At 41.5% G+C, this 82252-nt stretch carries 57 protein-coding genes, 1 tRNA gene and 1 pseudogene (1 of these 59 cut by a window edge); 28 read left to right on the top strand and 31 right to left on the bottom strand.

Annotation, left to right across the window (positions count from 1 at the left end; all coding sequences use genetic code 11):
• From OCK74_RS11095 to OCK74_RS11070, 6 genes and pseudogenes are all read right to left on the bottom strand, one after another.
• A pseudogene (locus OCK74_RS11095) lies at window positions 1-767 on the bottom strand (glycoside hydrolase family 88 protein); the annotation flags it as partial.
• A 178-nt stretch (window positions 768-945) separates the two neighbouring features.
• Complete coding sequence (locus OCK74_RS11090; RefSeq protein ID WP_279297104.1) at window positions 946-2715, bottom strand: RagB/SusD family nutrient uptake outer membrane protein; 1770 nt, start codon at window positions 2713-2715, stop codon at window positions 946-948.
• Window positions 2716-2732: 17 nt separating this feature from the next.
• Window positions 2733-6272, bottom strand: coding sequence for a TonB-dependent receptor (locus OCK74_RS11085; RefSeq protein WP_279297103.1), 3540 nt, complete (start codon window positions 6270-6272; stop codon window positions 2733-2735).
• A 189-nt stretch (window positions 6273-6461) separates the two neighbouring features.
• A complete protein-coding gene (locus OCK74_RS11080) occupies window positions 6462-7658 on the bottom strand; it encodes a FecR family protein (protein ID WP_279297102.1) in 1197 nt (398 codons plus the stop codon).
• Between the two features lie 204 nt (window positions 7659-7862).
• A complete protein-coding gene (locus tag OCK74_RS11075; RefSeq protein WP_279297101.1) occupies window positions 7863-8444 on the bottom strand; it encodes an RNA polymerase sigma-70 factor in 582 nt (193 codons plus the stop codon).
• A gap of 576 nt (window positions 8445-9020) precedes the next feature.
• Window positions 9021-9094, bottom strand: a tRNA-Asp gene (locus tag OCK74_RS11070).
• 1060 nt (window positions 9095-10154) lie between these two features.
• Between OCK74_RS11070 and OCK74_RS11065 the strand changes: the two genes are divergently transcribed.
• The 4 genes from OCK74_RS11065 to OCK74_RS11050 are packed head-to-tail and all read left to right on the top strand — an operon-like array spanning window position 10155 to window position 16425.
• Complete coding sequence (locus OCK74_RS11065) at window positions 10155-11129, top strand: Gfo/Idh/MocA family protein (protein WP_279297100.1); 975 nt, start codon at window positions 10155-10157, stop codon at window positions 11127-11129.
• A gap of 4 nt (window positions 11130-11133) precedes the next feature.
• A complete protein-coding gene (locus tag OCK74_RS11060) occupies window positions 11134-12534 on the top strand; it encodes a sugar transferase (RefSeq protein WP_279297099.1) in 1401 nt (466 codons plus the stop codon).
• Window positions 12535-12577: 43 nt separating this feature from the next.
• Window positions 12578-15490: a M1 family metallopeptidase gene (locus OCK74_RS11055; RefSeq protein WP_279297098.1), complete on the top strand. Its 2913-nt coding sequence runs from the start codon at window positions 12578-12580 to the stop codon at window positions 15488-15490.
• Window positions 15491-15504: 14 nt separating this feature from the next.
• Window positions 15505-16425, top strand: a complete 921-nt coding sequence (locus OCK74_RS11050; protein ID WP_279297097.1) for a hypothetical protein — start codon at window positions 15505-15507, stop codon at window positions 16423-16425.
• On the opposite strand, the gene OCK74_RS11045 is transcribed toward OCK74_RS11050, so the two are convergent.
• From OCK74_RS11045 to OCK74_RS11025, 5 genes are all read right to left on the bottom strand, one after another.
• A complete protein-coding gene (locus tag OCK74_RS11045; protein WP_279297096.1) occupies window positions 16371-17225 on the bottom strand; it encodes an FkbM family methyltransferase in 855 nt (284 codons plus the stop codon). The genes OCK74_RS11050 and OCK74_RS11045 overlap by 55 nt on opposite strands.
• 2 nt (window positions 17226-17227) lie before the next feature.
• Window positions 17228-17926 carry a 2-C-methyl-D-erythritol 4-phosphate cytidylyltransferase gene (locus OCK74_RS11040; protein ID WP_279297095.1) on the bottom strand — a complete coding sequence of 233 codons (699 nt, stop codon included), beginning with the start codon at window positions 17924-17926 and terminating at the stop codon, window positions 17228-17230.
• A gap of 39 nt (window positions 17927-17965) precedes the next feature.
• A complete protein-coding gene (locus OCK74_RS11035) occupies window positions 17966-18967 on the bottom strand; it encodes a bifunctional heptose 7-phosphate kinase/heptose 1-phosphate adenyltransferase (RefSeq protein WP_279297094.1) in 1002 nt (333 codons plus the stop codon).
• A 101-nt stretch (window positions 18968-19068) separates the two neighbouring features.
• Window positions 19069-20526, bottom strand: a complete 1458-nt coding sequence (locus OCK74_RS11030; RefSeq protein ID WP_279297093.1) for an APC family permease — start codon at window positions 20524-20526, stop codon at window positions 19069-19071.
• A 304-nt stretch (window positions 20527-20830) separates the two neighbouring features.
• Window positions 20831-21418, bottom strand: a complete 588-nt coding sequence (locus OCK74_RS11025) for an OmpH/Skp family outer membrane protein (protein WP_279297092.1) — start codon at window positions 21416-21418, stop codon at window positions 20831-20833.
• A gap of 196 nt (window positions 21419-21614) precedes the next feature.
• On the opposite strand from OCK74_RS11025, the gene OCK74_RS11020 reads away from it, so the two are divergent.
• Entirely contained in the window at window positions 21615-21881 is a 267-nt protein-coding gene (locus tag OCK74_RS11020; RefSeq protein ID WP_279297091.1) for a GlsB/YeaQ/YmgE family stress response membrane protein, read from the top strand.
• A gap of 116 nt (window positions 21882-21997) precedes the next feature.
• Here OCK74_RS11020 and rpoC read toward each other — a convergent pair whose 3' ends face one another.
• Window positions 21998-26290, bottom strand: a complete 4293-nt coding sequence (rpoC, locus tag OCK74_RS11015) for a DNA-directed RNA polymerase subunit beta' (protein WP_279297090.1) — start codon at window positions 26288-26290, stop codon at window positions 21998-22000.
• A 1208-nt stretch (window positions 26291-27498) separates the two neighbouring features.
• Between rpoC and OCK74_RS11010 the strand changes: the two genes are divergently transcribed.
• The 5 genes from OCK74_RS11010 to OCK74_RS10990 are packed head-to-tail and all read left to right on the top strand — an operon-like array spanning window position 27499 to window position 31675.
• On the top strand, window positions 27499-29079 hold the full coding sequence (locus OCK74_RS11010) for a hypothetical protein (RefSeq protein ID WP_279297089.1): 1581 nt from the start codon (window positions 27499-27501) through the stop codon (window positions 29077-29079).
• A complete protein-coding gene (locus OCK74_RS11005) occupies window positions 29066-29608 on the top strand; it encodes a hypothetical protein (protein WP_279297088.1) in 543 nt (180 codons plus the stop codon). The genes OCK74_RS11010 and OCK74_RS11005 overlap by 14 nt, the downstream gene beginning before the upstream one ends.
• Before the next feature lie 60 nt (window positions 29609-29668).
• On the top strand, window positions 29669-30118 hold the full coding sequence (locus OCK74_RS11000; protein WP_279297087.1) for a hypothetical protein: 450 nt from the start codon (window positions 29669-29671) through the stop codon (window positions 30116-30118).
• A gap of 47 nt (window positions 30119-30165) precedes the next feature.
• Window positions 30166-30369 (top strand): hypothetical protein, encoded by a 204-nt coding sequence (locus OCK74_RS10995; protein WP_279297086.1) that lies wholly within the window; start codon window positions 30166-30168, stop codon window positions 30367-30369.
• On the top strand, window positions 30329-31675 hold the full coding sequence (locus OCK74_RS10990) for a serine hydrolase (protein ID WP_279297085.1): 1347 nt from the start codon (window positions 30329-30331) through the stop codon (window positions 31673-31675). Before OCK74_RS10995 ends, OCK74_RS10990 begins: the two co-directional genes overlap by 41 nt.
• Window positions 31676-31696: 21 nt before the next feature.
• On the opposite strand, the gene lepB is transcribed toward OCK74_RS10990, so the two are convergent.
• Window positions 31697-33247 carry a signal peptidase I gene (lepB, locus tag OCK74_RS10985; RefSeq protein WP_279297084.1) on the bottom strand — a complete coding sequence of 517 codons (1551 nt, stop codon included), beginning with the start codon at window positions 33245-33247 and terminating at the stop codon, window positions 31697-31699.
• A 326-nt stretch (window positions 33248-33573) separates the two neighbouring features.
• Here lepB and OCK74_RS10980 point away from each other — a divergent pair, with 326 nt between their 5' ends.
• From OCK74_RS10980 to OCK74_RS10945, 8 genes are all read left to right on the top strand, one after another.
• Complete coding sequence (locus OCK74_RS10980; RefSeq protein WP_279297083.1) at window positions 33574-37800, top strand: hybrid sensor histidine kinase/response regulator; 4227 nt, start codon at window positions 33574-33576, stop codon at window positions 37798-37800.
• Between the two features lie 220 nt (window positions 37801-38020).
• Entirely contained in the window at window positions 38021-39064 is a 1044-nt protein-coding gene (locus OCK74_RS10975; protein ID WP_279297082.1) for a bifunctional transcriptional activator/DNA repair enzyme AdaA, read from the top strand.
• 107 nt (window positions 39065-39171) lie between these two features.
• Window positions 39172-39606 carry a nuclear transport factor 2 family protein gene (locus tag OCK74_RS10970; RefSeq protein ID WP_279297081.1) on the top strand — a complete coding sequence of 145 codons (435 nt, stop codon included), beginning with the start codon at window positions 39172-39174 and terminating at the stop codon, window positions 39604-39606.
• 25 nt (window positions 39607-39631) lie between these two features.
• Entirely contained in the window at window positions 39632-41158 is a 1527-nt protein-coding gene (locus tag OCK74_RS10965; protein WP_279297080.1) for a TolB family protein, read from the top strand.
• Window positions 41159-41284: 126 nt separating this feature from the next.
• A complete protein-coding gene (locus OCK74_RS10960) occupies window positions 41285-43435 on the top strand; it encodes a purple acid phosphatase family protein (protein ID WP_279297079.1) in 2151 nt (716 codons plus the stop codon).
• Window positions 43436-43504: 69 nt separating this feature from the next.
• Window positions 43505-44203: a methyltransferase family protein gene (locus OCK74_RS10955; protein ID WP_279297078.1), complete on the top strand. Its 699-nt coding sequence runs from the start codon at window positions 43505-43507 to the stop codon at window positions 44201-44203.
• 29 nt (window positions 44204-44232) lie between these two features.
• Entirely contained in the window at window positions 44233-44670 is a 438-nt protein-coding gene (locus OCK74_RS10950) for a lipocalin-like domain-containing protein (protein WP_279297077.1), read from the top strand.
• Window positions 44671-44746: 76 nt separating this feature from the next.
• A complete protein-coding gene (locus OCK74_RS10945; protein ID WP_279297076.1) occupies window positions 44747-45205 on the top strand; it encodes a DUF1569 domain-containing protein in 459 nt (152 codons plus the stop codon).
• A 1-nt stretch (window position 45206) separates the two neighbouring features.
• On the opposite strand, the gene OCK74_RS10940 is transcribed toward OCK74_RS10945, so the two are convergent.
• On the bottom strand, window positions 45207-46319 hold the full coding sequence (locus tag OCK74_RS10940) for a PKD domain-containing protein (protein ID WP_279297075.1): 1113 nt from the start codon (window positions 46317-46319) through the stop codon (window positions 45207-45209).
• A gap of 118 nt (window positions 46320-46437) precedes the next feature.
• Between OCK74_RS10940 and OCK74_RS10935 the strand changes: the two genes are divergently transcribed.
• Both OCK74_RS10935 and OCK74_RS10930 read left to right on the top strand, forming a co-directional pair.
• A complete protein-coding gene (locus tag OCK74_RS10935) occupies window positions 46438-47586 on the top strand; it encodes a DUF2652 domain-containing protein (RefSeq protein WP_279297074.1) in 1149 nt (382 codons plus the stop codon).
• Between the two features lie 350 nt (window positions 47587-47936).
• Window positions 47937-48914: a methylenetetrahydrofolate reductase gene (locus OCK74_RS10930; RefSeq protein WP_279297073.1), complete on the top strand. Its 978-nt coding sequence runs from the start codon at window positions 47937-47939 to the stop codon at window positions 48912-48914.
• Here OCK74_RS10930 and OCK74_RS10925 read toward each other — a convergent pair.
• The 9 genes from OCK74_RS10925 to ureA all read right to left on the bottom strand — a co-directional run bounded on the left by OCK74_RS10925 (window position 48895) and on the right by ureA (window position 55807).
• Window positions 48895-49899, bottom strand: a complete 1005-nt coding sequence (locus OCK74_RS10925; RefSeq protein ID WP_279297072.1) for a DUF6807 domain-containing protein — start codon at window positions 49897-49899, stop codon at window positions 48895-48897. The two genes, OCK74_RS10930 and OCK74_RS10925, sit on opposite strands and share 20 nt — an antisense overlap.
• A gap of 87 nt (window positions 49900-49986) precedes the next feature.
• The gene (locus OCK74_RS10920; protein WP_279297071.1) at window positions 49987-50688 is read right to left on the bottom strand and encodes a hypothetical protein; all 702 of its coding nucleotides are present in this window, start codon (window positions 50686-50688) and stop codon (window positions 49987-49989) included.
• Window positions 50678-51502 (bottom strand): urease accessory protein UreD, encoded by an 825-nt coding sequence (locus OCK74_RS10915; RefSeq protein ID WP_279297070.1) that lies wholly within the window; start codon window positions 51500-51502, stop codon window positions 50678-50680. The genes OCK74_RS10920 and OCK74_RS10915 overlap by 11 nt, the downstream gene beginning before the upstream one ends.
• Window positions 51499-52137, bottom strand: coding sequence for an urease accessory protein UreG (gene ureG / locus OCK74_RS10910; RefSeq protein WP_279297069.1), 639 nt, complete (start codon window positions 52135-52137; stop codon window positions 51499-51501). Before ureG ends, OCK74_RS10915 begins: the two co-directional genes overlap by 4 nt.
• A 26-nt stretch (window positions 52138-52163) precedes the next feature.
• Entirely contained in the window at window positions 52164-52853 is a 690-nt protein-coding gene (locus OCK74_RS10905; protein ID WP_279297068.1) for an urease accessory protein UreF, read from the bottom strand.
• On the bottom strand, window positions 52846-53358 hold the full coding sequence (ureE, locus tag OCK74_RS10900) for an urease accessory protein UreE (protein WP_279297067.1): 513 nt from the start codon (window positions 53356-53358) through the stop codon (window positions 52846-52848). Before ureE ends, OCK74_RS10905 begins: the two co-directional genes overlap by 8 nt.
• 38 nt (window positions 53359-53396) lie before the next feature.
• Window positions 53397-55118 carry an urease subunit alpha gene (gene ureC, locus OCK74_RS10895; protein WP_279297066.1) on the bottom strand — a complete coding sequence of 574 codons (1722 nt, stop codon included), beginning with the start codon at window positions 55116-55118 and terminating at the stop codon, window positions 53397-53399.
• The gene (gene ureB / locus OCK74_RS10890) at window positions 55115-55489 is read right to left on the bottom strand and encodes an urease subunit beta (RefSeq protein ID WP_279297065.1); all 375 of its coding nucleotides are present in this window, start codon (window positions 55487-55489) and stop codon (window positions 55115-55117) included. Before ureB ends, ureC begins: the two co-directional genes overlap by 4 nt.
• A gap of 15 nt (window positions 55490-55504) precedes the next feature.
• Window positions 55505-55807 (bottom strand): urease subunit gamma, encoded by a 303-nt coding sequence (gene ureA / locus OCK74_RS10885; protein WP_279297064.1) that lies wholly within the window; start codon window positions 55805-55807, stop codon window positions 55505-55507.
• Window positions 55808-56217: 410 nt separating this feature from the next.
• Between ureA and OCK74_RS10880 the strand changes: the two genes are divergently transcribed.
• From OCK74_RS10880 to OCK74_RS10845, 8 genes are all read left to right on the top strand, one after another.
• Window positions 56218-58308: a DUF4331 family protein gene (locus OCK74_RS10880; RefSeq protein ID WP_279297063.1), complete on the top strand. Its 2091-nt coding sequence runs from the start codon at window positions 56218-56220 to the stop codon at window positions 58306-58308.
• A 75-nt stretch (window positions 58309-58383) separates the two neighbouring features.
• Window positions 58384-59733, top strand: a complete 1350-nt coding sequence (locus OCK74_RS10875; protein WP_279297062.1) for a tetratricopeptide repeat protein — start codon at window positions 58384-58386, stop codon at window positions 59731-59733.
• Window positions 59734-59766: 33 nt separating this feature from the next.
• Window positions 59767-60453 (top strand): HupE/UreJ family protein, encoded by a 687-nt coding sequence (locus OCK74_RS10870; protein WP_279297061.1) that lies wholly within the window; start codon window positions 59767-59769, stop codon window positions 60451-60453.
• Window positions 60454-60625: 172 nt separating this feature from the next.
• Window positions 60626-62620, top strand: coding sequence for a beta-galactosidase (locus tag OCK74_RS10865; RefSeq protein ID WP_279297060.1), 1995 nt, complete (start codon window positions 60626-60628; stop codon window positions 62618-62620).
• 492 nt (window positions 62621-63112) lie between these two features.
• Window positions 63113-63388, top strand: a complete 276-nt coding sequence (locus OCK74_RS10860) for a hypothetical protein (RefSeq protein WP_279297059.1) — start codon at window positions 63113-63115, stop codon at window positions 63386-63388.
• Window positions 63389-63399: 11 nt separating this feature from the next.
• Window positions 63400-63672, top strand: coding sequence for a short-chain dehydrogenase (locus tag OCK74_RS10855; protein WP_279297058.1), 273 nt, complete (start codon window positions 63400-63402; stop codon window positions 63670-63672).
• Window positions 63673-63697: 25 nt separating this feature from the next.
• The gene (locus OCK74_RS10850; protein WP_279297057.1) at window positions 63698-64048 is read left to right on the top strand and encodes an RNA recognition motif domain-containing protein; all 351 of its coding nucleotides are present in this window, start codon (window positions 63698-63700) and stop codon (window positions 64046-64048) included.
• A 354-nt stretch (window positions 64049-64402) separates the two neighbouring features.
• Window positions 64403-64699, top strand: coding sequence for an RNA recognition motif domain-containing protein (locus tag OCK74_RS10845; RefSeq protein WP_279297056.1), 297 nt, complete (start codon window positions 64403-64405; stop codon window positions 64697-64699).
• Between the two features lie 107 nt (window positions 64700-64806).
• Here the strand turns inward: OCK74_RS10845 and OCK74_RS10840 are convergent, their stop codons facing one another.
• From OCK74_RS10840 to OCK74_RS10805, 8 genes are all read right to left on the bottom strand, one after another.
• Complete coding sequence (locus OCK74_RS10840) at window positions 64807-65850, bottom strand: DUF6807 domain-containing protein (RefSeq protein ID WP_279297055.1); 1044 nt, start codon at window positions 65848-65850, stop codon at window positions 64807-64809.
• A gap of 33 nt (window positions 65851-65883) precedes the next feature.
• Window positions 65884-67242 (bottom strand): Gfo/Idh/MocA family protein, encoded by a 1359-nt coding sequence (locus OCK74_RS10835; RefSeq protein WP_279297054.1) that lies wholly within the window; start codon window positions 67240-67242, stop codon window positions 65884-65886.
• 28 nt (window positions 67243-67270) lie between these two features.
• Window positions 67271-68569 (bottom strand): glucuronyl esterase domain-containing protein, encoded by a 1299-nt coding sequence (locus OCK74_RS10830; protein ID WP_279297053.1) that lies wholly within the window; start codon window positions 68567-68569, stop codon window positions 67271-67273.
• Between the two features lie 431 nt (window positions 68570-69000).
• On the bottom strand, window positions 69001-70842 hold the full coding sequence (locus OCK74_RS10825) for a glycoside hydrolase family 35 protein (protein ID WP_279297052.1): 1842 nt from the start codon (window positions 70840-70842) through the stop codon (window positions 69001-69003).
• 26 nt (window positions 70843-70868) lie between these two features.
• Window positions 70869-73307 carry a glycoside hydrolase family 2 TIM barrel-domain containing protein gene (locus tag OCK74_RS10820; protein WP_279297051.1) on the bottom strand — a complete coding sequence of 813 codons (2439 nt, stop codon included), beginning with the start codon at window positions 73305-73307 and terminating at the stop codon, window positions 70869-70871.
• A gap of 134 nt (window positions 73308-73441) precedes the next feature.
• The gene (locus OCK74_RS10815; RefSeq protein ID WP_279297050.1) at window positions 73442-75118 is read right to left on the bottom strand and encodes a RagB/SusD family nutrient uptake outer membrane protein; all 1677 of its coding nucleotides are present in this window, start codon (window positions 75116-75118) and stop codon (window positions 73442-73444) included.
• A gap of 12 nt (window positions 75119-75130) precedes the next feature.
• A complete protein-coding gene (locus OCK74_RS10810; RefSeq protein ID WP_279297049.1) occupies window positions 75131-78259 on the bottom strand; it encodes a SusC/RagA family TonB-linked outer membrane protein in 3129 nt (1042 codons plus the stop codon).
• 297 nt (window positions 78260-78556) lie between these two features.
• Window positions 78557-82252 carry the 3' portion of a hybrid sensor histidine kinase/response regulator transcription factor gene (locus OCK74_RS10805; RefSeq protein ID WP_279297048.1) on the bottom strand. 408 nt of this gene lie beyond the right edge of the window, so only the last 3696 of its 4104 coding nucleotides appear in the window; the start codon falls outside the window, past its right edge; the stop codon is at window positions 78557-78559.

Here is an 82252-nt window from a genome sequence, read left to right as displayed (position 1 = left end):
CATGACTGTCCCCTTGCCCACATGCTGGAATCAGAATAGCCCTGGTGTGTAATGCCTTTCACCTTTTTACCCGTTGCTGTATCATATACGACCACGTGATAAGACGTATAATCAGGCCGGAAGTGATTGTTCATGGTAGTTTCGGCATGCTTCACCGCTATGTCGTACAGGTGCTTGTCCCCTCCATTTTTGGATGCCCAGAAAAGCAGTTCCAGGTTGATCATGTTGTCCATGATGGTATTATGCCTCAAGGGATAGTCTGCACCCGGCACCTGCCTGGGCCAGGAAAGAATGGTGCCTACCTTTGGATTATACAGTTTGGAGAGGGTATCTGCTGCGCGCAGCAGAATGCGCTTGTATTCAGGATTGCCGGTCAGGCGATAACCATTGCCGATGCTGCAAAACACCTGGAAGCCCAAATCATGGTCAATCGCAGAAGAATCCAACAGTGGAAAAAGTGCCCTTGAGAAACTGTCTGCTTTTGCTTTCCACTGCTCCTCTTGGGTGTATTCGTATGCATACCACAGAATGCCGGACCAAAAACCGCTGGTCCAGTCGCGGTAATTTACAAAGCGCCAGTCGGTTTTACCATGTGCAATACTTCTGGGAATGTTGTTGTAATCTTTTAGGGTGGCAGCCGTTTTAAATACCTGCTGTACTGTGTAGTCCAGGTTTTTGTCCTCACTGTATGCATTGGAAACAGCACATCCTCCAATAATAGCAGTCATGACGGTGGCTGCAACAACCGAAAGCTTTTTGATGCTCATATTTTACAATTCAATCTTTGTATCATTTTAATGCAGGCAACTAATAAACTTTGTGTGCTTGCATGAAACAATACTTTGGGATGGATTAGAAAAATTACAGGCGGCTGTTCATTGCCATAGACTTAGAAGCGTTGAAGGTTATTACCGCCTGTAATTGGGAGAATCATTACAACTGTTATTACCAGCCTGGATTTTGTGTTAAATTAGGGTTGAGTTGAATTTGCTGTGTTGGGATGGGTAATAAGTAATTTTTCTCTGCCCACTGCCTGCTGCCTTCAAAAATCAAATTACCATTCGCATCAAGGTTATATGGAGCTTTGCCATTTACCAACCAACGGCTTTCCCAGCGTGTACCTTTCCATTTTACACCCAATACATCCATGGGCATTTCTGTTTCTGCTGTTTTCCAACGTTTCAGATCATCCATACGGAAGCCTTCTAAAAACAACTCTATCGTTCTTTCTCTTCTGATTTCAGTCCTCATGTCCAGGTTGTTTGTAGTAACTAGCTCATTACTAAGCTTAGGCATTGTTTTATTTACCCTGTTGCGTACTTTATTTAATGACTTATCCAGGTCTGCGTTTGAAATACTTCCATTACGTTCAAAAATGGCTTCAGCATAATTCAGATAAACTTCAGCCAAACGTAATACTGGCCAATCGTAACCTTCTTCATTATCATTCATTCTTCTTTCAGTGCCCCACTTTTGATTTTGATAGCCTGTACCATTGGCAGCATTATGCCTGCCCCTGGAGCTTGCTATGTCTGCAGCATCACCCAACCAGGTTGAACGAGCACCTGGATTTTCATTATCCCAATAATAATTGGAATCGATCATCATTGTATAGCGCATACGGTTGTCTCGATTAGTAAACTCCGACCTTGTCATGGCATATCCCTGGAACAGAGAAGATTTATTAACAGGCAAGCCATCCTGGGCGAGGAACATGTCAACAAACTTCTTTGAAAGAGCTGAATTCACCCATGTATGCGTAACATTTTGCCTGATTTGTCTTAAAGAAAAAGAAAAACGGTTGGCCAGTATATATTCCTTATTGCCAGATTTACCAATACCTGCAGGATTTGATTTCTCATCTTCCAGAATAAACAGGTATTTCAGCGCAGAATCGCCCAAAGCTGCAGGTGCAAACAATTGATACTGATTGCTTGCGATTACAGAGTCGCTGGCTGCAATAGATTTATCCAACAATGCATTATAACGGGCTGCATTACCATTCCTGAATTTCTGCCAGGAGCCTTCGTACAAAGTAACCCTGCCTAAAAAGGCCTGAGCTGCACCCTTACTGATCCTGCCTTTATTGGCAGCATTGATTGCGGATTCAAGAGGAAGAAAAGCAATAGCTTCTTCCAGATCTTTGATGATCAAATCAACTACCTGCTCTCTTGTACCACGAGGCGTCTGTAATTCAGGAGAATTAATATCGAGTGGTCTGGTAATTACAGGAACACCCCCAAATTGCTGCAACAAGTCAAAATATACATAAGCTCTAAAGAACTTTGCTTCCGCTACATATTGCAATCTTTCTGAACGGGCCGTATTACTCATGTCTGCACTGTCCTTTGACAATAAATAATTGATGGCCCTCAACCTGGTATAAGCGCTGTTCCAGTTACCATCTGTAGTCACAGAAGGGTTTGTACCATTACTGAAAACATTTCGCTGTGCAACTAAATCACTGCGAATATCAGAATGGGGAGAACCTGCATTCGTATTGGCAGCAAATGGATCATACAATACCTGTGCAAACGAGATCAAATAAGTATAGAATTCATTAGCAGCCAGTTTGTACTGTTCCGCCGTTTTCCAGTAATCGGCATCGGAGATTTCATTGATAGGCTTCAGATCAACATTTTTATTGCAGCTAAACTGGAACCAAACCAATATGCCAGCAATGAATGAAATATATTTGAAAGTTATCTTTTTCATCTTTTAGTTTTTGGAAATTAGAAGGTAATGTTAGCGCCAAATGCCAGATTTCTATAGAAGGGATACCTTGAACTGTAGGTGCTTTGATTGTTGTTGTTGGCATCACCTGTATTGGACACATTTCGGCTCGCTTCCGGATCCCATCCATCACGGATCTTCGTTGTTTCCCAAAGATCATTACCAGAGAAGTAAAATCTCACTTTCTCGATATGCGCTCTTTTGGTTATGCTGCGGGGAAGTGTATAACCAATCACCAGGTTTTTCAATCTCAGGTATGCGCCATTTTCTACTACCCAGTCAGAAGGAAAATAGTTATAGTTATTAATCGTACCAGTTGAAGAAATCCTTGGATAATAGCCATCAGTACGGGTAGGTGTCCACCATTTATTCAGGAATGCTTCGTTCTGCGCCTGGAAAACTATTGCAGCAGGTATTCTCCAGTTACCATCACGAATGATGGCCCTTTTACCAATACCCTGGAAAATAACATTGAAATCGAATCCTTTCCATTCCATACCAGTATTGAAGGAATAGGTTAGTCTTGGGTCATCAGTACCGAGGAATACAGCATCTTCCGGAAAGGTGATTTTGCCATCGCCATTGACATCTTTGAACATATTGTCGCCAAGCGCTAAACGTGCATTCGCTTGTGCTGTAGATGCGCCGCTTGGTATTCCAACATTATTGCCAACAATGAATTTACTGTAATCATCCAGCTCTTTTTGTGATTGAATTCTTCCGGTATAAACTAAACCAAAATATGAATTGATTGGGTAACCTTCAACGGCCCCGTTCAGCCCCCTGTTATTACTGCTGATGATCTTTTGACCACCAAAGTTTACCAGTTCATTATTGTAATTAGATAAATTACCACCAACATGATAAGTTAGTTTGCCTATATGGTCTCTCCATCCTAAGGATACATCCCAGCCCTTCGTTTCTAATTCACCGTTATTACCATCAGGAGCAGAAGCACCCAACACTGCCGGGAAGGTCCGGGAAATCAGCATGTTTTTATTTTGCTTGATAAAATATTCAATTGAACCGTTTAAACGACTATTCAACAATGCAAAGTCAAGTCCGAGGTTGGAAGTCTGTATTTTCTCCCAGGTTCTGTCATGAGCAACTAATCCACCTGGAGCGACTCTAACCACAGGGCTGGTACCCAGGATTGGGAAACCGGAGTTCGTAGCTCCTGTCGTAGAATTAAGATTTAACAATTGAATATAATCATACAAGCCAATACCACTCTGGTTGCCTACATTACCCCAGGAAGCTCTCAGTTTCAACTCATTTAAGAAATCAAGGTCTTTCATAAATTCCTCCTGCGTAATACGCCATCCGCCAGAAAAACCATAGAAGAATTTCCAACGATTATCCGCATCAAATTTGGAAGAACCGTCATAACGTCCATTTAATTCCAATAAATATTTATTGCGAAATGCATAGCTGATCCGGCTAAAATAACCTGCCAATGCATAGTGATTCTGTGCTTCAGCTACTGACTTCGAAGTAGCGTCTCCATAACTAAGGCTTAAAGAAGAGGGCACTCCTTCCAGTACATCTAAAGTTCTAGACAAGAAACGATTGAATTCCTGTCTTTCATATTGTGCACCAGCCATTGCTTTGAAATCATGATCGACTGCAAAAATTTTGGAATATTCCAGGTAAGCATTCAGATTGTAATAGGATTCTTTACGGTTTGCCCTCTGGTAGAAACTACGACCAGTTCCCGATGGTGTCAAGGTAGAGATCAATTGGGTACCGGTATAATCATACCAGCCAATTGCATTCTCCCTTGTACGAAAATCTGTATTATGGAAATAATAACCGGCAGCACCTACGGCCCTTAAATTCCTGGCAAAATTGTAGGTAAGGTTAAAACTGGTATTCAGACGCAGATTCAATTCTTTATTTTCTCCACCGTAATCAGCAATATTATTTGTAGTAGCATTGCTAATACCAGAACCCCAAACGTATGGTCTGCCGTTTTGCGCTGTTAGAGGTAAACCGGGCTGGATACCATTGTTCAATACAGCTCCTATATTAGATGGCTGGGTAATGTCATTCTTTTCCAGAGAAATATTGCTTTCCAATTTCAATTTTTCTGAAACCTGGTAATCATTGTTCAGGCGAAGATTATAACGCTTGTTGGCATTATTTCCAACTTGCAAAAGGCTTCCATCGTCCAGGTAACCCATAGAAATACGGTAACCAGCTTTATCACCTCTTGATGATACACTCAATTGATGTTCCATGGATGTTGCATCATCCCATAAAACATCCTGCATGGTGCCAGGAAAGAAAACAAAGTCTTTAACATCAGTGAAAAAACCAGAACTCTGAAGCCCAAGATTTGTAAGTGCAGTTGCAGCATCAGCACTGTTCAAATAAGTAATATTATTTGCAACAGCATATTGAGCCAACTTAGCATATTTATACCAGAGATCTGTAGGTGTAAAGCCATCATTTACCCTGGCTTCCTCCATCATTGGTCCCCAGCCGGAAACATCTACCAGTTTTGGTTGCAGACCAATTACTTTTCTTGACACTGACCCATTGTATTCAATAACAGCTTTGCCGCCTTTTGCTCTTTTTGTAGTAATGATCACAACACCCCCTGCAGCCCTGGCACCATAAATAGAAGAGGCCGCTGCATCTTTCAGGAAAGAGATGTTATCAATATCGGCAGGGTTGAAAGAGTTCAATGCACTTACACTGGGTAGTGTCAAACCATCCACGATCACCAATGGCTCGGATCCGTTTACAGAAGTATTACCCCTTATCAGGAAACTCCAGCTTTCACGGCCAGGTTGAGCAGAACTACGGCTTACAGTGACACCAGGCACCTGCCCTTGTAAAGCTGCCATAGGGCTGGAAAGAGGTCCGCGGTTTTGAAATGTTTTAGCATCTACTGTAGCAACCGAACCGGTCAGGTTTGCCCTTTTCTTAGTACCATACCCTACCACCACCACATCTGCCATGCTTCTATTTGCCTGTTGGAGTGCAAGACTTATTTGCGTTTTATTGGAAAGGGAAATCTCTTTGGTGTCATATCCTACAAACGAGATGACCAAGGTTGCATTCGGTTTGGAAACATTCAATGTGAAGCTACCATCATCTTTTGTTATGGTGGCGTTTTGGGTTCCCTTTTCCAGAACGCTGGCACCTGCAAGGGGTTCGCCTTTATCATTGGTGATTGCACCTGTTATAGTTGTTGGCGGAGGTGGAATGGCAACCTGTTCTTTTTGAGGAATTACAGTCTTCTCTTTGACGACAATGATTTTATTCAGAATACTATAAGTTAACGGCTGATCCTGAAAACAAAGATCCAACACTTGTACCAGGGGAGCATTATTAATAGTTACTGTAACCTTCTTTGCTTTCCGTAGAAGAGCATCTGTATAAACGAACGTGTAGCCGGTTTGTTTTTTAATTTCCTGAAATACCCGGTCAAGAGGAACGTCTTTTTCAGAAAGACTGACTTTTTGGGCAAAGCCATTTGCTGTGGCATTCAAACAGAGCGCAAGCAAAAATACAGCAGTGAACTTCATCATTAACAAAGTTTTTCCAATCCCCTTTATTTTAAGGAGATTGCGACAAGCAATCAAATGCATAAATTTGTTTTGATTTTGGGTTAAACAATAAAGAATATACCTAGTGTTACCATTGGATTAACCTGAATTATTTGCCGGGAGTATTCGCAGTACTTCCGGTTTTCTTTTGGGCTAATCACTATTTTAATATTACATAACGATAATTTTTTGACCTTCAATATCAAACCGAACTTTACCGGTAAGTTCCAATGCTTTCAATACATCGGAAAGCTTTGTATTGCGGGGCATCTCTGCATAAAATAATTCATCCGTCTTTTTGTTGTATACTACTTCTACATTATACCAGCGAGATACCTGCCGCATCACAGTTTCAATGTCTGAACCTTCAAAGCTGAAATTCCCATTTTTCCACGCCATGACTTCCTCAACATCCACACCACTCACCACTTTTACTCCTCCTTCTTTAGAAAGTTGTGATTGTTGGCCTGGCTTCAGCAGGCTTTTGTTATTTCCACTTACAAATTGCACAGATCCTTCCAGTAAAGTAGTTTTGACAGCAGCCTCATCATTATACGCCATCACATTAAAATGCGTACCTAAAACCTGCACTTCCGCACCATTTACACTGACAATGAAGGGCATAGCTTTATTCTTTGCTACTTCAAAATAAGCCTCACCTGTTATCTCTACTCTCCTTTCCTTGCCAACAAAAACAGTTGGGAACCGGAGAGAAGAAGCTGCATTGAGCCATACCTGGCTGCCATCGGGGAGCTCTATTTGGTATTGCCCTCCCCTTGGCGTTGCTATAGTGTTGTATACCACTTCCTTTGTTCCTGTATTTGCTGGATCATAAGCCAGCTTCCCTCCCAGCTTGATTACCTTGGTAGCCCCTTGCTGAGCAAGGGCACCGTTCTGAGCGTCATCAAGTATTATGGTAGAGCCATCAGCTAATGTCAGCACTGCTTTATCACCACCTGGAAGCACATCGTTTTTAAAACGTTTAGTTCCGCTTTCTTTGGTAATTTCTGTCGATACAGGTCCAGACACAGATAACCGGTATACAACTAAAGACCCAACCATTAATATTACAACTGCTGCAGCGGCATACCACCAACGTCGCATTTTTGCCTGTAGGGTAACCACTTTAGCTCTTCCTTCTGTTTGTGCCGTTATCTTTTGCCACGCATCCTGAATATTTATACTTTCAAAAAACTTCAATTCTTCCTGCAGCTTGTTTTCATTTTTAAACTGTTCAAATAACTTGCGGTTTTCTTCGTTCGCAGAAACCCACGCTTCCAACTCATTTCTTTCATCCTCATTTAATTCATTCTTTAGGTATTTAACAATTGTCTGAGCACGCTGAAAGGGTGAAGTAAATTGATCCATAGATAGCATTGATATTAATAAGAACACATTACCAATAAAAATGGGTGAAAAGAAAACTAGATTTTTTTTAAAAATTTCTGCAGATTTAAAAAAATCTTGTTCTATTGTGCATTTTTCCCTGAAAAGATCATTGTAAATAGTATGGAACTTTCTTTATTTAGGAGTAGTAAAGTAAGGATTAGATGCATCAATAGTTAATAATTATCAACATCTCTGATGTGATAGCATGACCAAAAGACAAGTAAAAGCACCCAAATCCAATTTTAAGCGAAGTAACTGTAATGCTCTTGCCTTCTGTGTTTTAATAGTATTGACAGATATTCCCAATTGTTCTGCTATTTCATGATTTTTTAGTCCTTCAAAATAGGCAAGTTTTAATACCTGCCTGCACCCTTGTGGCAATTCTTCGATGGCATTATAAATTTCACCCAACACTTCTGCTTTAATCATTTGCTGCAATCCTTTTTCTTCTTCTACTTCTTCTGAATTTTGGGCTTTGATAAACTTCTTTTCTACCTTTTCATGCCGGATCCTATTTATACATGCATTACGGACAGATACATACAAGAAGGTTTTTATAGACAATTCATGATCAAAATCACTCCTCTGTTTCCAGAACTTTATAAAAACATCCTGAACTATATCTTCTGAAGCATCCTTATCTTCAATCATGTTGAATGCGAAATAACAGAGACGGGAATAGTATAATTTGAATAAATACTCAAATTCCTTATTAGCCTCCGCTCCCAGGTATTCCTCTTGTGTATCAAATGAAGAATGATTCATGGGCTAAAATTAAAAAAATGGCCTTTAACATTTTTTAACTCCATAAAATATTGAAGGGCAAATCTGGAAAAACATAGAACGTGGTTTTCTTCAATTTTGGTGGAAGATTAGCTGGAATCCTGCATTATCCTGCATTAGTCGCTTGCGTAAAAGTTTGAAACCGGCCCTCCCGTACATATGCTGCTCGATGACCTAGATCAGCATGCGCGGTTTTACTTCTACGCCGGTTAGTTTGTTTTTTGGATTCTGCGGCGATGCGTTTGCTATCGTCCAACGATTAGCGGTGTGCATCATACACCAGTTGCACTAAAGTTTTCAGATAGGCATTCACGGACCTGATTTCTGAGCTTTTGAGTTCCTCTTTTTTGGGGTCTATGTAGCGTTTGCTGGGAATATCGGCTCGTTTTGGTTCATGATTTGGTACCCTACCCTCCCCTCGTATAACCGAAGTTCGAGGGCACCAAATAGGGCACTTCAAGTATGCGATTATCTGAATAATTTGGAGATGGTATAGAAAGTAAAAACCCCACAAAGCTTGTATTTGCGGGGTTTTAGTAAGATTTGATGTCTGAGTTGCGGACCGGACGGGACTCGAACCCGCGACCTCCGCCGTGACAGGGCGGCATTCTAACCAACTGAACTACCGATCCTTAAACGTTCTCCGTGTTACCGGTGTACCGTTTTGGGAGTGCAAATATAGGAGTTTTAAAAACTTCCAAACAAATTTTTCTTGAAGTTTTTTTCATACTCCATAACACCGCTCTTATTCTTCCCTAATCACCCATCAAGCCGATCATCCCCCACTCCTCCAGTCCCCCCATTGGCCGTTTTGACCGGAAGTGACCGCATTTGTCCGCTTTTGTCCACCTGAATCACATTTATCCTTCGTACCTTAAGTATACCTGAAGCATACCATAAGTATACCATAAGTATACCTTAAGTATACCTAAAGTAGGGCTAGAGTATTCCAATAGGATCCATCCATACCCTCTACTTACCCCATACTTAAGCCGTACCATAGGCATACCTTAGCCGTACCTAAGCCTAGGCTACTTCGACCATCCTTCGATCATCCTTCGACTATCCTTCGACCATCTTTCGACTATGCTTCGATCTGAATGGAGCAAATGCTCATAAATAAGGGGAAAACAACCTGCAGGCAGAACGCCCAAAAAGCCCTGAACGGAGTCAAGGGGGCTAAGCCTAAAGGTACAAAACCAACCCCCATTTTCCAAGTTTTGAATCCCCCCAACTTCAAACTCCAAACTTCAAAATTCAAACTTCAAACCTCAATACCCCATTCGTCATTCGCACGTGTCCGCCTCTGGCGGATTCAATTCATTCGTTATTCCTTCCTTTCATCCACGCTAAAGCATACCTCCTGTATAGATACTCCCTATCAAAGCCCACCCAAAGCCCAGGATAAAGCCTTAAAATGGCAAATTAGCTCCCATGTTCCTTCTTTACTCCGCCCACCCAACGTCCTACTTACGCCCTTTTCAGCCTGGGGTAATCCGATCCTAATCCACGGATGAGCACCGTTCCAAACCTGTCTCCTTCCTATTGAAATGGCTTAATCCTAATCTGGTTTCCGCCTGAACTACGACCAAGCTTTTGCCCAATCAAACGATCACTAATAAATTTTCCAATAGTCACTTACTCCTTTAGACTAGTCCGCTATCTTTGAAGCTTTAAAACTCAAACGGATTCATGCTTAAAATTGGCGTTTTCGGGACTGGTCACTTGGGAAAGTTTCACTTGAACAACTGGAAAGAAATTAATGACGTAGAGATCGTTGGCTTTTTCGACCCTCATGATGAAACAGCAGCAGCAGTTAGCAAGCAGTACGGCATTAAGCGATTTTTAAAGGTTGCAGAACTGATCGATGCCTGCGATGCGATTGATGTAGTAACACCAACCCATCTACATTTTGGCGTCTGCGAACAAGCTATCCGCAAAGGCAAGCATGTCTTCGTTGAGAAACCATTGGCTCATACCATGGAAGAAGCCGAGAAGCTGGTTAAACTGGTTCAGGAATCAGGTATCAAATTGCAGGTAGGGCACGTAGAGCGTTTCAATCCTGCCTTCCTGGCAATGAAAGGCTTTGAACTGAAGCCAATGTTTATCGAAGTGCACCGCCTGGCCCAATTCAATCCCAGAGGCACAGAGGTAAGTGTAATCCTTGACCTGATGATCCACGATATCGACATCATTTTAAGCATTGTTAAAAGCGATGTCCGCAACATTTCTGCCAGTGGTGTTGCCGTAATGACCGATACACCCGACATTGCCAACGTACGTATAGAATTCAACAATGGCTGCGTTGCCAATCTTACTTCGAGCAGAATTTCCATGAAGAAGATGAGAAAAACGAGGCTGTTCCAAAAGGATGCTTATATCGGTATAGATTTCCTGAATAAGAAAACAGAGATCATCAAAATGAAACAGGAAGGTGATGAAAACGTATTTGCCTTCGACATAGAAACCCACCAAGGCACACGCACCATCGCCATTGCAAATCCTCCTGTTCCTGAAGTAAATGCCATCAAGCGTGAATTGGAGGAGTTTGTTGCTGCGATAAAAAATAATACCCAAACGATTGTAAACGAAATTGATGGCTTCAGGGCTATGGAAGTGGCGCACCAGATCCTGGATAAAATAAGTCACAACCTTTCTGCCCAATAGCAGTATGGCGCTGAAAAAAAATATTTCTCCTTTTTGGTATGCAGCCAGCGACTACGTTTTTTCGGCCATTACTTGGGCGGTCTTTGATTCTATTCGAAAAGCATTACTGCCCGAAGACTTGCCACCTGTTGGTAATTGGCTTATACTTTTAGAAGTACTTTATATCCCTATTGGCTGGCTGATGTTATATTTTCTTTCCGGCAATTATCAGTCGCTCTACAAGAAATCAAGGCTCAAAGAGATCATCACCACCTTTACTTCTTCCCTTATTGGATGCACCCTTTTATTTTTCGTGCTCCTGGTGAATGATGTATACAACTACAATTACAATTACTATTATAAAGCTTTCGGTTCGCTGCTGGCACTACAGTTTTTCCTGACCACAATGGGCCGACTCGTTATTCTTACTTTGGTCAAACAACAGATCAGGCAAGGAATTGTACAGTTTAACAGCTTGCTTATCGGTAAGGGTGAGCAAATATCCAAAGCTTTCCGCCTCACAAAGGAGCAATTGGCTTTTGCAGGATATCATTACCGCGGATACTTAACTCTGAATGAAGAACCGCCACAAGAAGATATTGATTGTTTAGGCACATTGAACCAACTCGAACAAATTATTTATTATCATCAAATTGATCTTGTGGTTTTAGCCTTTCAAAAAAATAATGAGGCTTTGATTCAGAGTATCGTAAACCGGCTGGGCGAAAAAGATGTAGCTATAAAAATACAGGCAGATGATATGGATATTCTTGCGGGTTCAGTGAAAACAAGCAACGTATTAAGTCCCCTTTTGATCGACCTGAAAACTGGTCTCATGCCTCAGTGGCAGCAGAACTTCAAGCGCCTTTTCGACATCTCGCTATCCATAATAGCACTGATACTGCTGTCACCATTTATGTTGTATGTTGCTCTGAAAGTCAGGCGTTCTTCCGCTGGTCCCATTATCTTACGCCAGGAAAGAATTGGATATAAAGGCATTCCTTTCTGCATGTATAAATTCCGTTCTATGCATGTAGATGCAGAAAAGGATGGCCCTGCACTTTCTTCTGATTTGGACCCAAGGATCACGCCATGGGGCAGAATTATGCGCAAATGGCGGCTGGATGAATTACCCCAATTATGGAACGTTCTGCGTGGCGACATGAGCCTGGTAGGACCACGCCCCGAACGAAAGTTTTTCATCGACCAGATTACTTTACAATTCCCGTATTATAAATACTTGCTGAAAGTAAAACCCGGCCTGACATCATGGGGTATGGTTCAATTTGGTTATGCCGAAAATGTACAGGAAATGATCCAGCGCAGTCGCTTTGACTTGTTGTATCTTGAGAATATTTCGTTATTACTAGACTTCAAGATCATGCTGCATACATTGCGCATTATCTTTTTAGGAAAAGGAAAATAACTACTGTTACAACCATTAACTATAAAGTACAATTCATTTATCGATGAATAAATTACTTCTTTCAATACTTGCCCTTTGCATATTGTTAACTGCCCATTCCCAGACTTCCGCCTACTGGCAACAGCGAGTGGATTATTCAATTGATGTTTCACTTAATGACAAAGAGCATACGCTTGATGGCTTTGAAAAAATTACGTATACAAACAACTCACCAGATACATTACTCTATATATGGTTCCATCTTTGGCCTAATGCATACAAGAATGACAAGACAGCTTTCACCGACCAGGAACTCAAAAATGGAGAAACCAGTTTCTACTTTTCTTCAAATAAAGATCGCGGGTATATCAACCGCCTTGACTTCAAAGTAAACGGTATGGCTGCCCAAACCGTAGATCACCCACAGCATATTGATATAATAAAACTAGTATTACCAGCTCCACTGCTGCCGCAGCAAACCATAAACATCACTACTCCTTTTCATGTTAAACTGCCTTTCAACTTTTCACGAAGCGGCCATGAAAAGCAATCCTACCAGGCTACACAATGGTATCCAAAGCCCGCAGTGTATGATACCAAAGGCTGGCATCCCATGGCTTATTTAGATCAAGGTGAGTTTTACAGTGAGTTTGGAAAATATGATGTGCGTGTTACCATTCCTAAAAACTATGTAGTTGCAGCGACAGGTGTATTGCAAAATGCAGAAGAGAAGGAATGGATAAAGAATAGGAAATTGACAGGAAAGAATAATGAAAGTTTAGAACAGAATACAAAGAAAAAAGTTCCAGTAACAAATGTTGAAAGCCAGGCATCAAAGAACAAAAAGCAAAGCCCTAACACATCTCACCCATCCAAGCACAAAAAGCCAAATCCTCATCAAAACATTACTGGATCCCAGTTACCACCTGAAACCAAAACACTCCACTATGTTCAGGACAGCATTCATGATTTTGCATGGTTTGCGGATAAAGACTTTATAGTAAACAATGATACCTGCAAGCTTTCCTCAGGAAAAGTCATAGAAGTATATACTTATTACATACCGGGGTCCGAAAAGTTGTGGAAGAATAGTGTACAATATTGCAAAGATGCAGTCAGGTTTTACTCAGAAGAAGTTGGCGAATACCCATATGATGTAGTGAGTGCCGTTCAAGGCCCTCCTAGCAGTTTTGCTGGTGGCATGGAATATCCAACCATTACTTTAATCTCTCCCATGCCATCAGAGAAATTACTGGATAATGTATTGGCCCACGAAATTGGACACAACTGGTTTTATGGAATGCTGGCAAGTAATGAACGCAAAAGTCCCTGGATGGATGAAGGAACCAATTCATTTTATGAGTATAAATACATGGAGCGGAAATATGGGCCACAATTGCATGTTGAAGAGTTTTTACTCAGAACAAAGGCCGCTCAGAAAACAGACCAACCAATTGCAACCCCATCAGAGGAGTTCTCCCATTTAAATTATGCTTTATCAGCTTATCATAAAACAGCTGTTTGGTTCGAATTAATTGAAGAGAAACTGGATAAGGATAAGTTCAAAGAGTTGATGCAGCAATATTTCCAACAATGGCGTTTCAGACATCCACAGGAGGATGATTTCAAACAGCACTTTTCCAAAGCGCTAGGTAACGACACAGATAGCATATTTGGTTTACTACACAAAACAGGTATACTTCACCCTCCACTTAAAGGTTGGCGTATTGCCACACCTTTTGTACCAGGTACTTATAAAAAGTATATCAAATCCCCTTCACAACAGCTCTTAACTATTGCCCCGGCTTTTGGCTTCAACAGCTATGACAAAGCAATGGTCGGCGGAATCATTACCAACTATAAATTGCCCCCCTCTCCTTTTCAGTTTGTTGCAGTACCATTATACGCAACCGGCAGCAAACAGTTCGCTGGCATTGGTAGAATGAGTTATTCTATTTATTCAAGGAAAGCCATACGCCACACTGAGTTCTTTGTAAGTGGCTCAACCTTTGCAATGGATAAGGATGAAAACTCGGAAGGAAAGGCATTCTATGAACATTTCCGCAAACTTGCTCCTGGCGTACAACTTACTTTTAAAGAAAAGGATCCATTGAGTACTGTACGTAAAACAATTCAATGGAAAACATTCTTCATCGGTGAAGATAAATTTAATTACAGCACAGACACTGTTATCAATAATTCAGATACAAGCCTTCTGAAAAATATTAGCGTTTCTAAAGAGAGCCGTTATTTAAATCAGCTCCAGTTGCGCTATGAAAACATGCGGGAGTTATATCCATTTGATATCAGTTTACGTATTGAACAGGCTAAAGATTTCGTGCGGCCCACAGTTACAGCCAATTACTTTTTCAATTACCCTAAAGAAGGAGGAATGCAGCTTCGCTTTTTTGCAGGCAAGCTTTTTTTTACCGGAAGCAAAACCAACTCAAAGACGTTTGCCAACCAACGCTACCACCTGCAAATGACGGGACCAGACGGTTATGAAGATTATACTTACAGCAATTACTTTATCGGCCGCAATGAATTTGAAGGTTTAGCCAGCCAGCAGATCGCCATGCGGGATGGCGGATTTAAAGTACGCACCAATTTACTCGCCAATGAAGTAGGTGTTAGTGACAATTGGCTAATGGCAGTTAATTTATCATCCACGGTTCCTTCAAAGTTCAATCCACTTTCGATACTCAAGATTCCGATTAATTTATTTGCGGATATTGGTACTTATTCAGAAGCATGGGAATCAGACTCAGAAGCAGATCGTTTTCTTTTCGACGCAGGCATTCATCTCCCTTTATTGAATGGGAATGTAAATGTATTCATCCCACTTCTTTATAGTGATGTTTATAGCGATTACATTAAAACATATCTCACGGAAGATCGTTTTCTTAAAAAGATATCCTTTACAATCGAGCTGAACAAGCTACTGATCAACAAACTGAAAAGAGAAATTGACTTTTGAAACACGAATCATCCATGAACAATATTCAATACCTGCAACGGAAAGACATAGATGAAGAAGCATGGAACCGCTGTATAGATACTGCAGAAAACGGATTGATCTATGCCTACACCTACTACCTAGATGCCATGTGCACAGCCTGGGATGCTTTAGTATTGAATAATTACGAAGCTGTCATGCCTTTACCTTGGAGGAAGAAGTGGGGGATAAAGTATGTCTATCCACCAGCATTCACACAACAACTAGGAATATTCGGAAATAGAATTACCAAAACGCTGCACTTAAAATCATTAGATCTTATGCAAAGAAATTACGTTTTTGGTGAGTACTTCTTTAATTTTCATAATCCCCCAATAGGATTACAAAAAACAAACTATGTATTAAATTTAAACCAGAATTATTCTTCTATTCGTCAGAACTACAAAAGTGATTTATTAAAGAACCTTAAGAGATCTAATAGACATAAACTCCGCTATCAGTCATCAAGTAATTATCAGAATGCAGTTACTTTATTTCAATTAGAATATGGCAGCAGAATCTCTCATGTTAGTGCAAACGATTATAAAAATCTCAATATCATTCTTAAAGAATTACAGAAAAGAGATCAGCTTATAATCCGTGAAGTATTTGATGAAAAAAAGGAGATATTAGCCATATCTGTTTGTCCTAAAGACAATAAGAGAATTTATTTTCTTTTATCAGTCACTATAAATAATGGAAGGAGTAAACAAGCAAATCACTTTCTTCTAGATCAACTTATTAAAGAATTTTCAGGTAACTCATTATTATTGGATTTTGAAGGCTCTGACATTGCTGGGATTGCACATTTTTATAAAAATTTTGGTGCAGAACAACAAAAATACTTTTTTTATCGCTGGAATCAATTACCGTGGCCAATCAAATTACTTAAAGAAAAGTCTCTTGATGCCCAATAAATACCTTCAACCTCAGTATCTCTACTTAACTTCCTGATAGAAAAGCCAGAATTCGTTACCAAATGAGAAAAAGCACTAAAATTCTCCTGGGAATGTATTTCGATGATTAAGTTTTGAACCAGATCAAGCCATTCCGTGTTTCCTTCAAATAACCGGTGTTCAAATCCTTCAATATCAATTTTAACCAAATCTACTTTTTCAAAACAATGGTTCCTTATTAGTGTATTTAAAGATAAAGATTTTACTCGGGAGCCATTATAATCATCAATTACTCTAGTGTTATAAGCCAATCGAGCTTTTTCAAAAGAAAGAAACCCATCTGTTTCGGCTACAGCAGCATGAACAACAGTCAATCTGCTAATATGTGAATCGTTTTCAGTATTCCTCAATAAAAGGTCGAAGTTATCAGGATCTGGCTCAATTGCAATAATTTGAGCTTTGGGTGAGAGCGTCCCAAAAAATAAAGCCGTCATTCCAACATTAGCACCTACATCGACTATGCATTTAAAATCTTTCCAATCCAAATGTGGTACATGATAAACCCTTCGCCAAAAAACTTCATAAAATATTCCAATATCCCCTGAAAAAGTTCTCAGGAAGATGTTTCTTCTTTTCCCATTATGATTGAATAAATATCTATTCGGCGATTCTGATGTGCCTTGAAAGTGTTGTATTTCACTATTACAAAACTTGCTGAACCTTTTGGAATTCAAAATCAGAGTAAAAAGAGTTTCAATTGAACCTGAAACTTTTATACAAAAGAATAGCTTTGAAAAGAAGTCTTTTACTCTTCCTTCCATTACTACTGATTTATCAACTTATATTCCGAATGATTTAATAAGCTTTCAGCGAATAAGAGATCGACGGGGCGGGTGATTTTAATGTTGTTTTCTTCACCTTCTACGAGAGAAACTTTTAATCCAAAGGTTTCTACTACTGTGGCCTCATCGGTAAAACGTTCTTTGTAGTCAATTTCAAAGGCGGGCAATAAAATACGGCTGTGGAAGGTTTGGGGTGTTTGTACCAGTACTATTTTACTTCTATCCAGCACTTCATTGTCATTTCCTTCCTCGTTCAATAATCTTACGCTGTCTTTGCAACGCACGACAGGAACTGCACTACCACTATGGAGGGTATTCTGATAACAACGATGGATCAAATTCGTAGAGATCAGGCAACGAACTGCATCATGCACAAATACAATAGAATCCTGCCTTACCAGTTGCAAACCATTCTTTACAGAGTGAAAACGGGTTTCACCGCCTGCAGTGATCTGTATACGGGAATAATCAAAGTAAGCGTCTATAATCTCACGTCCCAGGTCAGTATATTGTTCCGGAAGAACCAGTATTATTTGGAGGTCGTCAAAGGCTTCCAGGAATGTTTTAACCGTATAGTAAAGAAGTGGTTTATCGTTGAGCATCAGAAACTGCTTAGGTGTAGCGCTTCCCATCCTGGATCCTGAACCTCCAGCTACTATAACAGCATATTTGTGCATCATAATTTTCTTTAATTGCGAGGTGCGAAGTTAAGTACGCAATTACGATAACTCCAAACTCTCCAGCAAGAGTTCACACTCGTGTAACAATTTATCTTTCCTGATGGCCACGGTTCCTACCTCTTCACAAACCAAGCCACCCGCAATATTGGCAATTTCAGCCATTAATTGAACATTTTTAGTTGCAGCATATACAACTGAGGCGGTAGCAATCACTGTATCACCAGCACCGGAAACATCAGAAATATTGCGCAGATGGGAAGGAATCAGACTAGACTTCTCCTTATTATGATAAAACACTCCCTTTTCAGAAAGTGTGATGAAGGATACCTGGTGCTTCAGCAAATTATTGAGTTCTAAGTGGATACTTTCTAAAGCTTGCAAATTCACCTCGCCAGACAGCAGGTTCAGTGCATCTTTAACTTCTTTTAAATTTGGTTTAAAGATGGTAACATGCCTGTATTCAAAGAAGTTTTTCCGCTTCGGGTCAACGGCAGTAATAATACCAGCCTCCCTGCATATAGAAATCACGCTTTGTATGACAGCCTGAGTCAGAACTCCTTTGTTATAATCCTCCAGAATTACAATGTCAGGCTTTTCCTCCCGCACGAACTTCTCAAACAAGTCAAGCAGGCGGCTTTCTTCTTCAGTACTTAAATCATGTGTATTTTCTGCGTCCAGTCGCATCATGTGCTGATTACGGCTAATCACCCGTGTTTTGTTGGTAGTGATGCGGCTTGAACTGGAAACAGAATAGGAAATATCAATATTATTTTTAGCAAACAGTTGATATAATTGTCTGCTTTCTTCATCATCGCCGGTAACAGAAAGCACAAAGGCCTTTGCACCCAGAGATTGAACATTCAATGCCACATTACCAGCTCCACCAATGCGCTGCTCCTTATGGTGCAGGGAAACAATAGGAACAGGAGCTTCAGGAGAAATCCGATCCACATTGCCCCATATATAAGAATCCAACATTACGTCGCCTATGATGCCAACCTTAAGTGTATTAAACTTTTGGAATAAGTCTTTGAAATCCATGCTGTTTGAGTTCACAAGTTTACAAGCTCACGGGTTCAAGAGTTTACGGGTTTATGAATTGAATAAACATCCGATTCGAGAACCAGTGAGTTCCTGAACTTTTACTTTTTACGGGCCAAAGCAACAAAATATATTGGAATTCCGATCAAAACAATGATCAATCCTGGCCAGGTAAAGCCTGGTTTATAAATTAATAACGCTAAACAAAAGGCTAAAGCTATAACTATGTATAAGATGGGCAGCACAGGGTAACCAAAGGCTTTATAAGGCCGTTCAGCATCCGGACGCTTTTTGCGCAAAATAAAAATTCCAGCAATAGTAAGGATATAAAAGATAACCACTACGAAGGAAACATAGTCAAGCAAGTCGCCGTACTTGCCGCTTAAGCATAGAATGCTAGCCACTACACACTGGATCCACAAGGCAACTTCAGGTACAGCATTCTTATTGAGCCTACCGGTTTGTTTAAAGAATAACCCATCCTGCGCCATGGTATAGTAGACCCTTGCCCCTGCCAGAATCAAACCATTATTGCAACCAAAGGTAGAGATCATGATCATGATGGCCAGTATAGAAGTACCAGCAGCACCAAAAATCTCTTGCGAGGCAGATAGGGCAATACGGTTGTCTTTAGCAAAAGCCAATTCATTGATAGGCAATACAGCCAGGAACATCAGGTTGGTAGCCACATAGATAATAGTCACGATCAATGTTCCCATGAACAGGCTCAGGCCAATATTGCGTTGGGGGTTCTTAATCTCTCCTGCAATAAAAGTCACATTGTTCCAAGCATCAGAGCTGAATATTGAGCCTACCATTGCAGAAGCCATTGCACCGGCTGTAGCAAGTCCAGCTAAGGAGACCCAAGTATCTGAGCCTGTCCAACCGTTGATTCTTGATGAATGTTGCTTCAAATTCCATGCATCTGTCCAGTTGGCATCCCAAACGCCCGCCTTTGATGCGAACAAAAGACCAAACAGGATCAATCCAAAGAGAGCAATTAACTTGGCTAATGTAAAGGTTGTTTGAATAATCTTGCCTTCCTTAACACCTCTCGTGTTTATATAAGTAAGGAGGACAATTAAAAGTATTGATACCATTTGCGCCGCAGAAACATGGAAGCCTTCTGCACCACCAATGATGTAGTTTTTATCACTGAGTGCGGGAAAAATATAAGCAGCGAACTTGGCAAAAGCAACTCCTACTGCGGCAATCGTACCTGTCTGGATCACTGCAAAGAAACTCCATCCATAAAGGAAGCCCATTAAAGGGTTGTATGCCTCTTTCAAATAAACATATTGCCCGCCAGCCTTAGGGAACATAGCACTTAACTCACCATAGCTTAAAGCTGCAGTCAGCGTCATAAAGCCAGTAATGAGCCATGCTGCAATTAACCAACCTGCAGATCCAAGGTCTTTCAGCATATCAGCGCTTACAATAAAAATACCGGAACCGATCATTGATCCAGCAACAATCATGGTAGCATCGAGCAGGCCTAGTGATCTTTTAAAAGCTTTGTCCTCGTGGATCGCTTCTTTAGGCGATAAGATTTCTTGCATTGGTGGTTAATTTGGGCGTCAAGATAAATCAAATGATGAATAATCCGAATTACAAATGACGAAATAAGGGGATACTCTGGTATTTTAAGCCCATCGTTATTGAATTGAAAAGGTAAGATCAATCCATAAAGCCTGTTTGACCCTAATTAGAGCTATTACCATCAATAAAAAATAGGATGTATCAAAAGTAAAATGAAGGCGCTAAGCATCGCATAAATGAAAACTGATTCCATCACCTAACCGAATAAAAAAGGGTGTCTCGGACTTTAGAGACACCCTTTTTTATTGATAATAGCGTTATTTATTACTTTTTTGTATAAGTATTGTTCAGTCCTTTGATCAGATCATTTGTGATGTTGTATACGGTATCACGATAGTAGAACAATCCAGGTTCGTAAGCAAATATATATGAGTAGCCTTTTGTTTGGTTGTAATCTTTCAGGTAGTCTTCGATTTTAGTTTTCACATCACGCATTTTGCGCATATAAAAGTCTTGATATTCCTGATCCAAAGCTTGCTTCCTACTTTGAAAACTTTGTTGAAGCTGCATCATATCTCTTGTTGCCATTTCGGACTGCACCTGATTCATGGTTGCAGCCTGGCTTTGATACATGTTCCCTTTGTCGCGGACAGTTTTTTCCAGACGAGCAAGTTCGCTATTAATAGCATCTTCTTTCTTTCCCAGTTCGGCTTTTACGTCTTTTACCATGGAAAACGAGTTTTCCAGAGAATCCATTTCGAAGTAAGCAATCTTGAATTCTTTTACAGGATCTGCTTCTTTATTTACAGCAGCTTTTGGTCCAGGATTTTTCCCAGAAGAAAGGTGGAGAAAGAATAAAACACCAACCAGAATAAAAAGAATAATGTTAGAGACAAGTAATCCGCGATTCATGTAATGATTTTGTGCAAAATAAAGGGCAAATGCCTATTAAACCAATGAGTTAGTGGCTTTTTATTAAACATTAACAGGGAAAAAGTGGTAGGCTGGCGTTTGGAGTTTGGGGTTGCCTTGCTGGTTGAAAATAACCCATGAGCTGGGACTTTCCTTAGCGGTATATGTTTTGATTATTAGTGCATAAAGTAGAGATATGGGGATTTTATCATGGATTTTATTAGGACTTGTTGCGGGAGCAATTGCCAAGGCCCTAAGGCCGGGCAGGGACCCACAGGGCTGTTTTGTAACGATGTTCATTGGTATTATAGGCGCTGTTCTCGGAGGTTGGATTGCGACCATGTTGGGATGGGGACGTGTGGACGGCTTTAACCTATATAGCATTTTGATTGCCACTGGTGGTGCAGTATTGGCATTGATTATTTGGGCTGCTGTGACGGGAAGAAGGGATAGAGAGGTGTGAGGATATAGATGAGTGGTGAATAGTGAATGGTGAGGATGGTTTATCATAAAAAAGAACCCCGCAGGTGCGGGGTTCTTAACTATTATTTATCTTAAAGAGATTCGATAAATCTGTGATTACTCTTCTTCATCAAAGTTCATGGCTTCGCGAGTAGTTTGCAACAGTTCGTATTCTTCTTTGCTTCCTACGATAATGCTTTCAAACTCACGGAGACCAGTACCTGCAGGAATTGGGTGACCAGTGATCACGTTTTCCTTCAAGCCGAGCATGTCATCAGTCTTACCCTGGATGGCTGCAGAAGACAACACTTTGGTTGTTTCCTGGAACGAAGCCGCAGAGATCCAGCTTTGCGTACCCAACGAAGCTTTGGTGATACCAAGCAATGTTGGAGAAGAAGTAGCAGGATGTGCATCACGGAATTCTACCAACTTCCTGTCAGAACGACGGAGGATTGAATTCTCTTCACGTACTTCACGCAGGCTTACAATCTGACCAGCTCTCAGTCTTGTGGACTCACCAGGTTCAGTTACCACTTTCTTATCAAATATCCAGTCGTTCTCTTCAACGAATTCGAACTTGTCAACCAGGTCTTCTTCCAGGAACTTAGTATCACCCGGATCAACGATTGATACTTTACGCATCATTTGACGTACGATTACTTCGATGTGTTTGTCGTTGATACGCACACCTTGTAAACGGTAAACTTCCTGGATCTCATTCACCACATATTGCTGAACGGCGAAAGGTCCTTGAATTGACAGGATATCCTGAGGAGAAACCTGACCATCAGAAAGTGGAGAACCAGCTTTGGTAAAGTCACCATCCTGTGCGAGGATCTGACGAGTCAGAGGTACCAGGTATTTCTTGGTCACACCATCTTTTGCTTCAATGATGATCTCGCGGTTACCACGTTTCACAGCACCCATACTTACCACACCATCGATTTCAGATACAATAGCAGGATTGCTTGGGTTACGAGCTTCAAACAACTCGGTTACACGTGGCAGACCACCGGTGATATCTCTCAATTTACCTAATACGCGAGGAATCTTCACGATTACCTGGCCGGCTTTCACGCTATCACTTTCTTCTACCACGATATGGCTACCGGTTGGTAAGTTGTAAGATTTGCGTTCTTTGCCTTCCACTACCATTGAAGGAATTTTCGTTTTATCACGGGTTTCAATAACCACTTTCTCGCGGTGACCAGTTTGTTCGTCAGCCTCTTCGCGGTATGTAACACCTTCAATAACATTCTCGAATTTCAGTGTACCATCGATCTCAGCAACGATTACGTTGTTGAATGGATCCCAAGTACATATCACATCACCCTTCTTGATCTGCTGACCATCTTTCACCTGCAGTGTAGCACCGTAAGGTACGTTGTTGGTGATCAACAGACGGTCGTTCTTGGTATCCATGATCCGAACCTCACCGGTACGGCCAATTACTACCTGAACTTTATCGCCTTCGTTATTTAAAGTAGTTACAGAACGAACACCGTCGAACTGGATTGTACCGTCGAATTTGGCAGTTAATGTAGATTCTACTGCAGCAGAACCGGCCACACCACCCACGTGGAAGGTACGCAGGGTTAACTGGGTACCAGGCTCACCGATGGACTGAGCGGCGATAATACCTACAGCATCACCTCTTTGTGCCAGGTAGCCTGTTGCCAGGTTTTTACCATAACACTTCACACAAGTACCGCGTTTGCTTTCACAGGCCAGTACAGAACGGATCTCAACGGTTTCTATACCTACTTCTTCGATCTTTTCAGCAACCTCAGGAGTAATTTCTTCACCTGCAGCAATGATCAGTTCTTCTGTAAGCGGATTATAAACATCGTGAACTGATGTACGGCCTTCGATACGGTCGGACAGCGGCTCGATAATATCTTCATTATCTTTTAAGGCTGAAGTTGCGATACCACGAAGTGTTCCACAATCTTCTTCTGTGATCACCACATCCTGAGCTACGTCCACCAGACGACGGGTCAAGTAACCGGCATCGGCTGTTTTCAGGGCCGTATCGGCAAGACCTTTACGAGCACCGTGGGTAGAGATAAAGTAGTCCAATACGTTCAGACCACCTTTAAAGTTGGAAAGGATCGGGTTTTCGATGATCTCAGAGCCAGTAGATCCAGATTTTCTTGGTTTGGCCATCAGACCTCTCATACCAGCCAACTGCTTGATCTGCTGTTTGGAACCACGGGCTCCAGAGTCAAGCATCATATATACTGAGTTGAAACCTTGCTTATCAGAAGCCAGTTCGCGGATCAACGTTTCAGTGATGCGGGTATCCACACGGCTCCAAATGTCAACGATCTGGTTGTAACGCTCGTTGTTGGTAATCAGACCCATGTTATAGTTTTCCCACACTTCCTCAACTTCCATCTTCGCATTTTCCAGCAGTTCGTTCTTGATATCAGGGATGATCAAGTCATTGATAGAGAACGACAGGCCACCAGCGAAGGCCATACGGAAACCAAGTTGTTTGATATCATCCAAGAACTTGGCAGTTTTAGGAACGTTGGTAATGCGGATGATGTCACCAATGATCTCACGAAGGTTTTTCTTAGTGAGCAGGGCATTGATGAAACCAACCTCTTTAGGAACGTGCTGGTTGAACAGCACGCGACCAACTGTAGTATCGATCAGTTTATGCACTAATTCGCCTTCAGCTGTGCGGATATTGGCTTTCACCTTGATGTGCGCATGCAGGTCGATACGACCTTCGTTGTAGGCAATAATTACTTCCTCTTCGCTGTAGAAAGCTTTTCCTTCACCTCTTACCTTTTCAGTTTCGGTAGACTTTCTACCTTTTGAAATGTAGTACAGACCCAATACCATGTCCTGAGAAGGCAGGGTGATTGGCGTACCATTCTGAGGGTTCAGGATGTTGTGAGAAGCCAGCATCAGCAATTGGGCTTCCAGAACGGCAGCATTGCTCAGAGGCACGTGCACCGCCATCTGGTCACCGTCAAAGTCGGCGTTGAAGGCCGTAGTAACCAATGGATGCAGCTGAATGGCTTTACCTTCTACCAGTTTAGGCTGGAAGGCCTGGATTGATAAACGGTGCAGTGTTGGGGCACGGTTTAACATTACAGGGTGACCTTTCAGGATATTTTCGAGGATATCCCAAACAACAGCTTCTTTTTTATCTACCAGCTTACGGGCAGATTTTACTGTTTTAACGATACCTCTTTCGATGAGTTTGCGAATAATAAATGGCTTGAACAGCTCGGCAGCCATATCTTTAGGCAGACCGCACTCGTGCATTTTCAGCTCAGGGCCTACTACGATAACGGAACGGCCAGAGTAGTCAACACGTTTACCCAACAGGTTTTGACGGAAACGACCTTGCTTACCTTTCAGAACATCGGAAAGGGATTTCAGGGCGCGGCCACCTTCAGCCTTAACGGCGTTGGATTTACGGCTGTTATCGAACAGGGAGTCAACGGCTTCCTGGAGCATACGCTTTTCGTTGCGCAGGATCACCTCAGGAGCTTTGATCTCCAATAAGCGTTTCAAACGGTTGTTGCGGATGATCACACGGCGGTACAGGTCGTTCAAGTCAGAAGACGCGAAACGGCCACCATCCAGAGGAACCAACGGACGCAATTCCGGTGGAATAACCGGGATATACTGCATTACCATCCACTCAGGGCGGTTGGTGATACGGGTATTGGCATCACGGAAAGATTCAACAACAGACAGACGTTTCAAGGCATCTGCTTTACGTTGCTGGGAAGTTTCAGTAGCGGCAGCATTGCGCAGGTCGAATGACAACTGATCCAGGTCGATGCGGCCCAGCATGTCGTGCACGGCTTCAGCACCCATCTTAGCGATGAATTTGTTTGGATCTTCGTCAGGAAGCATCTGGTTATCCTTTGGAAGTGAATCCAGGATGTCCAGGTATTCCTCTTCTGTCAGTAAGTCGCCCAGATTCTGGCCTTTATCGGCACGGATACCAGACTGGATTACCACGAAGCGTTCGTAATAAACAATGCTTTCCAGCTTTTTGGAGCTCACACCCAGCAGGTAACCGATTTTGTTGGGCAGGCTTTTGAAATACCAGATGTGCACTACGGGCACAACCAGTTTGATATGACCCATTCTCTCACGACGCACTTTCTTTTCAGTTACTTCTACACCGCAGCGGTCGCAAACGATCCCTTTGTAACGGATGCGTTTGTACTTACCGCAGGCGCATTCGTAATCCTTAACCGGGCCAAAGATCCTCTCGCAGAACAAGCCGTCTCTTTCAGGCTTGTACGTACGGTAGTTGATGGTTTCAGGCTTTAAAACCTCACCGAAGCTCTTTTCAAGGATGCTGTCAGGTGAAGCCAGTCCGATGGTAATTTTGGAGAAGGTCGCCTTCGGACGATTGTCTTTTCTTAGAGCCATACTTTGATTTCTATTTTTAAAAATTTTCTGTATTCTTAATTAGATACGGGCAGATTGGACATAATAATAGAATTATCCCCCGGAAACCTCCGGGCAGCACAAAATGCACCTGTTATAGTGCAACAATGTTGAGTATCAATAAAATAAGAGATAATCGCGCCGCCGAAAATGCCAATATACCTAAATTAAGAGGGCAAAGGTAAGATAAAATTGAAAAATAATGGAGTTTGAATATGGGATGGGGAGGAATTAGGGGTTTTTTGGGATTTTGAGATTTTGGGGTTGGAGTTGGGTGGGTTGGATAAGGGGATCGTAGGGTGTAGGTATATGGTAGGTACGGGGTTGATCCGGAGTAGTATAGGAGTGGTCGAGGAGGAGGTAGTTAGCATGTACGGCTAATGTTTACTATAACTCTACTATAAGTTTACTATAACTTTACTGTAAGTTTCCTATAACATTACTATAAGGTAAATGAGTGGAATGACAATTGGGGGAGAAAATATGGTAGATGAGAGATGATAGTTGGTAGATGATGGATGAGAGATGGCAGAGGGGATTTGGGATTTTGGAATTTAAAGATTTGAGGGTTGAAGTTTAGGGTTTGGAGTTAAGGGAGGGGTCAAAATCTGTTTCGTGCTTCAGGTATGCTGTAAGTATGCTTCAACTATACTCCAGGGACACGGTTGGAATACTCTAGGTATACTTTAGGTATACTTATGGTATACTTAAAGTATACTGAAGCAACGAAGGATGCATGCTGCCGGAGGGGACAAAAGCGGTCATTTCCTGCCATTTTGTGCCAAACCGGCCATAAGGATTGGAGGGAAAAAAGGGTTGTGGTAGTTTTAGGGGGTAAAGGGCTTTAGAGATAAACAGGTATTTATTGTCAATTCAAAGAGAGTGGTGATAGTGGATAGCGAGCAGGTGCCAATTCTAATTTGACAGACATTTCTTTTGACAGACATTTCATTTCCATGTCGGATCAAGATAACAATGAAGTAGGCAAATTAATTTGAATATTGCAATCTTCCTTTTTCAATTATACATTTCTGTTAGTTGGTGCTTTTAATTGGAATATTTCCATAAGATTATTAACTTTAGTTATCATAGTTCCTATTTAAATCCTCCTAACTCTGCGCATAGTACCTGCGCTGAAATGCTAAGCACCAAAGCCTTTTTTCAAAAATGCCTGAATCAATATGGATTGTATGAAAAGTATCAGAGCTTTTCGTAATGTACTTCTGTGCGTCAAGTTGAATTTTATTCTTTTCAATTGTCTTTTATCGTTTTTACCAGCATGTAAAACAGTGCCGGTAAAGAGAGAGATCAAGGCTGTCCAGGAAATATCGTCGATCAGTCCTACACAAAAGTTTGTGAAGACCCATATGAAAGATGGGAAAGTGTACATTCTCCATCACTGGGTTTATGATTCGGCCAGGTATGTAATGGCAGGATATGGTTCCCTGCTTGATATTAACCGTAATGTTATGGAAACTCGCGGAGGCGAAAAGAGAACAAAGGACGAACCATTCACTATTCCACTTACGGAAGTTGCATTACTGGAAACGAATGATCCTGGTCCTTCCATTGCTGGCGGATTGGGTATTGTAACGGGTATTACAGCTGGATTTACTATTTTCTGCATTGCCAATCCCAAGGCATGCTTTGGCTCCTGCCCTACTTTTTATGCGGATAATGGAGATACACTTGCTTTACAGGCTGAAGGTTTTTCAACCAGCATATCCCCTTCTCTGGAAAAGAATGATATTGACATGCTTTATTCGGCGCGCTACAAAAAGGACTTTGCATTAGTTGTGACCAATGAAGCACTGGAAACGCATTCTATCAGGTTTGCCCATATACTAGCGTTTGAAAAGCAGGGCACTGAACGGGTTTTTGTTAGTGCTGATGGCTCATTTTACAAGTGTAACAATGTTTACCAGCCTACCAGTTGCAAAAGCGATAGCGGCGATTGTATGAATAAGATCCAGTCGGTGGATGGTGATGAATATTATTCCATGGCTGATGCGGATAATCTAAATTCCAAAGAAGAAATCATTGTATCGTTTAACACTGAGCAGGCGCAGGAATTGGGACTGGTTATTGGCAAGCGGCAAACACTTCTGACCACATTCCTGATGTATCAAGGGCTTGCCTATATGGGCAATTCGGCAGCATACTGGTTGGCGGAAATGGAAAGGGGCAAGATAGCACGCAGGGAAACTGTTTTTGATTTGCTGGGAGGAATTGAAGTTTTCGCCAAGGATGAGAACGGCAACTGGCAACCAGAAGGGAAGTTACATGAGACCGGGCCAATTGCAACAGACTTCAATATTGTACCACTTGCCAGCAAACACCTAGGAAGGGTAGACTTAAAATTAAGGCTCAATAAGGGGCTATGGAGGATTGACTATCTTGGATTGGCAACCATTTCAGGGAAAGTGTCTCCTACTGTGATACAACCCTATGCTGTTGAGACCATTAAGGGAATGGAATCGAATCCATTGGGAAAGCTTACCCGTGAGCAGGAATACCTGGTGACCTATCCCGGAGACTCCTACAAAATAAAATATCAATTACCGTATAACAATGCTGAATTATTCCTTGACTCAAGGGGGTATTACCTTGAATGGATTCGAACGGAGTGGATGAACGAGCAGAATTTCCGGAAGCTTCATCTTATGGTAAACAAACCCTCGCTGTATCTAAAAAGAGCAGCACGACCGTATAAGAAGATTGAACCCACCATGGAAAAAACATTTTGGAATAGCCGTTATGTTCAAAAATAATTTCATACTGGTCATCATCATCCTGATCATCATCATTCTTACGCTGATCTGCAGTTGCCGTACCGTGAATGCGCCAAGGGGATCGGTACCCAGTCGAACAGGTATCGAAAACGATGCTTACGGCGGATGGATCTCCGCTGTGTTAGAAGATGGTCAGCAACCGATTTCAGGCGAGTTTATAGCGGTGAGCAACGATTCATTGTACATTATGTGTAGCGAACAGGTTCAATGCATTGTTTCGTCCAGTGTAAAGACGGCAAGAATCATTTTATATAATACGCAAACTTCTTCTTATGCGCTTTGGACTACCCTAGCCTGTATTGGTACGTTTGCAAACGGGGCTTTTGCTGCATTTACTTTCCCTGCTGCTTTAGCAACGGGCATTGCAGCGACAAATGCAGAAGCAAACCGGATCAACTTTTATGATCATCCGCGATATAGCTGGCAAAAGCTGAAGAAATATGCCCGCTTTCCCCAGGGGTTGCCCGCTGGGATCAGGATTGAAGAGTTGAAGCCGAGAGGAAAGTAGCAGGGATGCGGGAATGCAACATTTTGTTCGCTTCAGCTGTCCTTATATAAATTTCCGGGTATGAAAAGCTCTTTTCTCCTGATGGGTTTAATTGGATTCGTGTTCTTTTCATGCACAAAGTTTTCAGCGGATTGCGATCATAAATCTGAGCCTAAATCCTTAGACGGCACCTGGAAAATGGTTCTTGTGAAAGACAATTCAACCAGTGCTGTCACAACCAAGCCCTCAACAGTTCAAGGAGATGTCATTCTTACTTTTATTTCCAACAGTCCAACAACAGGATCATTTACGGGGAAAACGCCCTCAAACGACATTGGAACAAATGCTTATACGACAGGACCCAACCAAAGGCTGTCCATACCTAATTTGAATATGACAAAGGTTGGTGAAACATCCTGGGGTGGTTTATTTGTAGACAATATCAGGAATGCCCAACAATATAGTTTTGAGGCCGGAGAAAAATTAAACATCAAAACCAGCAATAAAATCCTTGCATTTAACAAGCAGTAGACTTTCGCAACACAAGGAAACGACCAGTTTTCTATCATATACCGGATATGCACAATAAAATAAAGCTGCTTTTATTTGGTCTTATCGAGTATTCTATTGTTGTTGCCCAACTGTCGCCTGTGGCCATTGAAAAGCTAGATAGCTTTACCCTAAGGACAATGCAGGACTGGCATGTGATGGACGTTGCCATAGGGATCGTTGGAAAAGATAGTGTCCTTTTTTTCGAAAGGTTATGGGTACAGAGACTTTGAACAACAACTGCCAATTACGCCTCAAACCATCTTCCCTATCGCTTCCTGCTCAAAAACATTTGCAGCGGCGCTTACAGGCATCGCAACAGATGAAGGCAGAATTTCATTAGATAGCCCAGCGCATCAATATTTACCTAAGTTTAAATTATCCAGTGATTACCTAACAAAGCATGTAACCGTAGAAGATCTTTTGACACACAGAACAGGCATCCCCGGCCATGACTGGGCATGGACTTTTAATACGAACTATAGCCATGAAGAGTATTTCAAAAGAATCAGCAACCTTGAAGCATCTGCCCCTCTAAGGACCAAATGGCAATATAACAGTTTCATGTACCTGGTTGTAAGTGTGCTCAATGAAAAGCTGTTTGGAATGGATTGGAATCATATACTGAAAAATAAGTTGTTCGCTCCTTTGGAAATGCACAACAGTTATGGCGGATATGAAGTTATCGACAACCGTTCCAACCTGGCATTGACTTACAGTTACAAAGACTCCTTCCGTTTAGAGGAAAGACTACAAATGGATGACCTGGAAGGTGGTGGTGCTATCAACTCCACGGCAAGCGATCTGACGCATTGGCTGATCATGTGGATCAATGGAGGAACTTACCACGACAAAAAAGTCCTTTCCGGGCAATTCGTAAAAAATGCGATTTCTTCACACTTCATTATATCCAATGGCCTTCCTGATAAATACAATGATGAATATTTTGAAAATATGGGCCTGGGATGGTTTTTATCTTCCTACAGGGGGCATTATAAAGTGCAACATACAGGTAACCTGAGCGGATTTTCCTCCAAACTGGTTTTTTATCCTTATGATAGTATGGGTATCGTCATTCTAACCAATCAGAATAACTCTCCCTTAATTCATCTTATACCCGATTTTATTACGGATCTCTGTTTTCAACTTCAGCCAAGGGATCAACATTCAACATTACTAGAAGAACAAAAAAGGGCTCTCTTGGCAATGTCAAAGAAACAAAAGAACAATACAGACCAAGCCAGCAAAAGGCCCTTTCATTCCCTAGCTTCGTACTGCGGTTCTTTTTACAATCCAGGGTATGGTCATCTTTCAATTGATACACTTTCTAAGCGTTTAGTGCTTCACTATGCCGGAATGAAGCTGGTGTTACTGCCTGAAGGACGGGATTTCTTTTCAAGTCACTATTTCGAAAATGGCAGTGTCGCAGATGGCGGAGTTGGAAATGTAAATTTTACTTTCAATAAAAGTGGTAAAGTGGAAAGGGTGGATTTACCATTAGAGCCTTCTTTGAAGAACATTGTTTTTACCAAACTATGAAGCTGATGGTTTGAAGAATGACTAGTTTATTGTTTTGAACAATCTATTCCAGCGGGGGGCGTGGTCCCAGCTAAACCAAATCAATACAGGTTTACCGACGATGCGGTCTTCGGGTACAAATCCCCAGAAACGGGAGTCTTGCGAGCCATGACGATTGTCGCCCATCATCCAGTAATAGTCCATTTTAAAAGTATAGGAATTGGCCTCTCTCCCATTCAAATAGAATTTGCCGTTGCGCATTTCAAAATCGTTGTGTTCATATACACGGATGGATCTTTCATAAATTGGATAGTTTTCCCTGGACAGCGGTAATGTTGCACCCTTCTTCGGAATCCAGATGGGACCGTAGTCATCCAGTGTCCATTGATGGAGATCATCATTGGGAAAGAGCATTGAATATGAAGAGGCGTATTTCGTATCACCAGGCTTGTCTATTAAGAGGCTGATTTCCTTAGCCAAGCCATTGTCTTTCATTTTTTGTGCAGCTTCAGCAGTCAACAACATTTGATAAGTATTGGGGCCGGTTACTGTTACTTGTCCTACGTCGCTCATATTTACACCATATTCCGTTTTCATGATATCCTCATCCAAAAACTGTCCGCTGGTGCGCACTAAATAACTCATTTGCATTCCGGGAGGTGATTGTTGTTTCTTACCGTTTATGTAGACGTCACCGGAACGTATCTCTAAGGTATCACCAGCCACAGCTGTACAGCGTTTGACATAGTTATCAGATTTATCAACGGGATGAATGGCTAAAGGATATTCATCCGGGTGAGACAATATATACCGGGAATCAGGATCGCCCTGAGCAGCAGCTCTTTTCACGTCGTAGTACAATCTTTCTGACTGAAAGCCTTTGGCGTTGATGACAGTATCACCAGCGGGTACATTGAATACCACAACATCGCCCCTATTTACAGGTGCTGCAAACCAACGTATATAGGGAAGTTTGATTAATTCAGAATAGGACTTAAGTTGACTGCCTGGCATGTAGTTATGCACAAAAGGTACAGAAAGCGGAGTGTTGGGAATCCGAGGGCCATAGCTGAATTTACTAACAAATAAATAGTCATTCACCAGCAGGGTCTTCTCCATAGAGCCGGAAGGAATGGCATATGCTTCGAATACAAAAGTCCGTATCAACACGGCTGCAACGACAGCGAAAACTGCAGCATCCAACCATTCGCGCCAACCTGATTTTTTATGAAGTTTTATTCTTTCATAACCAAGGAACTTTACGCCGGGTGCATATCCTAACCAAGGAAAATAAAAGGGTGCCAACAGGGCTGCCAAGAAGTGATCGCCTAAGGAAAAGCGACCATACAATTTTACAAATTCGATAAAGATGCCTGGGGTAATGAACCAGCCTACTACAGGAATGGCTTGCCAGAACACCCAGTGTTTTGGCCGATGTGCGAGGTGCAGCATTTCCCAGGTATTGTAAAAAGGTATATAGGCTTTCCACTTCGGCACACCAGCTTTCTCAAAGAGTTTTGCAATACCAAATGAAGGTAGTATCATGACCAGGAGCTGAACCAGATAAACTACCAGAATATGGTTGAGGGGCATATACCAAAATTTGAGGCTATAAAATTTCATCATTCAATAATGGCAAGCAAAATTTTGGTGATAAGCTTTTGCTAAAGTGTGGACTCAGGAAGGTGAGTGTATTTGAGCGTATAAAAGCTCATCTTCTATTATTAAAGTGCAGCAACAATTATTTCATATCAGTGCTTCAGCAAATTGTGAGATCATGGTTATTTGATTAACTTTATATAGAGAGCCCACATTCCAGATTGAATATACAGTGGATTTTCTGGAAGGTAAGTTTGTGGTTTTTCTTTCGCCCTAGCAGTCAGTGACTTTTGAGCCCATACGAAACCAATTTTTTTAAAATGAATTTGATTCATTTTCTATATTCCCTTGCCATTTATGAATCAAAATACACCAAGCTTAATAAAAGTAAAATTGATATTATTTGCTATAAAGGAATAAAAAATAAGCTCGGTAGACTTGCCAAATATGCTCTTGCGCTTTTACTCATCACACTTTTTTCTTTCTGCACAGAGGCACAGCTTTACAAACCCAAGTTCATTAGGATAACTACCAATGAAGGCCTTTCTCAAAATCACGTAAGCGCTATTTTAAAAGACAGATATGGGTTTATGTGGTTTGCAACAGAAAATGGCCTGGATAAATACGATGGCTATCAATTTATCTCCTTCAAACATGATAAAAACAAGCCAGAAACCATTAGCAGCAACTATGTTTTTGATATTATAGAGGATGAAAATAGTATTCTCTGGATCGGGACTGCACGAGGTCTCAACAAATTCAACAGGACGAAAGAAACATTTACCCGGTATTTAAATGGACAAACGAACACCTTTGTCATTGATATATTTATTGATAGCAAAAAAAGGATGTGGCTTGGCACTGCAGAAGGATTATGTCTTTTTAACGCCCAAACGGGAAAAGGCAAATGGTTTCAACACAATGACGAAATCTCCAACAGCTTGAGTAATAACTTTATTTTTAAAATAGCTGAAGATAATTATGGTGAGTTATGGATAGCAACAGATAGTGGATTCAGCCGATTTAATCCAGAAACTCAGAATTTTATCAATTACAGACACGACCCGGCCAATAAGAAAAGTATTGCCGGAAACAGGATCAAAGCAGTCTTTAAAGACAGTAGAGGTAATATCTGGGCAGGCACCCAAGGTTATGGAATTTCAATGTATAACAGAAACGACAATTCCTTTATCAGTTTCAGCCATGATCCTGGCAATCCGAATTCCATTGGTTATAATGACATTCTATCTTTTGTTGAAGGGAATGATGGCAAATTATGGATCGGAACGGAGAATGGGGGCATCAGCGTAATGGATGGTAAAACCAATCAATTTACTACTTATAAAAACGAGGTATCGGATCATTATAGCCTGAGCAATAATTCTGTTTACAGTTTATATAGGGATAATACCGGAAATATCTGGGCGGGGACATGGTCGGGAGGCGTCAATTTTCTTCCCCGATTTGGAGATAAATTTAATCTCTACAGACAAATACCAAACGTTACAAACAGTTTAAGCAACAATAGTATTCTAACGGTTACCGGGGATAAGAAGGGTAACCTTTGGATAGGAACGGACGGCGGAGGGTTGAATTATTTTGACCGGAAAACAAAACAATTTACCCATTACAGAAATGATCCTAAAAATGAAAACAGCATTAAGAGCGACTATGTTCTTTCTGTTGTTGAAATAGGTAACAACATGCTTGCCTTAGGTTATCATAGAGGCGGGTTTGACCTGTTCAACTTGAAAACAGGATCATTTTCCCATCATATGCCAAATGAAAAGGACTCTAATTCGATTGCTGCATCGAGTGTAAATGTGGTGTATCAAGATCGTGAAGGAAACTTTTGGCTGGCCACATGGAGCGGAGGCCTAAACTTATATAATAGTAAAACAAAAAAAATCACACGTTACCAGCATAATCCTAATGACCCCAAATCAATATGCAGCAATTTCGTAACTGCTGTTTATGAAGATCATGATCGAAACATATGGGTAGGAACCGTCAATGGATTTGACTTATTTGACAGCAAAAACAACCGATTTATTCATCATAAAAATGATCCAAAGAATAAACGTTCCATAAGCAACAATTATGTTGATGCTATTTATGAAGATGAAAAGGGCAACTTATGGCTGGGAACCCAGGATGGGTTGAATTATTTTGATAAAAAGACAGGAATATTTACAGCCTATACAGAAAAAGATGGCCTGGGCAGCAATATCATCAAAAGCATTCTTCCTGATCATAAGGGTAATCTTTGGGTTGGCACTTATAAAGGTTTGAGCAAGTTTAACATTAAAGCAAAAAGCTTTCGTAATTATACTATTTCTGACGGATTACAAGGAAATGAATTCAAGGCAAAGTCGTGTTATCAGGCACCTGACGGAGAAATGTTTTTTGGTGGAGCAGAGGGACTGAATTCTTTTTATCCAGATAGTGTTAAAGACAACCACATTATTCCTCCGGTATATATCACTAATCTTCAAATTTTCAATAAGCCAGTTCACATTGACAGTCATAATTCTCCTTTACATTCTTCCATAAATGCAATTAAAGAAATTGTTCTTTCTTATAAACAGTCTGTATTTACAATTGAATTTGCAGCTTTAAATTATATAATACCATCTAAGAACCAATATGCCTATAAGCTTGAAGGATTTGATGAAGATTGGAACTATGTAGGGAATAAACGTTCAGCTACTTATACTAACCTGGATGCAGGTACATACTTTTTTAGAGTAAAAGCATCTAATAATGACGGTATATGGAATGAAAAAGGAGCAACGCTTAAAATAATTATCACTCCGCCTATTTGGGGAACATGGTGGTTCAAAGTAGTCGTCTTTGTTTTCGTCGCTGGCAGTGCCTTATTGATCTATTATTACCGTATGCGCAGTATTAATGCTCAAAGGCATGAGCTTGAGCGGCTGGTTGTAGAACGGACAGAAAAACTAGCCAGAAAAACAGAAGAAGCAGAGCAAGCCAACCGCGCCAAAAGCATGTTTCTTGCTACTATGAGCCATGAAATCCGTACGCCGATGAATGGAGTTATTGGCATGGCATCATTGCTATCGCAAACTACGTTAAACAGTGAGCAAAAGATGTATGCGGATGTCATACGTAGCTCAGGCGAAAACTTACTGGGTATTATCAATGATATTCTTGACTTTTCCAAAATAGAGTCTGGAAAAATGGAACTGGAGTCAGAGCCCTTTAACTTACGCTGTTGTATAGAAGAAGTATTGGAAACTTTTTCGGTCAGGGCTGCAGAACACAACCTTGACCTTGTATATATTATACAACATGATGTGCCACCTTATATTGTGGGGGATAGCCTTCGTTTGCGGCAAATATTATTTAACCTGGTAGGAAATGCTATAAAGTTTACCAAGCAAGGTGAGATCTTTATTGATGTATCCGTGCCGGATCGATTAGAGAATGATCATTTACGATTAAACTTCAATGTAAAAGATACCGGAATAGGTATTAAAGATGACAAATTAGAAAAGCTATTCAAATCTTTCTCACAGGTAGATTCCTCCACCACAAGGAAGCATGGAGGAACGGGGCTTGGTTTAGCCATTTGCGAAAAGCTGGTTGCACTGATGGGAGGAAGCATACATGTGGTCAGTGAATATGGTAAGGGATCAACTTTCAGCTTTAATATTCTTACCATGCCTGTTCAAGAAATGTCCAGGGATGAAGATCATCCAGACCTTCAAGTGTTAGCTGGAAAAAACATTTTAATCATTGATGATAATAATACTGTTCTTGCGTCTCTTCAATATGAATTAGAACCATTGAATATCAAATCAACGCTGTCGAACTCTCCTAAAAAGGCACTGGAATTATTCTCCAGATCATCTTCATCAATAGACACTGTATTGATAGATTTGCACATTCCTGAAATGAATGGCATCCAGCTTGCCCAGGAGCTACAAAAGATCAACAGTTCTATACCACTTCTCCTATTAAGAACGATCAAGGACAAAGTCAGCGATCAAGACGTTGCGCTTTTTAAGTGCGTGTTGCATAAACCAATAAAACTGCATTTACTGCAAAAGTGTTTAATAGAAGCTTTATTGAATACTAGACCTGCAGCTATTGAAAAACGCACAAGTGATCTATTACAAGGCAATTTCAGTAAGGAGTTTCCGTTGAACATTTTAGTTGCTGAAGACAACCCTGTCAACCAAATGCTGATTGTAACCATACTTAAAAAGCTTGGTTATTTACCTAAAGTAGCCAATAGCGGAAGTCAAGCTTTGGAAATGGCAGTTGAAAATCCTTTTGACGTTATTTTAATGGATGTACAAATGCCTGAAATGGATGGATGTGAGGCCACCCGGTTCATCCGGAAAACAGCCAGCGTTCAACCCAAGATCATTGCCATGACGGCAAATGTTGCAAAAGAAGAAAAAGAAGAGTGCATTAATGCTGGTATGGATGATTTCATCAGCAAACCAATCAATCTGGAAGAGTTGATCAATAAATTACAGAAATGGGCTTCTAAGACAGAAAATCCTTTAGCTAACTAAATGATTAGTAATTTCCCTCTTTTCCGATGGCAGACTCTATCGGCTACGCCCCTACCTGACTGCATTGGTTCAAATGGTGGTGCAATTTATTGAATAAAAATACTTGTCAATTTTCCGGTTGTACAGCTTTCTGGCCCAAGGTAATTTTGCGCTACAAGCAAAATACCCAGATAAACACAGGCGACATGCCCATGGTTAAAAATAACTTTAAAGACATTTTATGGAACTGACAGATGAGATCATGTATCAAGCATGTGTAGAAAGAGATACATCTTTTGAAGGCTTATTTTTTACGGCCGTAAAAACAACAGGCATCTTTTGCAGGCCATCTTGCACTGCCAGAAAACCCAAAAGGGAAAATGTAGAATTTTTCAGAACATCTAAAGAAGCCATTTTAAAGGGTTACAGGCCATGCCGTGTTTGTAAGCCATTGGAGCACCTGAATGAAACGCCAGAAAAGATAAAAAGTCTTTTACATGAACTGACCGGTAATCCATCGCTAAAGTTCAAAGATCATGACCTGGTTCAAAGAGGAATTGAACCCAGTCAGATCAGAAGGTGGTTTTTAAAAAATCACGGCATTACTTTTCATTCCTATCAAAGAATGTTCAGAATCAATAGCGCATTTAAGAAAATTCAAAACGGGGAGCCTGTCACTTCAACTGCTTTTGACGCAGGTTATGAATCACTAAGCGGCTTTGCAGATTCTTTTAAAAACATATTCGGTGTTTCACCTAAAAACAGTAAAGAACAAAACATCATTGACCTTAAAAGGATAGAAACCCCATTAGGGACGATGTATGCCTGTGCCGTAAGGGAAGGCATTTGCTTACTGGAATTTACCGACAGGAAAATGCTGGAAACAGAATTCAAAGCGTTAGCAAAACTGTTCAATGCCACTATTGTGCAAGGAGAAAATGAACATTTCATATTGCTGGAGCAACAGTTGACGGAATATTTTGAAGGAAAACGTCAAGCCTTTACGGTTCAATTAGTAACTCCCGGTTCTGATTTTCAAAATTCAGCGTGGAGAGAGCTGCAAACTATTCCATTTGGCAGTACACGGTCTTATAAAGAACAAGCTATAGCAATAGGAAAACCCGAATCTATCAGAGCTGTTGCCAACGCTAATGGCATGAACAGAATCTCTATCCTTATTCCCTGTCATAGGGTAATAGGTTCAGACGGACAATTAACGGGTTATGGTGGTGGACTTTGGAGGAAACGCCATTTGCTTGAAATGGAAAAGAAATATTCCACATAAACATATGATCGTTTCATTTGGAAAGTGAGTCGCGATGATTTTATATGAAAGCAAGTGTTAACAAGTAAAACATCCGTAAATTTAGTGTTACATGAACACTCAAAACTATGGAACATTTTACTCTCCGGGAGCAGGTGATAGAAGTTGTTAATAAGCTATTCATTTATACGGATGAACAGGAATGGGCAAAGCTTCAAAGCGAAGTGTTTACAGAACAAATACAGTTTGACATGTCGTCACTTGGTGGAGAGCCCAAGACTGCTATGGCTAAGGAAGTTTGTGAGAGCTGGCAAAAGGGATTTGAGGGTTTGGACGCGGTGAATCATCTTGCGGGGAATTATTTAGTAACCATCAACGAGTTAACGGCAGATGTTTTTGCCTATGCCACAGCAACCCATTTCAAAAAAGCTGCAACACAAGGCAATACCAGGGAGTTTGTAGGTACTTATAACCTGCACCTGGTTTATACAGAAAAAGGTTGGCGTATTGATGCTTTCAAATACAACCTGAAGTATGTAAATGGGAACGTTGAACTGGTATGAGGATTCCGTTCATAAATCATCCGATATGTCCGCCAATATCTATTTTCTTCAAACGATTGCTTTGACCATGCTTATAATGTCAGCATCTTCTTTTGCGCAATCCACTTCTAAACTTTTTGATGGCAATAGTGATGTGGGCGCAGTTCTACACCGCGGTTCTGTTATGTATGATGGTGCACGGCAACAGTATATCATATCTGGTTCGGGTGCTAATATTTGGGGGAGCCATGATGAATTTCATTTTGCCTGGAAAAAGTTGGGAGGAGACTTTATCCTGCAAGCACATGGAAAGTTGATTGGTAAAGGAGTCGATCCGCACCGTAAAACAGGATGGATGGTACGTAACAGCCTGGATAGCAGTTCGCCTATGGTGAGCGTACAAATACATGGAGATGGCCTGGTTGCGCTCCAGTACCGTAAAACTACAGGCGGAGCTGTGGAAGAAGTGCGTTCAACGGTAAAGGGTCCAGATGTATTTCAACTTGAGCGGAGGGGCAACCGGTATATCATGTCTGTAGCACGGTTTGGTGAACCATTTACAACAGCTGATATTTCTGATATCAACTTAGGTGATGAAGTATATGCGGGACTGTTTGTTTGTGCACACAATAAGGATGTAACGGAGAAAGCTATTATTAGCAATGTTCGCATCATCAAGCCTGTGCAGGAAAATTTTGTTCCCTATAAGGATTATATCGGAAGCCATATAGAAACACTGGAAGTATTTACAGGCCAGCGCACTATACTTTATACTGATCCGGGCTCGCTGCAAGCTCCTAATTGGACGCCAGATGGAAAGGCATTGATCTATAATACCAGTAAAGGATCGATGTACCGCTTTGATTTGAAGAGCAGAAAATCAGAAATGATCAATACTGATTTTGTCAAGAAAAACAACAATGACCATGTGCTTTCTTTTGACGGGAAGATGCTGGGACTTAGTGCATCGAGCGGGAAGCCGGAATATGGGTCCCTGATCTATACGGTTCCTGTGCAGGGCGGTAAGCCAAAACAGATCACACCCATAGGTCCTTCTTACCTGCATGGATGGTCGCCGGATGGTAAATACCTTGTATTTACCGGGCAACGAGATAATGAATTTGATATTTACAAGATATCATCGGACGGTGGGGAAGAACTCCGTTTGACCGATGCGCCTGGTTTGGATGATGGTCCTGAATACAGTCCTGACGGTAAGTATATTTACTTCAACTCGGTGCGTACCGGGAAGATGCAGTTGTGGCGCATGAAGCCTGATGGCAGTGATCAGGAGCAACTAACGTTTGATGATTACAATAATTGGTTCCCTCATATTTCGCCTGATGGCCAATGGATCGCTTTCCTGACGTTCATGAATGATATTGATCCCAGTGATCATCCGTTTTATAGACATGTATATTTGAGGTTGATGCCTGCAGGCGGAGGACAGCCGAAGGTAATTGCTTATGTGTATGGTGGGCAGGGATCGATCAATACGCCGTCGTGGGCGCCGAATAGTAAGCGGATTGCGTTTGTGAGTAATAATGGGATGATTAGTGCTACGTCTAAATGAAGAGGCTGAAAGATCAATGGAGCAGTTTAACGACTGTAGGAGGTGTCCGCTAATGCTTTTAAAATTTGAATTGATGCTGCAAGGAAATACCTTTATACAAGTATTGGCCAAATTCATTCACTTGTTATGACAGCTGCAAGAAATCCAAAGTTAATAGGAATATTATTATTCCTTTTAATCACTTTTCTACATGCAGATGCTCAAAGTATCCTAATTGCTTATGGCAATTCATGGAAATACCTGGATAATGGCAGTAATCAAGGCACAGCCTGGAGGAGCAGCAGCTTTAATGATGCATCCTGGCTAACGGCAAGATCGCGTTTTGGTTATGGAGATCCTGTAGCAACCTGCATCAAGCCCGGCGTTTCCTGCGGAAGCAATTATTGTAGTCCCAACCCTTCCACATGCACAAAATATATCACTTATTACTTTCGCAAATCTTTTACTATTGCCAATAAAAGCCTTTTTTCTTCCTTTACTATTAAAATGTTCCGTGATGACGGGGTGGCCGTGTACATTAATGGTGTAAGGATTGTAAGTAACAACCTGGTTGCCGGTGCTGCCTATAACACATTTGCAACAGCTGCGGCGGCAGATGACGGACAGATAGAACAAACCTTTGCCAATATTCCCACTACAAATTTTGTAAACGGCACCAACGTATTGGCTGTAGAGGTGCATCAAAACAGTACTACCTCATCCGATCTTACCTTCGACTTACAGTTGGCAGGCATCATTCCCAGTTCTGTCAGCCTCACTCGCGGACCTTACCTGCAAATGGGCAGCCAGACTGCTTTGACATTCCGGTGGCGGACAAATTATGCTTCCAACTCAAGAGTTCAAATTGGAACTGTTTATGGGTCTTATCCTATTGTTGTAAATGATACCAACAAAACAACTGAGCATGCGGTAAGGATTAAAGGATTGACCTCCAACACTAAGTATTATTACCGTATTGGTACATCTACCCAGGTGCTACAGGGAAGTACAAGTAATTTCTTTACTACTGTCCCGGCAGCTAATACTACGCGTAAGGTGCGTATAGCCGCTTTTGGAGATTGTGGCAGGAATGACAATTCGTTTCAAACGCAGACGCTGACACAATACCGCAACTATCTTACTGCCAACGGTATCGACGCCGCAGATGCCATGATTTTGTTGGGCGATAACGCCTACAACAGTGGGACTGATGCAGAATATACAACTAACTTTTTCACACCTTATGGTTCAAGCATTTTAAAAAATCATAAGCTTTATCCGGCGCCGGGTAATCATGATTATTATTCAACTTCACAAACTTCCCGAACCGGGGCGTATTATAAAAATTTCTCCATGCCTAAAGCCGGTGAATGTGGCGGTGTGGCTTCCGGCACAGAGGCTTATTATTCTTTCGATATTGGCAATATTCATTTCCTGTCGCTCGATTCCTATGGCCAGGAGTCTCCAAATAACACAAGGCTATACGACACATTAGGCCCCCAGGTAACCTGGGTAAAAAAAGACCTGAACGCCAACACCAAAAAGTGGGTGGTGGTCTACTGGCACCATCCTCCCTACACTATGGGCAGCCATAATTCCGACACGGAAACTGAACTGATCAACATCCGCAACAATTTCATCCGTATCCTGGAGCGTTATGGCGTGGATTTGATCATCTGCGGCCACAGCCACGATTATGAGCGATCTTATTTGTTGAAAGGTCATTATGGAAACGAAGCCACTTTCAACCTGGCTACGCATGCCGTGAGCAACTCTTCGGGCAAGTACGATGGCAGCGGCAATTCCTGCCCTTATATTACCGCTTCGGGTGCAGCCAACCATGGAACTGTTTATGTTGTGGCAGGTTCATCGGGCGCCGATGGCGGTGTGAATACGGGTTATCCGCATAATGCTATGCCCTTTTCTTTTGATGATGGCGGCATGCTGTATTTTGAAGTGGATGACAACCGCCTGGATGCGAAATTTATCCGGCGCGATGGCATAGTAGCTGACAAGTTTACTATTATGCAGAATGTAAATAACACATCTACCTACAGCATTACCGCAGGAACATCTATTACGCTGAAAGCATCCTGGCCAGGCAGTTATATCTGGAATACAGGCGCTTCTACAAGATCTATAACCATAACGCCTCCTGCAGGAACTACAGTTTATACGGTTAAGGATTTCACAACAGGTACTTGCCTGACTGATCATATCACTGTTACCGCTTTCCCGAATATATCTCCGGTAACACTAACTAAAAACAGAGCTCAGTTGAATAATAATAAAAAGTAGACCTATGCTTCCAATGGTGAGATAAGAAGTTAGTATTCATCAACAAATCCAGTTTTAAATGTATTAGTTATGGATACAAAGAAGAAGTTAACTGTTGGACAGATCATTTTTACAGTATTTTATTTACTGTTCTGGCCGGCTCTTATTTTATTTCTTTCAGGGGACTGGTTTTGGACAGAAGGATGGATTTTCGGCACCTGGTTTCTTACAACAACAATAGGGGTAACCGTATACTTGTACATCAAGGATCCGGCATTGCTGATTGAGCGTTACAGAAGGCCCGGCACCGGGAACCAACAATCCTGGGATAAAGTATTAATGGCAGTTATTATGGTAATTTTTCTTTTATGGGTGGTGATCATACCGTTGGATAGCAAACGGTTCAGGTGGACGCCAGGATTTCCTACTGCACTTAAATATGTTGGAGGGGTCATGTTATTGCTTTCCAGTTTCTTTCTTTTTCGTGCATTTTCTGATAATACATTTTTATCTCCATTGGTCCGCGTACAACGGGAACGCCAACAGCAATTAATTACCACAGGTGTGTATGCATTTGTCAGGCATCCAATGTATTTAGGCGCTTTATTAATGTTCTTAGGAACTCCTTTATTATTGGGTTCTTATTTTGGAATTGCTATAGGCGTATTGGTGATATTTCTCATGGGCTTAAGGACATTGGGTGAAGAAAAAATGTTGATGGAAGAATTCAAAGATTATGCAGCTTATAAACAAAAAGTGCGCTACAGGTTCATTCCCTTTTTATGGTAATTTTGTCAACTCCTGCAAATGTATACAACATGAAAATCACCCTAACATTAGTAATAGGAATCAGTTTACTTCTAGGTTCTTGTCACGGTAATTCAAAAAATAAGGCAAAGATTGTAAACGACAGTCAGCCGAATGTAAATGCCGATACTAATGTAGTTACGGACTCTAATAAGGCCAGAAGCTTCGATGAGATGCTTTATGGCTCGTGGGTAGAGCCTAATCCAATCAATGAAAAGGAGGTCCAAGGGTTTAGGTTGAATCATGACAGTTTAGCAACATCAATTAACATGGCAACCTTGCTGTATAAAAAGTGGTGGGCAAAAGATAAATATTTGTTTTTGGTAGCAGAAAGCAAGGGCAATCGCCAAGAGATCATTGATACAGCCGTTTATCAAGTAGTTCACCTGGATAATAATCAATTGGTATTGAAAGACAGGAACCGACTCTTAACTTATCAACGGAAATGAGATTAAGCAAGGGAATGATAAATGCCACACTAAAAAGTACAATTCTCAAATTCGAGATATGCTTACCTTCGAATTTATGAAGATAGATATTAACAAAAGAGATGAACTCAATAGCATAATAGACAGGCTTTTTGAAGATACTGAAGCCAAGTGGGGTCTTATGAAACCTCAGCATATGATAGAACACCTGGCGACAACAATGGAGTTTTCCAATGGCAAAATGCTGCTGGCACAAAGGACGACAGAGCAAGAGGGAAAGACCGCTAAGGAAGCATTTATTTATACTGAAATTGAAATGCCACAGGGGCTCAAAAGTTCCTTACTAGGTAACGTTCCTCCCCCGTTTAAACATCCAAGCCTAGATGATGCTAAAAGGAATTTAAACCAGGAACTGGATGATTTTCATTCCTACTTCGAAAATCATCCTGAAGCAACTTTTACTCATCCCAGATTAGGAAGTTTGAACCATAGAGAGTGGGTTATTTTACACAATAAGCACTTTACACATCATTTTAAACAGTTTGGTCTTTTATAAATTACTTCACTGCAACATCCCAGACTTTGGCCCGGCGGGATTTGCCGGCGGGTCCTTCAACCCAGAGGATTACAATGTAATGATCAGGCTTTTCATAAATGTGTGTTGGGTGTTGTTCAGTAGAGGTGGAGCCATCACCGAAGTCCCATTTCCAAGAATTTACTTTGCCGATAGATTCGTCTTTAAAGGCGACTAAACGACGCTGCATATCTACGACGGTAAATGACCATTGCGCTTCTATTGGTTTTTTGAAGCGATCTTCCAAGGGCATGAGTTTGAAGGGCAACAAGTAGGAAGCGTTGCCGTACATGGTGTGTTCTTTGGAGAGGTTCCAGAAGCCGTTGTTGCCTTTTGCGTTTACATCATCGTAATCAATGATGGCCCAACTCAGGCCGATATTCTTGTTTTCTACCAGGATAGATTCTACTGCACGGGCAGGCCCTTCGGGACCAGCATAGTCGAAGGGAGTAATCCAGAATTCCAATGTCAGCTTGCCTGATTGACCTTGCCTGAAGTTATAGTTGTAGGCTGCATTGGCATAAGGCAGGTCTTTAATCCAGGGTTGGCTGCCCCAGGCTAGGGCCCAATCCTTACCTTCTGCTGGCGTAAAAATGTGGTAGTTCTGTGCATGTACGCCGTGGAAGGAGAAGTAGGCATCCATGATGCTGAGGTCTTTGTTGGGATGAAATCGATCGATCAATGGACCACCAGATTGATCGCCATCTACAACGATTTCAAAAATATCATTGTGCAGGTCGGGTAAAGAAAAGTCCCAGTAGTTATCGTAAGCTTCGTATAAGAAGTACAAACGGTTCATCCCTTTCACCCAGCCTACTTTCACTTTTACATCCAGGTTCTTTGGATCGGCCTTTTCATGCTTGCGGCTATCATCCCACAATTGGTCCATGCCAATTGTATAATCATCCGGCACAACCTTCCAATCTTCTCCCTTTCCATCGATAGAGGGTATCATATTGGGCGGAAACTGAAAGATCTTGTAACTACGTTTTTCCTGGGCAAAGGAAGAGATCGAGCTTACTGAAAACAGGGCCAGGATTAAAAAAAAACGGGCATAAATATTCCTGAAATGCAGAGATAAGAAGTTAGTATTCATCAGTTAAGTGCCACGAATTTAATAAATAAGTTATCGATGTTTAGTAAATTTAATGGTATCAATCCGGCCCCCACTATTTACCGTATATCCTAACACTAAATTTTTAAACGGTAAAAATATGGCCACGCAAAAAACTCCAGGAATTCAGAAAGCATTTCTGTTTATGCCAGACATTACGGGTTTTACTGAGTTTGTAAACAGCAATGAAATTATGCATGCACAAAATATCATCAAGGAACTACTTGAAATCATCATAGAAAGTAATCAATTGGATCTTAAGGTAAGTGAAATAGAAGGTGATGCCGTATTCTTTTACCGCATTGGTAACGCGCCATCAATGAACCAATTACTTGAGCAGATCCAAACCATGTTTACCCGTTTTCATCAACATCTTCAATTATATGATCATCAGCGCATTTGTCCATGTGGGGCCTGCTCCAGTTCCAAAAATCTTAAGCTAAAGGTTTTTGCCCATTTTGGCGAAGTGACCGGCGTTTCCATTAAAGAACATAGAACGCTATTTGGAAAGGATGTCATTGTGCTGCACCGATTATTAAAGAATAGTTTACATAAAAAGGAATATGCCTTATTCACCAAACATTTATTGCAAGATGCCCAGCCATTACATTCAACTCCTTCCTGGTATGAGTTCGAAGATGCTTCAGAACAATATGATGTAGGAACCATCAATTTTACCGTAGCAGACCTTTCCCGACTGCATGACGAGATGCCGCCGGTTACACCTCCTGCTTATCATTTATATAAAAAAACAAAACCAGTTTTTAGCCACGAGCAACTGATTCCATTTCCCATAGCACAAGTCTTTACTCCTATTTTCGATCTGTCACAACGTCCTAATTGGATGGATGGGGTGGACAAAGTGGAAATAGTGGGTCATGATCATATCAACCGGGTAGGCACTAAGCATTGCTGTATTGTTCATGGAGAGAATGATTCGTTCATTGTTACCAATTATGCAAAAATTGAGAGTGGCATCATGGAATTGATTGAAATGGATGAAAAAGGAATGGGAGGATTAAGTTTTCATTTGGAGCAAGTCAGTGACAATGAAACCCTGGTGAAAATAGATCTATTGATCAGAAACAACCCCATTATTCTTTTGTATTACCATTTGCTGATGAAATCAAAATTGCAAAAAAGAATCATTCAAGGCCTCAATAACCTGGCGGAGCTTTGTAGGCATGCTGCGGTTGTTGAAAGCGATCCTGCAGGGGGCAGAACAGGATCACAAATAATATCAGATTGATTCAAATCTTATGATGAACATTCATATCAATTATCAATTACTAACTGGTCTCAAACCAAAGGCATCAAAACAAAAATTGCGGTGAACAAACGCTGATTGCCTATTTTCTCAATTCTACCTCACACTGTCTCTGACCTGACTCTGTCGATGCAGGGGCGAGACTTACAATTTTATCATTGCCCCACAACAATCATACATGTCAAGGCAAAAAATAGTCTCTTTCACCTTATGGCCACCTCTTAACTCATTATCATATAATCTAATGTCAATAAAATGGCATCGGAGAATCTATCTTTGCACGCTATTAGCCCCTTTAAGAGGCCAAAGCCACATCAAAAAGACAATATTGAATGCTGAGAGATAAAATTTTGAAGAAAGAATCCGGGATAGTTTTTTATAGTTTAACGCCTCCTAAAGTCAATACTGACCTGGAAAAAATTAAAGTCATAGCCAACAAACAAATTGAGCGGCTCAGGAGCCTGAATATAGATGGACTTCTTCTTTACGACATCCAGGACGAATCGTCCAGAACAGACAAAGAGAGAACTTTTGCCTTTACTCCCACCATCGCTCCAGAGAACTATAGCAGGAACTATTTAACGGAATTAAAAGTTCCAAAGATTATTTACAAAAGCATGGCTAACCTGACTCAAGGGCAATTTGTTGATTGGTTACTGTCAAACCAGGATATAGAGTATGCAGTTCTTGTTGGTGCCTCCTCTCAGCAACAAGTTCAGCTCACTAACTTTTCATTACATGATGCCTATGACATTAAAAATAAGCACCTGGAACCTTTGTTGATTGGAGGTGTAACCATTCCTGAACGACATACCAAAAAAGGGGATGAACATCTAAGGATATTCAACAAAGTTGATAAAGGTTGCAGTTTCTTTGTGTCACAGTGCGTTTACAGCCTGAACGACACAAAAAATCTGCTTTCCGACTTTTATTACACCACATTAGATAATGGTAGAGCGTTTTCACCTATCATATTCACGCTGGCACCTTGCGGTTCATTAAAAACTCTACAGTTTATGGAGTGGCTTGGTATTGAGGTTCCAAAATGGCTTTATAACGATCTAAAGCACTCAAAAGACATATTGACTGCCTCTGTTAATACCTGTAGAAATATAGCTATTGAAATAATGGACTATGCAACGGGCAAAAACATTCCAATAGGATTTAATATAGAGAGTGTTTCCATAAAGAAAGAAGAAATTGAGGCTTCGAACCAGCTATTAATTGATGTTTTGAAATTATTGAAAACTGGCAAATCGGAAAATAAGTCGGAAAATAAAGCCTCCCATATTATGGCGATTGACGTTTAAAAGAGAGAAAATCAGCCGCGAGTTTATTCATGTCGTCGTTTGTGAGTGATGGGCCGGAATGGATGATGAACCTATATTTGAAAGATACAGACTGGTGAGGTTGGAGGGTAAAGTTCAGATCTTCCTTTCCATTACTAAAGACTTTTCTGCCCAAGGGATTAACAGCAAAGAGTCCGTAGCCTCTTGCGTGCCAGTAGGCAGGGTAGCCAATATTTGCAGGATGGTCTATAAGGCCTATGGTTATGTCTTTGTTTTGCTTTTTGCCAGTTAGCATTACCCAAGTGCCTTTGCTGCTCCACACATCATCGCCTTTTAATCCTTCACTGCTGTAGTACATGCCGGTTACGCCTTCATTATCCACCTTCTTAACAGCAGTAACATTACCCTTTTCATCAACGAAACCGGTGGCATCTTTGGAAGGCATCTCCAATTCCCTTGCGACCCTTATGGCCAGCAAGCCATCTTTGACGTCTTTAAAAACCACGGTTGTATCTGCAGCCGTTAAGGTTGTAAAGTAATCTATTATGAAATCATTTCCCCTAACGCGGAATTGATACGATGTTTCTTCATTCAATAATACTTTATTATCGGGCCTGACCCATATAGAAGAAGCGGTTAAAGATGCCTGGGCTCCATCAGCTTTTTTATTGATTATTTTTTGGTGGCGTATGGTACCATATTGAGCCCTTTTTTCAAGGGGTATAGCAGTAGAGTTGTTCCAGAAGTCCAAGCCATTCACTGATTCATAATTGAACCAAATACCAGTATGGTGAGGGTGATCGGTTCTTTCGCCGGGAACGATTCTAAAAGGATAACTACGTGTCACCGTTATACCATCAACAGTATTTACAGGGAACAGGACAGGTTTCCTGCTGGAATCGTAGTAACAATAAGCAGTGAGCAATTGGTTGTTAAACAGGATTGCCACTTCTTTTTTATCTTTTTTCTCCACTATTCGGAAACCTTTATCCTTTTGCTGGGACATGGCAAAGAAGCAAATGCATAACAAACTTAATGTCAGGAGCGATTTGTACATGGGGGGAAGATACAACTTAGCGTTTGAAGTTTGGAGTTACCAGCCCATAAATACCATACCTGCGCCACAGATAAAGATGGTGAGGCCGCCTAAGGCATGGAGGTAGCGCTCCAGTTTGCCTGTTTTTAAAAATGATATTCCATAGAAGCCTAATGTTACCATTAACATCATTGTTAACAAGGTGATTATAGTATATACCATTATCAAAGCGAGCAGACCTATTCCGGAGTTTTTGGCAGCAGGGAAATAAAGTAAAGGAATCATGGGCTCGCAGGGACCTAATAAAAAGACCAGGAACATTATCCATGGGGTTACTCTATGTTTCTCTTTTGGAGCAACGATCTCTCCGTGCTTGTGCTCGTAAACGTAAACCGTTCCATCATCATAGATATCGAAGTGCTTATGTCTTTTATTTTGTCCTGCTTTATAGATACCCCATACACTATATAAAAAACCGAACACTAATAAGACCCAACTGGCCAGGCTGCCACGTACCGATTCCAACCCACCTACTTTTGAGAGCGACCACCCAAAAGCAGCACCGCCTAAACCAAGCAATACAGAACTCCATACATGTCCACAACCACAGATGGCAGTCCACACCAGGGTCCGGGCAAAGGACCAGCCTCTAGCTTTCGATAAAGCAATAAAAGGCAGGTAGTGATCAGGGCCAGAAAGCGTATGCAGGCATGCGATTGTTGTTGCCGCTATCATCAGCATGTATATATCATTCGGCATAAATGCGGGATTTGGTGAATGGTGAATGATCTTGATTCATGCGTGATTCGATTAATTGAGCAATCTGCTCGAGGCAGTTGTGCAATTGTTCACCTTTGTAACCCAGAAGACGGACTGTTAATCCGTTTACAGGAAGTAGGGAAACGCCAAAACAAACATCCTGTTCCCTGCTTAACAGCCCCGATATTTCGTTATAAAGATCCTTGGTATTGACCTTTTCATTTATGAAGATGAAAGATGCCTGATGAGTATATCCTTCCATTTGTCCTATAACGCCAACATTCATTACAGCAGGTTGCAGGAACAGGTTTTCTTTTACTATTAACTTTCCCTGTTGAAATATTTCTGTTTTATTATGGTAGCGTGTAAAACTGAAGGACTCTCCATTTAACTGGCGGCCACAGGTCAACACTTCACCCCATATCAGTGAGCAACCTGCGGACAGGAAAATTCTATTGTGGGATGTAAAAGATGAGGACTTGTGTGGAACAATGGGATGAGGCAAATAAGACAAAGAGGAAATGTCTGCCATGTACACCTCCATGGTTTGTACAGCTCCCGTTTTCATTTGAAACAAACGCTGGTAGGATTGTGTTTTTATTTCAACGGCGGTAGCTTCAGCCAGTTCCACTTTGATATTATACCTATCACCATCCAATACACCAGGAGACGCGCTCATGATCATCAATTGGAGCTTCTCTGCTGTTCGGTTGATGGTAATATTGGCCAGCTTAAAAGGTGGGGTATTATATACAGATTTCAGGAAAGTTCGTCCATTTTTTCTGCCGGTTGCGATATGTAATTCACCATTCATCGCCACAGTTTTGGTTCCTCCACTTCTTCTATCAGCGCATATTTTCGGATCCAGTCTATTACAGCTTCCAAGCCATCGCCGCTCATCAGATTCGTAAACACAAAAGGGTTGCCCTTGCGCATTTTACGGGCGTCCCGTTCCATCACTTCGAGGCTAGCGCCTACATAAGGAGCCAGGTCGATCTTATTGATCACAAGGAGGTCGGAGCGGGTAATGCCGGGCCCACCTTTGCGCGGGATCTTATCTCCTTCTGCCACATCGATGACGAAGATGGTAAGGTCGGCAAGGTCTGGACTGAAAGTCGCCGAGAGGTTATCACCACCGCTTTCAATGAAGATGATTTCTACATCGGGAAAACGGCTGGCCATTTCTTCCACCGCTTCCAGGTTCATACTGGCGTCTTCCCGGATCGCAGTATGCGGACAACCACCCGTTTCCACACCAATGATACGATCAGGAGAAAGCAGGCTATTCTTTGTCAGGAACTCTGCATCTTCTTTTGTATAGATATCATTGGTGATTACGCCGATGCTGTAACCGGACATCATCCTGCGCGACAGCCGTTCGATCAAGGCTGTTTTTCCTGACCCAACTGGGCCGGCGATGCCGAGCTTTATGTAATTTCTATCGGACATTGTTTGTTATTTGATGGTGAATGGGTTTAAGACATATAGAGCCGGGTGTATAGTTGTTCGTGTTGCATGGAACGGATATCGAAGCCGTTGCAGCAGAGGCCTAAAAGGTCTCTGTCAGGATTCATTGATTTTTGGGCTAAGTCATGAATTACAGACTGAAAAGAAAATAAGATTTCCTGCCCTTGTTGTTGCCCCAAGGGAACCAATTTCACACAGTTTGTAACCATGCCCGTTGCCGCGTTGTAGTAAAAGCCAGCGAGCGCATCTTGTTTTGGTATATTAAAGATGAATGCCAGCAGGCCAAATACTATACAGTAGTGGCCAAATGCTTTGCGTGATGTTGTCTCTTTACGGAATTGTTGTAGTATCACATCATTATGCATTGGTGAAAATATTTTCAATAGACGCATACCCATTTTCAAACTGGCCTCTCTCAACTCCCTTGGCAATTTAACAGCATTACATTCTTCATCCAGTTCTAATACTTGTTCTATGTTTTTATGTGCGATTGAATCATAAGCTAATGAAACAAAGGCTGCATCTGTAAAGTGAATATTTTGCGTCAGCATTTGCAATACGAAGTCTTTTGCAGATGCAGCATCATGTACAAGTTGCTTTTGCACGTAAGTTTCCAGTCCGTAAGAATGAGAAAACCCACCAACAGGAAGCGTTGGGTCGGTTAATTGTAACAGACGTACCAGGTTGGTGTTACTCATTGGAAGAAGCGTTTGTGAATTGCAATATTTTAGAGAACAAACTTCCACTACCTGTATGAGCATGTGGCGATACAGTTGTTTTTAATTGGTATAGCAACCGGCGCACCTGCACTTCACATTGAAAACCTAAAGCCTGCAACATGCGGTGCAAAGGTGCTTCGTAAGGTATGAGCAATTCATCATCCTGGAAAAAGAGCGGCAGGTGTTTGTTGCCTATTTCATAACAGGCCAATGCCATTTCATACATGGTTTTTGGTTGAATCACCAATACATCACATGGCTCAATCTGCACAACAATCAAGCAGTGGTCATCTTCGTACAATACATCATCCTGTTGCAGTTCAGGTCTTTCCTTCAAAAATTTCAATATGACCTCCCTACCCTGTGCTGTACGTTTATGCAGGATCCGCTTTCCCTTTTCAAACCATTCCAGGCATAAATGGTCAATGGTCCTTGCGCCTATATCAAATGAGGTCAACGTTCCCAATTTCTCCCTGATGATCATATACTAATATTTAAACCTAATTAATACGTAAGGCTTCATTAGAATAAAAAGTATCGTTGTGCCAGAGGAACAACCGCAACGGGCTCGCAGGTGAGCAAGGTACCGTCTACACGTACTTCATAAGTTTCGGGATTTACATCAATTTGCGGTGTGGCATTGTTGTGTATCAAATCCCGCTTCGCAACTGTGCGGCAGTTCTTCACAGGAAGGACAGTTTTTTGTAAACCATATTGCTGTACGATTTGCTTGTCTATAGAAGCTTGCGACACGAAGGTGATACAGGTATTAAACAGCGCCTTCCCATGTGCACCAAACATGTGGCGGTATATGATTGGTTGTGGCGTTGGAATTGAGGCGTTGGGATCGCCCATTTTTGAGGCAATGATCATTCCTCCTTTGATGATCATCTCGGGCTTTACACCAAAGAAAGCAGGCTTCCATAAAACCATATCTGCCAGCTTGCCTTTTTCCATAGAGCCAACATGTTCTGCAATGCCATGAGTAATGGCAGGGTTGATGGTATACTTGGCTACATAACGTTTGACACGGAAGTTGTCATTGTTATTTGCCTTGTCTTCTTCCAAGAATCCTCTTTGCAATTTCATTTTATCAGCGGTCTGCCAGGTGCGAATGATCACCTCGCCTACCCTGCCCATTGCCTGTGAGTCGGAGCTCATCATGCTGAACACGCCCATATCGTGCAGGATATCTTCTGCAGCAATGGTTTCCGGCCGAATCCGGGAATCAGCGAACGCAACATCCTCGGGCACAGAGCTGTCCAGGTGATGGCATACCATCAACATGTCCAGGTGCTCGTCAATCGTATTGACGGTATAAGGACGTGTAGGATTGGTAGAAGAAGGTAAAACGTTGGGATACATAGCTGCCTTGATAATATCCGGCGCATGTCCACCACCGGCACCTTCTGTATGGTAGGTATGAATCGTGCGGCCATTGATTGCATTGATCGAGTCTTCAAGAAAGCCAGCCTCGTTTAAAGTATCTGTATGGATAGCAATCTGCACATCGTATTCATCCGCCACTTTCAATGCAGCGTCGATGACAGCAGGTGTTGAACCCCAGTCTTCGTGAATCTTCAATCCTAAAGCACCAGCTTCGATCTGTTCTTTTAACGGAGCCGTTGTCGCGCAATTACCTTTTCCCAGAAATCCAAGGTTCATAGGGTAAGCATCTGCGGCTTCCAGCATCCTGCGGATGTTCCAGGCGCCAGGTGTAACGGTAGTAGCAGAGGTGCCATCGGCAGGACCAGTACCACCACCAATCATAGTGGTAACCCCACTGAATAAAGCATGGTCAATTTGCTGGGGACAAATAAAATGTATGTGTGCATCAATACCACCAGCAGTAGCAATCAAGCCAGCACCGCCGTGTACTTCAGTAGAGGCACCAATAATCATATTCTCATCTACACCTTCCATTGTATCGGGGTTGCCAGCTTTACCAATCCCTACAATCTTGCCATCTTTAATACCAATATCTCCTTTCACAATGCCCCAATGATCAATGATGATCGCACTGGTGATCACCATATCCAATACACCTTCAGCACGCGTAGCTGTGGCTGATTGAGCCATACCATCGCGTATGGTCTTACCACCACCAAACTTACTTTCATCGCCGTATACGGTATGATCTTTTTCAATTTCAATAACCAGGTTCGTATCCCCTAAGCGAAGTTTATCACCAGTTGTTGGTCCGTACATGCTTGCATACCTTGCACGGCTTATCTGAAGACTCATAAGCTTGTGTTTTTGAAGTTAGCCGAAGACAATTTGCCCATTGCGGACTCTTTTCTTCCATTATCCTGAATACCACCATCTACCAAGTTGTTGAAACCAAATATTTTCTGATTACCACCAAAGCTTACCAACTCCACTTCCTTTTCTTCACCTGGTTCAAAGCGAACAGCTGTACCTGCAGCTATATTCAGACGCATGCCATAGGCCTTTTCACGATCAAACTCCATTTGCCTGTTGACCTCAAAGAAATGGAAATGAGAACCAACCTGCACAGGCCGATCACCTGTATTTGTCACGCTAATCCTTTCCACCCTTCTCCCCTGATTACATTCGATATAACCTGAAGCCAAAATGTATTCTCCTGGTATCATATGCCTGAGTTTTAATTAACGGATTGGATTATGAACAGTTATCAGTTTTGTACCGTCAGGGAAGGTGGCTTCAATCTGAATTTCATCTATCATTTCAGCAACGCCCTCCATGACATCATCCTGAGACAGCAGCGTGGCGCCATAATGCATTAATTCGGCCACGGACTTACCATCCCTGGCAGCTTCCTGCAATTGGCTGCTAATTAGTGCTACCGCTTCGGGGTAGTTTAGTTTCAGTCCCCTATCCTTACGTTTTTGAGCCAGCTCACCAGCCAAGTAAAGGAGCAGTTTTTCGGTTTCCCTTGGAGTTAGGTGCATAATTGGAGCATTAAATATTATGAAATACTGTGTCCGACAATACAGTTGAAAAATGTTTATATATGGCTTGATCCATTACCAAATTAAATCATTACAACAAACAAGCATTAAGCTCAGCAAAACATCAGCACAAAATACCATTAAAATAAATTCATCAAAAAGAAAATATACACATAACAATTTTATTTACAATAAATAATATTACCACAAACTATTATATCTAGATATTTATTTAATTTTGAGTCCTCTCCAATCCACTCCCTTTTAATTTTCGTATCTCTAACGAATACCGGCCAGCCACCATTTACTATTCATAATCCGTATTCCTGAATACGATACCCGTATGAATTCCCCGGGGATCATTTTTCCTTTGAGAAACTCTTATCTATTTATTTATTAAACCTATAGCCATGAAAGAAAACACCAGTCAGTTCAGATGGTTGAATTGGGGAGTTTCGACTATCATTTTACTACTCATTACAGCAGTTCTCAGTTCATCAAGTCACCGTGAAGCACCTCTCATATCCAATGACCCTGCTGCTGATAACACCGATCTGTATGCGTATCGCGATCCCAATCAACCTAACAAGATCAACATCCTTGCGATGTATATACCTTTTCAATTACCACAAGGTGGTCCCAACTATTACCAGTTTGGAGAACACATCCGCTATGAAATTCATATAGACAACAATATCAGCACTAAAGGTGATGATATAATTTACCGCTTTACTTTCAAAAAAACCAATGAAGATCCCACAACATTTTTCAACATCCGACTAGGAAAGGAAAACCTTAAAACCACATACACGTTAGAACGCAGTACTAATGGTGGCTCTTCTTTTAGCACGATCATCACCAATGGCATTGTGCCTCCGCCCAATATAGGCCCCAGAAGTATTGAAAGTCCAGTTGGGCTCAATGCACCCCGATATTCAAGACTATTTGAGAATGGTGTATTCACTGCAACGAGCGGTGAAAAAGTGTTTGCCGGCACAGCTGATGACCCATTCTTTGTAGACCTAGGTGGCGTATTTGACTTGGGTGACCTACCCAGACAAAAAGGCAAACCAATGGATGGGGTTGCCTGTAAGAACGTTAGCGTCCTGGCTCTCCAAGTAGATATTTCCACACTTCAAAAAGATCATAAGTCAGTATCGCAAGCTAAAAACATATTAGATCCTGATTTTGTTATTGGTGTTTGGGCTTCAGCCAGCAGACGGAAGATCAGGGTTCTCAACGGAAACGGCTTAGGTACTGAAAGCCATAGCGGGGAATGGGTACAGGTTTCACGCCTTGGCATGCCATTAACCAATGAGGTGGTCATTCCTATAGGTTACAAAGATCTATGGAATGCCATTACTCCATATGAAGACCTGGCAAAACTCAATGTATTTGGCAATTTCTTTTATAATCCCGAATTAGCCCTTTACATGGATGACAGCCAGTTTGGGCCTGCCATACCAGCTTTTTCCAAACTGCGTATTCAAAGCAATTCACTTGGAGCATTTGATTTCCGCAACTTCAAAAACGGCTTGTTCGGACTAAAGGGCACCTCGGCCGTTGCGGGTACAGCCCTGGACGATGCCATATTCGGTACTTTATTATTACCTGGCGCTGGCAAACCCCGTTCGGTGGATCTATGGCCGATTTTTAATACGGGCGTTCCTAATCTTAAACCTTATCAACTTGCCACAGGAAAAGGAGGCAATCCGCTAGCAGCGGGCAAGCCTTTCATTAACAACTTTTTGCCCAATGGCGGTGATATGTTGCGTTTGAATATGGCTGTTCCTCCCACACCACGTAACAGCGGTGATTTTAATGCAGAAGGGTTAATAAAAGCAGTTGTACTGGGTTTGACAAGGCCAGCCTACAACAACACTTCCCTGCAATGGATCCCGAATATGGATGGATTCCCTAATGGAAGAAGACTAGAAGATGACATTACCAGGATAGAATTACAAGCTGTAGGTGGTATTGTACTTGCGTCTCTCGGTTTGTGGTATGATGACTTTACTCCAGGAGGCAATCCACTAACGCCAAACCTGTTGAATGTACTTACCTATACAACAGGCGTAGAGAAAAACGATACCTCTTTCAGAAGGACCTTCCCATACGTGCAATTGCCATGGCCGGGCACATGTGCATGCGCAGGGACACCAGTAGAGCAAACTAAGGATCTTAATACCATTCAAAATCAAAGCACCATTGTCAGTGATCAAAAGCTAAACATAGCAACTCCAGAAGTGTTTGCGTCAGCATCTCCCAATCCTTTTGCCAACAGTACGACCATACGATATAAAGTCGACAGCAAATCGAATGTGGCGATCATCATTTATAATTCTAACGGGCAGCAAGTAAAATCATTGATGAACAAAAGCCTAGAAGCAGGGGTTCACACTCTTGACCTGAATGGCTCAGCACTTCCTTCCGGTACTTACTATATTCAGGTTATTAAGAATGGCAACATCAAACAAACAATTTCTATTGTTAAAGAGTAAGCCGAATCCAGTTAGAGCTTTAGGTTCCAGGAAAGATATCTGGAACCTAAAGCTCTAACTATAAAATTTTCACTTATGAGCAAAAAACGATTATACCTAGCCCTTATCATACTATTTGTTGTATTGGCAGGTTTTATTGTTGTGAAATACAACAAGGGTAAAATCACAGAGCAGCTTACCTTTTATACGTTACTCGATAGAAAAGGCGATTTGGCAAGGGCGCCTGAATGGGCATCAGTCAGATCCCATGCTGAACACCTGATCAAAACAGTACGGATCAACCCTGATGACAGAAAAGCATCTATAGCTTTAGCAGCTTTATTTATCCAGGAAGCAAGGGCAACAGGAAATTATGCTTATTATGATAAGGCTGCCTTGAAGTATGTTGAATATGTTTTAAAAAATGAGCCAAACAACTTTCAAGCATTGATGTTCAAGGCCATCATACTTGCCTCACAGCATCATTTCAGAGAAGGTTTGAAAGTAGCAGAACAAGCACGAAATATTAATCCTTATAATGCTTTTGTATATGGAATCATTGTAGATAGCCATGTAGAACTTGGAAATTATAAAGCGGCCATTGACAATGCAGACAAGATGGTATCCATACGACCTGATATACGTTCTTACTCCAGAATAGCTTACCTGCGCGAGATCTTTGGTGATTTCAGGGGTGCCATGGAAGCCATGCAAATGGCCATAGATTCAGGCATTCCAGGAGATGAAGGAACAGAATGGTGTCGCGTTCAATTAGGCCGGCTTTATGAAAAAACAGGGGCTTTAGATACAGCCAACTTACTATACCAAGCAGCTTTGCAATACAGACCATCCTACCCTTATGCTTTGGGCGGCCTGGCAAGAATTGCGCTTGCTTCAAAGAACTATCGTCAAGCAGAAAAACTTTACCTTGAAGCCAATGCAATGATTTCCGATTATGGCTTCAGGGAAGAATTGGCTGAAGTTTATGATCAAATGAACCTATCTCAAAAGGCAACCAACACCAGGAAGGCTCTTATTGAAGAAATGCTCAAAGAATCATCCGGTAATACTAATAGCAGCACCCATGGACATTATTCGGATGGCGAGTTAGCCAAGGTTTACATCAAAGCAAAAGATTACAATAATGCCCTTGAACATGCCTTGCTGGAATATAACCGCAGACCTGGTAATATTGAGGTAAACGAAACACTCGCCTGGGTGTATTTCAAAAAAGGAGATATATCTAAAGCAAATCGACATATTACAACAGCTCTAAAGACAGGCAATAAAAACCCGGTATTGCTATGCCATGCCGGCCTGATTGCGGCCAAAGCAGGAGCAAACAATAAAGCCAAAGCATTGCTAGAACAAGGTTTAGCAAACAACACCTTTATGGATCCCGAATTAAAGAAGGAGAGCATTGATGCACTTGCTGCCTTGCATTAGAAAACTCTATACGTATGGTTTAACCCTTGCATTATGTTGCCGTTTTCATCATCCATTTTGAATCATTACAGCAAACATTGTTGTTTATTGCTAACAGGCATCATTATTACCCTGCCGCTATTTGCCCATAACATCAATTATGTATTGCAGCATGCTCCCAGTACTGATGTTATCTGGAATTATTTAAAATTGGGCATCACACATATCATTCCTTATGGATTAGATCACATATTATTTATTACCAGCCTGTGCCTTTTAAACGCAAAGTTTAAAACTATTTTATGGCAGGCAACAGCTTTCACAGTTGCACATACCATAACACTTACGTTGAGCGTACAAAACATCTATGTAATGCCCGGTGCCATTGTAGAACCGATCATCGCCCTTTCTATTGCATTTGTTGCGCTTGAGAATTTATTATTACAAGATTTAAAGCCATGGAGAGTGATCCTCGTGTTCCTTTTCGGACTCATTCACGGAATGGGATTTGCTTCTGCACTCAATGAAACGGGGCTACCACCCAACAGAGTATCGCTCTCTATAGCATCATTTAATATTGGCGTAGAAATAGGCCAATTCATTGTGATCGCTATGGTATTTGCACTGCTGATCATTCCTTTCAGAAACAATATTCGGTTTAAAAAAGTTGTTGTGTATCCTCTATCTGTTTGCATTGCGCTGATTGCCACCTATTGGATGATTGAAAGGATTTTTACATAGGGTATTTATTCTTTATTACCTTCAAGCATTAAATGTCAATTAAACAACTAACATGTTTCCATTGAAGAAGTCTCATTTAATCCTGCAAAGTACCCTACTATCAATTTTAATTAACATGTCGATTGAGGGGAATTCTCAAACACCAGAAAAGTTCTTTCCAAAGAAGGACCTTATGACCATAGGTTCATATTATTATCCAGAACAATGGCCTCACCAGTATTGGGAAAGAGATATCAAAAAGATGGCGGAAGTAGGATTTGACTTTACGCACTATGGCGAATTTGCCTGGACATTTATTGAACCGGAAGAAGGTAAGTTTGATTTTAAATGGCTTGATGAAGCCGTTGCATTAGCCCATCAAAATGGTATCAAGGTGATCATGTGTACATCCACGCCAACTCCTCCCGCCTGGTTAGCTCAAAAACATCCGGAAATTTTAATGGTGAATGATAATGGTATTACTATGCAACATGGCTCCAGGCAACAGATTTCCTGGTCGAGTCCAGTGTACAGGCAATATGTAGAACGCATGGTAGAAGCCATTGCCAAACATTATGGGAATGATCAACGCATATGGGGATGGCAGTTAGATAATGAGCCATCACATTATGGCCAATACGACTACAGTCCTGCTGCACAGGAAAGTTTCCGCAAGTGGCTGCAAGCAAAATACAAGAACATAGATGCACTTAATGCAGCCTGGGGTACTGCCTTCTGGAGTATCAGGTATTCCGATTTCGGCCAAATACGCATTCCTAATCAAAAAGAACTCATCGCACAACCGAGCCCGCATGCGGTGCTGGACTTTAAACGTTTTTCAGCAGATGAAGCTAACGACTTCTTAGGCTTTCAATACAAGATATTGCGCAAATATATTTCTCCTGATCAATGGATCACCACCAACCTTATGCCGGAACACGTAGATGTAGATCCAACCCGCATTACCAGCCTTGATTTTCTTACTTATACCAAGTACCTGGTAGCAGGTTACGATAAAGGCGTCGGCTCACAGGGTTTCCGTATGGGATCACCTACCAGCATAGCTTTTGCCAATGATCTTTTCCGCTCTCTGAATGGAATCACAGGTGTTATGGAGCTGCAACCAGGCCAAGTGAACTGGGGCAAGTTCAACCCCCAACCCTTGCCAGGAGCAGTACGGATGTGGATATGGCATGCCTTTGCAGGCGGCAACAAGTTTGTTTGTAACTATCGCTTCAAGCAGCCTTTAACAGGAGGAGAACAATACCATTACGGCATTATCAGCACGGATGGGGTTACCCCCAGCACCAGCGGTCTTGAATACATCAATGTGATCAAGGAGATGAAAGGGCTGCAAAAGCAGTACGATCCGAATGCAGTCATGCCAACGGCATACAGCCGGCGTTTAACCGCAGTTTTATACAACCCGGATAACCGCTGGGAAATGGATAATCAACCACAAACCAATCAATGGAGTTTCATGCAGCACCTGATGCGTTATTATGGTGCACTGAAACAATTTGGCGCCCCTGTAGATGTTATTACTGAAGACAAAGATTTTTCCAAATACCCCGTAATGGTAGCACCTGCCTATGAACTGTTGGATGCCAAGTTGGTTGAACGCTGGAAGCAATATGTTCAGAATGGAGGTCATCTAGTGCTTTCTTCCCGTACCGGTCAGAAAGACCGAACAGGTAAGTTGTGGGAAATGAAATGGGCTGAGCCTATCTATGAACTAATTGGTGGGAAAGTTTCTTTCTACGACCTGTTACCAGATTCTGTAACGGGTACCATCAAAGCAGGAACACAAAGCTACAAATGGAACAACTGGGGTGATGTATTAGAAGCTAATCCGGGCACTGAAGTCTGGGCAACTTACACCAACCAATTTTATGCCGGCAAGGCGGCAGTTATTTCACATAAACTTGGTAAAGGGACAGTTACTTATATCGGTCCGGATACAGATGATGGAGCACTTGAAAGAGATGTATTGCGAAAGGTATACCAACAAGCCGGTATCTATACAGAAAACTACCCACAAGGAATAGTGGTTGAATGGCGTGATGGTTTTTGGGTGGGCATGAATTATTCGGATCATAATTATCCATTAGCCATACCCGCAAAAGCAAAGGTGTTGCTAGGCAATAAAGTCCTGAAACCGGCAGAGGTGGTGGTTTGGAAGGAATGAAAAGTTGATCGAGCAACTTCTCGAAACTCAGATGGATTCAGTATTATTTTTAAACCTGTTCCCGGCAATCAATATACCGGGAACAGTCCTCTATCAGACTTTACCGTACAATACTATAACCGTTCAGCGGCCCATCTTTTTTCAATTATGTTGAAATATTATGATATTGGGATGATTTGCATATAATACATTTTATACTCATACGATCAAGAAGTCTGCAAACACCTTTTACCAAAGCATTATGAAGGAATTCATTATCTTTACTTGCAATACAATATACTCGCCCTTAGCAGACTAGATAATCTTTCTCCACCGCAAGCTCATCCAGTCTACAGAATGATGAGCATATAGCATTCCGTTTCTCCTTGTCATTAATCAAGATCAGCGTTTACGTATTTTCCAAAAAAATAACAAACTGTGGTCTAAAAAATATTCAGGAAGAAACAATTGTATCAATCGTTTAGCCGAAAAATTTAAAACCAAAAGTTATTTATGAACATCTATTTTTCAAAAGTTATAAAGGTTGGCGATAAACAAAGAGAGTTTAATTTCAGAAAACTTCCCGGTAATTCGCAGACAAGTTACCATGTAGACGTTACAGATGATAAAGGGACCAGGCTAGTTTTTAGCATGTATAAAGACGCTTCAGGACGTTGGCATACCTCAGCCCAGACGCTACCAATTTGGATCCACAATGCAGAAGAGATACTCGGAAACGTGATTGAAGAAGAAACAAAAGATTTTATCTCTTTACATAACAAACAATAAACTCAAGAATTATGAACATAGAAGAAATTGAAAAATTTTTAAAAAGAGACAAAATAGAACCGGAACAGTGTATCAAAATCAACTTTAAAAAAAGAGATTCTATCTACGGCATCTTCGTTGAAAGCAATGATTATAATGATCTGAAGTCAAAAAACTTCTGGCGGATTGTAACCCAAACTCACTTTGATCAGTGGCATAAAACTAAAGATATTAACCTGGCTAAAATCTTCAATGGATCAGAATTCTCCAGATTAGTTTTATATAAAGAAGCTTTCGAAGAGTAATCATTTTTAATAAAAAACAGCAATTATGAACATAAGTATATCCAATTTAGATCAAGAAGTTACAAACGAGCAATTAATAAACTTATTTAAACAATATGGAGAAGTTAATACTGCAGAAGTAGTTTTGGATGTTTTTACAGGGCAATCCAGAGGATTTGGTTTTGTTGAAATGAGCAACGACGAGGAGGGACAGAAAGCTATCAACCAGTTAAACAACTTTGAGTTTAAAAACCGTGCTCTATCTGTTGCAGTTGCACAGCCAAAGGAGGAACAAAAAGGCTCTTATGCAGTGGGCAACGGATCTCAGAAGAGTTATGGGATTTTAAGAAATAATGGAAACAAAAAGAATAAAGGATCGAGAAGAAGAATTTACTAATCAGTACGTTTTTCATTCAGGTTATTATCATTTTATGATCTGACCATTCACCTTTGACCATACACTTTTCACGTTTACACACTGCCATTGGCGCGTATAGAAGGATCATGCCAAGGAACAAGGATCACTTACATGTTATGTATTGCAAAATAAGTTGAACGTGCCAGATACCTTAACAAATAATATGCTTTACATTTTCATTTACCATTCATTAATATCTTATCTTTAATAAATCAATTTGAGTCTCGCATCTAGTAACTGTACAATTAATCTGTTAAGTTTTACTTCTACTCGTTAGTTTTCTTTACATTTTGCTTCGCCTCAGACTATTCAATTATTTTTTAAATTAACACAATGAACATTTACATTTCAAATCTAAGCTTCGACATGCAGGATGATGACTTAAAAGGATTTTTTTCTGAGTATGGCGAGGTTTCCTCTGCCAAAGTCATTATGGACAAATTCACCAATCAAAGCAGAGGATTTGGCTTTGTTGAAATGCCTAACCAAGAAGATGCAAAAAAAGCAATTTCTGCATTAGATGGTAAAACTGTTGATAACAGGGTTATCAAAGTAATGGAAGCCAGACCAAAAGAAGACAGGCCTGCGCGCAATAGTGGCTTTAATAGCGGTTTCAAAAATAAGTGGTAAATTATAATAGCATTTAAAGTTTTATAAAAGCCCGGGTGACCGGGCTTTTATTTTTTTATTACTAAACTATCAATTGAAATTGATATTAATGATTGGCAGTTGCTCCTTTATTTTACCTTTGAAAATGCTTCTGCTTCTTTATTTAATTCATTGGCTGTAGGGGTAGCACCATCCGTAATTTTTACCCTGTAGCGGAAGGTTACTGATTTGCCAGGATCCAAAGAAAAGTTCAATTTCTCTTTACCATTGCTCAGGGCTTCCTGGCCTAAAGTATTGGCAGCGAACAAGCCGTATCCCCGTGCATGCCAATAAGTGGGATATCCCGGATTGGCCGGGTGATCAATGATTGAGATAGCAACTGGCTGCCCGTTTTTTGTACCATACATCATACACCATTTACCCCGCGTTCCCCAGGCATCATTGCCGGTCTTACCTTCACTGGTAAGAAAGTTACCGGTTACGCCTTCATTATTCAATACAGCTACTTTAGTAGGATTACCTTGTGCATCTGTAAACACTTCAGGCTTATCTGCTGGCATTTCCAATTCGCGGCTCACCCTTATGCCCAGCACACCTTCTTTATTGTCCTTGAAAGACACTTTTCCATTTTGGGCTGTAAGGGTAGTCAATCTATCTATAGTGCGGCTACTCGCATCACCGTAAAAGACAAATGTTGTCGTTTCTTTCAACAATACATTGCCTTTATTGTCCACCCAATCTGCTGCAACCACAAGCGTCCCTTTGTCTTTCCCGCTTTCTGCCTTTATGATTCTCTGATGATGGATGCTCCCATATTTCGGCTTGTCTTCCTGTTTTATAGCATAAGAATTATTCCAGAAGTCAAGGCCGTTTACATCTCCATAGTTAAACCACATACCAATATGGTGCGGATGGTCGGTTCTTTCATTTGGCCGGGGATTTAAAGGAAAGCCTCTTGTCACCGTTTGGCCAGATGCCGTCACCAGAGGAAATAAGACAGGTTTATCGATGTTGTTTGTATACAGATAAGAAGTAAACAATTTTCCGTCAACCAGTACATCAACCTTTTGTTCTTTGTCTTTTTGAAGGAACTTCACTTCCTTTTGGGCACCTGCCCTCACCAAAATGAACATGCTAAATGCCCAGAGGCAGGCATATTTCAGATATATCATGTCTCGTGTTTTTAATATTTTGTTAGATTAAGATCAATAAGGTTTGAATTTTTTGCCGTCAACCATTATTTCCTGTTTCTTGTCATCAAATGTGGCTTTCTTTCCAGTGATCACGGCGGCATTGGTCATAATTGTTGCAATAGAATGACTATACCCGGCCTCCACTGGAGCATTTGGTTGTTTTCTGCTGCGTACACACTCCATCCAATTACGAATGTGATTTGATGTTAGCTGATCACCGCCTGTATTAGCAGAAGCTACCACTTGTTCTGTATTCGCCAAACTTACCTCAGGCAGCAGGAATGGTTTCATGCCTGCCGGAGCGGCCATCCTTTCTGTAAGACCACCTTCCGGAGAAACTTTATTTGTATTGAGGTTTAGCTCACCGCCATTTGAGTAATAAATCTCCGCAGGTCTTTCAGAACCATTATGCATGCGTGATCCAAAAGTCACCTGGAAACCTGTTGAGGGATCATCGACCGGACCATAGTCAAATACAGCGTAGATGGTATCCCAATTTTTTCTACCATCCTTCCACATGTAGATACCTCCGTTGGCCACTACACTCCGGGGATGCTGGAGGTCGCTAAACCAGTGTACAGTATCTATCTGATGGCTCATCCATTGGCCTGGCAAGCCCGATGAATAAGGCCAGAACAAACGATATTCCAAATACTTCCTTGCATCGAAGGACTCATATGGCCTGTTCATCAGAAACCTTTTCCAGTCTGTATCTGTTTCTTTTAGTTGCGCCACTACCTCCGGCCTACGCCAGCGCATTGGCTGATTTACATTCCAAGTCAATTCTACCATCGTGATCGCACCAAACTTACCAGACTTAATAAATTCTCTTGCAGCATGGTAGTTTGCACCGCTTCTTCTTTGCGAGCCGATCTGCACAATTCTATCTGTGGCTTTAACTGCTTTGAGTGCCGCCCTGTTATCTTCCATGGTTTCCGCAAATGGCTTTTCCACGTAAGCATCGCAACCAGCATTCACGGCTTCTATGGTATGTAAAGCATGCTGAAAATCTGCAGTAGCAATGAACACAGCATCCACCAGCTTTTGGTTGTACATTTCTTCGTTGTTTCTGCAAGCGACGATATCATGCTGCATTTTTTCTTTCCATAACGCAGCACCTTCTTCTCTCCGTTTACTCCATATATCAGAAACAGCAACAACATCAAAATTTAATTCCTTGTAGTGGTTCAGGAAACAAGGCATGTGCGTGTTTTTATGCCTGTCGGCAAAGCCTACAACGCCCACTCTTACTCTATCGTTAGCCCCCATGATCCTTCTATAGCTCTGAGCTGTCCATCCCATTTTAGAGACCAATACACCAGCTCCAGCCAATGCTGAATTTCTAATAAAATGACGACGTGAATTGTTCATATGACGAGTTTATAATTAACAATAAGGTTTACAAATACTTTTTAAGATATGCTATATAAACGGGCCAATCGGAAGGAATGGTACCGTGACCGCCGGCGTGCATGTAATACCCAAGGGTATTTAACATCGTTTGTTCTCCCGCCTTAGGCATCACATCTGTCCCCGGCCCCTTTTTACCAAACAGTTTGTACACAGGTTCGGCAGCTACTGCGGCTAAGAATTCGCCCTTAGGATCAGACCAATAGTCCGTATCTCCAGTTTGCAACAAAAGAGGTCTTGGCGCCATTAATGCAACGAGCATGTGTGCATCAACAGGTGCACTGTTGAAATCAGTAGCATAATTGTGCCGGTTTGGAGCAAACTGGTAATAATAGCGCGAAGTGTCAGTCATGTGTGCGATGTTTTCTCCATAATTGCGCCTGCTTAAGGCAGCTCCTCCCTCGCCTGAGCAGCTGGCAATTACCAACTTATATCTCGGGTCGTGAGCACCTGTCCACAAAACCGTTTTCCCTAAGCGAGAGGTGCCTTGTAAGGCCACACGTTTTGCATCAATTTGCTTGTCGGTTTCGAAGTAATCCATTGCACGGCTCAAGCCCCATGACCAAGCAGAAATAGCACCCCATTCATCAGGAGCAGGCTGCGTCGTTCCAGGCTTCAGGTAATGGCCTCTAATGCCAAACTGAATACCACCTTTAAAGTCTGGTTCAATATCTCCGTAATATACAGTGGCAATGCCAATTCCTTCAGCAACAAAGCTGGCCACATCTAACTTGCCCATACTTCTTCCCTGGGCAGCAGGTATCTTCTGTCCTTCCCTGGACCATATATAGCCTTGTTTCACACCAGGGTCGTCTACGGCATTGGAATTCGCTGCAAAGTTTATTACCAGCAGTAAGGGAGCTGGCTTATTTGCATTTGCAGGCAGATAAATGAGCAAATCCATTTTATGCTGTGTAGTATCTTTTGTGAAATATACTGTCACCTGTTTACGAATCGCTTTTCCATTAAAAGCCGGTGTACCCTTGTCAAATACATTAAAAGTCATTTCGGCCGGCCGTGACGGCATTTTCCCAAACTGTTGCTCCTCGAATAATTTTATTAATTCAGGCCTGCGTTTTTCGTTCCAGGTTTTGGTATCGGTTACCTTGTTTCCATTTTGCAAGGTCAACACATCGGGAAGTGTATAATTCCCCACGGAATCTTCATTATAGTTGACAGGAAAGCCTGCAGAAGTTTTGGGTAGATTTTCTGTTTGGGCATATAGGAAAGATGAAGCCAGTATAGATACTACAAGGATAACTAACTTATTTATTGAGAAAAGCTTCATTTATATCAGTTATTTAAGCGTTTAAGATAAAGCATTCTTTATATTATTGCTTTCCAAAATGCAGCTTTTTTAACGAAAATAAACATTGAAGTCCTGTCAGTTATTACTCATTCACTGTCATTACACTGATCCGTTTATCATCAGCATACCATTTACCTTCTGAGTGCAGTTGCGTTAATACCTTCTGCTAAATTTCTTTATGAGTATGTTTAAGGAAGAAATTTGCCATTTTCGGGCTTTATCCTGGGCTTTGGTAGGGCTTTGTGTGGGCTTTGGTAGGGAGCAGGTGGGGAGATAGAGGGGTCGCGGTTTTATGGGGAGAAGAGGAAAGAGGAAGAAAATATTAAAAGAAATCCCCAGTACATGAGTTGTATACCGGGGAATTATTGATTTATCTGCTGGAATCATGTTTTTCCAGCGGGCTATGATTATCAGATGTTGGGCTTTTTTACGACGTCCAGGATAGGCTTAGTGATCCCTTTGAGTTCTGTTTGTTCCGGCTTCAGCAATTCGAAAACAATGATCTCGTTTTTGCCTTGTTTCAGCCACTCCACAGGCACATAAACAGTTTGCTGGGGACCAATTTCCCAATACCTGCCTAAATTATGGCCATTGACCCAAACCACACCTTTACCCCAGTTGCTCATATCCAAATATGTATCTCCTTTTTGCTTCACTTCAAAGATTCCTTTTCTCAACACAGGAAGATCAGCAGCAGACTTACCGTTTTTAAAAGTAAGGGCATTCATATGATCAAATGGTAGTGAGAACATTTGCCAACCTGTGAGTTCCTTGTCATTCAGCATTACTTTTTCGGTAATGCCTTTTTTGTTTTGGAGCAGGTAGGGACCAAAGTTGATACGACCTAGGTTCTCAACCAGGATATCCAGGGTTACCTTGCCTTCCGGCAGTGTTACATTCAAACTGTCCTGAGCTAATCTTCTGTCCAATACGCCTACACGTTTACCGTTAATGAACACCAGACCATAGTCTCTAAGGTCTTTGATCTTCAATAAACCAGAAACACCTCCTTCTACTGAAGTGCGGTACAGAACGAATCCATATGCCTGGTTCAAGTCTTCAAATGTAAGCGGGGTTGCATTGACTTTTGCAGCTGGCAATACATCAAACAAGTTGCTTGCTTGCGTCAACTGAATGGAAGGAATGCTGATCACTGGTTTTGCCTTTGGCACTTCCGGAAGTGACTGTCCTGCAGGCAAGTGCTTTTGAATTACCTGGCGGAACTTCATGAATTTTTCTGTAGCATTCCCTGCTTCATCTAATGGAGCATCATAGTCATAACTACTAATCTGGGGCTCATAAGGTGTATTGCCTTTGTAGTTAGCACCATTCATAAAGCCACGGGTAGTACCTCCATGAAACATATACATGTTGATAGAAATGCCAGCGCCCAGCACAGAGTCCAGGCGGCCTACATATTGTTCTGCGGGCACAGTATGATGAGGAGTTCCCCACCAGTCGAACCAGGCAGGGTACCATTCTGCGATATAAAAGGGTCCTTTGCCATTATGGTTATCACGAATCAACTTCTTGACTTGTGCTGGTTTATCCAGTCCATTTACAGCAGGCATCAGGCCCGGCAGGTGTCCTTTTACCAGATCAGAAGCCGGATCGCAGGTATAGAGCAGGCCGTCAAAGCCAGCTTCGATGAACATCTTCCTGTTGATGTCGAGATATTCTTTATCACTGCCGTAAGAACCATATTCGTTTTCGATTTGCACCATCAAAATGTTGCCACCGCGATGTACCTGTAAGGGAGCCAGTTGCTTACCTATCTGAAGGATGTAATTTCTGTAGGCTTTTAAATACTGCGGTTCCTTGCTTCGCACTTCCAAGCCTTTCTGGATTTGTAACCAATAAGGATAACCGCCAAATTCCCATTCAGCACACACATAGGGACTAGGACGCAGGACTACCCAAAGTCCTTCCTCCTGAGCGGTCTTTACAAAGGCTGCAATGTCGTTGTTACCGGAGAAGTCATATTTGCCTTTCTGGGGTTCATGAGCATTCCAGAACACATAGGTACCGATGGTATTGATTCCCATAGCCTTGGCCATTTTCATGCGAGCCCGCCAGGCTTCTCTCGGTATACGGGGATAATGGAGCTCGCCGGAAATCATAAGAAAAGGCTTACCATCCAGGAGAAAAGCCGAATCGCCTAAATTAAATGTGTGCCTGGGTTTCTGCGCAAAACCCATAGCAGTCAAAAAAAGAAAACCTAGTAATAATACATTTTTTTTGATCCTTACCATGAATAAAAATTTATTGTAACCACTAATTATTTCAATACAATCGAAGTAGTCTTCAGGCCTGGCGAGCTAAGTGTCAGTTTCACACTCTTAACCTGCTGACTTTTATCCAGATAAGCAAGCAGTTTGCCGTGAAAAGCTTTCCGCCTGCCTGATTTATAATCTTCATGACTATTTGAACTTCCGCTTTCCAGTCCTAAGAGTTCAGCGCCTTCAGACTGAACTGAAATTTCATTTTCCGCATCATACACAGGGATCCCATTTTCATCTACGATCTGCATTACCAAATGGGATAATGTTGTTTTTCCATCCCAAGCAGTCTTCTCTTCCCATGCTTTGATGGCATAAGCTGCTCCTGAAGTTTTCAAAGTATCCGTTACAGTTGTCATTGCTGCTTTGCTATGCTGTTCATTATATCCTTTTACAGTTAGCATCCCTGGCTGATACACTATATCCCAATGAATAATCCGGTTATTAAAAGATGAGATGGTTTTTCTGCCCAATGATCTGCCATTTAAAAACAATTCAGCTTCCGAGCAATTGGTAAAACAATTCACCCTAACCGTATCTCCCTGTTTCCAGTTCCAGTGAGGTTCTGCCCGTTTATGGCTCCATACGCCTCTATCTTCTGATTTTGGAACCGGAGCTGTGCCAATGTATATCATTGGCTTTTCTGACCATAAGCTTTGCCTGAAATAATACTCTGGTTTACGAAAACCAGCCAGATCCAATAAACCAGCCCTGTTACTACGTTCTGGCCAGCGCCCAGCTTCACCTAAATAGTCAATACCCGTCCATAAATACTGAGCGGAAATATATTGGTTAGAATCGACAGCATTCCAGGCGCTTAGCTGCATTCCATTTTCGCTTCCATAGATAAACCGGTTTGGATAGGCTTTATGGTCTTCGTCATAGCGATGCTCCTGATAGTTATAACCAACAATATCTAAATTGTCCGGATATGTTGTTGTATTGGACATCACCACTCCGGCCAATGCTGCAGTAATGGGCCTTGTGGTATCGTATTTCTTTGCCACCTCAACCAACTGTTTTGACAATTCGCCTAACCTGCTTGCGGGCGGATGATCTTTCAGGTAGCCTCTTCCATATATCTGGGGGTTGCGCCCAGTGTTCAATACTTCATGCGAATATGGATCATTCGGGTAGTCTACCTCGTTACCAATGCTCCACATAAAAACAGAAGGGCGATTGAAACTTCTTAAAATCATATCTCTTAAGTCAGTAGCTGACCACTGTGTAAAGTACTGGCTATAACCGTCTTTACCAGGTGTGCCTACGTTCCATCCCTTTATCCATTTGTTTTTACCCATCTCCCACTCATCAAAAGCTTCGTCCATAACTAAAAATCCAAGCCTGTCACACAACTTGTATAAATAGTCAGCATGCGGATTATGGCTCATCCGAATTGAATTACACCCGGCCTCCTTTAATAACTGAAGCCTGCGCAACCAAACCTCTTCAGGTACAGCTACTCCAAGGGCACCTGCATCATCGTGAATACAAACACCTTTTATTTTGAGGTTCTGACCATTCAGGAAAAAACCTTCATTTGCATCAAACCTTATATTTCTAATTCCGACAAGATCGTTCCACTCGTCTGTAACTTTTCCATTTGATTTCAGTTTCACAGAAAGCTTGTAAAGCTTTGGTGCATCAACTGACCATAATTGAGGGTTTTTCACCTGGAACTTCAGATCTGTATAGGTACTATCAGCAGTTGCCAATGTCAATTGGCCTGTTGCTTTAGCCACGATTACTCCATCCGGACTGGTTAACAAGCCCTCTACTGTTGCCGTAGTTTTTTGCGAAGTATTATTCACCATGTACACCCTGGTATTTGCTTCAGCAAGGTCTTTTGAAACTTTAGGCGTCGTAAACTGAACACCCCATTGTGCAATGTGTACGGGATCCTTTACTACAAGGTAAACATCCCTGTAAATACCAGAGCCTGTATACCATCTAGAGTCAGCAAACTGGCTATGGTCAACTTTTACACTTATGATGTTCTGACCATTCCACTTTAAAAATTTAGAAAGCTCATATTGAAAAGGGATAAAGCCATTGGGACGATTGCCCAGGTAATGTCCATTGATCCAAACAGAGCTGTTCTTATAAACGCCATCAAAATAGATGTATACCTTTTTTGATTTCCATTCTGCAGGAACGGAGAAAGATTTCTGATACCAACCAATTCCGCCTGGCAGGTATCCTGTTGCACTTGCCCATTCTTCACTAAAGGGGCCTTCTATACTCCAATCATGAGGCAAATCGACCTGGCGCCAATCATCTGTTTTCAAGGTAGCATCCGGCCCATTGCTGATATCTCCCTTATGAAACTTCCAGCCCTTATTGAATAATATAGACTTACCAGAAAGTTGAGCGCCAGCAGATAGATACAGTAAGGAGATCAACGCAAAAAGGCAATGGCAAATTAGTTTAATTCTCATCGTTATTACTAGTTAGTAGCGAGTATTGAATAACCTTCAAAGGCTTGTTGTCATATTTGACGCAACCAGGGGGCTTTAACAAGCTTTGATTGCGTCAAATATACATTTAATGGCATTGTTTTTTATGATTGAAATCAATAACCAGGGTTTTGTTCTAACTGGTTATTAGATGCCTGAATTTCAGATCTAGGAATGGGTAGCCAGTAGTGTTTTGCAGCAAAGCTTTTCCCATCTATAGCGACCTTACTGCTATAAGTATACGAACTACCAGACTTCGTCACCTTGATTCCATAAGCAGGAACATTCTCGGTAACTTCTGCAATTTTCCATCTGCGTACGTCATAAAAGCGGTGCTCTTCGAAAGCTAACTCCACACGTCTTTCATTCCTGATCACATCTCTCATTTGTGCCTGGGAAAGTCCTGCGGGAACCGCCGGCATGTTAACAGATTGCCTGCTACGGATGCTATTGATAGCATTGTATACGGTGGCATCGGGACCAACGGCTTCGTTTTGTGCTTCAGCGTAGTTCAGGAGGATCTCTGCATATCGCAAATAGAACCAAGGTTGTCTGCCTGCCACATCCCATGGGTTATCGATTGGATTGGTATCATCCATAAACTTGCGCAAATAGTAGCCTGTTTTGGATGTATTCCAGTTTGATGGCCCATCAGGGCTATCTTTACCGCCTGGCATAAAAGTCTCTACAGTTTTTCCACGATAAGATGCATTATTGTATAATATCGTAGCATAGAACCTGGGATCGCGGTTTGCATAAGGATTTTGGGGATCATAACCAGAGGTTGGGTCCGTAATAGGTTTTCCATTGGCCATCAAATAATCATCCACCATATTTTGCAAAGGAAGGTTTCCACCCCAGCCATTGTATCCATTAGGGCCATTTGCAATTTCCATCCTAACGTGGGGCGCGCCAAAAGTGAACAGTCTTTCAAAAATCGCTTCATTATTCCTGTCGCTCAGGAACAATTCGCGATAACCTCCCTGATAAAGACTATACTTATTCATATCCATTACCGCTTTGGCTGCGGCAGCTGCATCAGCCCAGGATCCTGCATTATAGAGCGGACTGGCAGCATATAACAGAAGCCTAGATTTCAAAGCCAAGGCAGCACCTTTTGTAGCTCTGCCCAATGCCCAACTATCGTCATTACTTACAGGTAAGGCCTGAGCTGCATCATTTAATTGTGCAACGGCATAATCGATGCCTTCTTTAATAGATGCTCTTTTGAACAATTTAGGATTTGTCAAATCATCTGCCAGTTCTGTAACAGCATCACCCATTAAAACCACGCGTCCATAATTGCGAATCAGATCCTGATAACGGTATGCACGAATAAACTTCAACTCTCCTATGAGCTTCGCTTTTAAAGCGTCACTCATCTGCACTTTATCAATGTTTGCCAAGGCATAATTTACCTCCCTAATGCTTCTATAGCTTCTGCCCCAAATCGTTCCGGCAATACCCAGGTTTTCCGGAGCCAACTGACCACGTTGAATCAACCAGGTATTATCATCATTGTTGTATATAGATTCATCTGTCAGAGAGCTCCACATGGCATACTCAAAAGCCCTACCGAAGCCCGGAGGAACCCCTTCCCCTTCCTTGTTGGTCAATCTTACACCCATGTAACGGTTGATCACATAATTCTGGAAAAGGGATGAATCACTCAATATTGTCGCATCTGAAATTCTATCAGTTGGCGTGATCTCCAAAAAGTCTTTTTTACAAGCTGAAAGCATGAATAATGATGCGATCAGAATATTTATTTTCCTGTTATATCTTAATTTCATGATGTTGCAGATTTAGAATTTAACGTTTGCACCCAGGTTCAGGATTCTTTGTTGCGGGTAGAACTGGCCGCTACCACTGTTTCCTTCGGGATCATAATCCTTCACCTTCGAAATGGTGAATAAATTGAATGCGCTTGCGTACAATCTTACTCCTGAAATTTTTATCCTGTTCAATAATGCAGACCTTACGTTGTAACCCAACTCCACGTTTTTCAAGCGTAAGAAAGAGGCATCGTTCAGCCAGAAAGTATTGTTGTATAATCCACCGCTAATGGCACTTGAAGCGCGGTCGGAAACTTTTGGATAGCTACCATCCGGATTGGATGGACTCCACCTGTTATCCGCCCAACTACTATAGAAGTTACCAACGCTACCTGCTTCAGGCAAAACATATTGGCTCACTCTTGACTGACCAGCCAATACAACGGACAAGTCAAATCCGTTATAGTCAGCATACAAATTCAAGCCATATGTTAACTCGGGAATGTTTCCGTAATTCGTTCTAACCTGATCATCGGCTGTGATCTTGTTATCCTTATTGTAATCTTCGAAAATCAAGTCGCCAACTTTGGCTCCAGAAACATGGGGATATTTGTCCAAATCAGCTTGTGTACGGAAGATTCCTATAGCATTGTACAACAGGTAAGTATTCAACGGCCCACCGGTAACACGTTGGTGAGCAAGTGTAGCAGCAGCTTCGTCAATGAAAATTACTTTACTTTTTGCATAGGTGAAATTACCTGATGCGCCCCAGTTGATTTTACCAGGATGATTGTATCCTAATGTACCTTCAAAACCATTGCTGTTTACCTTACCCATATTTTCAGAAGGGACCAGCGGATCAGATCCATATGGGTTTACGATACCAGAAGTAGCAGGCAATGAAGCGTTCCTGTTAGCCAGGATATCAGACCTTTTTTGCTGGAAGTAGATCAATTCAATGTTGAAATTTTTAAGGAATGCAGCATTGAATCCTATATCCATTTTTTTAGCGACTTCCCAGGTAATCTCGGGATTGGCTAATTTGATCAAGTCGATACCAGGGATAATACTATTGCCACCAGAAGTACCAAGGACATAATTGCCTCTTATAGCATAATTCTCATAATATTGGAACAGGCCTACGTTATCGTTACCCAAGGAGCCATAGGAAGCCCTTAATTTAAGGTCGTTTATTATATTATTTTTGAACCAGTCTTCTTTAGAGATACGATAACCAGCAGAAATAGAAGGGAAGTAGCCATACTGGTTGCCGGGAGCAAATGTTGAAGACCCATCGATCCTCAATTGACCTTCTACCAAATATTTCTCTTCGAAGTTATAAGCAAGACGACTGATGATACTCCTGCGCGTGAAATTATAGCTGCTTCCTGAGTTGTTTTTATCTGTAGCTGCTGTTCCGCCTTGTGACAATTCCGGAGTTTGGGTCGTTGGGAAGTTTAAACGAGAGGCTCCAAAAGTTTCCTCATTCGTTTTACTTTGTTCGTAGCCTACAAAAGCGTTGATATTATGGCTACCAAACTGCCTAATGTAATTCAACTTGATGTTGGAAGTGGTCAAGGTTTGATTGGTCTGAGACTCATTCAGTGTAGCTTTTCCTGCTGATCCACCTGTAATCACGGTACTATAAGAACCTGTGGCAGCATTGTAACTATACAGATTATAAGGCGTATAGAAGCCTTTAGTAAAATTGTGCCTTACATCCACGGCATAAAAGCCATCAACAGAAAGACCTTCTATACCAGGAATTGTATAGCTGCCCTTTAAAATTCCGTTGAATACTTGCGTAGGATTATTGACTGTACCGCCTACATCAGTAACCTGCATCACCGGATTATTGTTCTCAATACCAGTAGTGGGCAGGCCGTTAGGATAATATGGAGCTACGATGGGCTTGGCCCTATAAATTGACCTGAAAATATCGCCTGCGCCATAAGCCGGGAACATCCGGTTTTCCTGTCTGCCGGAAAGTGAAAGGCTCGCCTTAAAGCGTTTGGTGACATTTGCATCTACGTTTGAGCGGAAGTTGTACTGATGATAATCTGCAACTCCATGCTTATATATACCATCCTGATAAACAGTACCTAATGAGAGAAAATATTTTACATTCTCTGTCCCCCCGTTGATGGCTAAATTCTGACGGTTTTGTAAAGCCACTTTTTTCAACGCGGCATCTATCCAGTCTGTGTTTGGATAGTTCAGGGGATCTGAGCCATCCCTGAATTTTTGGATCTGCGCCTCGCTATATGCCTGATTCATACCGCTGGTTGGACTGGCATAGTAATAAATCTCATTCATGATCTGGGCGTAAGTAGCAGCATCAGCCATTTTAGGCAGCCTGGTTGGCGAGCTAAATCCCTGGTTGAAACTATATGTGATCGATGGTTTACCAGTCTTTCCACGTTTTGTCGTTACCAGAATAACCCCATTCGCAGCGCGGTTTCCGTAAATGGCAGCGGAAGCATCTTTCAGTACGGTCACACTTTCTACGTCGTTGGGATCGAGCCTATCCAAACCTCCGATCTGTCCCGGAACGCCATCTACCACTACCAAAACGTCGTTGTTTCCGGTTGTGGCCAGTCCCCTGATCGTAATATTGGACGCGTCATAACCAGGCTCACCGCTCCTGTTGTTAATAATTACACCTGAAAATCGCCCGGCTAAGGAGTTAGAAAGATTAGGCTGTGGGCTTTTCACCAATTCAGCGCCTTTTACTTCAGAAATAGACCCGGTTAAGGTTGCTTTTTTCTGGGTGCTGTACCCTACTACCACTATTTCATTCATTTGATTACCGCCTTGTACCAAGGATACATCAAGATTGGACTGGTTTCCAACTTTGACTTCTTTAATATTATAACCGATGTAGGTAAAAACTAAAGTGGCATCTGCCGGAGCACTGATGCTAAAATTTCCATTATTATTCGTTTGGGTTGCTGTTGTCGTACCCTTTACCTGCACGGTTACACCCAACAATGCACTATCACCTGCTGTTACCTTTCCGGTAACTGTTTTTTGTGCCATGCCGGGTAATGACAAGAAAAAGGAAAAGAACAATAAAATAACAGGGACGCCATTTGATAGACTCCAGTAATGGCCCTTTTGGTAAGTGGGACACTTACCTGCTTGCAAGCAATTTCTCATTACGTTAATTTTTAAAAATGGTAAAAAAGAGGAGGATTAAAGAACTAAACCTATTTATCAATATTTCATAAACAGGATAAAAGATCAGATGTCATTTGATCAATCAGGCTTAAAAGGCTGCCTTGGTAACAGTTTGTAATAAATGGACATAGCAATTGTTTTAGACACCAAAAGTATCATTGTACCCCCCTTAGGATTGGGGGAGTAATCCATATAAATAGGAGGGTAATTAGTATTCGGAGTCTAAAAACCACCTTTTTTTATCTGAAATGCCAAAAAAGGTGGCAAAGGAGCCAGTTATTGACCGGTTATCGTATTCAGGTCCTTGTTGAATATAGGACGGTACTTTTTAATATACGCGGATGGATTCATTCCAAAAAGCTGCACGAACTTTTCCCGGAAAAACTTCATGTCCTTGATTCCGACCTGGAAAGCAGCTTGTGAAATGGTGCAATTGCTGCTCAGCATCAGCACGGCTGCCCGACGGAATTTAATTGAACTGATAAAGGCACTGATGGATTGCCCGGAAATAGATTTTACTTTTTTATATAAAGCAGAATGGCTCATACCCATCAACTGGGACAGTCTTTTGACGTTGAAATCTTCATCGCCCAGGTTTTCTTCTACTATTTCGATACATTTTTTAATGAAGTACTGGTATTCCTCAGGAACTTTAACGGTGCTGGCCTTTAAAGTTATTTTATCGAAAAAGTATCGCTGGAGTATATTTCTATTATTTAGAATGTTCTGGATCTTAGCCATCAACAAGTCTTGCTCAAAAGGTTTGGTAATGTATTCATCGGCTCCTAATTCCACACCTTTCAATTTCATATCGGAAGCCAAAGATGCTGTCAGCAGAATTATGGGGATATGGCTTAATTCTTCATTGTTTTTGATTGCGGTACACAACTCAAAGCCATTCATGCCATCCATATTAATATCACTTATAATAAGGTCAGGAAAGACCTTTGCGGCCAGAGCGAGTCCCTCCTCCCCGTTTGAAGCTTCGTAATATAAATATTGGCGTTCCAAGATCCGGCCCAGGTATTTCCGGATCTCCTCATTATCATCAATGAAAAGAATAGATCTTTTTTCTGTAACCAGTTCTGAGGAAGTAAGACCCTCTTTCAATTTTTCCGGAGCAGGCGAGGCTACCGGCAATTCATCCAACTCGATCAATGTTTCAGGAAGCGCCAAATTCCGAGCAACATCGTTTTCCATCATGGATATCGAATCAAAATGAACATTACCTTTTTTGAGCGTAATTGTAAATTCGGCACCCTCACCAGGCTCACTTTTACAGGTAACACTTCCCTTATGGTTATTAATAAAGTGACGAACGAGATATAGACCGATGCCAAACCCTTTTTTCGAATCGTTTTTAGAAGACTGATGAAATTTATCAAATATCTTCCCAGCTATATGAGCGGGAATACCTGGACCAGAATCTCTGATAATTACTAAAACGTTTTCACCGTCTTCGCGGATCTTTAGAGATATTGAGCCATCACGGGGCGTAAATTTGAAAGCGTTGGAAAGCAAGTTAAAGAAAGCGACTTCCAATTTCTCATAATCACCATATAGTTCAATTGATTGGGCCTCGCAAAGAAACTGATAATCAATATTATTCCTTTTAGCCTGCTGTACAAAATATTCAAATACATCCCTGCACAACACAACCAGATCGATCAGGGATACCCGCATCTGATCGGACTCACTTTCTACTTTACGGAAAAGCAATAACTGATCAACCAGCCTAAGCAGGCGGTGGGCATTTCGGTAAATCACATTCAGATCATCGGCCAAAGGACTCTGGTCATCTTTACTTTTCCGGATCAGGTCTTTAATAGGGTTTATGATCAGGGTTAGGGGTGTCCTAAATTCGTGAGAGACATTGGTAAAGAAGGAAATCTTATTTTCATGAAGCTCTTTTTCTTTCTGTGCTTCAATGTGGGCCACCTTTACTTCATATTGGAGCTTAGCCTGTTTGTTTTTGTATAACAGATATATATAAATAATGGCACCCCCGATTAAAATGTAGGCCAGATAAGCCCACCATGTCCGATACCAGGGAGGCAATACAATTATTCGAATTAAGGCTAATTCATTACCCCAGCCTGCGGCAGGATTGCTCACTTTAACTTTAAATGTATAGTCGCCCTCCCGTAAGCGCGAATAATTTGCAGTCCTTGTGTTTTGAACATAGTTCCAGTGTTTATCCCAACCTTCAAGATAATAAGCGTATTTCACTTTGTCTGCCCCGGAGTATTGCAAGGCGAGGTAATCCAAGGAGATCACTGCACGGTCGAATGGAATGGTAATTTCCCTAATCAGACCATGGTCCTTACCTGTTACGTAGGCATTTTCCGCCACAACTTCCTCATTATCAATTCTTAAACCAGCCAAGAAGACGTTCAGTTTCTGACTTTGAACATATATACTATCGGGATGGAAGATGTTGAATCCCTTGATGCCACCAAAAACGATCTCGCCTGATGTTAAGGCTAATCCTGCATTAAAGCTGAATTCGTTACTCTGCAATCCATCCGACTGGTAAAAGTTCCGGAATACCTGTGTTTTCGGATCGAACCTAGATAAACCATTATAAGTGCTCAACCATAAATTACCCTTAGTATCTTCAATAATCCTTAAAATGGTATTGCTCGGAAGGCCATTTGAGGTAGTATATCTTTTAAACTTACCGGTTTTTCTATCCAATAGCAGGAGGCCACCATCCTGCGTGCCCACCCAGAAGCTTTTCTTTTTGTCCTGATGAATTGAACGAATTACATGACCAATATTATAAAAGGTATGCTTCTTATTAGTGAGGTCCAGTTTTACCAGGGAAGAATAATCCCCACCCCAGATATTTCCCTGATCATCTTCAGCCATACACTGAAGATTCGTTATAGCGGGGTCGAAATTTTCAAAACTGTTGGTTTGCCTGTTGAGTAAATACAAGCTTCCTTCCGTGCTTGCACTAGCCCATAGTCTTTTTTTACTATCTTCAAACAACAACCATATATTGTTATCGTATGATTTGTTTTTTGAATTGAAGCAGGAGTAGTGCTCGAATCCCTGACCTGATTTTTTAAGGCGGTTAATCCCCCCAAACCATGTAGACACCCAAATGTCTTTATTAAAATCTTTTACAATACTGGTAATGAAGTTACTGCTGACAGAATTTGGATCATTTGGATTGTGGACATAATTTTTAAAAGAATTGCTGGTTCGGTCCCAGTAACGGAGCCCAGCTCCATCTGTACCAATCCAGAGACTGTTTTTACTCCCTTCACAAAAAGAGAAAATGAAGTTGTTTACCAGATTTGAATTATCCAGTGAGTTATAGACAATGTGTTTAAAGGGTACTGATTTTGAGTCTATTGTATTAATACCACCGCGCAATGTACCTATCCATTTTCGCCCCTCATTATCTTCATAAATGGAATAGATAGCGTTACTGTTTACCAATGATCGGCCATCTGTTGATACGAACGGTGATGCATTTTTACCATTCGGGGGCAAGACCCAAACACCATCACCATTGGAAGCAATCCACAGTGCGCCATCTTTGTCTTTGCAGAGGTCGACTATAGAGTGCACCTGGGGAGTGATATTTTCAGAAAAAGTTGCTGTAACCTGATTAAAATAGTAAAGACCGGTGGTACTTCCTAGCCATACATATCCCTGTTGGTCCAACTCCAAACAGTTTCCTTGTTTGATAGCACTACTCTTCAACTCTAATTTTTGGGTATTCAATTCATATGTAAATAATCCTGTATTCTGAATGAATAAATATGCAAGGTGATTTTTTGAATCATATACTATACTGTTTACATCGTAGTTGCCCTTATTGTTTCCCCCAGCAATTAGTGGAATCTGCCGGCCAACATTTGTGCCCTTTTTAAATACGAACAAGCCATTGTGTTGGGTACCTGCCAGCAGATCGCCGTTCTTTAACCGTTTGATTATAATTACATTATCATTCAGCAA

This window comes from Paraflavisolibacter caeni, assembly GCF_025628885.1.
Lineage (GTDB): Bacteria > Bacteroidota > Bacteroidia > Chitinophagales > Chitinophagaceae > Flavisolibacter > Flavisolibacter caeni.
The sequence above is the reverse complement of the archived record's forward strand: the minus strand, read 5'-3'. Positions and strand labels throughout refer to the sequence as shown.

Excerpts from the sequence above, each read along its gene's own strand:
- OCK74_RS10835 (WP_279297054.1), bottom strand. The coding sequence starts at position 67,242 with ATGAACAATTCACGTCGTCATTTTATTAGAAATTCAGCATTGGCTGGA.
- OCK74_RS10825 (WP_279297052.1), bottom strand. The coding sequence starts at position 70,842 with ATGGTAAGGATCAAAAAAAATGTATTATTACTAGGTTTTCTTTTTTTG.
- OCK74_RS11035 (WP_279297094.1), bottom strand. The coding sequence starts at position 18,967 with ATGGATTTCAAAGACTTATTCCAAAAGTTTAATACACTTAAGGTTGGC.
- OCK74_RS11005 (WP_279297088.1), top strand. The coding sequence starts at position 29,066 with ATGTTCAAAAATAATTTCATACTGGTCATCATCATCCTGATCATCATC.
- ureA (WP_279297064.1), bottom strand. The coding sequence starts at position 55,807 with ATGCACCTAACTCCAAGGGAAACCGAAAAACTGCTCCTTTACTTGGCT.
- ureB (WP_279297065.1), bottom strand. The coding sequence starts at position 55,489 with ATGATACCAGGAGAATACATTTTGGCTTCAGGTTATATCGAATGTAAT.
- OCK74_RS11045 (WP_279297096.1), bottom strand. The coding sequence starts at position 17,225 with ATGGAAGGAAGAGTAAAAGACTTCTTTTCAAAGCTATTCTTTTGTATA.
- OCK74_RS11020 (WP_279297091.1), top strand. The coding sequence starts at position 21,615 with ATGGGGATTTTATCATGGATTTTATTAGGACTTGTTGCGGGAGCAATT.
- OCK74_RS10930 (WP_279297073.1), top strand. The coding sequence starts at position 47,937 with ATGCTGAGAGATAAAATTTTGAAGAAAGAATCCGGGATAGTTTTTTAT.
- OCK74_RS10935 (WP_279297074.1), top strand. The coding sequence starts at position 46,438 with ATGGCCACGCAAAAAACTCCAGGAATTCAGAAAGCATTTCTGTTTATG.
- OCK74_RS10905 (WP_279297068.1), bottom strand. The coding sequence starts at position 52,853 with ATGAGTAACACCAACCTGGTACGTCTGTTACAATTAACCGACCCAACG.
- OCK74_RS10995 (WP_279297086.1), top strand. The coding sequence starts at position 30,166 with ATGCACAATAAAATAAAGCTGCTTTTATTTGGTCTTATCGAGTATTCT.
- OCK74_RS10970 (WP_279297081.1), top strand. The coding sequence starts at position 39,172 with ATGGAACATTTTACTCTCCGGGAGCAGGTGATAGAAGTTGTTAATAAG.
- OCK74_RS10975 (WP_279297082.1), top strand. The coding sequence starts at position 38,021 with ATGGAACTGACAGATGAGATCATGTATCAAGCATGTGTAGAAAGAGAT.
- OCK74_RS10815 (WP_279297050.1), bottom strand. The coding sequence starts at position 75,118 with ATGAAATTAAGATATAACAGGAAAATAAATATTCTGATCGCATCATTA.
- OCK74_RS10920 (WP_279297071.1), bottom strand. The coding sequence starts at position 50,688 with ATGCCGAATGATATATACATGCTGATGATAGCGGCAACAACAATCGCA.
- OCK74_RS11090 (WP_279297104.1), bottom strand. The coding sequence starts at position 2,715 with ATGAAAAAGATAACTTTCAAATATATTTCATTCATTGCTGGCATATTG.
- OCK74_RS10950 (WP_279297077.1), top strand. The coding sequence starts at position 44,233 with ATGAAAATCACCCTAACATTAGTAATAGGAATCAGTTTACTTCTAGGT.
- lepB (WP_279297084.1), bottom strand. The coding sequence starts at position 33,247 with ATGCCCCTCAACCATATTCTGGTAGTTTATCTGGTTCAGCTCCTGGTC.
- OCK74_RS10850 (WP_279297057.1), top strand. The coding sequence starts at position 63,698 with ATGAACATAAGTATATCCAATTTAGATCAAGAAGTTACAAACGAGCAA.
- OCK74_RS10965 (WP_279297080.1), top strand. The coding sequence starts at position 39,632 with ATGTCCGCCAATATCTATTTTCTTCAAACGATTGCTTTGACCATGCTT.
- OCK74_RS11030 (WP_279297093.1), bottom strand. The coding sequence starts at position 20,526 with ATGCAAGAAATCTTATCGCCTAAAGAAGCGATCCACGAGGACAAAGCT.
- OCK74_RS11040 (WP_279297095.1), bottom strand. The coding sequence starts at position 17,926 with ATGATGCACAAATATGCTGTTATAGTAGCTGGAGGTTCAGGATCCAGG.
- OCK74_RS10875 (WP_279297062.1), top strand. The coding sequence starts at position 58,384 with ATGAGCAAAAAACGATTATACCTAGCCCTTATCATACTATTTGTTGTA.
- OCK74_RS11060 (WP_279297099.1), top strand. The coding sequence starts at position 11,134 with ATGGCGCTGAAAAAAAATATTTCTCCTTTTTGGTATGCAGCCAGCGAC.
- OCK74_RS10940 (WP_279297075.1), bottom strand. The coding sequence starts at position 46,319 with ATGAATACTAACTTCTTATCTCTGCATTTCAGGAATATTTATGCCCGT.
- OCK74_RS11010 (WP_279297089.1), top strand. The coding sequence starts at position 27,499 with ATGAAAAGTATCAGAGCTTTTCGTAATGTACTTCTGTGCGTCAAGTTG.
- OCK74_RS10880 (WP_279297063.1), top strand. The coding sequence starts at position 56,218 with ATGAAAGAAAACACCAGTCAGTTCAGATGGTTGAATTGGGGAGTTTCG.
- OCK74_RS10870 (WP_279297061.1), top strand. The coding sequence starts at position 59,767 with ATGTTGCCGTTTTCATCATCCATTTTGAATCATTACAGCAAACATTGT.
- OCK74_RS11050 (WP_279297097.1), top strand. The coding sequence starts at position 15,505 with ATGAACAATATTCAATACCTGCAACGGAAAGACATAGATGAAGAAGCA.
- OCK74_RS10830 (WP_279297053.1), bottom strand. The coding sequence starts at position 68,569 with ATGAAGCTTTTCTCAATAAATAAGTTAGTTATCCTTGTAGTATCTATA.
- OCK74_RS11025 (WP_279297092.1), bottom strand. The coding sequence starts at position 21,418 with ATGAATCGCGGATTACTTGTCTCTAACATTATTCTTTTTATTCTGGTT.
- OCK74_RS10810 (WP_279297049.1), bottom strand. The coding sequence starts at position 78,259 with ATGAGAAATTGCTTGCAAGCAGGTAAGTGTCCCACTTACCAAAAGGGC.
- OCK74_RS10945 (WP_279297076.1), top strand. The coding sequence starts at position 44,747 with ATGAAGATAGATATTAACAAAAGAGATGAACTCAATAGCATAATAGAC.
- OCK74_RS11085 (WP_279297103.1), bottom strand. The coding sequence starts at position 6,272 with ATGATGAAGTTCACTGCTGTATTTTTGCTTGCGCTCTGTTTGAATGCC.
- OCK74_RS10820 (WP_279297051.1), bottom strand. The coding sequence starts at position 73,307 with ATGAGAATTAAACTAATTTGCCATTGCCTTTTTGCGTTGATCTCCTTA.
- OCK74_RS10960 (WP_279297079.1), top strand. The coding sequence starts at position 41,285 with ATGACAGCTGCAAGAAATCCAAAGTTAATAGGAATATTATTATTCCTT.
- ureG (WP_279297069.1), bottom strand. The coding sequence starts at position 52,137 with ATGTCCGATAGAAATTACATAAAGCTCGGCATCGCCGGCCCAGTTGGG.
- ureE (WP_279297067.1), bottom strand. The coding sequence starts at position 53,358 with ATGATCATCAGGGAGAAATTGGGAACGTTGACCTCATTTGATATAGGC.
- OCK74_RS11055 (WP_279297098.1), top strand. The coding sequence starts at position 12,578 with ATGAATAAATTACTTCTTTCAATACTTGCCCTTTGCATATTGTTAACT.
- OCK74_RS10925 (WP_279297072.1), bottom strand. The coding sequence starts at position 49,899 with ATGTCCCAGCAAAAGGATAAAGGTTTCCGAATAGTGGAGAAAAAAGAT.
- OCK74_RS11000 (WP_279297087.1), top strand. The coding sequence starts at position 29,669 with ATGAAAAGCTCTTTTCTCCTGATGGGTTTAATTGGATTCGTGTTCTTT.
- OCK74_RS10915 (WP_279297070.1), bottom strand. The coding sequence starts at position 51,502 with ATGAATGGTGAATTACATATCGCAACCGGCAGAAAAAATGGACGAACT.
- ureC (WP_279297066.1), bottom strand. The coding sequence starts at position 55,118 with ATGAGTCTTCAGATAAGCCGTGCAAGGTATGCAAGCATGTACGGACCA.
- OCK74_RS11080 (WP_279297102.1), bottom strand. The coding sequence starts at position 7,658 with ATGGATCAATTTACTTCACCCTTTCAGCGTGCTCAGACAATTGTTAAA.
- OCK74_RS10860 (WP_279297059.1), top strand. The coding sequence starts at position 63,113 with ATGAACATCTATTTTTCAAAAGTTATAAAGGTTGGCGATAAACAAAGA.
- OCK74_RS10980 (WP_279297083.1), top strand. The coding sequence starts at position 33,574 with ATGAATTTGATTCATTTTCTATATTCCCTTGCCATTTATGAATCAAAA.
- OCK74_RS10840 (WP_279297055.1), bottom strand. The coding sequence starts at position 65,850 with ATGATATATCTGAAATATGCCTGCCTCTGGGCATTTAGCATGTTCATT.
- OCK74_RS10855 (WP_279297058.1), top strand. The coding sequence starts at position 63,400 with ATGAACATAGAAGAAATTGAAAAATTTTTAAAAAGAGACAAAATAGAA.
- OCK74_RS10955 (WP_279297078.1), top strand. The coding sequence starts at position 43,505 with ATGGATACAAAGAAGAAGTTAACTGTTGGACAGATCATTTTTACAGTA.
- OCK74_RS11065 (WP_279297100.1), top strand. The coding sequence starts at position 10,155 with ATGCTTAAAATTGGCGTTTTCGGGACTGGTCACTTGGGAAAGTTTCAC.
- rpoC (WP_279297090.1), bottom strand. The coding sequence starts at position 26,290 with ATGGCTCTAAGAAAAGACAATCGTCCGAAGGCGACCTTCTCCAAAATT.
- OCK74_RS10845 (WP_279297056.1), top strand. The coding sequence starts at position 64,403 with ATGAACATTTACATTTCAAATCTAAGCTTCGACATGCAGGATGATGAC.
- OCK74_RS11075 (WP_279297101.1), bottom strand. The coding sequence starts at position 8,444 with ATGAATCATTCTTCATTTGATACACAAGAGGAATACCTGGGAGCGGAG.
- OCK74_RS10865 (WP_279297060.1), top strand. The coding sequence starts at position 60,626 with ATGACCATAGGTTCATATTATTATCCAGAACAATGGCCTCACCAGTAT.